We start from the raw sequence: 115,343 nt of genomic DNA, 5'->3' as shown, positions 1-115,343 counted from the left end.
GGCGGTGCATCGAATCCAGCCGCTGCCGATGGTCGAGCGCGCGCTCGCGGCGAGCCGCGCGGCCGGGTTCGAATCGGTCAACATCGATCTGATCTACGGGCTGCCGCGGCAGACGCCCGCGAGCTTCTCGCGCACGCTCGACGAGGTGATCCGGCTGTCGCCCGATCGCATCGCGGTCTACAACTACGCGCATCTGCCGAGCCGCTTCAAGGCGCAGCGCCTGATCGTCGAATCGGAGCTGCCGGCCGCCGAAGACCGGCTGCGCATCTTCATCGAATCGACGCGGCGGCTGCTCGACGCCGGTTACGTGTACATCGGGCTCGATCACTTCGCGAAGCCGGTCGACGAGCTCAGCAACGCGTTGCGCGAGCGCAGCCTGCACCGCAATTTCCAGGGCTATACGACGCAGGCTGAATGCGACCTGGTCGGCTTCGGCGTGTCGGCGATCGGCAAGGTCGGCGCATCGTACAGCCAGTCGACGCGCTCGCTGAAGACGTATTACCGCCAGCTCGACGCCGGACGCCTGCCGATCGAGCGCGGCTTTGCGCTGACGCCCGACGATCTGCTGCGCCGCGAAGTCATCATGACGGTGATGTGCAGCACGCCCGTCGATTTCGCGGAGATCGGCCGCCGGCACGGCATCGATTTCGCGCGGTATTTCGCGTCCGAGCTTGCGCAGCTCGAGCCCTATCGCGACGCGGGGCTGCTCACGATCGACGCGGAGCGCATCGCCGTGACGCCGAAGGGGCGCATGTTCGTGCGCGCGATCGGCATGGTGTTCGACGCGTATCTCGGCCGGCCCGCCTCGGCGTCCTATTCGAAGTTGATCTAGGGTCTGTTGACATACGAAATCGCATGTGCGTTCCGTATGTCAACAGACCCTGGTGATGAAGGTGGCGTGATGAAGGAAAGCAAGATTCCCGTGCAGGACTTTCTCGCGCGGTTGCCGATTTTCAGCGTGCTGTCGCGCGGCGAGCTCGACAATCTCGCGCGCGGCACGATGCGCGTGCAGGTGCCGCGCGGGCAGACAGTGTTCAGCCGCGGCGATCCTTGCGGCGGCTTTCACATGATCGTCTACGGCCAGATCAAGCTGAGCTCGTTCTCGCCGCTCGGCATCGAGAAGATCGTGCGCCTGCTCGGGCCGGGCGACAGCTTCGGCGAAGCGGTGATGTTCATGGACAAGCCGTATGCGGTGACGGCGAAAGCGCTCTCCGACACGCTGCTCCTGCACGTGACGAAGGCCGTCGTGACCGAGGAGCTCGATCACAACCCGGCATTCGCGCGCCGGATGCTCGCGAGCCTCAGCATGCGCCTGCATCAGCTCGTCGTCGATGTCGAGACGTATTCGCTGCGCTCGGGCACGCAGCGCGTGATCAGCTACCTGCTCGAGCAGACCGACGCGCCCGTGGAATCCGGCCTGCAGATCCGGCTCGAGACGGGCAAGAAGGCGATTGCGTCGCGCCTGAATCTCACGCCCGAGCATTTCTCGCGCGTGCTGCGCGATCTGTGCACGCGCGAGCTCGTCGTCGTCAACGGCTGCGACATCTTCATTCCCGACGTCGACCGGCTACGCTCGGAGATGCAGTACTGACGCCGACGCGACGCGCCGCCGGATTCGCGCGTAGCGCCGCCATGCGCCGAGCATGTTGAGCGCGAGCCAGCCGGCCGACACGCCGAGCGCGACGGCGGCCGGCCGCGCGAACGGTGCCGGCGCGACGCTCGCGGCGGCGAGCAGCAGCAACGCGGCGACGTGCGCGAGGAACTGCGGGCGCGCGGCGCGCTCCGGCAACATGTCCTTGACCTTCGGCATCGCGGGAATCGTCGTCTCGCTCGACTTTTGCGCGTGATACCACAGCAGGAACGGGATGATCTTGTAGAGCATCCCGTTGATCGCCGACCACGCGCCGCCCACCATCAGCAGCACGCCGACCGTCACCGCGACGTCTCGGCCGCCCGCGGCCGCGTTCGCGATCCACAGCACGCTCGCGCATCCGACGCTCGCCGTCGCGGTGCGCCAGAACAGCGTCGTCGGGTCGGCTTCGGGGCGCTTGCGCGTCCAGAGCAGGTAAAAGGTCCACGCGGCGTATCCCGCGTACAGCGCGTAGAGCGTGAGCCGGATCGCGTCGGAGGCGAAGCCGCGGCGATCGCCCGGACCGAACGCGGCGGCCGACGCCGCAACGAGCGCCGCGAACACGCCTGGGCCGAACCACCGCGCGGCGGCGCGCGGATAGGGCTCGGTCGCCTGGAACATCGGGATCAACTGGTACGAGATGCCGGCCGTCAGCAGCCCGACCCAGCCGGCCAGCCCCCAGGTCGCGTGCAGATCGACGAGTCCGATCGAGAAGAAGGGCAGATGCCCGCCGAGCGCGAACCCGAGCGACACGCCGAGCGCGCCGGTTCCCGCGAGCGCGAGCCACGCGAGGCGCACGGTGCGCAACACGCTTGCGGCGCCTGCCGGCATGCGCCGCCGATGTTGCGCGAAGCCGAGCGCGCAGATGAGCAGGAACCACAGGAGCGCCGCACCGAGCAGCAGCGCGGCGGGCGCGAACAACACGGGCGCCGCGCCCGCGAACGCCGCCGCGAGCATCAGCGTGCCGAGCGTCAGGCACGCGTGGATCGCGGTTGCGTTTGCGACGGGCGATGCGATCCGGATGCCGGCTGCGACCGACATGATCTGAATCATCGCGCCGACCATCGTCGTCGCGAGCATCCCGAGCGCGCACAGATGCGTGAGCGCGAGCGCGGCGGGCGACCAGCGCGACGCGAGCGCATCCGGCCCGGCCCACAGCAGCAAGCCTGCCGCGGCGATCGCGAAGAGCGGCGCGCTGACGAAGAAGCGCAGCGGCACGCTCAGCGCGGGGGAGTGGTCGAGTTCGAGTTTGCGCTGCATGGCGGAAAGAATGCGCTTGGCGAGGGGCGCCGCGAACGGGGGCGGCCGGCGCATCGCGCGCCAGCGCATCAACGACGCGCGGCGACGCGACGCACCCATGTTTCGGCATTCTGATCATAACCCCGGATCGATGCGCGATCCGGACCGAGACCTTGACGCCGATTAAGGCGATGCCAACACATTCGGCCGCACACTTACGCACCAGGCGTAAGCCGGCTTTTCAGGAATTTGCCGTGTCCGTGTCCGTCGTCAAAACCGCATTCAAGAATCTCGTGATCAAGGGCAGGTCGCTGCTGCCGATTGTGCAAGGCGGGATGGGCGTCGGCGTGTCCGCGCACCGGCTTGCCGGCGCGGTCGCGTCGCTAGGCGCGTTCGGGACGATCTCGAGCGTCGACCTGCGCCGCCATCATCCCGACCTGATGGCGCGCACCGGCCGCTCGCGCGATCGCGCGCTCATCGACGCGGCGAACCTCGAAGCGCTCGATCGCGAGATCCGCGCGGCGAAGTCGCTCGCGAACGGATGCGGGCTCGTCGCCGTCAACGTGATGCGCGCGTTGTCCGAATACGCGTCGTATGTGCGCCAGTCGTGCGAGAGCGGCGCGCATGCGGTCGTCGTCGGCGCGGGTCTGCCGCTCGACTTGCCCGAGCTGACCGCCGATTTTCCCGACGTCGCGCTGATTCCGATCCTGTCGGATGCGCGTGGGATCGGGCTCGTGCTGAAGAAGTGGATGCGCAAGAACCGCCTGCCCGACGCCGTCGTCATCGAGAACCCGCGCTACGCGGCGGGCCATCTCGGCGCGCCGACGACAGACACCCTGAACAACCCGAATTTTGCGTTTCCCTCGGTGCTCGAAGGCACGTTCGCGCTGTTCAGGGAGCTCGGCATCGAGCGCGAGCGGATTCCGCTGATCGCGGCGGGCGGCATCCACAGCCACGAGCAGGCGCGGCAACTGTTCGCGCTCGGCGTGAGCGCGGTGCAGCTCGGCACGCCGTTCGCCGTGACCGAAGAGGGCGACGCGCATCCGAACTTCAAGAAAGTGCTCGTCGAGGCGGGGCCGGACGACATCGTCACGTTCATGAGCGTCGCGGGCCTGCCGGCGCGCGCGGTGCGCACGCCGTGGCTCACAAACTATCTGGAACGGGAACGGAAGCTGCAGCGCGCGGCGAAGCCGCGCAAGTGCCTCGTCGGCTTCGATTGCCTGCAGCAATGCGGGCTGCGCGACGGCATCGAGAAGCACGGGCAGTTCTGCATCGACACGCGGCTTGCGTTCGCGCTCGCGGGCGACATCAAGCGCGGGCTGTTCTTCCGCGGCTCGGAAGTTTTGCCGTTCGGCCACGAGATCCGTTCCGTGCGCGAGCTGATCGACTATCTGCTCACGGGCGTCAGGCGCGCGGCCGCCGCGGCGCTCGCACCCGAGCCGGCGCGTGCGCCGCTGCCCGCGCTCGGCTGACGGCGCCTCGCTTCGGGCGACGCCCGTTTCCGCCGCTCGCCGGCATGCCGCGAGCGGTTTCTCGTTTCTTTGATGGAGCCGTCATGCCATGACGCAAAGCAGTCACTTCGCGACGGGCGCCGCGCCGATCGAACTCGTGTGCCCGGCGGGCAGCCTGCCCGCGCTGAAGGCCGCGGTCGACAACGGCGCGGACTGCGTGTATCTCGGTTTTCGCGACGCGACGAACGCGCGCAACTTCGCCGGCCTGAACTTCGACGCGCAGGCGATCGCGGCCGGCATCCGCTATGCGCGCGAGCGCGGCCGCAAGGTGCTCGTCGCGCTCAACACGTATCCGCAGCCGGACGGCTGGACCGCATGGCGGGAAGCGGTGGGCCGCGCGGCCGACGCGGGTGTCGACGCGATCATCGTCGCCGATCCGGGGCTCATGCGCTTCGCGCGCGAGCGCTACCCGGAGCTGCGGCTGCACCTGTCGGTGCAGGGCTCGGCAACGAACTACGAGGCGATCAACTTCTATCACGAGCACTTCGGCGTGTCGCGCGCGGTGCTGCCGCGCGTGCTGTCGCTCGCGCAGGTCGAGCAGGTGGCCGAGAACACGCCGGTCGAAATCGAGGTGTTCGGCTTCGGCAGTCTGTGCGTGATGGTCGAAGGGCGCTGCGCGCTGTCGTCGTACGCGACGGGCGAATCGCCGAACACGCGCGGCGTGTGCTCGCCCGCGAAGGCGGTGCGCTGGCAGAAGACGCCCGACGGCCTCGAATCGCGGCTGAACGGCGTGCTGATCGATCGTTACGAAGACGGCGAGAACGCCGGCTACCCGACGCTCTGCAAGGGGCGCTTCAAGGTCGCGGACGAGAGCTACTACGCGATCGAGGAGCCGACGAGCCTGAACACGCTCGAGTTGCTGCCGAAGCTGATGCAGATCGGCATCCGCGCGATCAAGATCGAAGGCCGCCAGCGCAGCCCCGCGTACGTCGCACAGGTGACGCGCGTGTGGCGCGAAGCGATCGATCAGTGCGCGGCGAACCTCGCGCGCTACTACGTGAAGCCGGCGTGGATGACGGAACTGAACAAGGTCGCGGAAGGGCAGCAGCATACGCTCGGCGCCTACCATCGGCCGTGGAAATGACACGCACGACGGCGCACGCCTGAATGCGGGAGCGAGGATCATGAAAATTGCTTTGGGGCCGGTGCAGTACTACTGGCCGCGCGTCGCGACGATGCAGTTCTATCAGGCGATGGCGGAGACACCCGTCGACATCGTGTATCTCGGCGAGACCGTCTGCGCGCGCCGGCACGAGCTGCGCTTCGCGGACTGGATCGAGATCGCCGACATGCTCGCCGAGGCCGGCAAGGAAGTCGTGCTGTCGACGCAGGTGCTGCTCGAATCGGGCCGGGACCTGAAGGCGATGCGCGAGATCGCCGGGAACGGCCGCTATCTGGTCGAGGCGAACGACATGGGCGCCGTGCGCAGCAGCGCGGCGCGCGCGTTCGTCGCGGGGCCGTGGCTGAACGTCTACAACCCGCCGACGCTCGCGATGCTCGCGGAGCTCGGCGCGCGGCGCTGGGTGATGCCGCCCGAGATGAGCGAGGCGGGGCTCGCGCAGATGCAGGCCGAGCGGCCCGCGCATCTGGAAACCGAAGTGTTCGCCTACGGGCGCATTCCGCTTGCGTTTTCCGCGCGCTGCTTCACCGCGCGCAATCGCAATTTCCCGAAGGACAACTGCCAGTACGTGTGCATGGAGCACCCGGACGGCCTGCCGCTGCACACGCGCGAAGGCGAGCCCTTCCTCGTGCTCAATGGCATTTCGACGCAGTCCGCGCGCGTCTACAACCTGATCGGCGAGATCGACGCGTTGCGTGCGCTGAACGTCGACGTCGTCCGGTTGAGCCCGCAATCGCAGCACATGGCCGACGTGGTCGACGCATTTCACGGCGTGCTGAACGGCCGCGCGAGCGCGCGCGACGCGCTCGCCGCGCTGCACGACAGGATGCCGGAGACGTCGTGCAACGGTTACTGGTACGGCAAGCCGGGCCTCGAGCACGTCGCGCATTGAAGCCGCGGCTCGGCCCTTGCCGCGTCGCTTCGAACTGGATGATGAGGAATCCCCGATGAACGCCCCGATCTATCAATTGCCGCCCGCACTCGGCAAGCTGCTGTCGAAATTGCCCGCGTATCCGGGCGCGCTCTTGTTCGCGAGCGGGATCAATCTCGTGCTGCGCCGGCATTTGCCCGCGGAGACGCTCGCGCTGCTGGACGATCGTCCGCTGCGCATCCAGGTGAAGGATGCGGGCGTCGCGTTCGATTTCGTCTGCCGGCGCGGAACGTTTTCGGCGCTGTCGGGCGGGCGAGACGTCGATCTGACGATCGGCGCGACCGCGTACGACTTCTATCTGCTGTCGCAGCGCCGCGAAGATCCCGATACGCTGTTTTTCAGCCGGCGCCTGACGATGGAAGGCGATACCGAGCTGGGTTTGCTCATGAAGAATTCGCTCGACGCGATCGATCTGTCGGTGTTTTCGCTCGAGCGATGGCTGCCGTCGCGGCTGTTCCGCCAGCAGCCGGTCGGGCGCGGCGGGATGTCGGACTGAGGATGACGGACTGAGATGCGCGCGATCCGGCGAACGGGCGATCAGGAGACCGGAATGAATCACGAAACGAAAGCGCTGCCGATCGTCTATTCCTGCTCGGGATGCTCGAACGTCGCGCAACTCGCGAATCATGTCGCGGTGCGGCTCGACCGCGGCGGCGACGCGGAGATGTCGTGCATCGCGGGCGTCGGCGGCGACGTGCCGTCGCTCCTGAGGGTCGCCCATTCGGGGCGGCCGATTCTCGCGATCGACGGCTGCCCGCTCGTGTGCGCGAAGAAGAGCCTCGCGCGGCACGGGATCGCGCCGGACGCGCATTTGCAGCTCGGCGAGCATGGCGTCAGGAAGCGCTTTCACGAGGATTTCGACCCGGACGACGCGAGTCGCATTCTCGCGATCGCGCGAGGCGAAGCCGCGCGGCTCGCGCGACGCGAGCCGGCGCGCGAGCACGAGCATGCGCTCACGCTCACGCAGGCTGACTAGGGCGCCGACGCCGCGTTGCACGGCAAGATCTGACCATGCGCGGCCGATTCGGCCGCGCCGGCTCAACCGCGCCGAATCGCGAAATTCGCAAACAGGCGATCGAGCCGGCCGAGCACCGCATCGCTCGGATAGCCGGCGAGATGCGCCGCGTTCAGCGCGCCGTCGCCGCATCCTTGCGCCCGAAACACTTGCAGCACGTAATGCTCGACGCCGAGATCGGCGAGTTCGTGCGCGATGCGCAGCAGCGCCGGCTCGGGCAGCAGATCCGGATGCGCGGTCGTCCGGCATTCGTATGCGATGCCGCTCGCGAGCACTGCTTCGAGGCTCTGCCGTGCATGGCCGCCGCTTGCGCGCACGCGTGTCGTGCGCGCGTAGTCGTCGAACGGCGCTTTCACGTCGAGCCCGATCCAGTCGAGTGACGGCAGCAGGGGAGTGAGTCGCCGCGGATGCGTGCCTGCGCTGTGCAGGCCGATCTTGAAGCCGAGCCGCCTGATGTCGCCGATCGATGCGGCGAGCGCCGGATCGATCGACGGCTCGCCGCCGCTGAACACGACCGCGTCGATCAGCCCGACGCGGCGCGCGAGGAACGCGAGCAGCGCGTCCCATTCGATCCCGGCCGGATGCGAGCGCGGCTGCAGGTGCGGATTGTGGCAATACCCGCAACGCCACGGGCAGCCCTGCACGAACACGACCGCGGCGAACTGGCCGGGATAGTCGGTCGCGGTGAACGGGACGAGCCCGCCCACCTTGAGCGAACGACGCCGGGGAAGGGCGAGGTTCATCGCGTGAGCGAGCCGCGCTTACGCCGCCGCGCGCATGGCGACGCCGCTCGCTTCGACGTCGCCCGTTTCGCGCTCGCGGAAGTACCTGCGCTCGTGGAATTCGCCTTGCTTGCCGACGTTGAACGACGACACCGGGCGATGGTAGCCCATCACGCGGGTCCAGATTTCGCACGGCTGGCGCTCGTCGTCGGGCAGCGCGATCGCGGCGAGGGCGGCTTGTGGGTTGGTTTGCAGTGTCGTCATGATGTTCAGGCTTCCATCGGTTGGGATTGAGACAGTTTGCGACGCAGCAGTGCTTCGTCGCACTTCGGGCAAAACGGGTGGCTGCCCGCGAGATAGCCGTGCGTCGGGCAGATCGAGAACGTCGGCGTGACGGTCAGATACGGCAGCGAGAAGCGGGTGAGCGCGCGCTTCACGAGCGTGCGGCACGCGTCGGCGGACGACAGCGGCTCGGTCATGTACAGATGCAGCACCGTGCCGCCCGTGTATTTGCGCTGCAGGTCGTCCTGGCGCTCGAGCGCCTCGAACGGATCGTCGGTGAAGCCCACCGGCAACTGCGACGAGTTCGTGTAGTACGGCATCTGCGCCGTGCCCGCCTGCAGGATGGCCGGATAGCGGCGGCGGTCCTCTTTCGCGAAGCGGTACGTCGTGCCCTCGGCGGGCGTCGCCTCGAGGTTGTACATGTGGCCCGTTTCCTCCTGATACTCGACGATGCGCGCGCGCACGTGGTCGAGCAGCCGCAGCGCGAACGCATGGCCCCAGTCGGTCGTCAGGTCGTGCGCGTCGTGCGTGAAATTGCGGATCATCTCGTTGACGCCGTTCACGCCGAGCGTCGAGAAGTGATTGCGCAGCGTGCCGAGATAGCGCTTCGTGTACGGGAAGAGCCCGTTGTCCATGTGGCGCTGAATCACGTCGCGCTTGATCTCGAGGCTTTCCTTGCCGTAGTCGAGCAGCGTGTCGAGCCGCGCGAAGAGCGCGCGCTCGTCGCCCGCGTGCAGATGGCCGAGCCGCGCGCAATTCACGGTGACGACGCCGATCGATCCCGTCTGCTCGGCCGAGCCGAAGAGCCCGTTGCCGCGTTTCATCAGCTCGCGCAGGTCGAGCTGCAGCCGGCAGCACATCGAGCGGATCATGTTCGGCTTCAGCTCGGAATTGATGAAGTTCTGGAAGTACGGCAGGCCGTAGCGCGCGGTCATCTCGAACAGGCGCCCGGCATTCGGGCTGTGCCAGTCGAAATCGGCGGTGATGTTGTAGGTCGGGATCGGGAACGTGAACACGCGGCCCGCCGCGTCGCCCGCCTGCATCACCTCGATGTACGCCTGGTTGATCATGTCCATTTCGGGCTGCAGATCGCCGTACGTGAACGGCATCTCTTCGCCGGCGATCACGGGCACCTGCTCGCGCAGATCCTCGGGGCAGGTCCAGTCGAACGTCAGGTTCGTGAACGGCGTCTGCGTGCCCCAGCGCGACGGCACGTTCAGGTTGTAGATCAGCTCCTGAACGGACTGCCTGACTTCGGCGTAGGTGAGCGCGTCGCGGCGCACGAACGGCGCCGTGTACGTGTCGAACGAGCTGAACGCCTGCGCGCCCGCCCATTCGTTCTGCAGCGTGCCGAGGAAGTTCACGATCTGGCCGACGGCGCTCGACAGGTGCTTCGGCGGCCCCGACTCGACCTTGCCGGGCACGCCGTTCAGCCCTTCGGCGAGCAGCGTGCGCAGCGACCAGCCCGCGCAGTAGCCGGACAGCACGTCGAGATCGTGGATGTGCAGATCCGCGTTGCGGTGCGCTTCGCCGATCGCGCTCGGGTAGACGTGGCTCAGCCAGTAGTTCGCGATCACCTTGCCGGACACGTTCAGGATCAGGCCGCCGAGCGAATAGCCCTGGTTCGCGTTCGCGTTGACGCGCCAGTCCTGCCGGTCCAGGTATTCGTTGATCGACGATTCGACGTCGATCAGCGGCTTGCCGCGCGGCGCCGGATTCGACGCGGCGCCAGGGTGGATGGTCTCGGGCAACGTGGGCCTCTCTCGTTTGTGACGCAAAATATGGTGATGTGGTGAATGCTAAATACCAGATGTTGTGTTGGTCAACGCCGAGACGCCGAAGTTTGGCGCGCACTTGACGGCGATTAAGGCGAGGCGAATCCGGGCTGCGGCATCGATCGCCGGTTGCGCGGATCGAATGCGCGACGCTCGTGCGGATGGCAGGATTTGCCGCGCGGCCGCGAATATGCGGCTCTGACGCGTGACGGGAGGCGGGCGGGAGAGCGGGCGCTCACGGTGTGCGCCGTCTCGTGTCCGCAGCCGGGCGGGTGCGGTGAGCGAACCGGGCATCGCCGACGAGAAAGCGAGGTCTCGCCGAACGACTTGCGACTAACGACTAACGTCCGGCAAGGCGCCTACTCGCCGGACTTCGCGTCCGAACCGGGCGCGGCCAGCGCAGGCGAAACCAGGCGTCCGGCATAGCGCGCGACGTAGACGAGCAGCGCAGCCGCCCAGGCGACGCCCGCGACGACGAGCCATTGCGCGGTCGCGGCGGGCGCGAGCCACGGCCCTGCGACGCGCGCGAGCGTCGCTGCGATCAGCAGTCCGTAGCAGACGCGCTCGGCGAAGTTCGCGACGGGCTCGCGTGCCGTCTGTTCCAGCGCGGTGCGCGTGATCATCCCGATGATCGCGCAGCCGATCGCGCCCGTCGTGAACGTGTGCAGCGCGAGCGAATGCGCGACGAGCCCGTATGCGCTCAAGGCCGTCAGAGCGAAGCCGGCGGCGATCGATGCATAGGCGACGTGCAGGATCGACAGCATCGGCCGCCGCCCGGTCGCCCAGAAGCGCCAGCCGGCGAGCCGCGCCGCGTGCAGCGCGGCCGCCGCCCCGGCGAGCGCGGCGATCGCGGGCGCGGGGGCGGCCGTCGCGTCGGCGATCAGCGCGGCGAGCGTCACCGGCATCACCGACGATTCGACGATCCGCCACTGCCCGATGGTGAGCTCGGGCCGCGCGGCCGTCGCGATCGACGGAATGATGCGCCCGCCGATGATGACGATAAAGAGCACGAGCAACCCCGCGGCGAGCTCGACGCAGCGCAGCGCCCAGTCGGCGTGGCCTTGCCGGAGCCACAGGTGAAAGAGCGCGTTGAGCACGGCGAGCATGCCGAGCGCGACGGGCAGGAAGATGCCGTGCCGATTCCTCGCGCCGATCAGCGCGCGGACGAGCGCATAGGCGATCGCCGGCAGGAACGCGACGTCGACCGCGGCCGCGGCCCAGCCGGGCCCCGTCCACATCAGCACGCGGCCGGCGAGCCACAGCAGCCACAGCGCGGCGAGCGACGGGCCTTGCGCGGGGTTCGTCGACGTCCAGGTGCGCACCGACGTCAGCAGGAAGCCGGACACGATCGCGCCGCCGAAGCCGAAGACCATTTCGTGCGCGTGCCAGAAGAGGCCGCTCGCGGGCGGCGCATGGCCGGCCCAGTCGCGGCCCGCGAGCGCGCCGAGCCACGCGAGCATCGCGATCGCGCCGAAAGAGGCGCCGCCGAGATAGAAGGGCCGGAAGCCGGTCGACCACAGCGCGGCGCGGCGGCCGTCGGGCTGCGCGGGCGCGTTGTGGTCCGTCGAGCGGACGAGCGGCATGGCGTTCCTCCATTTTCCGATATGTTGCTTTCGTGATGCATGATAGGAGAAGAAGCGCGCGCATGTGCTGCGACAAGATTGGATTGCGCGGCCGCATCTTTGTCCGCGCGCAAGGCTGTCGCGTTCGCGCGTTGACGCGACAGATGCGGTGAACTAGCCGGCTCGCTTGCCGTTGCTGCTAGGCCTCGTCGAACGGCGCGCGAGCGCGGCGCCGATCGCGAGCGTGACGGCGAAGCTCGCGATCGCGAGCGCGGCGATTTCGCCGCCCGCGCGCCGCAGCGCGAACGCATCGAAGAGATCGCCCGCGACGCGCAGCGCGACGGCTGCGTGCAAGAGCGCGAGCGGCGCGTGGAAGAACGGCCGGTACGCGACGCGCAGCCGTGTGACTGCCGGCACGATGATCGGCATGTGCCCGAGGATCATCGAGAACACGAAGCCGAGCGTGAGCGTGTGCAGTGCGGCGTCGTGCGCCGGATGGCCGGGCGCGAGCGCACCGGTCAGGCCGAGTGCGCCGCTCACCGCGAGCCAGCCGTAGCCGGACAGCAGGCAGACGGCGATGAAGCGCGTGAGGCCGCGCTGGCGTACCGTGCGGCGCGCGACGTCGTAGCGGATCAGCCACGACGCGAGCAGCAGTTCGCCCGCGCCGAACAGCCGCGGCGCGGGCAGCGGCTGCCACGGCGCAAGCGCGGCGGCGACGGGCAGCAGCGCGGCGATGCCGCAGAAGCAGGCGCTCGCGCCGCGCGGCAGCGGGCGCACGCGCGTGAGCTCGAGCCGCTCGGCGGCGATCGTCAGGATCAGGAACGCGAGCCACCACGCAACGGCCGCGAACGGATCGCCCGTCAGCAGCCAGACGACATCGCCCGCCCACCAGCATCCGACGCTCGCGGCGAGCACCCACAGGAACAGCGCGGTTTGCCGCCGCAGCACCGCGGCGTTGACGGCGAGCGCGCCGCTTGCCGCGCCGGCCAGCAGCGCGGCGGCGAGCATCGGCGGCGCGCCTGCAAGCAACGTGATGCCGGCCGCGACGGCCATCGCCGGCACGAGATACGCCCAGCGCGCGCCGAGCGCGACCGCGCGCTCGATGCCGATCACCGCGCCGAAGAACACCGGAATCATCAGCACGCCGTGCCACGCGAGCCTCGATACGGCATGCGCTGGCGCGGGCGCGCCGAGCCGCGCGAGACCCGTCGCGACGCCGCACGCGAGCAGCGCGACGATCACGCCGCCCGCCGTCGCGCGGACGATCGGGCGGGCGAGCGAGCGGGCGAACGAAGCGGCCGGTTGCATGGCGGCGGGCGCGACGTCGAGGGCGTGAAGCGCGTTACGCGATCGGCCAGCCCATCTGCTCGCGCGCCGCGTCGCTCATCATCTTCGGCGCCCACGGCGGCTCCCAGACGAGATTGACGTCGACGGGCAGCGCATCGGAGGTGGCGTCGCCGAGCGTCGCCTGCACGTCGTCGATCACGACGCCCGCCATCGGACAGGCGGGCGACGTCATCGTCATCGTCACGACGATGCGCTCTTCGGTGCGTTCGATCCGGTAGACGAGACCGAGGTCGACGATGTTGACGCCGATCTCCGGATCGATGACTTCGCGCAGCGCGTCGCGCAGCGCGAGCTCGTCGGGCGTTTCGCTTCGGATTGCTGAGGCATTCGGCATGATTGCTCCGGACGGAGGGAGGAGAGGAGGCCGGCGGGCCGTGCGATGCGCACGGCCCGCCGGCGGCGCGAGAGCGGCGCTTACATGCGTTGCGCGGCCTGGCCGACGGCGCGCTCATCGGGCTGCGGCGGCGCGGGCCGGCGCAGCAGGCGAAGCGCGAACCAGCCGAGATACAGCACGCCGAACGCGAACACGATGTCGCCCGGCACGCGCAGCCACACGAGCGCGTTCATGATCGGCGCGTGCACGACTTCCGGCGAGCGTGCGTACCAGAGGCCCTTCGTCACGCTCGCATACGCTTCATAGATGCCCGACGGCAGGATCGACACGAACACCATCATGAAGAGGCCGACGTTCAGCAGCCAGAACGCGGGCTTGAGCAGGCCGTCGCTCCACGCGCCGCGCGCCGACATGCCGCGCAGGCAGAACAGCATCAGGCCGATGCCGAGCATCCCGTACACGCCGAACAGCGCGGCGTGGCCGTGCGCGGGCGTCATGTTCAGGCCCTGCACGTAGTAGAGCGAAATCGGCGGATTGATCGAGAAGCCGAGCAGGCCCGCGCCGACGGTATTCCACGCGCCCACCGCGACGAAGCAGAGGATCGCCCACTTGTACGACTGGATCCACGGCGCGGCGTGCGACTTGCGATACGTCTGCCAGCCTTCGAAGCCGACGAGCGCGAGCGGCACCACTTCGCACGCGGAGAACACGGCGCCCACCGCGATGATCGACGTCGTCGTGCCGGTGAAGTACAGGTGGTGCAGCGTGCCGAGAATGCCGCCGAACAGGAACACGATCGTTTCCATCACGATCGCGCGGTTCGCGCTTTCGAAGCGGATGAGGCCGAGGCGCGCGAAGATGAGGGCGATCACCGCGGTCGCGAACACTTCGAAGAAGCCTTCGACCCACAGGTGCACGAGCCACCATCTCCAGTACTCGATCATCGAGTAGTGCGTGTTTTGCCCCCACGCGAGCGACGACGCATAGAAGAGCCCGATGCACGCGGCGGACAGGAACACCATGCCGATCAGGCCGCGGCCTTCGGTCGCCTTGTTACGCAGCGCGGGCATCAGCGCGCGGCCCATCAGGATCAGCCAGAACAGCAGGCCGACGAAGAGCAGGATTTGCCAGACGCGGCCCATGCTCGTGTACGCGAGGCCCTGATTGCCGATCCAGAACGAGAAGTTCGTGCCGAGATGCTTGAGTGAGCCGAGCCAGCCGGTGACGGTCGAGCCGACGACGATGAAGATCAGCGCCCAGAACAGCACGTCGACGCCGAGCTTTTGCAGCTTCGGCTCGCGGCCGGACAGGAGCGGCGAAATGTAGAGGCCCGTCGCGAGCCACGCGGTCGCGATCCAGAGGACGCCGAACTGCGTATGGATCGTGCGGCTCACGACCCACGGCATCACGTCCGCGAGCGGAATGCCGAAGAAGCTGTGGCCTTCCACCGCATAGTGCGCGGTGATCGCGCCCATGAAGACCTGCGTGAGCAGCAGGCCGATCACGACGTAGAAGTACTTCTTCGTCGCGCGCATCGACGGCGTCGGCTTCACGTTGAAGAGCGGATCGTTGGTCGGGACGGCGAGCGGCGCATCGTGCTCGCCGTGCGCGGTGTGATACCAGACCATCGCGGCGATCGCGCCGAGCAGGATGATCACGCTCGCGATCGACCACATGCCGTTCGCGGCGGTCGGCGTGTTGCCGACGAGCGGCTCGTGCGGCCAGTTGTTCGTATACGTGACGCCCGTTTCGCCGGGACGGTCGGTCGTTGCCGACCACGCGGACCAGAAGAAGAACGACGCGAGCGCGGTGCGGTCGGCCGCGCCCGGAACCGAGCCTGCCGTCATCGCGTACTGGTCGCGCAGCGTGTCGAGTGACGGATCGGCGCCGAACAATGCTTCGTAGTGCCCGGCGACCCGCTGCGCCGCCGCGCGCGCATCCGACAGCGTGAGGCGATCGTTCGCGGCGTCATAGCGGTTCGCACGCATTTCATGCTTCAGGCGCGCATCGAGCATGCCTTGCTGATCGACGGGCAGCTTCTCGTACGGCGCGCCGAATTGCTGGCGCGCCCACGCGTCGCGCAGCTCGAGCGCTTCACGATGCAGCCAGTCCGCCGACCAGTCCGGCGCGACGTAGCTGCCGTGCCCCCAGACGGTGCCGAGTTGCTGGCCGCCCGATGCGAGCCAGACCTGCTGACCGCGCCTGATCTGCTCGCCAGTGAAAATGACGCGCCCATTTTCGCTGACGACCGTGTTCGGTATCGGCGGCGCGGCGAGATAGATGTCTCTGCCGAGCCATAGCAGGACGGCGAATGACGCGAGGCAGACGAGCCCGAGCCATGTCCATGAACGACGTGTGGAGCGCATGACCTCTCTCCTTTCAAGAGGGTGAATGTGGAGAAAAACGTTCAATGCGACGGCGGCGCGACAGGCCGTCGATTAAACATGTACAAAGAATGTATGTTTTAGCGGATGGTATGAGACGGCCATGCGCTTGTAAAGGCTCGATGCCGCGACAGGGCGGCGCGACGGCGTTGCGCGCCGCATCGCGCGGGCCGCTCAGGCGCGCCGATATTGGGCCGCCGGGCGTGGCGGGAAAGGCGGCGTGTCAATTGGTCGCGGGCGGGCGCGACGTCGCGGCGCGAGGTATGGCGGCGATGGGCGTGCGTGCGACGTGAGCGCCGTGTATGCCAGGGACGGCGGCGTTGCGCGGTCGGAAAAAGCGCGATTCAGGCGAGGCGGTTGCGGTCGTTCAGCGCGAGAGGGGCGAAGCAATGCGGGCGAAGCAACGAAACGCGAACGCAAAGCGTCGCGGCGTCCGCGCGCCGGGCCGCCGTGGGGCGGCGTCCCGGCGCGTCATCGAATCATGGCGTGTTCGCGATCGCCAGATTCGCGAGCACCTTCTGCCGGATCGACGGCTTGATGTTCGATTGCGCCATGTCCGCGCCGTAGTGCGCAACGACCCGCGGATTCATCACCCGGAACCACAGCGGCGGCACGTACGCGAGCAGGATCATCGCCGCGTAGCCGGCGGGCAACTGCGGCGAATCGTCGAAGTGCCGCAGCGCCTGATACGAACGCGTCGGATTCGCGTGATGATCGGCGTGGCGTTGCAGTTGATAGAGGAACAGGTTCGTCACGACGTGGTTGCTGTTCCACGAATGCTGCGGCGTGCAGCGCTCGTAGCGTCCGGTCGGCAACTGCTTGCGGCCGAGTCCGTAATGCTCGACATAGTTCACGACCTCGAGCAGCGACGCGCCGTAGGCCGCCTGGATCAGCAGGAACGGCACCACCTTCGCGCCGCCGAACGCGATCGCGGCGCTCCATAGCGCGACCGTCATCGCCCATGCCTGCAGCACCTCGTTGCGCCACGACCAGACCGGGCGGCCGCCTCGCTCGAGCCGCTCCCGCTCGAGCCGCCAGGCGGAGGCGATGCTGCCCGTCACGGTGCGCGGCAGGAACGCCCAGAACGATTCGCCGTAGCGCGCGCTCGCGGGATCGTTCGGCGTCGCGACGCGCACGTGGTGCCCGCGATTGTGCTCGACGAAGAAGTGGCCGTACGCGACGGGCGCGAGCGTGATCTTCGCGAGCCAGCGCTCGAGCGGGCTCGTCTTGTGGCCGAGCTCGTGCGCGGTGTTGATCGAGATGCCGGTCGCCGCGCCGAGCGAGAGCGCGAAGCCGAGATAGTCGTACGATGCGAGCGGCTTCGTGCCGACGATCCAGATCGCGCCCGCGAATGCGACGTAGACAACGAAGGTCGCGAGATAGACGACATGGCGATAGTAGCGGTCGCTTTCGAGCCGGGGCACGATCGATTCGGGCGGATTCTCGCTGTCGACGCCGATCAGCAGATCGAGCACCGGAATGACGCCGAACGCGAAGAGCGGCCCGAACCACCAGAAGATATGCCAGCCTGTCGACAGCGCGAGGAGCGCGGCGAGGAGCGGCAGCGTGATCGTCAGCGCGCCGAGCAGCCACCAATAGCGTTTCGTGTCGGTCCAGTCGGCCGACGCCGGTTGCCGGATTGCCATTGTCTCCCTCCATGTCGGGTACCGATTTTGTTGCGCTTCGATCGATCGCTTGCGCAAGCGATCGCCGTTCGCGCCGACGGGTTCATGCCCGTTGCGCTGATTTATACGTGTTCAATTATCGTTCAGCCAAACATTCGGAATAGGGCGCGACCTCCAAACATCGGCGCGGCCGGCAGGCGTTGCGATACCGCTTGCGTCGGGGGGCGATTCAAACGTCCGCGTATTCCATGATTGCCGAACGGACGACGCGTAAAACCGAGGGTAATTCCGTATATTTTGGGGGGCGGTGCACGAAGCATGAGCGCGCGGCGCCGCGCCCGATACGGTCGGTCCGCGTTGACTTTGTTTCGTTTGTCTTTCATCGGAGTCCGTCCGTTGTCTTCATCCGTCCCGGCCGCGCCCGCCGCCGTCGGGTTTCGCGATGATCTGCGCGTGTACCGTCATCCCGCGCTCGCGCGTGCCGCCGAGTCGGGGCGCCCCGTGATCGAGCTCGACGCGCTCGGGCTCGAGCCGAGCGCCCGGACTGGGCGGGCGGTTTGCGCGAAGCGTGGCGTTTCGGCGAGGACGCGCGCACCGCGCGGCGACGCAGGCGGATCTCGACACGTTTCTGAGCGAGCTCGGCTGGCGGGAGTTTTGCTGGGCTCAGCCCTATCGTTTTCCGGACCTGCCGCGCCGCAGCCTGCGTCACACGCTCGACGGGATGCCGTGGCGCGACGATCCCGCCGCGCTCGCCGCGTTGCGGCGCGGCGCAACGGGCTGTCCGCTCGTCGATGCCGGCATGCGCGAGCGCCGGGCGACGGGCGGGATGCACAATCGCGCGCGGATGGTTTGCGCGTCGTTCCTCGTCAAGCATCTGCTGATCGACTGGCGGGTGGGCGACGCATGGTTCTGGGACACGCTCGTCGACGCGGACGTCGCGCCGTACTTCCGGATCTTCAATCCGGTCGCGCAGGGGAGGCGGTTCGATCCGGACGGCGCCTACGTGCGGCGCTGGGCGCCCGAACTGGCCGGCTTGCCGCCGGCCGCGCTCCGCGAGCCCTGGGCCGCGCCGCCCGCGCAGTTCGCCGCGGCGGGCGTGCGGCTCGGTGACACCTATCCGACGCCTATCGTCGCGCACGACGCCGCGCGCCGGCGCGCGCTCGACTCCATTTGCGACAACCCGATGAAGCCGGTGCTGGAGCATTTAATCTTTTGTAATTAAATCGTCTGCAATAATCCGGGAAGAGCGCATTTTTTATCTTTTTCAGTGGTTAAACTCTCATCTCGCGCCAAAGAGGGTTTGAAAGAGGCTAACGCATGGACATGATGGGCGGTTTTCCGCCGGAGGCGGTCGCTCCGGTCGTATGGATGACGGGGCTGCCGGGGGCCGGCAAGACGACGACGGCGAACGCGCTGCTGAACCGGCTGATCGAGGGCGGCGCGAAGGCGGTTGTGCTCGACGGCGATGCGCTGCGCGCCGGCCTTTGCTCCGATCTCGGCTTTTCCGACGCCGACCGGCTGGAGAACATCCGCCGCTTCGCGCACGTCGCCAAGCTGTTCCAGCGCGAAGGCTATGTCGTGATCGTCGCGACGATCTCGCCGCTGCAGGCGCATCGCGATCTCGCGCGCTCGATCGTCGGGAAAGGCTTCTTCGAGGCCTACGTGGCGACGTCGCTCGAAGTGTGCCGCTCGCGCGACCCGAAGGGGATGTACGCGCGCGCCGAGCAGGGGCGGCTGATGCAGTTCACGGGCGTGTCGGGCGCGTACGAGCCGCCCGTGGCTCCCGATATCCTGATCGACACGACGAACTGCAGCGTCGCTTTTTCGCTCGCCGAAGTCATGGCGCAGCTTGCGCGGGTGAACGCGTTGCCGGCGCAACTCGCCGCCGCCGCATCCGCGCCCGCGACGGCGCTCGGCTGACGGACGTTCGATTCGCGACGCGCGGGGGCTTGCTTGCCGCCCGCGCAGCCGATCACGCGGCGCATCCCCGGCGCTTGCCGCAGCGCTCGTTTTCCTGCTCGTTCTCGTTCGATCGCGCGCCGCCGGCAGGCGTGTCGCGCCGTCCGTCGGCAGACGTTCATCATCTGCCGACTCGCACGCGGAGCGCGTCATTCAACTGACGAATGCGTCGCGCGTGCCTCGCGTCGCAATGCGCCGATTTACCTTTTGGTTAAAAATTGCGATATCACACAAGCCGCACTCACTGCGCGTGTCGATGCACCCATTATCTTTCGCCCGCTTTTCACTCGCTTTTCGCCCGCTCCGCCGATGCTTGCACAAAGGCTTTTTTGAGATGTTCTGGCGTCGCGCGTGAATAATCCGAGCAAGCATTGAGCGATTTCTTCGGCTATTCGAGCAGCGTATGGGGCCGTTTTGGGGAATGAAAAAATCTCATTTGCCCGAAGGTCGCCGCGCATGTGTAATTCGAATCGCATTACACGAAAACGCAAACCGCATAAGCACAATCAATCATAAATACATGCTGATCATTCGGGCCGGTTGATCTTGCCTCGCATTGCCGCGTCGGGCGCGGCGCATCGTACCGCTACGCGAGAAACTTCGGCTTGCCCGAGCATGGAGGTCCGATGAGGGCGGCGATGGGGAATTGGGCAGAGGATCTGCTGGCGGGGCTCGACAGCGCACGATCCGAGGAAGAGGCGTTTCGGAGCATCGAAACCGCGACGACGGCCCTCGATTTCGAATACTGCGCATACGGGCTGCGCGTGCCCTGGCCGCTGTCCAGGCCGCGCATCGAGACGCGCAGCAATTTTCCCGAGCAATGGAAGCGGCGCTATGTCGAGGCGGGTTTTCTCGACATCGATCCGATCCTCGCGCACGGCCGCCGATCGCAGCAGCCGGTCGTCCTGAGCGAGACGCTGTTTGCGTCCTCGCATCAGATGTGGGTCGAGGCGCAGTCGTTCGGACTGCGGTTCGGCTGGGCGCAATCGAGCTTCGACGCATACGGCGGCATGGGGATGCTCGCGCTCGTCCGCTCGTGCGGGCCGGTGACGGAGGCGGAGCTCGACGCGAAGGAATACCGGATGCGCTGGCTCGTGCGCACCGCGCACGCCGCGCTCGGCCGCATGATGTTGCCGAAGCTGATGGCGGACCCGGAGCGCGGGCTGACCGAGCGCGAGGTCGAGGTGCTCAAATGGGCGGCGGACGGCAAGACGTCCGGCGAGATCTCGAAGATCCTCGCGATTTCCGTCGATACGGTGAACTTCCACGTGAAGAACGCGATCCTGAAGCTCAGGACCGCGAACAAGACCGCGGCCGTCGTGCGCGCGGCGATGCTCGGGTTGTTGAGCTGAGCGGGGGCGGGCAAGCCCGGCGTACCGGTATGCCGCCGCAACCCGGCATCGGGCGACGATTCCGGCCGGCGGCGTTCGGCGCACCGCGCCGCGTCGCGCGTTTCAGCGTCCGCGCAATATCGCCACCGTTCGCTCGCGGCTCGGGACGGCAGGTATGGGCCGGCGCATATTGGGTCACGCGCGTTTCGCTCACCGCGCGCCGCCGTTTCCCGACCGGGCGTGGCTCGCTGCCGGCTTCGCGCAAATCGAGTAACGTATCGTTGCTGCGTCGCGGCGGCCATTCAGGCGGCGGCCATTCGGGCCATTCGGCCGTGCGATGTCCGCGCGGCGACATTCGGGGCCGAAGCAATGCGGAACCTGAGCGGACGGCGGCGCATCGGCGCGCGTCGCCGTGCCCGCGCGGCGTCGCAGCATCGCGATGCCGCCCGATTCCGGCGGGCGATCGACGGACGTGCATCCGCCGGTCCGCGGCCGACTGACGAGAGCGGACGGCCGCGCGGCGCCCCGCCCCGACAAATCGAAGATATAAGGAGACGATAGATATGCCGGACCCGCAACCCGACGCCATTCCGCCCGAGCCCTTCATCGCGCCCGCCGCCGACGGCTTTCCCGTGCGCGGTTTCGCGTGGCGGCATCGCGGCCCTGCGGCGGGCAGGCCGGTGACGGTCGTCAATTGCGCGACGTCCGTGCGCTGCCGCTATTACTTCCGCTTCGCCGCGTATCTGTTCAGCCACGGCAGCGACGTGCTCGTCTACGACTATCGCGGCATCGGCGAATCGCGGCCCGCCTCGCTCGCCGGCTTTCACGCGACCTGGCTCGACTGGGGCCGCCTCGATTGCGACGCGGTGCTGCAATATGCGGCGCGCACGTTTGCAGGCCAGCCGGTCGACGTCGTCGCGCACAGCGTCGGCGGCGTCGTGCTCGGGCTCGCGGCGTCGAATCCGCTCGTGCGCCGCGTGCTCACGGTCGGCTCGCAATATGCGTACTGGCGCGATTACGCGGGTTCGCACCGGCTGCGGATGCTGATCAAATGGCATCTCGCGATGCCGGTTCTCGCACGCGTGTTCGGCTACGTTCCGGCCAAGCGGCTCGGCTGGATGGAGGATACGCCGCGCGGCGTCGCGCTGTCGTGGAGCCGCAGCCGGCCGCGCTTCGAGGACGCGTACGTGCGCGCGCCGCTCGACGAGACGTCCGATGCGCGGCGCGATCTCGTCGAGCGCTTCACGCGCCTCACCGCGCCGATGCTCGCGATCGGCCTGTCGGACGACGAGTTCGGCAGCGTCGAGGCGGTCGAACGCCTGCTCGGCTATTACACGCGCAGCGCGGTCACGCATCTGCGGATCGCGCCCGAGCAGATCGGCGCGGCGTCGATCGGGCATTTCGCGTTCTTCCACAGCCGCTTCGAACCGACGCTCTGGCCGATCGCGCTCGGCTGGCTGAAGACGGGCGCGCTCGCGCCCGGGACGCCGGGCGACGTCTATCGGCAGTCGTCCCCGCCCGAGCGCGGGCTCGCGGCGCGCGACGAAGCGGCAGGACGGACGGCCGCGGGCTGAGCGGCGCGAGAGACGGCCGCGGCCGGCTGCGGCCGGCGCGCGCGAAGATCCGTTACCATCGAGCGCTTTCCACCGCCTGCACGACATGCACCGCCGCCGATGCGCCAGCCGCCCGACGCCGCCTTGCCGTTCCCGACCGACGCCGCCTTTCGGGCCGTCGAACTGTCGCCGCCCGCGGCGGCGCAACGCGCCGGCGTGCGGCTCGTGCGGCTCGATTTCGATTTCGACGCCGCGCACCGCACATGCGCGCTTGCGTGGCTGAGCGACGCCGAGCGAGAGCGCGCTCGCCGCTTCATGCGCGCGGAGGACACGCTGCGCAGCGCCGCGACGCGCGCCGTCGTGCGCGGCGTGATCGGCGCGGCGCTCGGCTTGCCGCCCGCCGAGTTGCGGATCGTCGCCGACGCGTCGGGCCGCCCGCGGCTCGCGCCCGAGCATGCGGCGCGCGCGCCGACGCTCGACTTCAACGTATCGCATTCGGGCGCGCACGCGCTGATCGCATGGAGCCGCGCCGTGCGTGTCGGCGTCGACATCGAGGCGCGGCGGGCGGACGTCGACTGGAGGTCGCTTGGCCGCTCGGCGTTCGCGCCCGCGGACGCCGCGGCGATCGACGCGCTGCCCGCTGACGAACGCGAATCGGCGTGCTACCGCGTATGGGCGGCGAAGGAGGCGCTGCTGAAGGCGCTCGGCACGGGGATCGGCGGCGGCCTGACCGCGTTTTCGGTGCTCGCCGGCGGCGGCGCGCCGCCGGGCGCGGGCCGCGCGCCCGTCGTCGGCGTCGTCGATCCGACGTCGGCCGCGAGCGGCGTGGCGGCGTTCGACGCCGCATGGCTCGACGCGCCCGCAGGCTATGCGGCCTGCTTGGCGTGGCGGCGCGCCGGGCAGGGGGCGTTCTAGCCGCGGTGCGCGGCGGCGCGAGATTGGCATCGGCGTTCGCCCCGTTGCGTCGTCCCGCCATGCCCCGCGCCATTCCGTGGCCGGCGGATTCCTCACGGCCTTGCATGGCGATTGCGATGCGTGCGGCCATCAAGGGGCGATCACCGGCGATCACCGGCGATCGCGAGCTATCGCGGATCATCGCGGCGTCGACTGCGCTCACGAGCGCGCCGGCCCTAGGGGAAACTCCTAGCCCCGGTTTTTGAAAAACAAGTTGTCTATACAACATCGAATCACTACACTCGTCTCATTCCGAAAACTTGTATAGACAGGACCCCTTCATGATCACGCTGACCCCAGGCCGCCTGACTCTCCCGCAACTGCGCCGGATCGCCCGCGAGAACGTGCAGATCGCGCTCGACCCCGCGAGCTTCGCCGCGATCGACCGGGGTGCGCAGGCCGTCGCCGACATCGCCGCGAAGGGCGAGCCGGCGTACGGCATCAACACGGGCTTCGGACGCCTCGCGAGCACGCACATCCCGCACGATCAGCTCGAGCTGCTGCAGAAGAACCTGGTGCTGTCGCATGCGGTGGGCGTCGGCGAGCCGATGGCGCGCCCCGTCGTGCGCCTCCTGATGGCGCTCAAGCTGTCGAGCCTCGGCCGCGGCCACTCGGGCATCCGCCGCGTCGTGATGGACGCGCTCGTCAAGCTGTTCAACGCCGACGTGCTGCCGCTCATCCCGGTCAAGGGCTCGGTCGGCGCATCGGGCGATCTCTCGCCGCTCGCGCACATGTCGGCGGTGCTGCTCGGCATCGGCGACGTGTTCATCCGCGGCGAGCGCGCGAGCGCGACGGACGGGCTGCGCGTCGCGGGCCTTGCGCCGCTCACGCTCGAAGCGAAGGAGGGCCTCGCGCTCCTGAACGGCACGCAGGCGTCGACCGCGCTCGCGCTCGACAACCTGTTCGCGATCGAAGACCTGTACCGCACGGCGCTCGTGTCGGGCGCGCTGTCGGTCGACGCGGCGGCGGGCTCGGTGAAGCCGTTCGACGCGCGCATCCACGAGCTGCGCGGCCATCGCGGCCAGATCGACGCGGCCGCCGCGTACCGGTCGCTCCTCGACGGCTCGGCGATCAACGTGTCGCACCGCGACTGCGGCAAGGTGCAGGACCCGTACAGCCTGCGCTGCCAGCCGCAGGTGATGGGCGCGTGCCTCGACCAGATCCGCCACGCGGCCGGCGTGCTGCTCGTCGAAGCGAACGCGGTGTCGGACAACCCGCTGATCTTCCCGGACACGGGCGAGGTGCTGTCGGGCGGCAACTTCCACGCGGAGCCCGTCGCGTTCGCGGCCGACAATCTCGCGATCGCGGTGGCCGAGATCGGCGCGCTCGCCGAGCGCCGCATCGCGCTCCTGATCGACGCGACGCTCTCCGGCCTGCCGCCTTTCCTCGTGAAGGACGGCGGCGTGAACTCGGGCTTCATGATCGCGCACGTGACGGCCGCCGCGCTCGCGTCGGAGAACAAGACGCTCGCGCATCCGGCGTCGGTCGATTCGCTGCCGACGTCGGCGAACCAGGAGGACCACGTGTCGATGGCGACGTTCGCCGCGCGCAAGCTCGCGGACATCGCGGAGAACGTCGCGAACATTCTCGCGATCGAGCTGCTCGCCGCCGCGCAGGGCGTCGACCTGCGCGCGCCGCACGAAACGAGCCCGGCGCTGCGGCACGCGATGAAGACGATCCGCGCGGACGTCGCGCACTACGATCTCGACCATTACTTCGCGCCCGACATCGCGGTGATCGCGCGGCGCGTGCGCGAGCGCGCGTTCGCGACGCTGAGCCCGCTGTCGTTCGAATCGGAACAATAAGACGATGAGCACACCCGCCTATCAGGAAATCAAGGACTTCATCCTCGCGCGCATTCACGCCGGCGAATGGGCGGAAGGCGATCAGGTGCCGTCCGAGAACGAGCTCGCGCGCGAGTTCAAGGTCGCGCGGATGACCGTCAACCGCGCGCTGCGCGAGCTGACGGCCGAGCAGGTGCTCACGCGCATCCAGGGGGCGGGCACGTTCGTCGCGCGGCCGAAATACGAATCGACGCTCGTCGCGATCCGCAGCATCTCCGACGAAGTCGCCGCGCGCGGCCACAAGCATCATGCGCGCGTGCTCGACCTCGTCACGATGAAGGCCGACGAGGCGCTCGCCGACGAAATGCAGGTGCCGCTCCACACGAGGCTCTTCCGCTCGGTGATGCTGCACTACGAGAACGACGAGCCCGTGCAGCTCGAGGAACGCTGGGTCAATCCGGCCGTCGCCGCGGATTACGCGGAGCAGGATTTCTCGGCGATCACGCCGAACCAGTACCTGACGCGTGTCGCGCCGCTGCAGCGCGTCGAGTACCGGATCGAGGCGGCGATGCCCGATCGCGCGATGCGCGAGGAGCTGGAGATGAGCGAAGCCGAACCGTGCCTCGTGCTGCATCGGCGCACGTGGTCGCAGGGCGTCGTCGCCTCGGTCGCGAACCTCTGGCATCCGGGCAGCCGCTATCGCTTCACCGGCCATTTCTGAACGCTTGACGAACCTTCACATCCTTTTCCGGGAGCAGTTGCGATGAACCACCCGAAACACATCGATCCGCGCCTCGATCCGACCCGCGTGATCCGAGCGCCGCGCGGCAGCGAGAAGACCTGCAAGAACTGGCTCGCCGAGGCCGCGTACCGGATGATCCAGAACAATCTCGATCCGGAGGTCGCCGAGCATCCGCACGCGCTCGTCGTCTACGGCGGCATCGGCCGCGCGGCGCGCAACTGGGACTGCTTCGACCAGATCCTCGCGTCGCTGAAAGACCTGAACGGCGACGAGACGCTGCTCGTGCAATCGGGCAAGCCGGTCGGGGTGTTCCGCACGCACGAGAACGCGCCGCGCGTGCTGATCGCGAACTCGAACCTCGTGCCGCACTGGGCGACGTGGGACCACTTCAACGAGCTCGACCGCAAGGGCCTGATGATGTACGGCCAGATGACGGCGGGTAGCTGGATCTACATCGGCAGCCAGGGGATCGTGCAGGGCACCTACGAGACGTTCTTCGCGGTCGCGAACCAGCACTTCAACGGCGATCCGGCGGGCCGCTGGATCCTGACGGGCGGGCTCGGCGGCATGGGCGGCGCGCAGCCGCTCGCGGCGACGATGGCGGGCTTCTCGATGATCGCGGTCGAGTGCGACGAATCGCGGATCGACTTCCGCCTGAAGACGCGCTACGTCGACAGGAAGGCGAAGACGCTCGACGAAGCGCTCGCGATGATCGACGAGGCGAAGCGCGCGGGCAAGCCGGTGTCGGTGGGCCTCCTCGGCAACGCGGCCGACGTGTTCGCGGAGATCGTCGCGCGCGGCATCACGCCGGACTGCGTGACCGACCAGACGAGCGCGCACGATCCGATCAACGGCTACCTGCCGCAGGGCTGGAGCGTCGAGCAGTGGCGCGAGGCGCAGAAGGTCGATCCGCAGAGCATCGTGCGCGCGGCGAAGCAGTCGATGGCGGCGCAGGTGCGCGCGATGCTGACGCTGCAGGCGCGCGGCGCGGCGACGCTCGACTACGGCAACAACATCCGCCAGATGGCGCTGGAAATGGGCGTCGAGAACGCGTTCGACTTCCCGGGCTTCGTGCCCGCGTACATCCGGCCGCTGTTTTGCGAAGGCAAGGGGCCGTTCCGCTGGGTCGCGCTGTCGGGCGATCCGGAGGACATCTACAAGACCGATGCGAAGGTCAAGGAACTGATCCCCGACGATGCGCACCTGCACAACTGGCTCGACATGGCGCGCGAGCGGATCGCGTTCCAGGGGCTGCCCGCGCGGATCTGCTGGGTCGGCGTGAAGGATCGCTATCGCCTCGGCCAGGCGTTCAACGAGATGGTGAGGAACGGCGAGCTGAAGGCGCCGGTCGTGATCGGCCGCGACCACCTCGACACCGGCTCGGTCGCGAGCCCGAACCGCGAGACGGAGGCGATGAAGGACGGCTCGGATGCCGTGAGCGACTGGCCGCTGCTGAACGCGCTGCTGAACACGGCGGGCGGTGCGTCGTGGGTGTCGCTGCATCACGGCGGCGGCGTCGGCATGGGCTTCTCGCAGCATGCGGGCGTCGTGATCGTCGCCGATGGCACCGATGCCGCGCACGAGCGCCTTGGCCGCGTGCTGTTCAACGATCCGGCCACGGGCGTGATGCGTCACGCGGACGCCGGCTACGAGCTCGCGCAGCGCACCGCGAAGGAAGCGGGCCTGAAGCTGCCGATGCTCGGACGCTGATGCGGGCCGCGCCGTCCCCGATGCGCGCGACGCTGATCCGCGCGGACGCGCTCGTTGCGTCGCCGTGGAAGAACGGCGGCGGGGTGACGCGCGAGATCGCCGCGCATCCGCCGCGCGAGGGCGCCGGCCACGGCGCGCTCGACGCGTTCGCGTGGCGCGTGAGCGTCGCGGACGTCGCGGAGCCGGGGCCGTTCTCGCGCTTTCCCGGCGTCGACCGCACGCTCGTGCTGCTCGCGGGCGCGGGGATGACGCTCGTCGGCGCGGACGGCGCGCGGCACGCGCTGCGCGCGCCGTTCGATCGCGCCGCGTTCGCGGGCGAGGCGGCGATCGCGGCCGAGCTGCACGACGGCCCGACGCGCGACTTCAATCTGATGATCCGGCGCGACGCCGCGCGCGGCGGCGTCGACGTATGGCGCGGCGGCGCGGCGCACGCGCTGCGCGCGGACACCGTGCTGCTGTTCTGCGCGAGCGGCGCGCCCGTCGTCGACCTCGGCGGCGGCGCGAGCGTCGCGCTGGGTGCGTTCGACACGCTGCGCATCGACGCGCCAGCGCCCGCGAACGGCGAGCTGCGGTGCGCGGTTCGCGGCGACGGCGCGCTCCTCGCGGTCGGCGTGACGCTTCTTCAAGACAATGCACAAGGCTCGAGCGGATGAAATCGATTCTCTGGCACAACCTGAAGCTGTGCGCGCACGGCGACCCGAACGACACGATCGCGGACGCGGCGATCGCGGTGAACGGCGACGGCACGATCGCGTGGACCGGGCGCGCGAGCGACGTGCCGGCCGGCTACGTGCACTGGTCGCGCGAGGACCTGCGCGGCGCATGGGTGACGCCCGGCCTCGTCGACTGCCATACGCACCTCGTCTACGGCGGCCAGCGCGCGGACGAGTTCGCGCAGCGCCTGGCGGGCGCGAGCTACGAAGAGATCGCGCAGCGCGGCGGCGGGATCGTGTCGACCGTGCGCGCGACGCGCGACGCGAGCGAGGCGACGCTCGTCGAGCAGGCGGCCGCGCGGCTGCGGCCGCTTCTCGCCGAGGGCGTGACCGCGATCGAGATCAAGTCCGGCTACGGGCTCGAGCTCGCGAGCGAGCGCCGGATGCTGCGCGTCGCGCGGCAGCTCGGCGAGCGCTTTCCGGTGAGCGTCTACACGACGTTCCTCGGCGCGCACGCGCTGCCGCCGGAATACGCGGGCCGCGCGGACGAATACGTCGACGAGGTCTGCGAGCGGATGCTGCCCGCGCTCGCCGACGAAGGGCTCGTCGACGCGGTCGACGTGTTCTGCGAACGGATCGGCTTCACGCTCGCGCAGAGCGAGCGCGTGTTCGAGGCGGCCGCGCGGCGCGGGCTGCCCGTCAAGATGCACGCGGAACAATTGTCAAATGGCGGCGGCGCCGCGCTCGCCGCGCGTTATCGCGCGCTGTCGGCCGATCATCTCGAATATCTGGACGAGGCGGGCGTCGCGGCGATGCGCGCATCGGGCACGACGGCCGTGCTGCTGCCGGGCGCGTACTACTTCATTCGCGAGACGAAGCTGCCGCCGATCGATCTGCTGCGCCGCCACGGCGTGCCGATCGCGCTCGCGACCGACCACAATCCGGGCACCTCGCCGCTCACGTCGCTGCTGCTGACGATGAACATGGGCTGCACGCTCTTCAAGCTGACGGCGCAGGAGGCGCTGCTCGGCGTCACGCGCCATGCGGCGGCGGCGCTCGGCGCAGGCGACCGGCACGGCTCGCTCGCGCCGGGGCGGCAGGCGGACTTCGCGGTGTGGGCGGTATCGACGCTCGCGGAGCTCGCGTACTGGTTCGGCCGGCCGCTGTGCGAGCGGGTCGTGAAGGGCGGCGTGACGGTGTTCGCGCGCGAAGTGCGCTGACCGGAAGACGAGCATGACGATGATCGAATCGATGTTGTTTGCCGAGCATGCGTATCTGCCCGGCGGCTGGCAGCGCGACGTGCTGCTGCGCTGGGATGCGACGGGCGCGCTCGTCGACGTGAGCGCGAACGCGGCGGCGCCCGCGCGCGTCGCGCGCGCGAGCGGGCCGCTCTTGCCCGGCATGCCGAACCTGCACTCGCACGCGTTCCAGCGCGCGATGGCGGGGCTCACCGAATATCGCGCGAATCCGTCCGACACGTTCTGGAGCTGGCGCGACCTGATGTACCGCTTCGCGCTGAAGATCACGCCCGACGCGCTCGCCGCGGTCGCGCGCTGGCTCTATGTCGAGATGCTGAAAAGCGGCTACACGTCGGTGTGCGAATTCCATTACGTGCATCACGCGCCGGACGGCACGCGCTATCCGCGGCTCGCGGAACTGGCGGCGCGCGTCGTCGGCGCGGCGCGCGACGCGGGCATCGGCATCACGATGCTGCCCGTCGCGTATCAGTACAGCGGCTTCGGCGAGCGTGCGCCGCGCGACGACCAGCGCCGCTTCATCAACACGCCGGACGCGCTGCTCGCGCTTCTCGGCGCGCTGCGCGGCGAACTGCCCGAGCACGGCGGGCTGCGCTACGGAATCGCGCCGCATTCGCTGCGCGCGGTGTCGGAGAGCGGGCTGCGCGAACTGGTCGGCGCGCTGCCGGCCGACGCGCCGGTCCACATCCACATCGCCGAGCAGACCGCGGAAGTCGACGATTGCGTGCGCGCGTACGGCGCGCGGCCGGTGCAGTGGCTCATCGACCGCTTCGACGTGAACGCGCGCTGGTGTCTCGTCCATGCGACGCATCTCGACGCCGCCGAGACGCACGCGCTCGCGCGCAGCGGCGCGATCGCGGGCCTGTGTCCGACGACCGAGGCGAACCTCGGCGACGGCATTTTTCCGGCGGTCGACTATCTCGCGGCGGGCGGCACGATCGGCATCGGCTCGGACAGCCACGCGAGCGTCGACTGGCGCGCCGAGCTGCGGCTCTTCGAATACGGGCAGCGGCTCGCGCGGCGCGAGCGCAACGTGCTTGCCGATGCGGCGCAGCCGCGCGTGGCGGACCGGCTGTTCGCCGCGTCGCTCGCGGGCGGCGCGCGCGCGGCCGGGCGCCCCGTCGGCGCGCTCGAGGCAGGCCGGCGCGCCGACTGGATCGTGCTCGATCCCGCGCATCCGTCGATCGCCGAGCACGGCAGCGACACGTGGCTGTCGGGCGCGGTGTTCGCCGAGCATGGCGACACGCCGGTGCTCGACGTGTACGTCGGCGGCGAGCAGGTGGTGAGCGCGCGCCGGCATCGTGACGAAGAGGCGGCGTATGCCGGATACCGCGCGGCGCTTGCGCAGCTATTGAGCTAAAGCGCGGCCGCGTTGCGCGAACGCAGGGCGCTACGAAGGGGCGGCAACGCGGACGCTTCGCAACGCGGTTAGGATAGGTTCGGCATCCGGCGCGGCGGCCCGCCGCCGCGTGCGCCGCAAGAATGGCCGGCGAGCCGTGCGGCTCGCCGCATCATCAACGAGGTCGAACGATCATGAACACCGCATCGCATCCGCCGGTATTCACGCTGCATCGCGGCACGCTGCCGCTGCTCGTGTCGATACCGCACGCGGGCACTCACATTCCCGATGACATTGCCGCGACGATGACGCCCGTCGCGCGCCACGTCGACGATTGCGACTGGCATCTCGAGCGTCTGTACGATTTCGCGAAGAGGCTCGGCGCGTCGGTGCTCGTGCCGTCGCACGCGCGCTATGTCGTCGACCTGAACCGTCCGCCCGATGATGCGAATCTCTACCCGGGCCAGGACACGACGGGCCTCGTGCCTGTCGATACGTTCGACAAGACGCCGCTGTACGCGCACGGCAGCGAGCCGACCGTCACCGAGATCGCGCGCCGCCGCGCGCGCTACTGGGCACCGTATCACGATGCGCTCGCGGGCGAGCTGCAGCGGCTGAAGGACGCGCACGGCCGCGTGCTGCTGTGGGAAGCGCACTCGATCCGCTCGCACGTGCCGCGCTTTTTCGACGGCCGGCTGCCGGACTTCAACTTCGGCACGTCGAACGGCGCGAGCGCCGCGCCCGGTCTCGCCGACAAGCTGGCCGCGCTCGTCGACAGGCACGGCGGCTACACGTCGATCGCGAACGGGCGCTTCAAGGGCGGCTACATCACGCGCCACTACGGCGCGCCGGAGCAGGGCGTGCAGGCGGTGCAGCTCGAACTCGTGCAGGCGACCTACATGGACGAAGCGCGGCCTTATTCGTATGACGAAGCAAAGGCGCAACGGATCGCGACGCTGCTTGAGGCGCTCGTGAGGACCGCGCTTTCGCGACCGATTTGAAACGAACGCAACGGACGCATGTTTCGTTCGCGATTCGCATGTGCGTTGCGGGAAGCGAGCGTATCAACCGATCATTATTCGGATTCCGATCGAGCCTCGCGCCGATGCCGCGCAATACGCGCATGTGCCGGCATCGATCGTCGAATATTTTAAGCAACGCTTGAGCCGAGAGATCAGGGAAAACCCCGGCTTCGTAATGTTGAAACCGAATTGACGGCGTTTCCAGTTACGATAAGCTGATTGTCAGCTAGCCGTCACATCGATCGCGGCGGCGTCCGTCGACGTTGCCGCCACTCGCGAACGGGCTGCTGCGACGTTCGCGACGATCGACCGGCTGGCCGAGCGGCGGCGCATGCGAAGTCGCATCGCCGCTTGCCGCGTTCAATACTTTAAACAGTCAGTCGAGTGTGATCGTGAGAGTCCAAGGCCCCTTGGTCGGACGGGATCGAAGTCGGCGCGCGAGTCTTGCGCACGCCGTCGATGCCGCCGCCGACGGCTGCGGCAAGCATCTCGCCAGCCGAAGCCTGTCCATCTTCCCCTCCGTGTCCCGGCGCTCCGTGCGCCGCCACAACGCGGTCGCCGCGCGCGCCTACATGGCGGTGCACGACGACGGCATCGCGTCGCTGTTGCCCTAGCGCCTCTTTTCGTCGCTCGCCGGGTCGTCCGCTGGTTCGTCGTTACCGCGCGCCGTTGCATGGTGCGAAGTCCCGCCGACGCCTCGTCGCGCGCCGTGCATGCGTTCGTCGCGCGTGTCGAATGGAGGAATCGTGATGAATGAACACCTCGACGCCGGGCAGCGGCCTGTCGTCGGCGTCTGCGCGGATCGCAAGACGATCGGCCTGCATGTCGCGCACGTCGCGGGCGAGAAGTACCTGAATGCCGTCGTCGACGGCGCACATGCGCTCGCGATCGTGCTGCCCGCGCTCGGCGAGCGGCAGCGCGCGGACGAGTTGCTTGCGCTCGTCGACGGCCTGCTGCTGACGGGCAGCTATTCGAACGTGGAGCCCGCGCGCTACGGTGGCCCGGCGAGCGCGCCCGGCACGCTGCACGACGCGGCGCGCGACGCGACGACGCTGCCGCTCGTGCGCGCCGCGATCGACGCCGGCGTGCCCGTGCTCGCGATCTGCCGCGGGATGCAGGAGCTGAACGTCGCGTACGGCGGCACGCTGCATCAGGCGGTGCACGCGTCGGGCGGCCACGCCGATCATCGCGAGGACCTGCTGGCGTCGGTCGACGCGCAGTACGGCCCCGCGCATCCGGTCCGGCTCGTGCCGGGCGGCCTGCTGCATCGGCTCGTGGGGGCCGGGACCGTCGACGTCAATTCGCTGCATGCACAAGGCATCGAGCGGCTCGGCGACGGGCTGACCGTCGAGGCGCGCGCGCCCGACGGGCTCGTCGAGGCGATCGGCGTGCGCGACGCGCGCGCGTTCGCGCTCGGCGTGCAATGGCATCCCGAATGGCGATTCGACGGCAATCCGCTGTCGCGAGAAATCTTTGCGGCGTTCGGCGCGGCGTGCCGCGCCCGAAGACGCAGGACGGCCGCACGCGCGCTGCGCGCGTGACGGCCGTCGAAGCTTATCGAAGAGAGGCTCACATGCAAGACATCGATGATTTTCTGAGGCAGCACCGGATCACCGAAGTGGAAGCGATCATCCCCGACATGGCGGGCATCGCGCGCGGCAAGATCATTCCGCGCAACAAGTTCGAAACCGGCGAATCGATGCGCCTGCCGCAGGCGGTGATGGTGCAGACCGTCACCGGCGACTACCCGGAGGACGGCACGCTCACGGGCGTGACCGATCCCGACATGGTGTGCGTCGCCGACGCGTCGACGATCTGCCTGATTCCGTGGGCGGTCGATCCGACCGCGCAGGTGATTCACGATTGCGTGCATTTCGACGGCTCGCCCGTCGAGATCTCGCCGCGCTACGTGCTGCGCCGCGTGCTCGACCTGTATCGCGCAAAGGGATGGAAGCCCGTCGTCGCGCCGGAGCTCGAGTTCTATCTCGTCGACATGAACAAGGACCCGGACCTGCCGCTGCGGCCGCCCGTCGGGCGCACGGGGCGCGCGGAGACGGGGCGGCAGTCGTACTCGATCGAAGCCGTCAACGAGTTCGATCCGCTCTTCGAGGACATCTACGAATACTGCGAACTGCAGGGCCTCGACATCGACACGCTGATTCACGAAGTCGGCGCCGCGCAGATGGAGATCAACTTCCTGCACGGCGACGCGCTGTCGCTCGCCGACCAGGTGTTCCTGTTCAAGCGCACGGTGCGCGAAGCGGCGCTGCGCCACAACATGTACGCGACGTTCATGGCGAAGCCGATGGAAAACGAGCCGGGCTCGGCGATGCACATTCATCAGAGCGTCGTCGACATCGAGACGGGCCGCAATCTCTTCATCGGCGCGAGCGGCGATGCGACGCCGATGTTCCGCAGCTATCTTGCCGGCCTGCAGAAGTACACGCCCGCGCTGATGCCGATCTTCGCGCCGTACATCAACTCGTATCGGCGGCTCTCGCGCTTCATGGCCGCGCCGATCAACGTGCAGTGGGGCTACGACAACCGCACGGTCGGCTTCCGGATTCCGCATTCGGCGCCCGCCGCGCGGCGGATCGAGAACCGGATTCCGGGCGTCGACTGCAACCCGTATCTCGCGATCGCGGGCACGCTCGCGGCGGGCTACCTCGGCATCACGCAGGCGCTCGAGCCGACCGAGCCGATCGCGAGCGACGGCTACAGCCTGCCGTATCAGTTGCCGCGCAATCTCGAGGAGGGGCTCACGCTGATGAGCGCGTGCGCGCCGCTCGCCGAGATGCTAGGCGAGAAGTTCGTGATGGCCTACCTCGCGTTGAAGGAAACGGAGTACGAAGCATTTTTCCGCGTGATCAGCTCATGGGAGCGCAAGCACCTGCTGCTGCACGTTTGAGCGTGCGTGCGCACGCCGCATTAAGGAGATCAAAGTGACGTATCGAACCGAAGACATCGCCTATGTAGAACCGCTGCACGCGAGCGCGTCGCGACAGCGCCGCACGAGCGCCGAATACCGCGCGCTCGACGCCGCGCACCACATTCACCCGTTCTCGGACATGGGCTCGCTCAATCGCGCGGGCAGCCGCGTGATCGTGAGGGCCGAAGGCGTCCATCTGTGGGATTCCGACGGCAACAGGATCATCGACGGCATGGCCGGCCTTTGGTGCGTGAACGTCGGCTACGGCCGCGACGAACTGATCGAGGCCGGCAGCCGCCAGTTGCGCGAGCTGCCGTTCTACAACACGTTCTTCAAGACCACGCATCCGCCCGTCATCGAGCTGTCCGCGCTGCTCGCGGAAATCGCGCCGCCGGCGTTCAACCGCTTCTTCTATTGCAACAGCGGCTCCGAGGGCAACGACACGGTGCTGCGCATCGCGCATCAGTACTGGCGCACGCAGAACCGCCCGCAGAAGAAGTTCGTGATCTCGCGCAGCAACGGCTATCACGGCTCGACGATCGCGGGCGCGACGCTCGGCGGCATGAGCTACATGCACGAGCAGATGCCGTCGAAGGTCGAGCACGTCGTCCACATCGATCAGCCTTATTACTTCGGCGAAGCGGGCGAGGGACAGACGCCCGAGGCGTTCGGGCTCGAACGCGCGCGGCAGCTCGAAGCGAAGATCCTCGAACTCGGCGCGGAGAACGTCGCGGCGTTCATCGGCGAGCCGTTCCAGGGCGCGGGCGGCGTGATCTTCCCGCCGTCGACGTACTGGCCCGAGATCGAGCGGATCTGCCGCCAGTACGACGTGCTGCTCGTCGCGGACGAAGTGATCGGCGGCTTCGGGCGCACCGGCGAATGGTTCGCGCATCGGCACTTCGGCTTCGAGCCGGATCTGATGACGCTCGCCAAGGGCCTGACGAGCGGCTACGTGCCGATGGGGGCCGTCGCGCTGTCGGACCGGATCGCCGACGCGCTGATCGCGCACGGCGAGTTCAACCACGGGATGACGTACTCGGGGCATCCGGTTGCGGCGGCGGTGGCCGTTGCGAATCTGAAGGTGCTGCGCGACGAACGGATCGTCGAGCGCGTGAAGACCGATACCGGCCCCTACTTCCAGCAGTTGCTGCGCGAGACGTTCGCGAACCATCCGATCGTCGGCGAGATCGCGGGCGCGGGGCTCGTCGCGGGCATCCAGCTCGCGCGCGAGCCGGGCGCGCGCAAGCGCTTCGAGAACGGCGGCGAAGTCGGCACGATCTGCCGCGACTACTGCTTCAACGGCAACCTGATCATGCGCGCGACGGGCGACCGGATGCTGCTGTCGCCGCCGCTCGTGGTCTCGAAGCCCGAAATCGACGAGATCGTCGAGAAGGCGAAGCGCGCGATCGACGCGACGGCGAAGCAGTTGGGCTTCGCGTGATGCAGGGTGGGTGGCGTCGGGTGTGCGCGCGTCGATCACGGTGACGGAGCGATACGCATATGGGGCACGCGGCGGTACAACTGCTCTTGCCGGTTGAGTAAGACGGCTTGGTCGGCGCTACTTGTCTCGATACCGTTTCAGCTCTTTTCGAAGTCGGTGATTGTCCAAAAGCAGGGCGACGAAAACGACGGTCGCCAGGATAAGGGTGCTCCACTTGCCGGCGCCGATTGAAAACAGCCATGCGAGGCCCGCGCATAGAACTGCGACGCCGAGTAGCGCAGCGCGATCAATCCACCACTCACGGGAACGGGTCTTCATGGTCATTTCGCGAATTCGGGTTGCTTGGTCGACAGGCCGCGGCGCGCATACATAAGGCGGTTCGTCGCGTTGTCATCGAAGATTTCCGGGTGAGTCTGCAGGTGAAACAGCAGGGTGCTCGGAACGCGGATTGCCGCCTCGAACTGGAATCGTTGGACGGCTCGCGAGATGTCAGTCGAGCTGCCGCATTGCGCATATTTGCCGGTGGCGACCATGAGGCTGCCGACGGCCGCGCCGACATACCACGATGCATAGATTCCGCCGGCCGCTAGCAGCTTCTCCGGCAAAGTGGTTGCGCCGATCAGTTCGGCAAGCGTTGCATTCCTGCCGAGCCGGTCGACTGCTGCGACGAGTGCGCCGACGCGTGTAAGCAGGGTGGTTTGGGTGCCGTACCAGCTCGACGGCACATCAAGGCCGAGCGCCTCCATGTTTTGCTTGAAAGCTTGGTAGAACGCTGTTCCCGTGCAGGCTATAGACATTTGATTTCCCTCGGATTTTTGTATTTGGAAGCCCGGGCAGGATGCCATAGCGCGCGATGGGCTGGCAACTGGTGGGGTCGGTGGGGCGTTGGGTGCGAAAAAAAAGCCCCGCAAGTGCGGGGCTCTTTTGCTTATCAACTGAATGCTGGTTCGGGGTGTCCGTTGAGGATCTGCCTGAGCCAGTCTTTAAGGCGCTGCCAGAGGCTACGCTTGAATTCTTTGGTGGGCGGTACTGGGATCGAACCAGTGACCCCTGCCGTGTGAAGGCAGTGCTCTACCGCTGAGCTAACCGCCCAAAGAGCCTTGAATTATGTCAGAGCTTTTCCACTTCGTAAAGCACTTTTTCGACATAACTCATCTGGCGGGTGCTGGTCGCGCATCGCGCGACCAGGGCCGTGATTCTACCGGCAATCGCGCACTTTTATCCAGAACTTTTTCAGCGCCGCCGCGCGCCGTCACTTCGCCATGCCGCGAAGCCGCCGGATCTCGTCGTCCAGATATTCGCCGAAGCGCTCCGCAACGGGCTCCCGCTCGTTCGCCCGGCGCAGCCGCAACGTGTGCGATTCGAGCGCATCGCCGGCGAGCGGCAGGTAGCGCAGCCGTTCGCTGCGCACCTGGCGCAGCACGCTCGGCACGAGCGCCACCCCCATCTCGAACTCGACCATCGTCAGCACCGTCTGCCACAGGCGCGCTTCGTGCCGGATCTGCGGGCTGAAGCCCGCGCTCACGCACTGCGCGATGATGAGGTCGTGATAGTGGGGCGCCGCATCGCGTGGGAACAGGATGAACGGCTCGTGCGCAAGCGTCGCGAGATCGACGCGCTTTCGTCGCGCAAGCCGGTGCGCGGCGGGCAGGCAGCAGAGAAACGGCTCGGAGAAAATCGCGTCGGCCGCGATCTCGGGCGGGAACGTGCCCCAGTGCGCGAAGCCGACGTCGATCTGCGCGCGCAGGATCGCCTGCACCTGCTCGTGCGTGTTCATCTCCTTAAGCACGACTTCGACATTCGGATAGTCCGCCTCGAAGCGCCGCACCGCGGACGGCAGCCCGCGATACAGCATCGAATTGACGAAGCCGATCTTGAGCCTCCCCGCGAGCCCCGACGCCGACCGAATCGTCAGACGTTGCGCCTCCTGCGCCTGCAGCAGCAGCCGGCGCGCCTCGCCGAGCAGCACTTCGCCCGCATTCGTCAGCGCGACCGACTTGCTCGTGCGCGCGAACAACTGCACGCCGAGCTCGTCCTCGAACTTGCGGATGTCGAAGCTCAGGGCCGGCTGCGAGATGAACAGCCGTTTCGCCGCGCGGCCGAAATGCAGTTCCTCCGCGACGGCGACGAAGTAGCGCAATTGCTTCAGGTCCATCCCGTTTCCGTTCGAAGCGATCGATAAATGCTGCTTATCGTACTGGATAAATCCTGTATTGGACGATTATCGATCGCGGTCCTACGCTCGTCGAACCAGGAGACAAGCGATGAACATGATGAAAGAAATCGTCGAAGTGAACGCGCCCGCGGCGGGCGCGGCGAATATTCCCGACTCGCGGGGCATCAATTTCTTCACGAACGACCCCGATTGCGCGGCGCTGTTGCGGCTCCATCTCGGCGAAGCGCGCTTTCGCGACCTCGAGCCGGAACTGCGCACGCTCGGGCTGCGCGCGTCGGACGAGCTCGATCGCCTCGCGTCGCGCGCCGATCGGAATCCGCCCGTGCTTCAGCCGCGCACGCGTCGCGGCGAGGCGCTCGAGACGATCGACAAGCATCCGGACTATGTCGCGCTCGAGCGCGTCGCGTATTCGGAGCTCGGGCTCGCCGCGATGAGCCATCGCGACGATGCGCCGCCGCTGCTCGTCAAGTATGCGTTGACGTTCCTGTTCGTGCAGGCCGAATTCGGCCTCTGCTGTCCCGTCAGCATGACCGACTCGCTGACGCGCACGCTGCGCCGCTTCGGTTCGCGCGAGCTCGTCGGGCGTTTCCTGCCGCGGCTCGCGTCGCGCGATTTCGACGTGCTGTACCAGGGCGCGATGTTCATGACCGAGCAGGCGGCGGGTTCCGACGTCGGCCGGATCGCAACGCGCGCGGTGCGCGATACGTCCGCCGACGGCTCGGCGATCTGGCGTCTGTTCGGCGACAAATGGTTTTGCTCGAACGCGGACGCCGATCTCGCGATGGTGCTCGCGCGCCCCGAGGGCGCGCCTGACGGCGTCAAGGGGCTCGCGTTGTTCCTGTTGCCGAAGACGCTTGCCGACGGTTCGCGCAATCGCTATCGGATCGTGCGTCTGAAGGACAAGCTCGGCAGCCGCTCGATGGCGAGCGGCGAGATCGCGCTCGAAGGGGCGCAGGCGTATCTGATCGGCGAGATCGGCCGCGGCTTCCATCAGATGGCCGACATGATCAACATGTCGCGTCTGTCGAACGGCGTGCGCGCGGCGGGGCTGATGCGCCGCGCGACGACGGAGGCGCTGCACGTCGCGCGCCATCGCGAAGCGTTCGGCCGCAAGCTGATCGACATGCCGCTGATGCAGCGGCAACTCGTCAAGATGCTCGTGCCGACCGAGCAGGCACGCTCGCTCTTCATGCAGATCGCGCTGCTGCTCGCGAAAGCCGACGAGGGCGACGCGCAGGCGGCCGGCTGCGTGCGGATCCTGACGCCGCTCATCAAGTTCCGCGCGTGCCGTGACGCGCGCCGCGTCGCCGGCGACGCGATGGAGGTGCGCGGCGGCACCGGCTACATCGAGGAATGGAGCGACGCGCGCGTGCTGCGCGACGCGCATCTCGGCTCGATCTGGGAGGGCACGAGCAACATCGTCGCGCTCGACGTCGCGCGGGCGGTCAAGCGCGAAGGCGCGCTCTCGCCGCTGCGCGCGTTCCTGCTCGACACGCTCGACGCGGCGCGGCTGCCCGGCGCGAGCGCGGCGCGTCTGCGCCGCGCGCTCGATCGCGCGAGCGACGCGATCGCGCACGTCGCGCAGACGGGCGACGATGCGTTCGTGCGGCAGGCGGCGTCCGCGCTCTATCACGCGACGACCGCGATCCTGCTCGCGAGCGAAGGGATGCGCCTCGCGCCCGACCATCGGCGGCTCGCGCTCGCGCATCTCGTGCTGCGCCACAAGCTGTCGCCCGTCGATCCGCTCGCGCTGCCGGGTGCCGATGCCGATGCGGCCGCCGGCGTGCTGGCGGCGTTGCTGCGCGATCGGCCCGTCGCGCTCGACGATGCGCTGCGGCTGCTCGGCGAGCCGTCAGGAGAGGCGGCATGAGCGGCGATGTCTCGAAGCGATTTCCGTCTTCAAGCGGATGGGAGATCGGGTGTGCCGCCGCGCGTGTGCCCGATTCGGCATGCGCGTCCGGTGTTGCCGGCGAGGCAGGGAGCGCCGCGGATTCGTCGCAGCCGGCGAGCGCACTTTGTGCATCGTCCGCGCGGCGCGAATCGTCGGAGACGACAATCGCCGATGCTGCGCACACCGCAAGCACCGCGAACACCGCGCGCCGCCCGAACCCGGCCGTCCCGGGCAACGCGACAACGACCGAGCCCGCCCGTCATGGCGCGCTCGCGGGGCTCAAGGTGATCGACCTGAGCCGCGTCCTCGGCGGCCCGTACTGCACGCAGGCGCTCGCGGACCACGGCGCGCGCGTGATCAAGATCGAGCCGCCCGCGGGCGACGAAACGCGCGGCTGGGGCCCGCCGTTCTTCGACGACGACGCGTGGTACTTCACCGGCGTGAACCGCAACAAGGAAGGGATCGCGCTCGACCTGTCGCGCGACGAAGGCCGCGCGATCCTCTGGCGGCTGCTCGAGGACGCGGACGTGCTCGTCGAGAACTTCAAGCCCGGCACGCTCGCGCGCTGGGGGATGGACTACGGGCGGGATTTGCGGCCGCGCTTTCCGCGCCTCGTCCATTGCGCGATCACGGGCTTCGGCGCCGACGGCCCGCTCGGCGGGCTGCCCGGTTACGACGCGGTGATCCAGGCGATGGCGGGCCTCATGAGCGTGAACGGCGACGCCGACGGCGACGCGACCCGCATCGGCCTGCCGATCGTCGACATGGTGACGGGCCTGAACGCGCTCGCCGGCATCCTGCTCGCGCTCGCCGGGCGCGAGACGAGCGGCGTCGGCCAGTCGGTCGACATCGCGCTGTACGACTGCGGCGTGTCGCTCCTGCATCCGCATCTGCCGAACTGGTTCGGCTCGGGGCGCACGCCCGCGCGCAGCGGCAACGCGCATCCGAACATCGCGCCGTACGACAGCTACCGCACCGCGAGCGCGCCGATCTTCCTCGCGGTCGGCAACGACCGGCAATTCGCGCGTCTCTGCGCGCACCTCGGCGTGCCCGCGCTCGCGAGCGATCCGCGTTTCGTCGACAACCGCAGCCGCTGCGCGCATCGCGCGGAGCTGAAGGCGAGCCTCGAAGCGCGGCTCGCCGATCGCGACTGCGAAACGCTCGCGCGCGAGCTGATGGCCGAGGGCGTGCCGTGCGGGCCGGTGCGCACGGTCGATGCCGTCGTGCGCGATCCGCACACGCTGCATCGCGGGCTCGTCGTCGAGATGGGGCGCTACCGCGGCGCCGCGTCGCCGATCAGGCTGTCGCGCACGCCCGCGACGTACCGCAGCGCGCCGCCGACGCTCGGCCGCGACACGCGCGCGGTGCTCGACGCGCTCGGCATCGACGCGGCGACGCAGGCGCGGCTCGCCGACGCGGGCGTGCTGAAGGAGGCGAAATAAATGGCGACGTGAGCGAATGCATGCGGCCGCCGGCGCGAAGCGGCGGCTTCTGCTTGATGGTCGCCGTCGGGGGCGCGCGCGGCCGGACGTCCGGAGACGATCGATCCGTCTTCGGCCGAACGGTTCGCGCGGCCCGCCCGGCGCGACCGAATCCGGAGCGATCCGGCCCGACCGGTGAAGGCGCGCGCGAGTCGCGCCGCCGGCAAGAGACATGGAGACAACGATGACATCCCAGCACGATGGCCGCGTCGAGCGCGCGCCGGTCGGCCAGCCCGCGCGCGCCGCGCTCGCTGCGTTCGTCGGCACGACGATCGAGTGGTACGACTTCTACCTTTACGCGACCGCGTCCGCGCTCATCTTCGGCAAGCTGTTCTTTCCGCCGGGCGAGCCGTTCTTCAGCACGCTCGCGTCGTTCGGCACGTTCGCGGTCGGCTTTTTCGCGCGGCCGTTCGGCGGCCTCGTGTTCGGCCATCTCGGCGACCGGATCGGCCGCAAGAAGGCGCTCGTCGCGACGCTCGTCATCATGGCGGCCGGCACGGTCGGCATCGGCCTGCTGCCCGCTTACGCGCAGGCGGGCGTCGCCGCGCCCGTCGCGCTCGTCGCGCTGCGCATCGCGCAAGGCATCGCGATCGGCGGCGAGTGGGGCGGCGCGGTGCTGATGGCGAGCGAGCACGCGAGCGCGGACAAGCGCACGTTCGTCGCGTCGTTCGCGCAGCTCGGCAGCCCGGCCGGATTGATTCTCGCGCTGCTCGCGTTTCGGCTCGTCGCCGGCATGGAGCACGGCGCGTTCCTCGCGTGGGGCTGGCGGCTGCCGTTTCTCGCGAGCGCGGCGCTGCTTGTCGTCGGGCTCGCGATCCGCGCGGGCGTCGACGAATCGCCGGAGTTCGCGCGCGTGAAGGCCGAGCGGCGCACGGCGGCGCGGCCCGTGGCCGACGTGGTGCGCGACGCGTGGCGCACGCTGCTGCTCTGCCTCGGCGCGAACGTGATCGGCGTCGCGGGCGCGTGGTTCGTCAACACGTTCATGCTGAACTACACGACGCAGACGCTCGGGCTCGATCGCGCGCTGATCCTCGATTGCCTGTTCGTCGTCGCGTTCATCCAGCTCGGCACGCAGCTCGCGTCCGGCTGGTTCGCGCAGCGCGTCGGCACCGGGCGTTTCCTGATGACGGCCGCCGCGCTCGCGATCGCGTCGCCGTATCCGATGTTCGCGCTCGTGTCGACGGGGCGCCCCGTCGCGATCGTCGCCGGCATCGCGATCGCGGTGATGTGCATGTCGAGCTCGTACGCGGTGATGGCGGGCTTCATGTCGACCGCGTTCGACGTGCGCGTCCGCTATTCGGCGATCTCGCTGTCGTACCAGCTCTGCGCGGCGCTCGCGGGCGGGCTCACGCCGCTCGCCGGCGCGCTGCTCGCGCACCGTTTCGCCGGCCAGTGGTGGCCGCTCGCCGTGTTCTACAGCGCGCTCGCGGCGGTGTCGCTCGTGTGCATCGCGACGCTCGAGCGCGGCAAGCGCGTCGACGTCGGCGCGAGGGGCGGGGTGCTCGCGAAGCCTTGACGGCGCGGGCGCGGGCGCGGGCGCGCGCAAAAAAAAAGCCTCGGGCAGCAATCGCTGCCCGAGGCTTTCGTCCGATATGCGGAACGCGGCGGTTCAGCCCTGCGTCGGCGGCACGTAGCCGGACGCCTGGTCCGCGCCGTCGCCGAAGAAATACTTCTCGGTCTGCTTCATCAGGTACTGACGCGCGCGCGGATCGGCCATGTTCAGCCGGTTCTCGTTGATCAGCATCGTCTGCTGCTTGAGCCAGCCTTGCCACGCTTCCTTCGACACGCTCTCGTACAGGCGCTTGCCGAGCTCGCCCGGCAGCGGCGGGAAATCGAGTCCCTCGGCTTCCTTGCCGAGCTTCGCGCAGTGAATCATACGGGCCATCGTGTACCTCTCCTGTAATCGTAATCGGGGGGAAGGGCGCGCCGCGCCGCTCAGAGCTGCTTCATCAGCACGAGCGACTTGCGCTGCCAGTTGTAGAGCTTGCGGCGGTCTTCGGGCAGGTCGTCGACCGTCGCCTTCACGAAGCCGCGCTTCAGGAACCAGTGCTCGGTGCGGGTCGTCAGCACGAAGATCCGCGTCAAGCCGCGCGCGCGGGCGCGCTGCTCGATCCGCTTCAGGAGCTGCGCGCCGTCGCCCGAGCCTTGCGCCTCGGGCGCGACCGTGAGGCACGCCATCTCGCCGATCTTCTCGGTCGGGTACGGGTAGAGCGCCGCGCAGCCGAACAGCACGCCGTCGTGCTCGATGACCGAGAAGTGATCGATGTCCCGCTCGATCTGGTGGCGGCCGCGCCGCACGAGCGTGCCGTCCGTCTCGAGCGGCTCGATGAGGGTCAGGATGCCGCCGACGTCGTCCGGCGTCGCTTCGCGCAGGCTCTCGAGGTTCTCGTACGAGATCATCGTGCCCACGCCGTCATGCAGGAACAATTCGAGCAGCACGCTGCCGTCGAGCGACTGCGGAATCAGGTGCGCGCGCGCGACGCCGCCGCGGCACGCGCGGATCGCGTGCTTCAGGAAGAACCCGTCGTCGCCCTGCAGATCGCCCGAGTCGAGCAACTCGGCCGCCGCGTCGAGCGACATCTCGCGCACGAGCTCGCCCGCTTCGTCGACGATGCCGGGCGACTCGGTCAGGAAGATGATCTTGTCCGCGCGCAGCGCGATCGCGGCCGCCGACGCGACGTCCTCCATCGACAGGTTGAACGCCTCGCCCGTCGGCGAGAAGCCGAGCGGCGACAGCAGCACGAGCTTGCGGCTCGCGAGCGAATGGCGGATCGACTCGGCGTCGATCTTGCGCACGACGCCCGTGTGCGCGAAGTCGACGCCATCGAGAATCCCCACCGGCCGCGCGGTCACGAAGTTGCCGGACACGACGCTGATGTGCGCGTGCGCCATCGGCGTGTTCGGCAGGCCCTGGCTGATCGCCGCCTCGATGTCGAGCCGCACTTCGCCCGCCGCTTCCTTCGCCGATTCGAGCGCGCGCGCGTCGGTGATCCGCAGGCCGTGCGAGAACGCGGATTCGACGCCGTGCAGGCTCAGTTGCTCCTCGACCTGCGGCCGCGAGCCGTGCACGAGCACGATCTGGATGCCCATCGCCTGCAGCAGCGCGATGTCGGACACGAGCGCGCTCAGCAGTCCGCGCTGCACGACCTCGCCGCCGAAGCCGACGACGAACGTGTTGTTGCGGAACTTGTGGATATAGGGCGCGACGGAACGCATCCAGTCGACGAACTGCGCGTGATGGACGGCTTCGTCGACGGACGGCTGGGGCGCGGCGCCCGAATGGGCGGCGGGGAGGTCGGTTTGGGAATTCATGGGCGGGATTATAATGCGCCCCCATGTCGAATGTACCTAAAAGTCCCGCGCAAAAACGTGCGGGCACGCCGGGCGAGCCGCGGCCGTCGCGCCCGCGGCAGGCGTCGCCCGGGCAGCCGGGCGAGCCGCGCGCCGCGCGCCGCGACGCCGGCCCCGAGGCCGCCCGCGCGCCGCGCGCACCGCATGCCCCGCAGACACGCGTCGTGCCGAATCCCGTTGCGCCGATCACGTTTCCCGAAAGCCTGCCCGTGTCGGGCCGGCGCGACGAGATCGCGCGCGCGATCGCCGATCACCAGGTGGTGATCGTCTGCGGCGAGACGGGCTCGGGCAAGACCACCCAGTTGCCGAAGATCTGCCTGTCGCTCGGCCGCGGCCTCGGCGCGGGCGGCGCGGGCCTGATCGGCCACACGCAGCCGCGGCGGCTCGCGGCGTCGTCGACAGGCCGCCGGATCGCCGAGGAGCTCGGCACGCCGTTCGGCGAAGTGGTCGGCTACAAGGTGCGCTTCACCGACAACCTCGCGCCGGGCGCCTCGGTCAAGCTGATGACGGACGGCATCCTGCTCGCCGAGACGCAGACCGATCCGCTCCTGAAGGCGTATGACACCCTCATCATCGACGAGGCGCACGAGCGCAGCCTGAACATCGATTTCCTGCTCGGCTACCTGAAGCAGATCCTGCCGCAGCGGCCGGACCTGAAGCTGATCGTCACGTCGGCGACGATCGACGCGGAGCGCTTCGCGCGCCATTTCGGCAGCGACGAGCGGCCCGCGCCCGTGATCGAGGTGAGCGGGCGGCTGTATCCGGTCGAGGTTCGCTACCGGGCGATCGCCGATGACCGGCCGGCCGCCGTCCGGCACGCGGAGGGCGCGGCGTCCGGCCGCGACCGCGCGAAGAGCGCGCGCGAGGCCGAGCGCGACCTGATGGACGGCATCGTCGACGCGGTCGACGAGCTGTGCCGCGAAGGCCCGGGCGACGTGCTCGTGTTCCTGCCCGGCGAGCGCGAGATCCGCGACGCGGCCGAGTCGCTGCGCAAGCATCATCCGCCGCACACCGAGATCCTGCCGCTCTTCGCGCGGCTGTCCGCCGCCGAGCAGGAGCGCGTGTTCAAGCCGTCGAACGCGCGCCGGATCGTGCTCGCGACGAACGTCGCCGAGACGTCGCTCACGGTGCCGGGCATCCGTTACGTCGTCGATACGGGCCTCGCGCGCGTGAAGCGCTATTCGTACCGGAACAAGGTCGAGCAACTGCAGATCGAGCCGATCTCGCAGGCGGCCGCGAACCAGCGCGCGGGCCGCTGCGGCCGCGTCGCCGACGGCGTCTGCATCCGCCTTTACGAAGAAAGCGATTTCGCCGGCCGCGCGCGCTTCACCGATCCGGAAATCCTGCGCTCGTCGCTCGCGGCGGTGATCCTGCGGATGAAGTCGCTGCATCTGTCTGAGATCGAATCGTTTCCGTTCATCGAGCCGCCGCCCGGCCGCGCGATCGCGGACGGCTATCAGTTGCTCAACGAGCTCGGCGCGGTCGACGACGACAACGCGCTCACGCCGCTCGGCCGCGAGCTCGCGCGGCTGCCGCTCGACCCGCGCGTCGGCCGGATGATCCTCGCCGCGCGCGACCAGCAGGCGTTGCGCGAAGTGCTCGTGATCGCGAGCGCGCTGTCCGTGCAGGACCCGCGCGATCGCCCGGCCGACGCGCAGGAGCAGGCCGACCAGGCGCATCGACGCTTCGCCGACGAGCGCTCCGAGTTCCTCCAGTGGCCGAAGATCTGGGCGTGGTTCGAGGAGGCGGTCGCGCACAAGAAGTCGAACCGGCAGCTCGTCGACGCGTGCCGGCAGAACTTTCTGTCGCATCTGCGGCTGCGCGAATGGCGCGACGTCCACTCGCAGCTCTTGACCGTCGTGCGCGAGCACGGCTGGCGCCTGAACGAGGCCGACGCGACGTTCGAGCAGATCCATCTGTCGCTGTTGACGGGCCTGCTCGGCAACATCGGCTTCAAGGCCGAGGACGAGCCGCACTACCTCGGCGCGCGCGGGATCAAGTTCCATCTGTGGCCGGGCTCCGCGCTCGTGAAGAAGGCGGGGCGCTGGGTGATGGCGGCCGAGCTCGTCGAGACGAGCCGGCTCTATGCGCGCTGCATCGCGAAGATCGAGCCGGAATGGATCGAGCGGATCGGCGCGCATCTGCTGAAGAGATCGCTGTCCGAGCCGCACTGGGAGAAACGTCCCGCGCAGGTCGCCGCGTTCGAGCGCGCGACGCTGTACGGGCTCACCGTCTATCACCGGCGGCGCGTCGCGTTCGGCCGGCAGGACCCGGCGCGCGCGCGGGAGCTCTTCATCCGCGGCGCGCTCGTCGACGGCGAATTCGACACGAAGCTCGCGTTCTTCGCGCACAACCGCAAGCTGCTCGCCGACATCGAGCAGCTCGAGCACAAGTCGCGCCGGCAGGACGTGCTCGTCGACGACGAGCTGATTCACGCGTTCTACGATCAGGCGATTCCGGCCGGCATCCACACGGGCGCCGCGTTCGAGCGCTGGTATCGCGACGAGGTGAAGAAGAGCGGGCAGCCGGAAGACGGGCTGCGCCTGCTGTATCTGTCGCGCGACGACCTGATGCGCCACGAGGCGGCGGGCGTGACGACCGACCTGTTTCCGAAGCGCGCAACGATGGCGGGCGTCGAGATGGCGCTCGCGTACCACTTCGAGCCCGGCTCGCCGCGCGACGGCGTGACGCTCGCGGTGCCGCTCTTCGCGCTGAACCAGGTCGACGCGCGCCGCGCCGAGTGGCTCGTGCCCGGGATGCTGAAGGAGAAGGCGCACCTGCTGCTGAAGTCGCTGCCGCAGAAGCTGCGCCGCCATTGCGTGCCGCTGCCCGAATACGCGGCGGGCTTCGTCGAGCGCGCCGGACGCGCTCGCTTCGGCGCGGCCGGCGCAGGCGCGGGCGGCCTCGTCGATGCGCTGATCGCCGACGTCCGGGAGCAGACGCAAGTCGCGACGAAGACGTCCGACTTCAAGCTCGAGACGCTGCCCGCGCACCTGTTCATGAACTTCAAGGTGATCGACGAGCACGGCCGCCAGCTCGCGATGGGGCGCAATCTCGCGCAATTGCGCGCGGAGCTGGGCGCGCAGGCGCAGCAGCATTTCCAGAAGATCGCCGCCGCGGCGACGCTCGCGCCGGCGGGCGAGCATTCGGGCGCGACGGCGGCCGCCGCCGAGGCGCCCGCGGGCGGCGCGCGGCCGCGACGCGGGCACGTCGGGGCGCCGCAGCCGGCGGCGCAAGCGGGCGCGGCGGCCGCCGGCGCGACCGCGCTCTACGAGAACCTGACGACGTGGAACTTCGGCACGCTGCCGGAATTGCTCGAGATCCACCGGCGCGGCGAGACGCTCGTCGGCTATCCGGCGCTCGTCGACCGCGGCACGCACTGCGACGTCGAGGTGTTCGACTCGCCCGACGAGGCCGCGCGGGTCCACCGCGCGGGCTTGCGGCGCCTGTTCGCGCTGCAGTTGAAGGAGCCGGTCAAGTATCTGGAGAAGAACCTGCCGGGGCTGCGCGAGATGGCGATGCAGTACATGTCCCTCGGCACGCAGGACGAGCTGCGCGACCAGTTGATCGCGACCGCGCTCGACCGCGCGTGCCTGCAGGACCCGCTGCCCGACGACGACGCGAGCTTCCACGCGCGCCGCGACGAGGGCAGGAGCCGCCTGAACCTGCTCGCGCAGGAGATTGCGCGGCTCGTCGGGCAGATTCTCGCCGAGTACGCGGGGCTCGCGAAGAAGCTCGCGCAGGCGAAGCCGTTCCCGGCCGCGCACGCGGACATGCAGGGCCAGCTCGCGGCGCTCGTCGGCAAGCGCTTCGTCGTCGATACGCCTTACGCGCAGCTTGCGCACTTCCCGCGCTACCTGAAGGGGATCGCGCTGCGAATCGACAAGCTGAAGGCCGATCCCGCCCGCGACGCGCGGCAGGCGGCCGAGCTGCAGCCGCTCGCGCAGCACTACCAGCGCTCGGCCGCGCAGCGCGGCGGCGTCGCGGACGCGCGGCTCGCCGAGTTCCGGTGGCTGCTCGAGGAACTGCGGATCTCGCTGTTCGCGCAGGAACTGCGCACGCCGATGCCGGTGTCGGTCAAGCGGCTCTACAAAGTGTGGGAGTCGATGCAGCGCTGAGCGCGGCTCGGAGTATGCGGGTTCACACTCGGGCGCGGGACGTCAACCGGCGGCGTTCTCGCGCGTTTTATCAATCACGCCAGTCCCTCGACGTGAGTCTTCATGCGCAATTTCCTCTCTCTCGGCCGCACGCTCGCGCTTGCGGCCGCCGTGCTGGCGCCTGTCGCCGCCTTCGCGAACAACGTGATCGTGCTGAATTCGGCTGAAGCGACGCTGTCCCTCATCGATCAGCAATCCCGCCAGGTCGTCGGCCAGTATCCGACCGGCAAGGAGCCGCATCACCTGATGGCGACGCCCGACAATTCGTCGCTGATCGTCGCGAATTCGGTGTCGAACAGCCTGATGTTCCTTGATCCGAAGACGGGCAAGCCGCAGCGCACGCTCGAAGGGATCGACGATCCTTACCAGCTCGGTTTTTCGCCCGACCGCAAGTGGTTCGTCGCGGCGGGCCTGCGGCTCGACCGCGTCGACATCTACAGCTACGACGGCCGTGACCTGAAGCTCGCGAAGCGCGTGCCGCTCGCGGTGATGCCGAGCCACCTCGCGTTCACGAAGGACAGCAAGACGGTGCTCGTGTCGCTGCAGGTGTCGGGCGAGCTCGCGGCGATCGATCTGGCCACGCAGACGGTCAAGTGGAAGATGAAGGTCGGGCCGGTGCCGGCGGGCTTGTGGCTCACGCCCGGCGACAAGTACGTGCTGATCGGGATGACGGGCGCCGACTACGTCGCCGTCGTCGACTGGCGCAACCAGAAGGTCGTGAAAACGATTCCGACCGGCAAGGGCGCGCACAACTTCCGCTCGCTCGCGGACGGCACGCACGTCGCAGTGACGAACCGGGTGGCGAACACGATCAGCATCATCGACGAGAACGCGCTCACGAACGTCGGCGACATCACGGGCCTGTTGCCCGGCCCGGACGACATGGAGCTGTCGGCCGACCGGAAGACGCTGTGGGTGACGTTCCGCTTCGCGAAGAAGGTCGGCGTGATCGATCTGCCGAGCCGCAAGCTGATCCAGACGATTTCGGTCGGCCGCTCGCCGCACGGGATCTATTTCTACGACCGGGCGCCGTGGACGGCGCCGAACGGCGCGTGACGCGGCGGGGGAGCGGTTCATGCTGCACATGATCGTCGCCGCGCTGGACGGCTTCGTGTCCGATCTGCAGACCTGGCTGTACGTCGACATCGTGCAGCCGCTGCTGTTCAAGGTCGGCCTGATGGACTACGACGAGGACACGTACGACGCGCTCTACTGGGTGATCGTCGGCGCGCTGCAGGTGGTCGCGATGTACGCGCTGCTGCGCCCGCTCGAGGCGCTGCGCCCCGTCGAGCGGTGGGAGAACCGCAAGGAGGCGCGCGTCGACGTGATCTACACGCTGATCGCGAAGCTCGGCATCTTCAGCCTGTTCTTCTTCTTCGCGATGCAGCCGCTCTTCGACGCCTTCCAGGCGTGGCTGCGTCTTCACGGGATCTCGAACTTCAATCTCGACTACCTGTGGCCGGGCGTCACGTCCAAGCCGATCGTCGCGTTCGCGATCTATCTGATCGCGCTCGATTTCGCCGGCTACTGGTATCACCGCTGGCAGCACCGGATCGGCGTCTGGTGGGAGCTGCACGCCGTGCATCACAGCCAGCGCCAGATGTCGCTCTGGTGCGACGACCGCAACCACCTGCTCGACGACGTGCTGCAGGCGTGCTTCTTCGCGGCGATCGCGCTCGTGATCGGCGTGTCGCCGTCGCAGTTCGTCGTGCTGACCGCGGTCACGAACTTCATGCAGAGCGTTCAGCATACGAACGCGCGGCTGCCGCTCGGCTGGCTCGGCGAGCGCCTCGTCGTCAGCCCGACGTTCCATCGCCGCCATCACGCGGTCGGCTACGGCCACGAGGGCACGAAGTACGGCTGCAACTTCGGCGTGCTGTTTCCGTGGTGGGACATGCTGTTCCGCACCGCGTCGTGGAACCGCACGCCCGAGCCGACGGGCATCCGCGAGCAGTATGAGGGCGTGTCGTACGGCGACGGCTTCTGGGCGCAGCACTGGCTCGCGTTCGTGCGGATCGCGCGGCGGCTCGCGCCGGGGAAGCAGCGCGACGCGGCGTCGGCGTAAGCCGCCGCGGCGGGCGAGCGGCGCGTTCGGGGGGCGGCTTGGCCGAACGGCTTGCGGCTTTTCGACTGCCGGGGCGCTTCCCACCAGCTCTCTTCTCGCCGCGCGCCGCCCGGCCGCCCATGTGCGCGCATCGCACGCCTTCGCCGCCCCCATTCGCTACCGCCCCGTTTTTGCCGCACGCATGCCGCGTGGTTTATCCTTTCCGGGCCTTCCCATTCCCGAACGATGATCCGTCCCGCATGAACGATCTGCTGCGCTCCTTCGGCCGGGCGCTCGCGAGTGCGCTGCACCCGCGGATGCTCTGGCTCACCTTCATGCCGTTTATCGTCTCCGCGGTGATCTGGGGCGTCGTGCTCTGGTTCTCGTGGCAGCCGCTCGTCGACGCCGCGCGCGCCGCGCTCGACGGCTTCGCGCTGACGGCGCTCCTCTACCAGTTCTTCAACGCGATCGGCGCATCGCAACTGCACGCGGTCGTCGCGCCGTTCGTCGTCGTGTCGCTCGCGATTCCGCTAATCGTGCTGACGGTGCTGCTCCTGATCGCGACGCTGTCGATGCCCGCCGTCGTCTCGCATCTGTCGAAGCGCCAGTTCGCGTCGCTCGAGATGAAGCGGGGCGGCAGCCTGTTCGGCAGTGTATTCAATTCGCTGTGGGCCGCGTTCGCGAGCATCGTGCTCCTGATCGTGACGGTGCCGCTGTGGCTGATTCCGCCGTTCTTCGCGCTGCTGCCGCCCGTGATCTGGGGCTGGCTCACGTACCGCGTGATGACCTATGACGCGCTCGCGCTGCACGCGAGCGCCGACGAGCGCCGCGCGCTCGTGCGCAAGCGCCGCTGGCCGCTGTTGGGCATCGGCGTCGCGAGCGGGCTGCTCGGCACGGTGCCGACCTTCATCTGGGTGTCGTCGATCTGGATGATGGTGCTGTTTCCGTTCGTCGCCGCCGCGATGATCTGGGTCTACGCGTTCATTCTGGTGTTCTCGGCGCTGTGGTTCGGCTTCTACTGCCTGCGCGCGCTGCAGGACGAGCGCGCGGCGGCCGGGAACGCGACTTCCATCGATTCGACGAGGCAAGCATGACCATCGGCATCATCATCATCGGCGACGAGATTCTGTCCGGTCGCCGCCAGGACAAGCACCTCGCCAAGGTGATCGAGCTCCTGGCCGCGCGCGGGCTGGCGCTCGGCTGGGCCGAGTACGTCGGCGACGATCCCGCGCGGATCACGGCGACGCTCGCGCGCACGTTCGCGTCGGGCGACATCGTGTTCTCGACGGGCGGGATCGGCGCGACGCCCGACGACCACACGCGCCAGTGCGCGGCCGAGGCGCTCGGCGTGCCGCTCGAGCTGCATCCGGAAGCGAAGGCGCTGATCGAGGCGCGGATTCGCGAGACGCACGCCGATCCGGCGAAGCCCGCCGATCTCGATTCGCCGGAGAACCGGCATCGGCTGAACATGGGCGTGTTCCCGCGCGGCGCGACGATCATCCCGAACGGCTACAACCGGATCCCGGGCTTTTCGTGCGGCGATCATCACTTCGTGCCGGGCTTTCCGGTGATGGCGTGGCCGATGATCGAATGGGTGCTCGACACGAAGTACGCGCACCTGCATCACGCGACCCCGCATGCGGAGCGCTCGCTCTATGTGTTCGAGCTGCCCGAATCGACGCTCACGCCGCTGATGGAGAGAATCGAGCGAGATTTCCCGGGCGTGCGGGTCTTCAGCCTGCCGAGCGTAGGCGACGCGGAAAAGGGCGGCGTCTATGCGCGCCGGCACATCGATCTCGGCGTGAAGGGCGAGCCGGAGGCGGTCGCGGCCGCGTTCGTGAGACTGCGCGAGGGCGTGCATCTGCTCGGCGGCGACATCGTCGAGCCGGCCGAGCCGCAGCACGGCTGAGCGGGGCGGGCGCGGCGCGCGGGCCGTCATCGCCATGTCATCGGCCGGCCGGACGATGGCGGGCGGCGTCGCGCGTTATGCGCCGATCCAGGGCAAGCCGCGGTGGCACCAGCCTTCGACGGTCTTCCGGTGCCCTTGCGCGTCCTTAGCGCCTTCGAATCCTTCGAGCAGATCGAACGCCTTCGTGAAGCCGGCCTGCGCGGCGGCGACCGCGGCGAGCTTCGAGCGCGCGGCGCTGCGGCACAGGAACAGGATCGGCTGATCGGGTTGCGCGAGGGTGCGCAATTGGTCGATGAATTCCGCGTTCGGCACGCCGCCCGGGTAGCGGGCCCATTCGACGTGCGCGTACTGGCCGTCGCCGACGAGCGGACGGCCGACCCAGTCGAGCTCCGCGCGGGTGCGCACGTCGATGAGGCGCGCGCTCGGATCGAGTTGCAGCAGTTCGAAGGCCTCGGCGGGCGAGAGCGCGCCCGCGTAGTTCAGGTTGCCTTGCGCGCGGCGCGTGTCGGCTTGCGCGTAAAGCTGTTCAAGCGTACTCATGGCGGGAGGTCTCCTGCGGATCAAAAAACCATTCTAGCGCGCCGGCCGGGCAGCGACGGCCGCCGATATCCATGACGCGCGCGATGTGCCGATATCACCAAAAAGGTGCAAAATGAACGAATGGCACCAGAACGGTGATTTTAGGGGGTATGGAATGCTCAACTGCACAAACAAGGTGCGCGCCCGGCAGCGTCCGGGCGCGCCGAAGCCCCGAAAGTGCGCGCCCCGGCCCTGACGGGGCGCGGCCTCGCGCGCTTCGCGCCGATCTGGCGCATGCATGGCATGGAAGCTGCTATATCCATCCCGTTCGAATCGGTTGTACGCGGCAAAGAACGCTGCGCTCAGCAGCTCGCTTAACGAGGCGGTCCCAGTCCGCCGGATTTGTTCAATCAGGAGAAGAGGTTATGAGTAAAACCGTCGCCGACGTCATGCAGCTCGTGAAGGACGAGGACGTCAAGTTTGTCGATTTCCGCTTCACGGACACGCGCGGCAAGGAGCAACACGTGTCGGTGCCGGTGTCGGCCTTCGGCGAGGACAAGTTCGAAAGCGGCCACGCGTTCGACGGCTCGTCGATCGCGGGCTGGAAGGGCATCGAGGCGTCGGACATGCTGCTCATGCCGGATCCGAACGCCGCCTTCATCGACCCGTTCTACGAAGAGTCGACCCTCGTGCTGACCTGCGACGTCGTCGAGCCTGCCGACGGCAAGGGCTACGAGCGCGATCCGCGCTCGCTCGCGAAGCGCGCCGAGGCGTACCTGAAGAGCACGGGCATCGGCGACACCGCGTACTTCGGCCCGGAGCCGGAATTCTTCATCTTCGATTCGGTGCAGTGGAACACCGACATGTCCGGCTGCTTCGTGAAGATCAGCTCGGAAGAAGCGCCGTGGTCGTCGGCGAAGGAATTCGAAGGCGGCAACACGGGCCACCGTCCGGGCGTGAAGGGCGGCTACTTCCCGGTCGCGCCGGTCGATTCGTTCCAGGACATGCGCTCGGAAATGTGCCTGCTGCTCGAGCAGATCGGCATTCCGGTCGAAGTGCACCACCACGAAGTGGCGGGCCAGGGCCAGAACGAAATCGGCACGAAGTTCTCGACGCTCGTCGAGCGCGCGGACTGGACGCAATGGGCGAAGTACATCATCCATAACGTCGCGCACTCGTATGGCAAGACGGCGACGTTCATGCCGAAGCCCGTCGTCGGCGACAACGGCTCGGGCATGCACGTGCACCAGTCGATCTGGAAGGACGGCCAGAACCTGTTCGCGGGCAACGGCTACGCGGGCCTGTCGGAAACGGCGCTCTTCTACATCGGCGGCATCATCAAGCACGCGCGCGCGCTGAACGCGATCACGAACCCGACGACGAACTCGTACAAGCGCCTCGTGCCGCACTTCGAGGCGCCCGTGAAGCTCGCGTACTCGGCGCGCAACCGCTCGGCGTCGATCCGCATTCCGCACGTGTCGAACCCGAAGGGCCGCCGCATCGAAACGCGCTTCCCGGACCCGATGGCGAACCCGTACCTGTGCTTCACGGCGCTGATGATGGCGGGCCTCGACGGCATCCAGAACAAGATCCATCCGGGCGAGGCCGCGGACAAGAACCTGTACGACCTGCCGCCGGAAGAGGACGCCAAGATCCCGACCGTGTGCGCCGGCCTCGACCAGGCGCTCGAAGCGCTCGACCAGGACCGCGAGTTCCTGACCCGCGGCGGCGTGTTCACGGACGCGATGATCGACGCGTACCTGGGCCTGAAGGAACAGGAGCTCGCGAAGTACCGCATGACGACGCATCCGATCGAGTTCGAGATGTACTACTCGCTGTAAGCGACGATGGCGCTTCGTCTCGTCGGCGGACGAAGCGCCGCGGCGCCGACCGGCCTTCGCGCGGCAGTTGCGCGCGAAGGCATCGGACCTTGAAAAGGGGACGGCGGGACGCCGTCCCCTTTTTGTTCCGCCAGCGACGGCGGTTTTGACACGGCATCCACGCAAGATGGTTCTGAAGAATCTGATCAAGGCCAGGGCCGGCCACCCGGAGCGCTTGTCGGACGACGACCGGCTCGTGCGCTCGGGGCTTCTGACCGGGCTCGAAGCGTTGCCGACGGTCGTGCTCGTGCTCGATCGGCGCACGCTCAGGATCGCGTTCGCCAATCCGTCGGCGGAGGCGATGCTCGACATCTCGCGCCGGCAGTTGTCGCAGATGCCGTGGGGCGAGATCTTCCCGAACGCGGGCGAGCTCGCGACGACGATCACCGCGATCGGCGAAGAACGCTTTCATGCGACGCATCTCGACACCGTGCTCGACCGCCCGGGCCGCGAGCCGCTGCACGTGCACGCGATCGTCGGCTTCCTCGAGGGCGCGCCCGATTTCGTGCTCGTCGAGCTGTTCGAGAACGAACGGCAGTCGCGCACCGACCGCGAGGAGCGGATCCACGATCTCACGGCCGTCAACAAGCAACTGATCCGCAATCTCGCGCACGAGATCAAGAACCCGCTCGGCGGGATCCGCGGCGCCGCGCAATTGCTCGAATTCGAGTTGGGTGAGCGCGAGCGCGACGAGCTGCGCGAGTACACGCAGGTGATCATCAAGGAATCGGACCGGCTGCAGACGCTCGTCGATCGGCTGCTCGAGCCGCATCGCCATCCGCACATCGTCGGCGACGTGAACATCCATGAAGTGTGCGAGCGGGTGCGCGCGGTGATGCTCGCGGAATTTCCGCGCGGCCTCACGATCGAGCGCGACTACGACGTGAGCGTGCCCGATCTGCGCGGCGACAAGGAGCAACTGATCCAGGCGCTCCTGAACATCGTGCGCAACGCGGCGCAGGCGCTGCGCGAGCGCATCGCGCAGGGCGACGCGAGGATCGAGCTGCGCACGCGCGTCGCGCGCAAGGTGACGATCGCGAAGCGCCTGTACAAGCTGGCACTGGATTTGCACGTGATCGACAACGGCCCCGGCATTCCCGACGACATTCGCGACCGGATCTTCTATCCGCTCGTATCCGGCCGCGACGACGGCAGCGGACTCGGGCTCACGCTCGCGCAGACGTTCATCCAGCAGCATGACGGGATGATCGAAGTGGACAGCCGGCCGGGCCGAACCGAATTTCAGATTTTGCTGCCGCTCGACCATTGAGCGGCGGCGCAGCGATTCTCCATACCTCTGACCGACTATGAAGCCGATCTGGATAGTAGACGACGACCAATCGATCCGCTGGGTGCTCGAGAAAGCGCTCGCGCGCGAGAGCTTCGCGACGAGGAGCTTCGCGAACGTGCGCGAAGCGCTCGCCGCGCTCGACCAGGAAACGCCGCAGGTGCTCGTATCCGACATCCGGATGCCGGGCGGCTCGGGGCTCGAGCTGCTGCAGGCGATGCACGACAGGCTGCCGGGGCTGCCCGTCATCATCATGACGGCGTTCTCGGACCTGGACAGCGCGGTTGCGGCGTTTCAGGGCGGCGCGTTCGAATATCTCGCGAAGCCGTTTGACGTCGACAAGGCGGTCGAGCTGATCCGGCGCGCGGTCGAAGAGAGCCTGCGCGGCGGCGTGCCCGACGACGACAAGCTCGCCGAAGCGCCCGAGATGCTCGGCCAGGCGCCCGCGATGCAGGACATGTTCCGCGCGATCGGCCGGCTGTCGCATTCGGCCGCGACCGTGCTGATCACGGGCGAATCGGGCACCGGCAAGGAGCTCGTCGCGCGTGCGCTGCATCGGCACAGCCCGCGCGCGAACGGTCCGTTCATCGCGCTCAACACGGCGGCGATCCCGAAGGACCTGCTCGAATCCGAGCTGTTCGGCCACGAGCGCGGCGCGTTCACGGGCGCGCAGACGACGCGCCAGGGCCGCTTCGAGCAGGCCGAGAACGGCACGCTGTTCCTCGACGAAATCGGCGACATGCCGTTCGACTTGCAGACGCGCCTGTTGCGCGTGCTGTCGGACGGGCAGTTCTATCGCGTCGGCGGCCACAGTCCGCTGCGCTCGAACGTGCGCGTGATCGCGGCGACGCACCAGAATCTCGAGGCGCGCGTGCGGCAGGGGCTGTTCCGCGAGGATCTGTATCACCGGCTCAACGTGATCCGGCTGCGGCTGCCGCCGCTGCGCGAGCGCAGCGAGGACATTGCGCTGCTCACGCGCCACTTCCTGCAGAAGAGCGCGCGCGACCTCGGCGTCGAGCCGAAGCGCGTGTCGGACGAGGCGCTCGCGTATCTGACGTCGCTGCCGTTTCCGGGCAACGTCCGGCAGCTCGAGAATCTCGCGAACTGGCTGACGGTGATGGCGCCCGCGCAGACGGTCGAGATCAAGGATCTGCCGCCCGATCTCGTCGCGACGCAGACCGCGTCCGGCAGCGTGACGCCCGTCGAGGCCACCGTGGAGGCGGACGCGCCGATGGCCGGCATGGGCGTCGGCGTGGCGGAATCGCACGTGGCGAGCGTGGTCGCGGCCGCGCCCGCGATGGCGGGCGTGCCGGCGGCGATAGGCGCGACGGCGGGGCATCCGCTGTGGGAGCACGGCTTGCGCACCGAAGTCGCGCGCTTGTTGCGCGAGAACTCGGCGGACGTGATGGATGCGCTCGCGCGCCGCTTCGAGGCCGCGGTGATCCGCGAGGCGCTCGATTTCACGCGCGGCCGCAAGGTCGAGGCGGCCGAGCGGCTCGGCATCGGCCGCAACACGATCACACGCAAGATTCAGGAGCTGCACCTCGAATCGTGATCGGCGCGGCGCGATGTGCGCCGTGCATGCGGCGCCGGCTCAGCCGATCTGCGCGACGACGGGCGTGTGGTCGGACGGCTGCTCCCACGTGCGCGGCACGCGATCGACCGTGCAGCTCGTGCAGGTCTCCGCGAGCGCGGGCGACAGCAGGATGTGATCGATCCGCAGCCCCGCGTTGCGGCGGAACGCGAGCATCCGGTAGTCCCACCACGTGAAGGTTTTCTCGGGTTGGTCGAAGCGGCGGAATGCGTCGACGAAGCCGAGCGCGACGAGTTGCGCGAAGTGCGCGCGCTCCTGCGGCGACACGAGATTCTGGCCTTCCCATTTCGCGGGATCGTGCACGTCGCGATCTTCGGGCGCGATGTTGTAGTCGCCGAGGAGCGCGAGCTTCGGGTAGCGCTGCAGCTCGCGCTTCAGCCACGCCTGCAGCGCGTCGAGCCATTGCATCTTGTAGACGAACTTCTCCGAGTCGAGCGCCTGGCCGTTCGGGAAGTATGCGGACACGATCCGCACGCCGTCGATCGTCGCGGCGATCAGGCGCTGCTGCGAGTCTTCGAAGCCGGGAATGTTGCGCACGACGTCCGCCTCGTCGAACGGCAGGCGCGCGCGCGCGAGGATCGCAACGCCGTTGTAGGTCTTCTGGCCCGCGAACCAGCTTCGGTAGCCGGCTGCTTCGAGCGCTTCGCGCGGGAATTTCTCGTCGGGGATCTTGAGCTCCTGAAGGCACAGCACGTCGACGTCGCTTTGCGCGAGCCAGTCGAGCACGTGCTGCTTGCGCACGTTCAGGGAGTTGACGTTCCAGGTGGCAATCTTCATGGCGGATCAACGGGATGCGTGAGGCCGACATCTTACCGCGAGCCGCCACAGTCGACGGGAAAGCCGGGGGCAATGCCGAGCCGGCGAGCGACCGGCGCCGCGCCACGCCGACGGGTCGGCCGACGCGGGCGCACGATCCAGGCGCTGTCGGGGCGGGCCAACGCGCCACCAAAGCCCGACGGCGCGCGCAATCAGAAGCGCGAATTGACCCAGTATTGGCCGCCGTCGACCGTCGTCATGCCGACCACCGACGACAGTTGCGGCTGATGCGCGAACGTGACGGGGCGTTCGCGCATGAGACGCCAGCCGTGCTTGTGCAGGCATTCGATCAGCGCGCCTTCGATCTTCCGGCTGTGCGTGCCGACGAACATGCGCTTGACCTTCTGGCTGAGCAGCGCCGCGCCGTGGACGAGCACTTCCTCTTCCGAGCCCTGGATGTCGCAGTGCAGGAAATCGACGGCGTCGAGGCCGTCGAAGATTTCGTCGAGCGTGCGGATCGGCACTTCCTCGTGCGGGACCGCGCGGCCGACATAGTCGACGTCGGGCGCGCTGTCGGCCGCCTGTCCGCCGTTCTCGAACGCGCTGTTCACGACGGGGAAGAACATCGTGCCTTTCTTGATGCCGACCGCGCCGTGGATCGCGACGCTTTCGACCGTCGGGCCCGCGCCGTTCGACTGGCCGGTGAGATCGTTCGCCGCGTAGTTCTCGGAGATGAGCGCGTGGAAGTAGCGGCTCGCCTCGACGGCGCGCACCGACACGTTCTTGCCGAGGCGCTTCGCGATCACGCCCGCGAGCGCGGCCCAAGGCGCGTAGCTTGCCCCCAGCTCGACCATCGCGAAATGCGGGCTGGCGCTGTGCTCGATGCTGTCGAGCAGCGCGACGTATTCGATCGCCTCCGCGCGAACGCCGTCGTTCGGAATCGGCGGCGCCGTGAGCGTGTGTCCGTTGAGGGCGTTGGCCCACGGCACGAAGTCCGTGCGCGTCTTCACGCCGAAATAGTCGGTCACGTAGCCTGCGGAGCCTTCGGCCGGCTTGTGATGACGCGCGAACAGATCGAGATCGGCAGGCGTCCAGCCGCCGAAGAAATCGCCGCCCAGTGTCTGTCGGGCCGATAGGAGGTGCTGAAGCTGTTCAGATGCTGTCATGAGACTGCCTACCTTCCTGGATGGGGTAAAAGTCACGCCGCACCGCGTGCGGCGGCCCGGGACAACGCGTGCCGCATTGTCGGGTTGCGCACGTCGACGAGTCAGGCCCGGCGATTGTTTCGTCGTATGCGCCGCCCCGCTGCGTTGTCCGGCAATCCTAGCGTCACGCAGAATACCGCAAAATTTTGTCGTGGCAACACTCTTGCACGCCGATCGTCGATGGGCCGCGTGTTCACCGTGTGCTCGATGCGGGCTTCGCGAGTTCGATTGACGTCGGCATGCTGGAATACGACAGCCCGAACCCTTTCAGCCGCTTGCGGGATGTAATCGGCGCGTTCGATCGTTGCTCGGCGTGCGTCGCCGATCTCGAGAAGGCTGTTGAAAGGCTCGCTCACGCGTTTGCGTTCAGGGGAGGTCGTGGCGCGGTGCACGGGCCGGCGGCGTTCAGGCTGACGTCGGCCCGCGTTGCCGGCGAGGGCGAGATCGACGGCGCATTCGATCGCTCGATCGGTGACGCGGCGATGAGGCGAAGAACGATGTCACCGCGATTCACGCGGCCCGCGCCGGCATCCGCACGCGCGTCGCCGAGCGCGCGCGGCAGGCGTTCCCGTTCACGCCTCGGCCGGATGCGGCGCGGTGAGCCCTCGCTCGACCGCATACACGGCGATCTGCACGCGGCTCGTCAGGTTCAGCTTCTTCAGGATGTTCTGCACGTGGATCTTCACCGTGCTCTCGGCGACGTCGAACTCGCGCGCGATCTCCTTGTTGCTCGTGCCGCGCGCGAGCGCGCGCACGATGTCGTGCTCGCGCGGCGTCAACTGGTCGGGATCGACCGACGCATGCGCGGCAGGCGCCGCCGCCAGGGCCGGCGCGGGACGCACGGCGGGCGCCGGCGCGCGCAGGCTCGCGATCCACTTCGCGGTCATGCTCTCGGCGATCACCGGCTCGCCCGCGGCCGCCTTGCGGATGCCCGCGACGAGCGTCTCCGCGTCGATGTTCTTCACGAGGAAGCCGCACGCGCCGTCGCGCAGCGCGGTCGTCAGCTCTTGCGCATCTTCCGACACCGTGAGGATCACGACGTGCGCGGACGGCACGTCCTGCACCAGCAGTTGCAGCGTTTCGAGCCCCGACAGCCCCGGCATGTTCAGGTCGAGCAGGATCACGTCGGGCTGATGCTGCTTCGCGCGCTTCACGCCCTCGACGCCGTCGGGCGCCTCGTCGACGACGTCGAAGTCCGGCTGGCGCTGCAACAGCAGCTTGACGCCGCTGCGAAAGAGCGTGTGGTCGTCGATCAACAGTACGCGTATGGTCATGATTGTTGTCCTCGTTCTTGTTCCTATGCCGCCTGTCGCGCGTCGGCCGGCAACACCAGCTCGACGCGCGCGCCGCGTTGCGGCGCGCCCGTCAGCGTGAGCGTCGCGCGCAGGCGGGCGGCGCGCTCGCGCATGATCGCGAGCCCGACGTGCGTGTCCGCGCGCGCGGCGAGCGCGGCCGGATCGTAGCCGCAACCGTCGTCGGAGACGGACAGCCGGAACGCGGCGCCGTTCTCGACGTCGACCGCGACGTGCCCCGCGTGCGCGTGCTTGCGCACGTTCGACAACGCTTCCTGCAGGATGAACAGCACCTGCAACTGCTCGTCGGGCGGCAGCGGCGCGCCGCCCGTCTCGCGATAATTCAGCGCGCACGCGATGCGCGTCTGCTTCTCGAAGCGCGCGATCGTTTCCTCGATCGCCGCCTTCAGCTCCCCTTGCGTCAAGCGCGTGCGGAAGTTGAGCAGCAGCTCGCGCACGTCCGCGTAGCTCTGCTCGACGCCGTGCCTGAGCATCGGCACGATGTCGCGCGCGTCGGCGAGGTTGTCGTGTGCGATCGCGTCGCCGAGCATCTGCGTCTGCAGGTTCACGAAATTGAGGCTTTGCGCGATGCTGTCGTGCAGCCCCTGCGCGACGAGATTGCGCTCTTCGGCGACGGCGAGCTGCCGCGCGCTCGCGGACAGCCGCACGTGGTCGAGCGCGATTCCGAGATGGCGGCCGAGCGTCTCCAGCACGCGCCGCTCGGCGTCGGGCAGCCGCGACGCGTCGCGATAGTGCAGCGAGAACGAGCCGAGCACGGCGTCCTGCGTCATCACCTTGAATACCGCGACGGCCGCGAAGCCCTCGCGCGAGCACGGCGTCGGCGAGCGCGCGGCGCTGCCGCGCAGATCGTGCAGCACGGCCGTTTCCGCGCGCGTCACGGTGCCGCAGAAGCAATCGTCGACGGGCATGCAGCGCTCAAGCTCGGTGAGCTCGGTCGACAGGCCTTCCGCGATCACGAGATGCAGCTTTTCGCCGGTCGGATCGGTGACGCGGATGCTGCCCGCATCCGCGTCGAACTGCGCGATCGTGCGCGACAGAAAGCCCGAGCACATCTCGTCGACGGCCTGAGGGCGGTTCAGGAACGCGGTGATTTCGTAGAGCGCGCTCAGCTCGCGGTTCTGCGCGGCGAGCTGCGCGGTTTTTTGCTGCACGCGTTCCTCGAGCCCCGCGTAGACCTCCTGCAGTTCGCTCGCCATCCGGTTGAAGCCGTGCGCGAGATCGCCGAACTCGTCGCGCGTCTGCACGGGCAGCCGCACCGCGAATTCACGCGCGGCCATGCGCTTCAAGCCATCGCGCAACTGCATCACGGGCAGGATGATCCACAGAAACAGCAGGTAGATGACGGCGACCGTGCCCGAGCACGCGAGCAGGCCGAGCGCGATCTGCGACAGGCGCAGCCATGTCGTCTTGCGCGCGTTGTCCGATTCGATCTCGCGCACGAGCAGATCGGCTTCGTCGACGAAGCCCGGCAGCGCGACGAGATAGGCGGCGGCCGCGTCAGGGCGCGGCGCGCCCGTCAGCGCGGCGTCGGCGAGCGGCCGCAGCGCGGCGTTCCAGCGATCGGCGACGATGTCGAGCTGATGCTGGACGACGGCGGCATTCGGCAGAAAGAGGGGGCGCGACGGATCGCCGCGGCGCAGCCGCGCGAGCGTGCCGTCGATCGCGCCGACCTCGGCCGCGAGCTGGCGGCGCGGCTCGATGCCCGCGCCCGAGAGTTCGACGTAGGTGCGCGTCGCGCGCATCCGCAGGCTGCCGGCGTCGTTGATCGCCGCGCCCGCGCCCTCGAGCTGCCACGACAGCCACAGCGTGCCGCCCACCATCGCGAGGACGAGCGCCCACGCGATCGCCGACAGCGCGACGATCCGCGTCGACAGGCGGTGCCGCCACGGGGCGGGGGAGTCGGGGAGAGCGGAATCCATGGCACGTCATGATTCTTTTGAACATGACAATTGTCCTGCCGAATGTTGCGTCCCTGCTGCGACATTCGCGCACGTGGGGCATCGCGGCGCACCCGCCCGGTGCGCCGATGCCGCCGTCATGCCGCCGTCATGTGTTTGGCTCCGACCCTGCCCGAACCGCCTCTATCGGCGCGCGCGCACGAGCTGCCACGCGCGGCCGACGTACGTGATCGACGCGAAGCCGCTCCACACGTGCACGAGCCGCGTGAACGGGAAGATCGCGAAGAGCGAGAGCCCCATGAACAGGTGCGCCTTGAAGAGCCACGGCGCATCGGCGACATGGCTCGCCGCGTCGCCGCGGAACGTGACGATGTGCTGCGCCCACGTCATCAGTTGCACCATCAGATGGCCGTCGGTGTGGCTCGCCGACTCGAAGATCGTCGACAGCCCGAGCACCAGCGTGACGAGGAGCCACGCGAGCAGCACCTTGTCGCCGCGCCGCGTGACGGCCGCGATCCGCGCGTTCGTGAGCCGCCGGTGCAGCAGGATCGCGAGGCCCGCGAGCGCGAGCGAGCCCATCACGCCGCCCGCCGTCATCGCGACGAGCTGCTTGAAGTGGTGGGTGACGCCGAGCGCGTCCCAGACGGCCACGGGCGTGAGCAGCCCGACGAGATGCCCGAAGAAGAGCCCGAGCACGCCGACGTGAAAGAGGATGTTGCCCGTGCGCAGCGCGCCGCGATGCAGGAGCTGCGAGCTGTCGGACTTCCACGTGTACTGCTCGCGCTCGAAGCGCGCGAGGCTGCCGAACAGGAAGATGGCGGCGGCGATGTACGGATAGATGCCGTAGACAAACGTATTCAGATAATCCATGACGTGACCTCGAAACGGGTTCGCGACGCCCCCGCGTCACGCGCGGGGTGCGGGCGTCGCCGCGCGGCGCGGCGGATGAAAGCGGATCGGCTGCGCGAGCGACGCGTCGGCCGCCGGCGACAGCAGCGGCTCGACGCCGTCGGGGCCGGGGCCGAAGCGCTCGAGCGCCTCGTCCATCGTGCGCGGCGGCGGCTCGGCCACGGGCCGCGGCTCGACGGGCGAGCGCGCGCGCAGCGCCGCGAACGCGGCCGCGTACGGACTCTGCGCGCGCGCGAGGCGCTCGCCGAGCGCGGCGAGCACGTCGATCGCGTCGCCGAGCAGATGCGCCGCGTGCGCCTCGTCGCCGTCGCTCGCGATCGCGCCGAGGAACTCGACGAAGAGCGGCACGTAGTCGGGCAGCTCGCTGCCGACAGGCTCGAAGCCGTGGCGCCGGTATTCGTCGAGCAGATCGACCATCGCCTGGCCGCGGTCGCGGCTCTCGCCGTGCACGTGCTCGAACAGATGCAGCGAATGCGACGGCGTGCGGTCGAACGTCGCGACGTAGCGCTCCTGCAGCTCGATCAACGGCGTCGCGCGCAGCGATGCGAGAAGCGGCGCGAGCATCGCGCGCGCGTCGGGAAACGCGTCGAGCGCGCGCTCGACATCGGGCAGCGCATCGAGCAGCGGCTGCTCCGGGTAGGTCAGCAGGGCGGACAGAATCGGATAGATCGACATGACGTTTTCCTCGTGCGATACGCTCATGCGGCGCTCGCTTTCTTGCGCGTGACGGTCGGCAACGCGGCGTACGACACGGCCGTTTCCTTCTTGCGGCCGAACAGCGTGCCGTCCGACGTGCCGCCCGAGCAGCCGTTGCCGAACGAGAAGCCGCAACTGCCTTTCTCGTCGAAGCTGTCCTCGGCCATTTCCTTGTGCGACGACGGAATCACGAAGCGGTCCTCGTAGTTCGCGATCGCCATCAACTGATACATGTCCTCGACCTGCGCGGCGGTGAGCCCGACCTGCTCGAGCACCTGCGCGTCGTGCTCGCCGTGCACGGTCTGCGCGCGCTTGTACGCGCGCATCGCGAGCATCCGGTCGAGCGCGGCGGCGACCGGCGCTTCGTCGCCCGCCGTCAGCAGGTTCGCGAGATAGCGCAGCGGAATCCGCAGGCTGCGCACGTCCGGAATCACGCCGTTCATCCCCATGTGGCCCGACTGCGCGGCGCCCTGGATCGGCGAGAGGGGCGGCACGTACCAGACCATCGGCAGCGTCCGGTATTCCGGATGCAGCGGGAACGCCACCTTCCATTCGCACGCCATCCGGTAGACGGGCGAGCGTTTCGCCGCGTCGAGCCAGCTTTGCGGGACGCCGTCGGCCAGCGCCTGGCGCTCGATCGCCGGATCGTGCGGATCGACGAACACCGAAAGCTGCTCTTCATAGAGCTTCTGCGGATCGGCCACGGACGCGGCCTGCTCGATGCAGTCCGCGTCATACAGCATCACGCCGAGATAGCGGATGCGCCCGACGCAGGTTTCCGAGCACACGGTCGGCTGGCCGGCCTCGATGCGCGGGAAGCAGAACACGCACTTCTCGGCCTTGCCGGTCTGCCAGTTGAAGTAGATCTTCTTGTACGGGCAGCCGGAGATGCACATGCGCCAGCCGCGGCACTTGTCCTGGTCGACGAGCACGATGCCGTCGTCCTCGCGCTTGTAGACCGAGCCGGACGGACACGATGCGACGCACGCCGGGTTCAGGCAGTGCTCGCAAAGGCGCGGCAGGTACATCATGAAAGTGTTCTCGAACGTCGAGTACATCTCCTTTTGCACCGCCTCGAACAGCTTGTCGCGGCCGCGCGACTTGAACTCGCCGCCGAGGTCGTCTTCCCAGTTCGGCCCCCATTCGATCTTGTCCATCTTCTGGCCGGTGATCGCGGAGACTGGGCGCGCGGTCGGCGGCGTCTGCGACAGCGGCGCGTTCTGCAGATGCGCGTAGTCGTACGTGAACGGCTCGTAGTAGTCGTCGATCGCGGGCAGGTTCGGGTTCGCGAAGAGGTTCGCGAGGATCTTCAGCTTGCCGCCCTGGCGGGGCTCGAGCTTGCCCGAGTCGTTGCGCTTCCAGCCGCCTTGCCACTTGTCCTGGTTTTCCCACTCGCGCGGGTAGCCGACGCCCGGCTTCGTCTCGACGTTGTTGAACCACGCGTACTCGACGCCGTCGCGCGAGGTCCACACGTTCTTGCAGGTGACGGAGCAGGTGTGGCAACCGATGCACTTGTCGAGATTGAGCACCATCGCCACTTGTGCGCGGATCTTCATTGTTCTGCTCCTTCGTTAAGCGGCTCTTCGAGCCAGTCCACCCGGTTCATCTTGCGCACGATCACGTATTCGTCGCGATTGCTGCCGACGGTGCCGTAGTAGTTGAAGCCATACGCCTGCTGCGCGTAGCCGCCGATCATGTGCGTCGGCTTCGTCACGGTGCGCGTGACCGAGTTGTGAATCCCGCCGCGCTTGCCGCTCGTTTCCGCGCCCGGCACGTTCACGATCTTTTCCTGCGCGTGGTACATCAGGCACATGCCGGCCGGCACGCGCTGCGACACGACCGCGCGCGCGGTCAGCGTGCCGTTCACGTTGAACACCTCGACCCAGTCGTTGTCGCGGATGCCCGCCTGCTGCGCCTCGGCCTCCGAGAGCCACACGTGCGGGCCGCCGCGCGAGAGCGTGAGCATCCGCAGGTTGTCCGAGTAGGTCGAATGGATGCCCCATTTCTGGTGCGGCGTGATCCAGTTCAGCACGAGCTCCGGCTGGCCGTTCGGCATCCGCTTGTGCAGCGGCGCGACGGTCTTCGTGTCGATCGCCGGGCGATACGCGCACGAACCTTCGCCGAAGTCGAGCATCCAGCGGTGGTCCTGATAGAACTGCTGGCGGCCCGTCAGCGTGCGCCAGGGAATCAGCTCGTGGACGTTCGTGTAGCCGGCGTTGTAGCTCACTTCCTCCGATTCGAGCCCCGACCACGTCGGCGCGGAGATGATCTTGCGCGGCTGCGCCTGCACATCGCGGAAGCGGATCTTGTCGTGCTCGCGGCCGAGCGCGAGATGCGTGTGATCGCGGCCCGTGATCTTCGAGAGCGCGTCCCATGCCTTCACGGCGACGTGGCCGTTCGTCTCCGGCGCGAACGTGAGGATCATCTCGGCCGCGTCGATTGCGGTGTCCAGGCGCGGCCGGCCGCGGCTCACGCCGGGCTCGGCGACCGTGTCGGAGAGCGCGCCGATCTCCTTCACCTCGTGCTCGGCGTTCCAGTTGATTCCCTTGCCGCCGTTGCCGAGCTTGTCGAGCAGCGGGCCGATCGACGTGAACTTCTTGTGGATGTCGCCGTAGTTGCGCTCGACGACGGTCATCGACGGCGCGGTCTTGCCGGGAATCAGATCGCATTCGCCGCGGCGCCAGTCCTTCGGCTCGAACGGCTGGCCGAGCTCGCCCGGCGTGTCGTGCAGCAACGGCGTGCAGACGAGGTCGCGCCGCGTGCCGAGGTAGGGGCCCGCGATCTCGCTGAACTTTTTCGCGATCGCCTTGTAGATCTCCCAGTCGGTCTTGCTCTCCCACAGCGGCTGCACGGCTTCGGACAGCGGGTGGATGAACGGATGCATGTCCGACGTGTTGAGATCGTCCTTCTCGTACCAGGTCGCGGTCGGCAGCACGATGTCGCCGTACAGGCACGTCGTGCTCATCCGGAAGTCGAGCACGGTGAGCAGGTCGAGCTTGCCTTCGGCCGCGTCGCGCACCTGCACCTCGGATGGCTTGAGCGCGTCCGCCTCGTCGCTGAAGAGCGCGTTCTGCGTGCCGAGCAGGTACTTGAGGAAATACTCGTGGCCCTTGCCCGAGCTGCCGAGAATGTTCGAGCGCCACACGAACATGTTGCGCGGGAAGTTCGCGGGGTTGTCCGGATCGTCGCATGCGAACGCGAGCTTGCCGCTCTTGAGCATCTCGACCGCATAGGCGATCGGCTCCTTGCCCGCGCGCTCCGCTTCGTCGACGACGTCGAGCGGATTACGGCCGAGCTGCGGCGCGGACGGCAGCCAGCCCATCCGCTCGGACTTCGCGTTCAGGTCGAGCAGCGTCATGCCTTCGTACTTCGAAGGATCGGCGGTCGGCCCGAGGATTTCGCCCACCGCGAGCTTCTCGTGACGCCACTGGCTCGTGTGGTTGTAGAAGAACGACGTGCCGTTCATCTGGCGCGGCGGGCGCGACCAGTCGAGCGCGAACGCGAGGGGCGCCCAGCCGAATTGCGGACGCAGCTTCTCCTGGCCGACGTAGTGCGCCCAGCCGCCGCCGCTCTGGCCGATGCAGCCGCACATCATCAGCAGGTTGATGATGCCGCGGTAGATCATGTCGTTGTGATACCAGTGGTTGAGCGCCGCGCCGACGATCACCATGCTCTTGCCGCGCGTGCGGTCCGCGTTGTCGGCGAACTCGCGCGCGACCTGGATCACGAGATGACGCGCGACGCCCGTGTGCTTTTCCTGCCATGCGGGCGTGTAGGGCACGTCGTCGTCGTAGCCGGCCGCGACGTTCGGGCCGCCGAGGCCTTGATCGACGCCGTAGTTCGCCATCTGCAAGTCGTAGACGGTCGCGACGAGCGCGCTCGTGCCGTCGGCGAGCACGACGCGCTTCGCGGGCACGCGGCGCGCGAGCAGCGATTCGCGCTCGCCGCCGAAATACGGAAAGCCGACGTCGACGATTTCGTCGTGCGCATCGACGAGCGAGAGCCTGGGATCGATCGCGCGGCCGCTGCCGCCGTCCTTCATTTCGAGATTCCAGCGGCCGACCTTCTCGCCGCCGTGGTGCGCGGCCTCGCCCCAGCGAAAGCCGATCGAGCCGTTCGGCGCGACGATGTCGCCCGTCGCGGCGTCGATCGCGAGCGTCTTCCATTCCGGATGGTTCGCTTCGTTCAGCGAAGCGGCGAGATGCGACGCGCGCAGGAAGTGATCGGGCACGCGCACGCCGTCGCGCTCGCGCAGCAGCACGAGCATCGGCATGTCGGTGTACTGCTTCACGTAGTCGCGGAAATACGCGGACTTGCTCGACGCGTGGAATTCCTTCAGCACGACGTGGCCCATCGCCATCGCGAGCGCGGCGTCGGTGCCTTGCTTCGGCGCGAGCCAGATGTCGCCGAACTTGACCATCTCGCCGTAGTCGGACGAGATCGCGACCGTCTTCGTGCCCTTGTAGCGCACCTCGGTGTAGAAGTGCGCGTCCGGCGTGCGCGTCTGCGGCACGTTCGAGCCCCAGACGAGCAGGTAGCTCGCGTTGTACCAGTCGGCCGATTCGGGCACGTCGGTCTGCTCGCCCCACACCTGCGGGCTCGCGGGCGGCAGGTCGCAGTACCAGTCGTAGAACGACAGGCATGCGCCGCCGATGAGGCTCAGATAGCGCGCGCCCGCCGCGTACGACACCATCGACATCGCCGGAATCGGCGAGAAGCCGACGACGCGGTCCGGCCCGTAGCGCTTGATCGTGTACGCGTTCGCGGCGGCGATGATCTCGGTCGCGGTGTTCCAGTCCGCGCGCACGAAGCCGCCCAGGCCGCGCACGCTCTTGTAGCGGCGCGCCTTCTCCGGGTTCTGGCTGATCGATTCCCACGCGGCGATCGGGTCCATCGTCTTGCGCGCCTCGCGCCACATCTCCATCAGGCGGCCGCGGATCATCGGATACTTGACGCGCTGCGCGGAGTAGACGTACCAGCTATACGACGCGCCGCGCGGGCAGCCGCGCGGCTCGTGGTTCGGCAGGTCGGCGCGCGTGCGCGGGTAGTCGGTCTGCTGGGTTTCCCACGTGATGAGGCCGTTCTTCACGTAGACCTTCCACGAACAGGAGCCGGTGCAGTTCACGCCGTGCGTCGAGCGGACGATCTTGTCGTGCTGCCAGCGGCTGCGGTAGCCGTTTTCCCAGCGCCGGTCCTCGTCGACGACGGCGCCGTGGCCGTCGGAGAACGTGGATTTCACGCGCGACATGAACTTCAGCCGATCCAGAAAGTGACTCATCGTGTGTTTCTCCAAGGGCATCCGCGGTCGCCCTCGGGTGCTGCGAATGCTTGTGTCAGGGGACAGTCTGAGATTACGGCGCGCGCGCTCGCGCGCCCATTCGCCGATGGAGCGGGAAACGGGCGGGAGAAGAACTAGTTCGAAAGAACTAGAGGGCGCGGCGCGCCCTGTGGAAATGCGAACCGGATGCGGCGGCGTGTCGCGCCGCGCCGCATCCGGCGGGAGGCGTCAGCGCGCCGTCCTCAGCACGGCATCGACGCGTTGCGGCGCGCGTAGAACCACCAGGTGATCGCGACGCACGACACGTAGAACGCGATGAAGCACGCGAGCGCCGGCACGGCCGAGCCCGTCATGTCGAGCGACGTGCCGAAGCTCTTCGGAATGAAGAAGCCGCCGTACGCGCCGATCGCGCCCGAAAAGCCGAGCACCGCGGCCGATTCCTTGCCGGCGTCGAGCGCCGCCTGCTTTTGCGCGGCTTCGCCCTGGCCCTGCGCCGCGCGCTGCCGCTCGGTCAGGAAGATGACCGGAATCATCCGGAACGTCGAGCCGTTGCCGATGCCCGTCAGCGCGAACAGCACGATGAACATCGCGAGGAAGCCCGCGAAGCTGCCCGCGTCGCCGCCCGACGGCAGCGTCGCGATCACGCCCGCGACCGCCGCGATCATCGCGGCGAAGGTCCAGAACGTCACGCGTGCGCCGCCGATCCGGTCGGACACCCAGCCGCCGACGGGCCGCATCAGCGCGCCCGCGAGCGGGCCGATGAACGCGTACGCGGTCGGGTTCACGTTCGGGAAGAGCGCCTTCGTGAGGAGCGCGAAGCCCGCGGAGAAGCCGATGAACGAACCGAAGGTGCCGACGTACAGCCAGCACATCAGCCAGTTGTGCAGCCGGCGGAAGATCACCGCCTGCTCGGCGAACGACGCCTTCGCGTCGGCGATGTCGTTCATGCCGAACCACGCGGCGAGCGTCGCGACGACGATGAACGGCACCCACACGAAGCCCGCGTTCTGCAGCCACAGGTTCGTCGTCGCGCCGTGCGCGGCGACGGTCTGCGGATCGCCCGCGAGCGCGCCGAACAGGCCCGCCGAGATCACGAGCGGCGTGACGAACTGCACGACCGACACGCCGAGGTTGCCGATGCCCGCGTTCAGGCCGGTCGCGAGCCCTTTCTTCGCCTTCGGGAAGAAGAAGCTGATGTTCGCCATCGACGAGCTGAAGTTCGCGCCGCCGAACCCGCAGAGAAGCGCGAGGATGAGGAGCGTCGGATAGCCCGTGCCCGGATCACGCAGCGCGAAGCCCATCCCGAGCGCGGGGATCAGGAGCGTCGCGGTGGAGATCGCGGTGAAGCGGCGGCCACCGAAGATCGGCACGAGGAACGAATAGAAGATGCGCAGCGTCGCGCCGGAGAGCGCGGGCAGCGCGGTGAGCCAGAACAACTGGTTCTTGCTGAAGTGAAAGCCCGCGCGATCGAGATTGACGACGACGACGCTCCAGAGCGACCAGACGACGAACGCGAGCATCAGCGCGGGAATCGAGATTGCGAGATTGCGCCATGCGACGGGGCGCCCCTTGGCTTGCCAGAAGGCCGGGTTTTCGGGGTCCCAGCGCACGAGTAGAGAAGTGGACATGATCGAATCCGTTGAGTGAACGAAGATGACGAAGCTCACGCGCAGCGGGCGGCGAGCACGCGCTGGTCCTGCGCCGCGCGCTCGGCGCGGAAGCTGAAGTACATCCAGACGAGGCTCACGCTGACGGCGCCGTAGAGCAGCATGAAGCAGGTCGAGCGCACGCCCGTCAGGTCGACGAGCGCGCCGAACAGGATCGGCAGCGCGAAGCCGGCGAGGCCGCCCGCGAGGCCGACGATGCCCGACACCGCGCCGATGTCGTCAGGGAACTCGTCGGCGATGAACTTGAAGACCGACGCCTTGCCGACCGCCATCGCGATGCCGACCGTGAACAGCAGCGCGGTGAACGCGACGGGCGTGAGCGACAGATGGAAGCCGAGCGGGCCGTGCGCGGCGCGGATCGTGAAATCGGTCGGCGGATAGCTGAGCAGGAAGAACATCACCCAGCAGATCCACATCACCCACCACGTCGTGCGATACGCGCCGTAGCGGTCGGAGAGCCACCCGCCGATCGCGCGCAGCACGCCGCCCGGCAGCGAGAAGCACGCGGCGAGGAACGCGGCCGACTGGATGCCGAAGCCGTATTCGCCGACGTAGTACTGCGTGAGCCACAGCGACAGCCCGACGTAGCCGCCGAACACGACCGAGTAGTACTGCGAGTAGCGCCACACGCGCGGGTCCTTCAGCACGCGCAGTTGCGCGCGCAGCGACGTCGCGTTCGTCGAGCGGTGCGCGGGATCGGTTGCGGAGAACAGCCAGAAGAGGAGCGCCATCGCGAGCATCGCGATCGCGTAGACGCGCGGCACGATGGTCCACGTGCCCGCCGCGGCGATCAGCGCGGGCGCGACGAACTTGTTGACGGCGGCGCCCGAGTTGCCGGCGCCGAACACGCCCATCGCGAGCCCCTGGCGCGCTTTCGGAAACCAGCGCGCGACGTAGGGCGTGCCGACCGAGAACGAGCCGCCCGCGAGCCCGACGAACAGGCCGAGCACGAGGAATTGCCAGAGCTCGGTGGCGTACGCGATCAGCCAGATCGGCGCGACGGTGACGAGCATCAGGATGAAGAACACGATGCGCCCGCCGTAGCGATCGGTCCAGATGCCGAGCGGCACGCGGATCAGCGAGCCGGTGAGCACGGGCATCGCGGCGATGAGGCCGAATTCGGTGTCGTTCAGGCCGAGCGTTTTCTTGAGCGGAATGCCGAGGATCGCGAACATCATCCAGACGGCGAAGCACAGTGTGAACGCGATCGTGCTCGACGCGAGCACGGGCATCGCGCGCTTGTCGAGCGATGCGGGAGGAGCGGAGGTTGAAGCCATGACGATTCTCTCGAGACGAGGAGGAGCGTCTCAAGAGTAGGGACGGGCGATGCCCTTGCCTATTCGCCGGAGGAACGGGCGCGGTTGCGTCGCTGGGTCGACCGGACTAGTTCGATCGGCGGGGGCGCGGCTGCGTGTGTGACGAAAATGCGAAATAAGATTTGACGCATCCGCTTAAAACCCATATACTTTTATTTCTTTGACGCGGGGTGGAGCAGTCTGGCAGCTCGTCGGGCTCATAACCCGAAGGTCGTAGGTTCAAATCCTACCCCCGCAACCAAATTCGGCGATGTCCACGCGCAAATGACCGATGCGCGAATCGCCCAGGCGGAAACCCGGCTCTCGAGCCGGGTTTTTGTCTTTCTGCGTTCTGCATTTCGTTTCCCGCTTCTTTCCGATTTCAATGGGCAGCGTGCCGTCGCACCGAGCAGTTGAAACGTGAACTGTGTTTTTGTACAGTATCGGCACCTTGGACAAGCCGACGCCTTCCTTCGATCCGTCTCCGCCGCCTTCGGGTGACGCGGCGCCCCTCGCGCGCAAGATCATCCATTGCGACTGCGACTGCTTCTACGCATCGGTCGAGATGCGCGACGATCCGTCGCTGCGCGGCCGTCCGCTCGCGGTCGGCGGCCGCCCCGACCAGCGCGGCGTGATCGCGACCTGCAACTACGACGCGCGCCGTTACGGCGTGCATTCGGCGATGTCGTCGGCGCTCGCGATGCGCAAGTGTCCGGATCTGCTGATCCTGCCGCCCGCGATGGACAAGTACCGCGCGGCGTCGCGGCTCATCATGGCGATCTATCGCGATTACACGCCCGACGTCGAGCCGCTGTCGCTCGACGAGGCGTATCTCGACGTGAGCCGCGCGACGCGTTGCCAGGGCAGCGGCACGCTGATCGCGCGCGAGATTCGCGAGCGCGTGCGCGACACGGTCGGCGTCACGGTGTCGGCGGGCGTCGCGCCGAACAAGTTCATCGCGAAGATCGCGTCCGACTGGAACAAGCCAGACGGCCTGTTCGTCGTGCGGCCGCACGAAGTCGACGCGTTCGTCGCCGCGCTGCCCGTGCGCAAGCTGCACGGCGTCGGCCAGGTGACGGCGGTGCGCCTCGACAAGCTCGGCATTCGCACCTGCGCGCAATTGCGCGGCTGGTCGCTGTTCGATCTGCATCGCGAATTCGGCGCGTTCGGCCGACGGCTTTACGAACTCGCGCGCGGCATCGACGAGCGGCCGGTGCGCGCGGACCAGGAGCGCAAGTCGGTGAGCGTCGAGACGACCTACGTGCAGGACCTCGCGACGCTCGACGAATGCGCGGCCGAGATCCGTCGATTGACCGGGCTGCTCGATGCGCGGATCGAGCGGGCGGGGGCCGCGCGCTCGATCAGGAAGCTGTACGTGAAGATCCGCTTCGCGGATTTTCAGCGCACGACAGTCGAATGCGTCGCCGACGCGACCGACGCCGAGACCGCGGTCGCGCTGCTCGCGAAAGGGCTCGCGCGCCGCAAGCAGGCGGTGCGGCTGTTGGGCGTCGGCGTGCGGATCGACGAGGACACGGCCGAGCGGCACGGACAGATCGCGCTCTTCGACGACGACGTGAGCGACGGCGACGACGCGTCGCCCGGCGCGTGAGCGAACGCGCGGCGCGGCTCGCTGCTTCGACGGGGCGATAAAAAAACGGCAACCCGTCGGTACGGGCTGCCGTTCGTCGTTATTGCGGATCGGCCGCGCGCCCGACCCGGGCGCGCGATGCCGAACGCGTCACGCGCGCGGCTGCGCGGCGTCGGCCATCCCGCTGTGGCGCAGCAGCGCGTCGATGTTCGGCTCGCGGCCGCGGAACGCCTTGAACGAGTCCATCGCCGGGCGGCTGCCGCCGACTTCGAGAATCTCGCGCCGATAGCGCGCGCCCGTCGTCGCATCGAGCACGCTGCCCGCCGAGCCGGCCGCTTCCTCGAACGCCGCATAGGCATCGGCGGACAGCACTTCGGCCCACTTGTAGCTGTAGTAGCCGGCCGCATAGCCGCCCGCGAAGATGTGGCTGAACGTGTTCGGCCAGCGCGAGAACGGCGCTTGCGGAATCACGTGGAAGCGCTCGTTGATCTTGCGCGCGAAGTCGTTGACGCTCGTCTTGCTGGACGCCGGATCGAAGTCGACGTGCAGCAGCATGTCGAACATCGAGAACACGATCTGGCGCAGCGTGCCGAGGCCGCTCTGGAAATTCTTCGCGGCGAGCATCTTGTCGAAGAGCCCGCGCGGCAGCGCGTCGCCCGTGTCGACGTGCGACGACATCGACTTCAGCACGTCCCACTCCCAACAGAAGTTCTCCATGAACTGCGACGGCAGCTCGACCGCGTCCCATTCGACGCCGTTGATGCCGGACACGCCGATCTCGTCGACGCGCGTGAGCATGTGATGCAGCCCGTGGCCGAACTCGTGGAACAGCGTGATCACCTCGTCGTGCGTGAAGCACGCGGGCTTGCCGCCGATCGGCGCGGAGAAGTTGCAGGTCAGGTACGCGACGGGCGTCTGCACGCGGCCGTCGCCGCGCTTCGCGCGCGAGCGCGCGTCGTCCATCCACGCGCCGCCGCGCTTGCCTTCGCGTGCGTACAGGTCGAGATAGAACTGCGCGACGAGCGAGCCGTCGCGGTTCTCGACGCGGAAGAAGCGCACGTCCTCGTGCCAGACGGGCGCGTCGTCGCGCGCGATCCGCACGCCGAACAGCGTCTCGGCGACCGTGAAGAGGCCCTTCAGCACCGCGGGCTCGGGGAAGTACTGCTTCACCTCGTTCTCGGAGAACGCGTAGCGCCGCTCGCGCAGCTTCTCGGCCGCGTACGCGACATCCCACGGCTCGAGCGCAGCGAGGCCGAGCTCGCCCGACGCGAACGCGCGCAGCTCGTCCCAGTCCTTCTCCGCGAACGGGCGCGCGCGCTTCGCGAGATCCTCGAGGAACGCGATCACCTGCTGCGGCGATTCCGCCATCTTCGGCGCGAGCGACACTTCGGCGAAGTCGTGATAGCCGAGCATCGTCGCCTCTTCGCGGCGCAGCGAGAGTTGATCCGCGACGATCGTCGTGTTGTCCCAGTCGGCCTTGCCGTCGCCGTACTGCGGGCCGAGCTCGGATGCGCGCGTCACGTAGGCGCGGTACATCGCCTCGCGCATCGCGCGGTTCTGCGCGTATTGCAGCACCGGGAAATACGACGGGAAGTGCAGCGTGAACTTCCAGCCGGCCTTGTCTTCCTTTTGCGCGGCCTCGCGCGCGGCCGCGATCGCATCGTCGGGCAGGCCGGCCAGCTCGTCCTCGCTCTGCGCGTAGTACGCGTAGCCGTTCGTCGCGTCGAGCACGTGATCGGAGAATGATTTCGACAGCGCCGCCTGTTGCTCCTGCAACTCGGCGAAGCGCGGCTTGCGCTCCTCGGGCAGCTCGGCGCCCGACAGGCGGAAGTCGCGCAGCGCGTTGTCGAGGATTTTCTTGCGCTCGGCGGACAGCGTCGCGTATTCGGCGCTCGCGGCGATCGCCTTGTACTTCTCGTAGAGCGCGAGATTCTGGCCGACGCTCGACCAGAACTCGGTCACGCGCGGCAGGTTCTCGCCGTAGACGGCGCGCAGCTCGGGCGTGTCGGCGACCGCGTTCAGGTGGCCGACGACGCCCCATGCGCGGCCGAGCGGCTCGGTCGCATGCTCGATGGTCTCGACGACGGCGGCCCAGGTCGCGGGCGTCTCGGGCCGCGCGGCTTGCTCGACGGCGTCGTTTGCGTTCGCGAGCAGCGTGTCGAGCGCGGGCGTCACGTGCTCGGGGTGAATTTCGCCGAAGCGGGGCAGGCCTGAGAAATCGAGAAGCGGGTTGGCGTTTGCGCTGACGGACATAGTGCTCCCTGGCGGTTTCGGTTTCGGGTTGGGGGAAGACGGCGGCGCACGGCGCCGGCCGTCGCGTCATGTCGACATTATTGGGGCGCATCGCGCGCTTTCCAATCGTTAGTTTCCAACGAAGCGATTGGGGCGGGAACGCGGGGCGGCGATGGCGGCCCGCTGCGCGCATACGCAGGCGTGTGCATGCGGCGGGCGATATGGGAGGGCGGGGAGGGCGTTTCCGGACCGTGAGCATCCGGTTTTCCGCACGACGCTGCGAGGAGGCGCGCGGCCGCATGGCGGCCGACGCGGGCGGCCATCGCCTCCCGGAGCCAGCCGGCTCGCCCGCCGCCGCAAGCGTTGGCGAACCCGCCGTCAGGCCGCGGCCGCGGCGCGCTCGGCGGCTTCGATCGTGTTGATGAGCAGCATCGTGATCGTCATCGGGCCGACACCGCCGGGCACGGGCGTGATGTGGCCCGCGACCTGCGAGACGCCCGCGAAGTCGACGTCGCCGCACAGCTTGCCTTCGTCGTTGCGGTTCATCCCGACGTCGATCACGGTCGCGCCCGGCTTCACCATGTCGGCCGTCAGCACGTTGCGCTTGCCGACCGCCGCGACGACGATGTCGGCTTGGCGCGTGTGCGCGGCGAGCTCGCGCGTCTTGCTGTGGCAGATCGTGACGGTCGCGCCCGCTTCGAGGAGCAGCAGCGCCATCGGCTTGCCGACGATGTTCGAGCGGCCGATCACGACCGCGTTCGCGCCCTGCAGCGGGATCTTGTATGCGTCGAACATCTTCATCACGCCGTACGGCGTGCACGGGCGAAAGAGCGGCTTGCCCGTCAGCAACGCGCCGGCGTTCGCGACGTGAAAGCCGTCGACGTCCTTCTCCGGCGCGATCGCCTCGATCACCTTGTGGCTGTCGATGTGCGCGGGCAGCGGCAACTGCACGAGGATGCCGTGGATTTTCGGATCGCGGTTCAGTTCGTCGATGCGCGCGAGCAGCTCGGGCTCGGAGAGCGTCGCCGGATAGCGGTCCTTCAGCGAGAAGAAGCCGTTGTCCTCGCACGCCTTGATCTTGTTGCGCACGTAGACTTCGCTCGCCGGGTTGTCGCCGACGAGGATCACCGCGAGGCCCGGGCGGTGGCCGCGCGCGGCTAGCGCGGCGGCGCGCTCGGCTGCTTGCGCGCGCAGGGTCTTCGAAAGGGCGTTGCCGTCGATCAGGGTGGCTGTCATGGTGGGAATTCGCTTGGGCGAGGTTGGATATGCGGGCGTGCGGCGCCGGGTTGCGCTGCAGCGAAGCATCGAATTATACCGCCCGCCTGTCGTCAGCCGACACCGACCAGGTCGATTCGCGCCATGCGCCGCGTGAGGAGCGGGAGAAAAACGGGGACGGCATGTGCCGGAGAGCGGGGATGCGCGCGGGCATGCAGGCGGACGACGGGACGGCGGGAGCCGGAAACATCGCGCGCGCCGTCGCGCCGCAAAAAGAGCCGCTCGCCCGGCGCGCACCGGGCGGGAGAGGGGGCGTGGCGCCGCGCGTTACGCCTGTTTCTTCGACAGCGCGAGCCGCAGCAGATCGGCGACCGTGTTGACGTTGAGCTTTTCCATGATGTTCGCGCGGTGCGCCTCGACCGTCTTGATGCTGATTCCGAGGTCGTCGGCGATCTGCTTGTTCAGGCGGCCGGCGATGATCCGCTCGAGCACCTGCTGCTCGCGAGCCGTCAGCTTCGACAGGCGCTCGCTCGCCGCGCGCTGCTCCTGGACGCTCTTGCTCTCGCTGCGCGCCTTGTCGAGCATCCGCTCGACGAGCTTGCGCAGCTCGGCTTCGTCGAACGGCTTCTCGATGAAGTCCATCGCGCCTTTCTTCATCGTCGACACGGCCATCGGCACGTCGCCGTGGCCCGTCACGAAGATGATGGGGAGCGCCGCGTTCTCGGCGATCAGGCGCTCCTGCAGCTCGAGGCCGCTCATCCCGGACATCCGCACGTCGAGGATCAGGCACGCGATCTGTCCCGCCTGCTGCGCGGGCTGGTAGGCGTCGAGGAACTGCTCGGCGCTCGAGAAGCATTGCACGCGATAGCCGTTTGCCTCCAGCAGCCAGCGCAGCGAGTCGCGCACGGCCTCGTCGTCGTCGACGACAAAGACGGTTTCCTGAGAGGTGGTGACAGGGCTATTCATATCTCTCCCGTTACGGTTTGTGATGGCGATGTCTCGGATCCGCGACCGCGATCCTCCGGTTCCCCAACGGGCAGGCTGCAGTGGAACGTCGCGCCCGACACGAAGCCGTCAGGCTCGACGTTGTTGACCACCCACAGACGCCCGCGATGCGATTCGATGATCGAGCGGCAGATATTGAGCCCCATGCCCATCCCGTCCGACTTGGTGCTGTAGAACGGTTCGAACAGGCGTTCGGCCGTCGCCTCGTCGACGCCCGGACCCTGGTCGATCACGCGGATGTCGACGAAACCTGCTTCGAGGTCGGCGACGACGCGGATCACGCCGTTCTCCGCCTGCGGCCGCGCCTCCTGCATCGCCTCGGCCGCGTTCTTCATCAGGTTCACGAGCACCTGCTCGATCAACACGGGGTCGACATAAATAATAGGCATTCTTGCGCGGATTTCGGTGACGATCCGAATCCGGCGCTTTCTCGCCTCGATTTCGGCGAGCCCGACCGCGTCGGCGACGATGTCGGCGACGCGCGACGGCTGCCGCTTCGGCTCGCTGCGTTTCACGAACTCGCGGATCCGCTTGACGATCATCCCGGCCCGCAGCGCCTGCTGCGCGGTCTTCTCGAGCGCGGGCGCGAGCGTCTCGGGCGACGCGCGGCCGCTCTTCACGAGCGCGAGCGTGCCGGAGCAATAGTTGTTGATCGCGGCGAGCGGCTGGTTCAGCTCGTGCGCGATCGACGACGCCATCTCGCCCATCGTCATCAGCCGGCTCGTGAACTGCAGCTTCTCCTCCTGCTGGTGCGCGAGTTCCTGCGCCTTCTTGCGCGTCGTGATGTCGGTCGCGATCTGCATCTGCGCGAGGTGGCCGTCGACCCACTGGATGTACTGGCGGCGCACCTCGAACCACTTCTGAATGCTCTCGACGTACACCTCCTGCGCGTCCGCCGTGCTCTCGGTGAGCGCGGCGGCGGGCAGGCCGGCGTATGCGTCGACCAGGTCGATCGAGTCGGACGACGCCTGCGCGGTGTCGAAACCGCCGCCCGACAGCTCGAGATGGCCGTCCGGACGGATGCCGAACAGATGCCGGTAATAGCGGTTCGCGAACAGGAGCTCGGCCTCGTCCGCGGCGAGCACCGACACCGCGGCGTCGAGGCTTTCGAGCACGGTCGTGAAGCGCTCGTGCGCGGCCGCGAGCTCTTCGCGCGCGCGCTTCGGCTCGGTGATGTCGGTCATCGACGACATCCAGCCCGTCTGCCGGCCGGCGCTGTCGATGAGCGGCGATACGTACAGGCGCGCGTGGAAGAGCGAGCCGTCCTTGCGGCGCACGCGCAGCTCGAAGCCGGAAGAAGGCGCCTTGCCGCGCAGCGTCATGTCGAGCTGGCGCTGCATTTCCGGGTATGCATCGCGCGGCCAGTACGGGAACGGCGCGGTCTTGCCGACGAGGTCGCTCTCGTCCCAGCCCGTCATCCGGCAGAACGCCGGGTTCACGTGCGTGATCCGGCCGTGCATGTCGAGCACGCGCATGCCGATCAGCACCGAATTTTCCATCGCGCGGCGGAAGAACGCCTCCGCGTACAGCGCCTGCTGCGCCTCGAAGCGCTGCCGCGTGTGCTTCCACAGGCTCCAGAGGCTCCACAGCACGAAGCACGACAGGCCCGCGACGAGCCACACGAGCGTGTTGTTGGTCAGGTTCGTCGTTTGCGGGTACGCATAGACGCGCACCGTGAGGCCCTGACCGGGCGGGTCGAGCGGCAGGTCGTAGTGCGCGTCGCGCGGCAGCCGCGGGCGCGACGACGTCGACGCGAGCTCGCGGTTGTTCGCGTCGGTGATCGAGATCTTGTATTTCGCGGACAGCTCGGGCGGGATGTCGTGCTTCAGGACCCCTTCGACCGAGAACACCGCGGCGATCGAGCCGAGGTACTCGCGGTCGCGGATCACGGGCGTTTGCAGCGTCAGGTAGCCGTTGCCGAAGTCGTCGTAGACGAGCGGCGAGTACGACTGCCGGCGCGTGCCGCGCGCCTCGGCGTACGCGCCGCGCACGACTTCGTCCATCTGCGCGTCGCCCGGCTTCGCGAGCCGCTGGCCGAGGACCGGCAATTGCATCGTCGGCCAGCGTTTCGTGCCGGGCGACGTGTACCAGTTCAGATAGAGGATCTCGGGATGCGCCTGCATCACGTCGCCGACCGTCGCCTGGAACGCGTGCTCGTCGACGCGGCCCGCGGCGATGTCGCGCGAGAACGCCTGGAGCTGCTCCTGCGCGCTCGTCATCGACAGCCGGATCTGCTGCTGCGCCCACGCGACGTTGCGAAACAGCGTGTCTTCCTGCTGCTGCTCCTCGCGGCGGTTGAGGCTCCACAGAATGAGGCTCATCACGACGAGAAAGACCAGGATCGACAGCAGGGGGGTGAGCAGGTAAGAGTTGGACCACCACGGTCCGTGGTGCCAGCGGGACGGCTGCGACTCCGCCGGCGAGCCCGACGGTCGCGCCGAGCGAGCGAAAAGCCGATCGGTCAACATGGCAGGATTGTAGCTCAGCGCGCCATGCACAAAAGGCGTACAAGAAAGATTGAACCGAAAGCGGAATTATCGATACATGTTGCGCGGCAAATGCCGGCCGGATGAGTGCGGCGCAGCAATATTTCACATTACAAGAAATGATCTCATAATTCGAAAATTTTGTTGCGCGTTGCGTGCGACGCTCTTTACAATCCGCGGGAGCTTGTTGCAGCCGGCGGCACGCGTCGTCGCGCGAAGGCCATCTTCAATTCCAGGACACCCAGGAGACGAGAATGTCCGCTGTACCGAATGAAGTGATGAAGTACGTCGCGGCCGAACGCGACGACGACGCGCAGGAAACCGTCGAATGGCTCGAAGCGCTCGACGGCGTGATTTCCGCGGTCGGTCCCGGCCGCGCGCACTACCTGATCGAGAAGCAGATCGAATTCGCGCGGATGCACGGCGAGCACCTGCCGTTCTCCGCGAACACCCCGTACATCAACACGATTCCCGTCGAAGCCCAGGCGAGGATTCCGGGCGACCAGGACATCGAGCACCGGATCCGCTCGTACACGCGCTGGAACGCGATCGCGATGGTGTTGCGCGCGGGCAAGGATACGAACGTCGGCGGTCACATCGCGTCGTTCGCGTCGGCCGCGACGCTCTATGACGTCGGCTACAACCACTTCTGGCACGCCCCGTCCGCCGAGCACGGCGGCGATCTCGTGTTCGTGCAGGGCCACTCGTCGCCCGGCATCTACTCGCGCGCGTTCCTGCTCGGCCGCCTGACGGAAGCGCAGCTCGACAACTTCCGCCAGGAAGTGGGCGGCAACGGCATCTCGTCGTATCCGCACCCGTGGCTGATGCCGGATTTCTGGCAGTTCCCGACCGTGTCGATGGGCCTGGGCCCCATCATGGCGATCTACCAGGCGCGCTTCATGAAGTACCTGCAGGCGCGCGGCATCGCGAAGACGAACGGCCGCAAGGTCTGGGCGTTCCTCGGCGACGGCGAGACGGACGAACCGGAATCGCTCGGCGCGATCGGCATGGCGAGCCGCGAGAAGCTCGACAACCTCGTGTTCGTGATCAACTGCAACCTGCAGCGTCTCGACGGCCCGGTGCGCGGCAACGGCAAGATCATCCAGGAACTGGAATCGGAATTCCGCGGCGCCGGCTGGAACGTGATCAAGGTGATCTGGGGCGGCCGCTGGGATGCCCTCTTCGCGCGCGACAAGACGGGCGCGCTGATGCGCCGCATGATGGAAGTCGTCGACGGCGAATACCAGACGTACAAGTCGGAATCGGGCGCGTACGTGCGCGAGCACTTCTTCAACTCGCCGGAGCTGAAGGCGCTCGTCGCCGACTGGTCCGACGACGACATCTGGGCGCTGAACCGCGGCGGCCACGACCCGCACAAGATCTACGCGGCGTTCCACGAGGCGAGCAACTCGAAGGGCGCGCCGACGGTGATTCTCGCGAAGACCATCAAGGGCTACGGGATGGGTGAGTCGGGTCAGGCGATGAACATCACGCACCAGCAGAAGAAGCTGCCCGTCGAGCAACTGAAGAAGTTCCGCGACCAGTTCCGCCTGCCGATCACCGACGAGCAGATCGCCGACGTGCCGTACGTGAAGTTCGACGAAGGCTCGAAGGAGCTCGAATACATGCGCAAGCAGCGCATGGACCTCGGCGGCTACCTGCCGCAGCGCCGCCAGAAGGCCGAGTCGCTGCCGGTGCCGGCGCTCGACGCGTTCGAGCCGCTCCTGAAGGGCACGGGCGAAGGCCGCGAGATCTCGACGACGATGGCGTTCGTGCGGATCCTGAACATCCTGCTGAAGGACAAGACGCTCGGCAAGCGCGTCGTGCCGATCGTGCCCGACGAATCGCGCACGTTCGGCATGGAAGGTCTCTTCCGCCAGATCGGCATCTGGAACCAGGAAGGCCAGAAGTACGTGCCGGAGGATTCCGATCAGTTGATGTTCTACAAGGAATCGGAAACCGGCCAGATCCTGCAGGAAGGCATCAACGAAGCGGGCGGCATGTGCGACTGGATCGCGGCGGCGACGTCGTACTCGACGCACGGCGAGATCATGGTGCCGTTCTACATCTTCTATTCGATGTTCGGCTTCCAGCGGATCGGCGACCTCGCATGGGCGGCGGGCGACATGCGCTCGCGCGGCTTCCTGCTCGGCGGCACCGCGGGCCGCACGACGCTCAACGGCGAGGGCTTGCAGCACGAAGACGGCCACTCGCTGATGTGGGCGGCGTCGGTGCCGAACTGCGTGAGCTACGACCCGACGTTCGGCTACGAGCTCGCCGTCATCATGCAGGACGGTCTGCGCCGGATGGTGCAGGAGCAGGAGGACGTCTACTACTACGTGACGGTGATGAACGAGAACTACGAGCACCCGGCGATTCCGCAGGGCGAGCACGTGGCGGCCGACATCATCAAGGGCATGTATGCGTTCAGGAAGGCCGACGCCGGCAAGAAGGCGCCGCGCGTGCAACTGCTCGGCGCGGGCACGATCTTCAACGAAGTGATCGCCGCCGCGGACCTGCTGAAGAACGACTGGGGCGTCGCCGCCGATCTCTGGAGCGTGCCGAGCTTCACCGAGCTCGCGCGCGAAGGCCATGACGTCGAGCGCTGGAACCTGCTGCATCCGGCCGAGGCGCGCCGCCTGTCGCACGTGCAGACGTGCCTGAAGGACACGCAGGGCCCGGTGATCGCGTCGACCGACTACGTGCGCGCACTCGCCGACCAGATCCGCGGCCAGATCGATCGCCGCTACGTCGTGCTCGGCACCGACGGCTTCGGCCGCTCGGACACGCGCGGCGCGCTGCGCCACTTCTTCGAGGTGGATCGCTACTGGGTCACGGTCGCGGCGCTCAACGCGCTCGCCGACGAAGGCGCGATCGAGCGCAAGGTCGTGGCGGACGCCATCGCGAAGTACGACCTCGACCCGGCCAAACCCAACCCGATGACGGTTTAACGCACGCGCCGCGCGACGCCGCGCGCCCGTTCCCGCTTTCGACGAAGCGGGGGCGGGGCGGCGCGGCTCCGCCTTGCATGGGATCGCGGCAGGCCGCTCGCGCGGCCTGCCGCGATCGACAGGAGACTGAAACAGATGAGTCAAGCGATCGAAGTCAAGGTGCCGGATATCGGCGATTACAAGGACGTGCCCGTCATCGAAGTGCTCGTGAAGCCGGGCGACGCGGTCGAGCCCGAGCAGTCGCTCGTCACGCTCGAGTCCGACAAGGCGACGATGGACGTGCCGAGCCCGTCGGCGGGCACGGTCAAGGAAGTGAAGGTGAAGGTCGGCGACGCGGTGTCGGAAGGCTCGTTGATCGTGCTGCTCGACGGCGCGCAGGCGGCGGGCAAGCTCGCGCAGGCGAACGGCGCCGCGGCGAGCGCCGCGCAGCCGGCGGCCGCGCCCGCGGCAGCCGCACCTGCGCCCGCAGCGGCGTCGGCGTCGGCGGGCGGCGGCACGGTCGAAGTGAAGGTGCCGGACATCGGCGACTACAAGGATGTGCCGGTGATCGAGATCGCCGTGAAGGTCGGCGATACGGTCGAGAAGGAGCAGTCGCTCGTCACGCTCGAGTCCGACAAGGCGACGATGGATGTGCCGAGCCCGGCCGCGGGCGTCGTCAAGGGCATCTTGGTGAAGGTTGGCGACGCGGTGTCGGAAGGCTCGCTGATTGTCGTGCTCGAAGCGTCGGGCGCCGCCGCGAGCGCGCCGCAGGCGGCCGCGCCCGCAGCCGCACCCGTGCAAGCCGCGCCCGCTCCGGCGCCCGCCGCCGCGCCCGCGCCGCAAGCGGCAACTGCAGCCGCGGCCGCAGCCGCGCCGGCGCCCGCCGCGAGCGGCGAGTACCGCGCGAGCCACGCGTCGCCGTCGGTGCGCAAGTTCGCGCGCGAACTCGGCGTCGACGTGTCGCGCGTCACGGGCACGGGGCCGAAGAGCCGCATCACGAAGGACGATGTCACCGCGTTCGTGAAGGGCGTGATGACGGGGCAACGCGCGTCGCTCGCCGCCGCGGCCGCGCCGGCGGGCGGCGGCGAGCTGAACCTGCTGCCGTGGCCGAAGATCGATTTCGCGAAGTTCGGCCCGTTCGAGGCAAAGCCGCTGTCGCGGATCAAGAAGATTTCGGGTGCGAACCTGCACCGCAACTGGGTGATGATCCCGCACGTCACGAACAACGACGAAGCGGACATCACCGATCTCGAGGCGCTGCGCGTGCAACTGAACAAGGAGCACGAGAAGGCGGGCGTGAAGTTCACGATGCTCGCGTTCGTGATCAAGGCGGTCGTGGCGGCGCTCAAGAAGTTCCCGACCTTCAACGCGAGCCTCGATGGCGACAACCTCGTCTTCAAGCAGTACTACCACATCGGTTTCGCGGCCGACACGCCGAACGGCCTCGTCGTGCCGGTGATCCGCGACGCGGACAAGAAGGGCCTCGTCGACATCGCAAAGGAAATGAGCGAGTTGTCGAAGGCCGCGCGCGAAGGCAAGCTGAAGCCGGACCAGATGCAGGGCGGCTGCTTCTCGATCTCGTCGCTCGGCGGGATCGGCGGCACGCACTTCACGCCGATCATCAACGCGCCGGAAGTGGCGATCCTCGGGTTGTCGCGCGGCCAGATGAAGCCGGTGTGGGACGGCAAGCAGTTCGTGCCGCGTCTCACGCTGCCGCTGTCGCTGTCGTATGACCATCGCGTGATCGATGGCGCGGAAGCGGCGCGGTTCAATGCGTATCTGGGGTCGCTGCTTGGCGACTTCCGGCGCGTGATTCTTTGATGAGCGATGGACCTCGCAGGGGCCTGGGTCAATGTCGTTGATCCGCGCTCCGTCGTTGAACTCGTTTTCTTGACGGTCTGTATGCGTCGCCCCTTCCCTGGGGCGGGAGGCACTTTTCTTTGTCTTGCCAAAGAAAAGTGACCAAAAGAGAGGCGCGTCCTTGGGCGGACGGCAAAGGTGGCGCTGCCCAGGTTCCCGTTCTCCAGACAGGCCGTAGTTCAACGCGCGAGTTCCACTCCCTCTGTCAGCAGCCAAACAAGTAGGGGACGTACATGAGTCTCATCGAAGTCAAGGTTCCGGATATCGGCGATTTCAGCGGCGTCGACGTCATCGAAGTCAACATCAAGCCCGGCGACGTGATCGAAAAAGAGCAGACGCTCCTCACGCTCGAATCGGACAAGGCCTCCATGGAAGTGCCGAGCGACGTCGCCGGCACCGTCAAGGAAATCCTGGTCAAGGCCGGCGACAAGGTCTCGCAAGGCACCGTGATCGCGCTCGTCGAGGCGTCAGCCGCTGCCGCAGCACCCGCGAAGACGGCCGAGCCGGCCAGGCCCGCAGCATCGGCCGCCGCGCCCGCAGCCGCTTCGGCTGCCGCGCCGCAAGCCGGCAGCTACGCCGGCGCCGCCGACATCGAGTGCGACATGCTCGTGCTCGGCGCCGGCCCCGGCGGCTATTCGGCCGCGTTCCGCGCCGCCGATCTCGGTATGAAGACGGTGCTCGTCGAGCGCTACCCGACGCTCGGCGGCGTGTGCCTGAACGTCGGCTGCATCCCGTCGAAGGCGCTGCTGCATACGGCGCTCGTCGTCGAAGAGGCCGAGGCGCTCGCCGCGCACGGCATCTCGTTCGGCAAGCCCGAAGTCAACCTCGACAAGCTGCGCGACTTCAAGTCCGGCGTCGTCAAGAAACTGACGACGGGCCTCGCCGGCATGGCGAAGGCGCGCAAGGTCGAAGTCGTGACGGGCGCCGGCGCGTTCGTCGATCCGCATCACATGGAAGTGCAGGGCGAAGGCGGGAAGAAGGTCGTCCGCTTCAAGCAGGCGATCATCGCGGCCGGCTCGCAGTCGGTGAAGCTGCCGTTCCTGCCGGAAGACCCGCGCATCGTCGATTCGACGGGCGCGCTCGAGTTGCGCCAGCAGCCGAAGCGCATGCTCGTGATCGGCGGCGGCATCATCGGCCTCGAAATGGCGACCGTCTACTCGACGCTCGGCGCGGAGATCGACGTCGTCGAAATGCTCGACAGCCTGATGAACGGCGCGGACCGCGACCTCGTCAAGGTCTGGGAAAAATACAACGCGAAGCGCTTCGGCAACGTGATGCTGAAGACGAAGACGGTCGGCGCGGAGGCGAAGGAAGACGGCATCTACGTGAAGTTCGAGGGCGAGAAGGCGCCGGCGGACGCGCAGCGCTACGACCTCGTGCTCGTCGCGGTGGGCCGCAGCCCGAACGGCAAGAGGATCGGCGCCGAGAAGGCGGGCGTCGCCGTCACCGAGCGCGGCTTCATCGAAGTCGACAGGCAGATGCGCACGAACGTCCCGCACATCTTCGCGATCGGCGACATCGTCGGCCAGCCGATGCTCGCGCACAAGGCGGTGCACGAAGGCCACGTCGCGGCGGAAGCGGCGCACGGCGAGAAGGCCTACTTCGACGCGCTGCAGATTCCGTCGGTGGCCTACACCGATCCGGAAGTCGCGTGGGCGGGCAAGACGGAAGACCAGTGCAAGGCCGAAGGCATCAAGTACGGCAAGGCGGTATTCCCGTGGGCCGCGTCGGGCCGCGCGATCGCGAACGGCCGCGACGAGGGCTTCACGAAGCTGATCTTCGACGAGGAAACGCATCGCGTGATTGGCGGCGGCATCGTCGGCCTGAACGCGGGCGACCTCATCAGCGAAGTGTGCCTCGCGGTCGAGATGGGCGCGGATGCGGAAGACATCGGCAAGACGATCCATCCGCACCCGACGCTCGGCGAATCGGTCGGCATGGCCGCCGAGCTGTACGAAGGCGTCTGCACGGACCTGCCGCCGCAACGCAAGAAGTAAGCGCCGCGGCCGGCCGGCTGCGACGGCGCAAGAAACGGCGCCTCCCGAAACGAACCGCACGCGGAAAGCCGACATCCGGCTTCGCGCGATCGGTTCAAAAAGGGAGGCGCCGTTTTGTTTGGCTGTGGGCGAACGGGAAGGGCGTTCGCGGGCGGGTCACAGCCATGAAAAAAGCCGCGCAGATGCGCGGCTTTCCCCAAATCGAGCAGGCAGTGACGCCGGCGCTTACGCGGTCTTGCCGGTGCTGCTGCGGCGCGACGCGGCGGCCGCGGTGTTCGCCGCCTTCGTGGCGACGGCGGCAGCGGCGTTGAAGTTCGTTTCGGCGATTTCGACCGCTTGCTTCGCGGCCTTCTGCACCGTTTCGTACGTCGTGTTCGCGGCGTTGATCGCCGACTTCAGCGCGGCGACGGCCGTTTCCGAGCCGGCCGGCGCGTTCTTCGCGACGTTGTCGACGAGCGCCTGCACCTTGCGGTTCTGTTCCTCGTATTGCGCCTCGGCGACCTTCGCGAATTCGGCTTGCGTGGCCGACGCGATTTCGTACACATGGCGGCCGTACGCGAGCACCTTCTCGGCGATCGGCTGCGTGAGGCTTGCCTGCAGCGCGAGGAGTTCCTGCGTGTCCTTCACCGACAGCGCGCGCTGCACGTTTTCCTGGCTTTCAGCGAGCGTCGACTTCACCACTTGCAGATTCAGTTCGATCAGCTTTTCGACGCCTTCAAACGCCTTCGTCGTGAGACCGAAGAGGCTTTCGATGTTGGCTTTCTGGGCGGCGGCGATTTGCTCGGGGGTCAGCAAGGACATGTTCATGCTCCTGAGGTTCGATCGATGATCGTGAAGGAAAAGGGCACAACTTTGGGGAACAGATGCCTGAAACTGCTTTGTGCAACGCAACAATGGTTACTATTTTAGGGCGTCAGGATTGAATGTCAAGTGCTTTTGGTGCATTGCACAATCCTGACAATCCTTAAGTAAAACAATAGTTTGCGTTATCTCGTTGGTATCGGTTTCAGCGCCTGCGCGAAGCCGGTTCGGCCGCGTGTCGCATTGACGCAGGCGCACTATCGCGACGCGGTAAACCGATTGGAGCGACGGAACGTTTAACATTCTGGCTTGTCGAACCGACCGCCGTTTTCGGCTCGGCGGCGGGCGCGAACCCATGCGCGAACGTCCGCTGCGAGCCCGTCGGCGGGCCGTTCGGCCCGCTTCGCTGCCGTATTCGTGGTTTCCCCTGCTTCAGCTTGTCCGTTGCGACGCCGATATTCTGGTCAACCGATGGGTGATTCGTGTGTCGCGCGCGTCGGGCGTCTCGTTTTCTTCATCGTATTTTTCGATGGGAAAGGCGGGGCCGATTGACCTGGTATGACCGATTCTTACATTCCGGTTTAACGAAGATCGGTAAGTGCCTAATATTGCTTATTTTTTCAGCTTTTACTACACTTGCGGAAACTTCCCGCCGTTTTGTTCGGACCCCAATGAAAGCCCAATTGTTTGCACCGCTCAGGATGATGCAGAGCGTGGCGCTCGGCACCGCTGTCTCGGTCGCCGTCTCGCTGATGGTGGCGACGGCCGCCGTCGCGCCCGCGGACGCGTTTGCCGCCACCGCCAAGACCGCGCAGAGCGCGAAAGGCAAGAAAAGCGCGGCGAAGAAGTCGCTGCGCGCCGCGTCGTCGAGTGCCGGGCCGCGCGCGAAAGGCGCGCGCAAGCGCGTGACCTACGTGTCGAACGGCCGGCATCGCAGCGGCGTGCGCCGCGTCGCGTTCGAGCCGCGCCCGCCGTCGGTGGGCCAGGCGTTCGGCCTGCACGAGACGCCCGATTCGCTCGCGCTGCGCTCGAGCGTCGCGTACGTCGTCGACCAGAACACGTCCGAGCCGCTCTTCGACAAGAATTCGCATGCGGTCGTGCCGATCGCGTCGATCACGAAGCTGATGACCGCGATGGTCGTCCTCGACTCGAAGGCGCCGCTCACCGACCAGATCGACGTGACCGACGAAGACCGCGATTACGAGAAGGGCACGGGTTCGCGCCTGTCGGTCGGCTCGGTGCTGTCGCGCGAGGACATGCTGCACATCGCGCTGATGGCGTCGGAGAACCGCGCGGCGGCCGCGCTGTCGCGCTACTACACGGGCGGCCGCCCGGCGTTCATCGCGGCGATGAACGCGAAGGCGAAGTCGCTCGGCATGAGCGACACGCACTTCGAGAATTCGACGGGCCTGTCGAGCCAGAACGTGTCGAGCGCGCGCGATCTCGTGAAGATGGTGAACGCAGCGTACCAGTACCCGCTCATCCGCAAGTTCTCGACCGATCGCAGCTACGAGGTCAACACCGGCAAGCGGATGCTCGCGTACAACAGCACGAACGCGCTCGTGCGCAATCCGTCGTGGGACATCGGCCTGCAGAAGACGGGCTTCATCAACGAAGCGGGCGAGTGCCTCGTGATGCAGACGACGATTCACAGCCGTCCGATCGTGATGGTGCTGCTCGATTCGTTTGGCAAGTATTCGCGTTTCGCCGATGCGTCGCGCGTGCGCAACTGGCTCGACAACGGCGGCGGCGAGCGTCTGACGGCGGCGAACACGTCGACGGGCGGAACCTGATCGCGCGGCCGTCCGATTGTGGCGTTGCTCAGCAAAAAGCCCCGCATTCGCGGGGCTTTTTCGTGTGCGTGGCCCGCGGGCGACCGGCCGACGAAAGCGCGCAAGCGTAGTACGCGCCTACGCCTGCTTTTGCGCCGGCGCGTCCACGTCCTTCGCGGTTTCCGGCCGATAGCCGAGCGATTCGGAGATCGTGAGCGCCGTGCGGCTCAACTGGCCGAGCCATGCGTCCTGCAGCCGGTCGGCGGGCGCGGACAGCGACAGCCCCGCGACCAGCTTGCCGGAATCGTCGTAGATGCCGGCCGCGATGCAGCGCACGCCAAGCTCCAGTTCCTCGTTGTCGCGCGCGCACGCTTGCTGGCGCACGAGCGTCAATTCGCGCTCGAGCTTCGGCAGCTCGGTGATGCTGTTCTGCGTATGGCCGGCGAGGCCCGTGCGCGTCGCGTATGCGCGCACCCGCGACGTCTCGTCGGCCGCGAGGAACAGCTTGCCGACCGACGTCAGGTGCAGCGGCGCGCGGCCGCCGATCGCGCGGACGACCTGCATCCCCGAGCGCTCCGAGTACGCGCGTTCGATGTAGACGATCTCGTCGCCCTGGCGCACCGACAGGTTCACGGTCTGCCCCGTCATCCGGTGCAGCTCGCGCATTGGCATCAGCGCGGCGTCGCGCACTGACAGGCGGGCCTTCACGAGGTTGCCGAGTTCGAGCAGGCGCATGCCGAGCCGGTACGTGCCGGGATCGGACCGGTCGACGAGACGGCAGGTCACCATGTCGTTCAGGATACGGTGCGCGGTGGAGGGATGCAGTTCGGTGCGCTGCGCGAGTTCCTTCAGGCTGACCGGATCGCTGTGCGCGGCGAGCGCATCGAGGAGCCGCATCATCCGTTCGATCACCTGGATCGACGTTTTGGAATCCGGGTTCGGGTTGCTCATCGTGGGAAATCGATTGCCGCATCAAATACCAATGCGCCGATTGTATCTCGTATCGTGAAAAAAGCGAACGGTGTTCGAGGAAGTCCTCGCTTGGCGCCGGACGCGGCGTTTCTTTGCGCGGGGGCGTTGGTCGCGCCGCGCGAACGGCGGATAATGAGCGGCGTTTTCTCGAAGGGGCGCCTATGCGAGTCGGATTGTTCGTCACATGCCTCGTCGACCTGATGCGGCCCGAGATCGGCTTTTCGGCACTCAAGCTGCTGAAGCAGGCGGGCTGCGACGTCGTCGTGCCGCCCACGCAGACCTGCTGCGGCCAGCCCGCGTACAACTCGGGCGAGCGTGCGCTCGCGCGCGATCTCGCCGAAAAGACGCTCGACGAATTCGAAGCGCTCGACTATGTCGTCGTGCCGTCGGGCTCGTGCGGCGGGATGATCCGGGTCCATTACGGCGACCTCTTTCGCGACGATCCCGAACTGATGGCGCGCTACGGGCGTCTGCGCGCGAAGGTCTATGAACTGACCGACTTCTTCGTCAACGTCGCGCGGGTGACGCTCGAGCCGGGCGAGTTCAAGGGGCCTGTCACGTACCACGATTCGTGCTCCGGCCTGCGCGAGCTCGGCGTGAAGGCGCAGCCGCGCGCGCTGCTCGCGCAGCGTGGCGTCGCCGTCGACGAAATGAAGGACTGTGAGCACTGTTGCGGCTTCGGCGGCACGTTCGCGGTGAAGTACGGCGACATCTCGACCGCGATCGTCGACGAGAAGTGCGCGAACGTGCGCGCGACGGGCGCGGGCGCGGTCGTGCTCGGCGATCTCGGCTGCATGCTGAACATCGAAGGGCGGCTGCGCCGCACGGGCGATCGCGACACGCGCGTGCTGCACGTCGCGCAGGTGCTCGCGGGCGACGTCTGAGCGTCTCGCCCCGGACGGATCGGCCGCGCCACGCGCGCCGCGCCGCCGTTCGCCGCCGATCACCGATACGAAACCGCGACGAGATCCACGAACTTCACGAGCCGCCATGCAGGTCCAATCGATGCACTTCAAGGCGCGCGCCGGCGAAAAGCTCGCCGATGCGCGCCTGCAGGAAAACCTCGGAAGGCTGTCGACGAAATTCGTGTCGGGCCGCGCCGAGGCGATCACGCAAATCGATTTCGTCGCGACGCGCGCGGAGCTGAAGGCGCGCCGCAACCGTGCGCTGGAGCGGCTCGACGTGTGGCTCGATATGTTCGAGCGCGAGGCGACGCGACGCGGTACGACCGTGCTGTACGCGGAGACGACGGGCGACGCGGCGGCGCTCATCGCCGACATCGCGCGCCGGCACGGCGTGAAGAAGGTCGTCAAGACGAAATCGATGGTGACCGAGGAAGCGAATCTCAACGCGGTGCTCGGCCGGCTCGGCGTGCAGTCGATCGAGACGGACCTCGGCGAATACATCCTGCAGATCAACGACAACGAGCCGCCGAGCCACATCATCGCGCCCGTGCTGCACCGGGACAAGGAGGAGGTTGCCGAGCTGTTCGCGAAGACGCACGGGCGGCCGCGCCTCACCGAGATTGCCGAGATGACCCGCGAGGCGCGCGAGGTGCTGCGCCCGCATTTCCTGTCGGCGGACATGGGCGTGACGGGCGGCAACTTCGTGATCGCCGAGACGGGCTCCGTCGTGCTCGTGACGAACGAGGGCAACGAAGGGATGTGCACGGTGCTGCCGCGCGTGCACGTCGCGGTGACGGGGATCGAGAAGGTGCTGCCGACGCTCGAGGATCTCGCGACCGCGATGCGCCTGTTGCCGCGCTCGGCGACCGGGCAGAAGACGTCGAACTATTTCTCGCTGCTGACCGGCGCGCGCGGCGACGGCGACGAGGACGGGCCCGAGCACGCGTACGTCGTGCTCGTCGACGGCGGCCGCAGCGGGCTCATCGGCGGCGAATTCCAGGAGATGCTGCGCTGCATCCGCTGCGGTGCGTGCATGAACCATTGCCCGGTCTACCAGAAGGTCGGCGGGCACGCGTACGGCTGGGTGTATCCGGGGCCGATGGGCTCGGTGCTGACACCGAGCTACGTCGGGCTCGGCAACGCGCTCGATTTGCCGCAGGCGGCGACGCTCTGCGGCGAGTGCGACAGCGTCTGCCCGGTCGGCATCCCGATTTCGGGCTTGCTGCGCAAGCTACGCGAGAAGCAGGTCGAGCGGCGCCTGCGGCCGTGGCGCGAGCGTGCGGCGCTCGCCGCGTGGGGCTTCTTCGCGCGGCGGCCGGCGCTGTACGCGCTCGCGACGAAGCTTGCGGTTCGCGTGCTCGAGCGGGCGGGCGGCGCGCCGGGCGGCGTGGCGGGCGCGTTCGGACGCTTGCCGTTCGCGCGCGCCTGGACTCGAGGCTGGACCGATACGCGCGACATCCCGGCGCCCGCCGGCCGGACGTTCCGCGAGCTGTACGCAGCGTCGCGCACGCATCTCGATCCGTCCTCGACGCGCTGATCCGACGGCGGGCAAGCGCGTCGCGAAGCCCCGCTCGAGCGGGCGGGGCACAAGTCGCGCCGCGACTGTTCATCGAGCGACAACACTGCGTTCGCTATTCGTGGATTTATCTCGATAGGTGTGGTCTATAGAATCTCGACATCAGCATGGGAGGAATGCCCTGTGCACCAGCCGAGAGAGGTCGCATCATGAGAAAGACAATATCGATGTACTGGCCGCTTGCGATCGTCGTGCCGCTCGCCGCCGCCTACCTGTATCTGTCCGAAGCCGCGCCGCGGAGCGCGCCCGCGATCGCACGCGACACGTCGGCAGAGCTCGCGCGCGCCGTGTCATACGGGCTCGTCGACGACGCGTCGCAGCCGCTGCCCGCCGCGCCGAACGTTGCGCCGCTCGCCGGCCCGAAGGCGCTGTGAGGCGGGATCTGGCGCAAGCGAGAATCGGCGCGCCTTTGTATAATGGCGCGTTACTCATCCGAGCGGTTCTCCGCGACTGTCTGGCTGCACGATGAAAAGCGTCGCGATCTGCTTCGTCTGCCTCGGCAACATCTGCCGCTCGCCCACCGCGGAAGGGGTGATGCGCCATCAGGTGGAGGCAGCGGGGCTCGACGCGGCGATCCAGATCGATTCGGCCGGCACGGGCGACTGGCACGTCGGCGAGGCGCCCGACGCACGCGCGCAGCAGGCGGCGCGCGCGCGGGGCTACGATCTGTCGGCGCTGCGGGCGCGGCAGATCGGCGACGCCGATTTCGAGCGCTTCGATCTCGTGCTCGCGATGGATTGCGCCAATCTCGCGGAGTTGCGCAAGCGCTGCCCGCCGCAATATCGGGGCAAGATCCGGCTCCTGATGGCGTACGCGGGCGACGGATCGGCGGGCGAAATCACCGATCCTTATTTCGGTGGCGCGCGTGGCTTCGAGCAGGTGCTCGATCAGTGCGAGGACGCGTGCCGCGGCCTCCTCGAAAGCCTGCGTGAAACGGCGCGCTGAAGCGCCGCATACAACCCCTTTTAGCGGCATGGATACTTGACTAAATTGGTCAAATATTTATACTTGACCAAAATCGTCAAGATTGCTGCCCATTCAATACCATGAGACTCACCACCAAAGGCCGTTTCGCCGTCACGGCGATGATCGACTTGGCGCTACGCCAGGAGCAAGGCCCGGTGACGCTTGCAGGCATCAGCCAGCGCCAGCGGATTTCGCTCTCCTACCTCGAGCAATTGTTCGGCAAGCTGCGCCGGCATGAAATCGTCGAATCGGTCCGCGGGCCGGGCGGCGGCTACAACCTCGCGCGTCGTGCGCAGGACGTGACGGTCGCCGACATCATCATCGCGGTCGACGAGCCGCTCGATGCGACCCAATGCGGCGGCAAGGGCACGTGCGAGGGCTCGAAGCAGCACGACGGCCATTGCATGACGCACGAGCTCTGGTCGACGCTGAACCAGAAGATGGTCGAATACCTCGATTCGGTGTCGCTGCAGGATCTCGTCGATCAGCAGCGCGCCCGCGAAGGCACGCCCCCCGCCGTGCTGCGCGACAAGCGCAAGCCGGAGCCCGTCGCGGCGAGCGTCGAGCCGGTCCGCTCGATTCCGCTCGGTCCGAATTCGGTCTTCAACATCGCGAGCTCATGAGCGCCGCGCACTGAACGCGGCCCGCACAACGAATAGTCCCCGCACTGAACGCATACCCGGAGCGATAGATGAACAACGAGATCCCCCACCTGCCCATCTACATGGACTACAGCGCGACGACGCCCGTCGATCCGCGCGTCGTCGACAAGATGGTGCCGTATCTGCGCGAGCAGTTCGGCAACCCGGCGTCCCGCAGCCACGCATACGGCTGGGATGCGGAGCGCGCGGTCGAAGAGGCGCGCGAGCAGGTGGCGGCGCTCGTGAACGCCGATCCGCGCGAGATCATCTGGACGTCCGGCGCGACCGAATCCGACAACCTCGCGATCAAGGGCGCCGCGCACTTCTATCAGGGCAAGGGCAAGCACATCGTCACCGTGAAGACCGAGCACAAGGCGGTGCTCGACACCTGCCGCGAGCTCGAGCGCGAAGGCTTCGAAGTGACCTATCTCGACGTGAAGGACGACGGTCTCGTCGATCTCGACGTGCTCAAGGCCGCGCTGCGCCCGGACACGATCCTCGTGTCGGTGATGCACGTGAACAACGAGATCGGCGTGATCCAGGACATCGGGACGATCGGCGAGATCTGCCGCGAGAAGGGCATCATTTTCCACGTCGACGCCGCGCAGGCGACGGGCAAGGTCGAGATCGACCTCGCGAAGCTGAAGGTCGACCTGATGTCGTTCTCCGCGCACAAGACCTACGGCCCGAAGGGCATCGGTGCGCTGTACGTGCGCCGCAAGCCGCGCGTGCGCATCGAGGCGCAGATGCACGGCGGCGGCCACGAGCGCGGAATGCGCTCGGGCACGCTGCCGACGCACCAGATCGTCGGCATGGGCGAGGCGTTCCGGATCGCGCGCGAAGAAATGGCGACCGAGAACGAGCGTATCCGGATGCTGCGCGACAAGCTGCTGCGCGGCCTGTCGGAAATTGACGAAACCTACGTGAACGGCGATCTCGAGCAACGGATTCCGCACAACCTGAACATCAGCTTCAATTTCGTCGAAGGCGAATCGCTGATCATGGCGATCAAGGACGTCGCGGTGTCGTCGGGCTCCGCGTGCACGTCGGCGTCGCTCGAGCCGTCCTACGTGCTGCGCGCGCTCGGCCGCAACGACGAGCTCGCGCACAGCTCGATCCGCTTCACGGTCGGCCGCTTCACGACGGAGCAGGAAGTCGACTACGTGATCGACCTGCTGAAGAGCAAGATCGCGAAGCTGCGCGACCTGTCGCCGCTTTGGGAGATGCATCAGGAAGGCATCGATCTGTCGACGATCGAATGGGCGGCGCACTGAGCGCAGCGACTTTTTCGCGGGCGACGGCGCGCCGCGCAGACGAAACGAAGCAAGGAGCATGAGTCATGTCTTACAGCAACAAGGTTCTGGATCACTACGAAAATCCGCGTAACGTCGGCTCGTTCGCGAAGGACGACGAAGCGGTGGGCACCGGCATGGTCGGCGCGCCCGCTTGCGGCGACGTGATGAAGCTGCAGATCCGCGTCGGCGAGAACGGCGTGATCGAAGACGCGAAGTTCAAGACCTACGGTTGCGGGTCGGCGATCGCGTCGAGTTCGCTCGTCACCGAGTGGGTGAAGGGCAAGACGCTCGACGAGGCGCTCGCGATCAAGAACACGCAGATCGCCGAGGAACTCGCGCTGCCGCCCGTGAAGATCCACTGCTCGATCCTCGCGGAAGACGCGATCAAGGCGGCCGTGGCCGACTACAAGAAGCGCCACGAAATGGCCGAAGACGGCAAGGCCGCCGCGTAAGCGGCCGCGGGTTCGACGGACGGCGGATTGGGGTTTGGACGCATGACGCACGAAGCCGGCTTCGTGCGAAGAAGGACATTTATGGCTATCACACTGACCGAAAAGGCTGCGCAACATGTGCAGAAGTATCTGACGCGGCGCGGCAAGGGGCTGGGCCTGCGGCTCGGCGTGCGCACGACCGGCTGCTCGGGCCTTGCGTACAAGCTCGAGTACGTCGACGAGCTCGCCCCCGAGGATCAGATGTTCGAAAGCCACGGCGTGAAGGTCTTCGTCGATCCGAAAAGTCTTGCGTACATCGACGGCACGGAGCTCGACTTCGCGCGCGAAGGGTTGAACGAGGGGTTCAGGTTCAACAATCCAAACGTGAAGGACGAGTGCGGCTGCGGCGAATCGTTCCGCGTGTGACGGCGCTCCGCGCGAGGCGGGCAAGAGGCGGCGCGGGCCGCCTTTTTAATGGGCGGCACTTCGGTCGACGTCGTGCCGCAGTCGACAACGAGTTGAGCGCGAGAGCGACTACGCGATGGTTTCGCTGAAGGACAGCCACTTCGATCTCTTTCATTTGCCGGCGCAATTCGCGCTCGACGAGCCCACGCTCGACGCCGCGTACCGCGCCGTGCAATCGCAGGTGCACCCGGATCGCTTCGCCGCGGCGGGCGACGCGCAAAAGCGCATCGCGATGCAATGGGCGACGCGCGCGAACGAGGCGTACCAGACGCTGCGCGATCCGCTCAAGCGGGCGACGTACCTGCTGCATCTGCGCGGCGTCGACGTCGGCGCGGAGGACAACACGGCGATGGAGCCGGCGTTCCTGATGCAGCAGATGGAGTGGCGCGAGCGCATCGAGGATGCGGCGGCCGCGAAGAACGTCGGCGAGCTCGCCGCGCTCCTCGCCGAATTGCACGACGATCGGCGCGCGCGCCTCGCGAAGCTGGGCGCGCTGCTCGACAGCGGCTCGGACCAGGGCGCGGCCGAGGCTGTGCGGCAACTGATGTTCGTCGAGCGCGTGTCGGCCGAGATCGGCGCTCAGATCGAGCGCCTCGAACACTAACCGCGCGCGTGACGCACGCGATGCAAGCGGGGCTTCGGCCCTCATCGAACACACAGAGATGGCTTTACTGCAAATTTCCGAACCCGGCATGGCGCCCGCGCCGCATCAGCGGCGCCTCGCCGTCGGCATCGACCTCGGCACGACGAATTCGCTCGTCGCAGCGGTGCGCAACAGCATTCCGGAAGCGCTGCCCGACGACGCGGGCCGCGTGCTGCTGCCGTCCGTCGTCCGCTATCTGGAGAAGGGCGGCCGCCGGATCGGTCATGCCGCGAAGGAAGAGGCGGCGATCGATCCGCGCAACACGATCGTGTCGGTCAAGCGCTTCATGGGGCGCGGCAAGGCGGAAGTCGAGGGCGCGGCGAACGCGCCGTACGAATTCGTCGACGCGCCCGGCATGGTGCAGATCCGCACGGTCGACGGCGTGAAGAGCCCGGTCGAGGTATCGGCGGAAATTCTCGCGACGCTGCGGCAACGCGCCGAGGATTCGCTCGGCGACGACCTAGTCGGCGCGGTGATCACGGTGCCCGCGTATTTCGACGATGCGCAGCGCCAGGCGACGAAGGACGCCGCGCGGCTCGCGGGCCTGAACGTGCTGCGCCTGTTGAACGAGCCGACCGCGGCCGCGATCGCGTACGGGCTCGACAACGGCGCTGAGGGCCTCTACGCGGTCTACGACCTCGGCGGCGGCACGTTCGACCTGTCGATCCTGAAGCTCACGAAGGGCGTGTTCGAGGTGCTGGCGGCAGGCGGCGATTCCGCGCTCGGCGGCGACGATTTCGATCACCTGCTGTTCGCGCACGTGCTCGCGCAGGCCGGCCTCGACGCGGCCGCGCTCGCGCCCGAGGACGTGCGCCTGCTGCTCGATCGCGTGCGCGGCGCGAAGGAGGCGCTGTCGGCCGCGCAGCAGGCGCGCCTCGGCGTGAAGCTGTCGACGGGCGAAAAGCTCGCGCAGACGATCACGCGCGACGCGTTCGCCGCGCTCGTCGAGCCGCTCGTGCAGCGCACGCTTGCGCCCACCCGCAAGGCGCTGCGCGACGCGCAGGTGAGCGCGGCCGACATCAAGGGCGTCGTGCTCGTCGGCGGCGCGACGCGCATGCCGGTGATCCGGGACGCGGTCGCGAAGCATTTCGGCCAGCCGCCGCTCGTCAATCTCGATCCGGACCAGGTCGTGGCGCTCGGCGCGGCGATCCAGGCGGATCTGCTCGCGGGCAACCGCAGCGGCGGCGACGACTGGCTGCTGCTCGACGTGATTCCGCTGTCGCTCGGCGTCGAGACGATGGGCGGCCTTGTCGAGAAGATCATTCCGCGCAACTCGACGATTCCCGTCGCGCGCGCGCAGGAATTCACGACGTTCAAGGACGGCCAGACCGCAATGGCGATCCACGTCGTGCAGGGCGAGCGCGAGCTCGTCGCCGATTGCCGGTCGCTCGCGCGCTTCGAGCTGCGCGGCATTCCGCCGATGGCGGCGGGCGCCGCGCGGATTCGCGTGACCTATCAGGTCGACGCGGACGGTCTGCTGTCGGTGTTCGCGCGCGAGCAGCACTCGGGCGTCGAGGCGTCGGTCGTCGTGAAGCCGTCGTACGGCCTCGGCGACGACGACATTGCGCGCATGCTCGAAGACAGCTTCAAGACGGCCGAAGTCGACATGCGCGCGCGCGCGCTGCGCGAGGCGCAGGTCGAGGCGCAGCGCCTCGTCGAGGCGACGGAGGCGGCGCTCGCCGCCGACGGGGATCTGCTCGACGTGAGCGAGCGCGCGATGGTCGACGGACTCGTCGCGTCGCTGCGCGCGGCCGCGCCGGGCGACGATGCGAATGTGATCGACGCGGCGACGAAGGCGCTCGCCGAGGGTACCGACGAATTCGCCGCGCGCCGGATGGACAAGAGCATCAAGCGGGCGCTCGCCGGCCGCAAGCTCGACGAGATCTGAATGCGAATCGCGCCGTGCGGCCGACCGGCCGCCAGCGCGGCGATGGACGGCGCGGCAGCGGGCCGCGCACTGGTTGAACGAACGGAACGAACATGCCTCAACTCGTAGTACTGCCGCACGTCGAATTGTGCCCGGACGGCGCGGTGATCGATGCCGTGCCCGGCAAGAGCATCTGCGACAACCTGCTCGACAACGGTGTGGAGATCGAGCATGCGTGCGAGAAGTCGTGCGCGTGCACGACGTGCCACGTGATCATTCGCGAAGGCTTCAACGAGCTCGATCCGTCCGAGGAGGACGAGGACGATCTGCTCGACAAGGCGTGGGGCCTCGAGCCGACGTCGCGCCTGTCGTGCCAGGCGATCGTGAAGGAGGGCGTGGATCTGGTCGTCGAGATTCCGAAGTACTCGATCAACCACGCGAAGGAAAATCACTGACGACGAGGAGGTTCGACGATGAAATGGACCGATTCCCGCGAGATCGCGATTGCGCTCGCGGACAAGCATCCGGATGTCGACCCGAAGCGGATCAATTTCGTCGATTTGCGGCAGTGGGTGCTGGAACTGGATGGCTTCGACGACGATCCGGGCCATTCGGGCGAGAAGATTCTCGAGGCGATCCAGGCGCACTGGCTCGACGAATCGGACTTCGACGACGAGGATTGACGCGGCGCATCCGGCCGCGCCGGCGCGGCAATGTCGCGCCGGGGTGACGATGCGGCGACGCGAAGCCTCCTGCAAGCGTTCGAAGGAAATTCAGGGAAAAACGGCTCGTGAAGCAATCACGAGCCGTTTTTTTGTGTCCGGCAGGCGGCGGGGCACGGAGGCCGCTCGCGTCACGCGCCGACGAGCGTGCCGTTCTCGATGCGCACGCGCTGGCCTTGGCCGAACGGCGGCGGGTTGTGGTACGTGAACGTGCGCGTCGAGCCGTCCTGCATCTGCACCTGAACCTGATAGTCGGTTTCGCTGCGGACCTGCTTCTCGACCGCGTTGCCGGCGAGACCGCCGCCCAGCGCGCCCAGGATCGTCATCGCGGTGCGGCCGTTGCCGCGGCCGAACTGGTTGCCGACGAGGCCGCCCGCGGCCGCGCCGCCGATCGCGCCGATCCCGGAGCTCGTGCCCGCCGTGCGCACCGGCACGATCGCGGCGACGGTGCCGCAGCTCGCGCAGTACTGCGATTGCTGCTGTTGTTGCGGATACGGCTGCTGCGCATATTGCGGCGGCTGCGGCGCCGAGGACGTCTTGTGATGATGGCGCGTCGTCTGATGCGAGGCCGGCTTCGGCGCGGCCTGCGCGACCGCCTGCTGCTGCTGGGCCGCCTGTTGCTGCGCGGCTTGCGCGGCGAGCGCGGCGCTTGCCGCGGCGGCCGTGTCGACGGCCGGCTGCGACGCGATCAGCGCGGCCTGCGTCTGCGGGTTCTGCGCGTCGACGCTGCTCGCCTTCGGGAACACGCCCGTGATGGCCGCCGTCGCGGCGAGGCTCGCGATGATGACGGCGCCCGCGGCCGTCGCGACGAGCGGATGGAGGCGCTGCCGTTGTTGCGTGGTGGTGTTCTGGTTGTCCATTTTCGACTCTCCTGGCGCACACGGTGGTGCGTTATTTTCTGGAGCTAGTGTCGATCAAACGCCCTCGGCGCGCCGTTTCAAGTTGTAACGATTCGCTGCGCTAACTTGCGTGTCAAACACGGTCAAATGCCCGCTCGCGCAAGCGGCGCAAAGGCTGCGTGAAGAAGGGGACGGAAGAGAGGGGCGGCGCGGCGGCCGGGATTTACGGGCGGTTACAAAGCAGGCGAGGCTTGCCGCCGTTCGCCGCCCCGCCCGCCGTCGCCCGCGAAAGCAGGCTGAAGCAGGCTGAAGCAGGCGAAAGGCGGACGAAAGCGGAAGAAAGGCGGACGCTTCGCGCGAACTCAGTCCTCGCGGCGCAGGTGCGGGAACAGCAGCACGTCGCGGATCGTCGGGCTGTCGGTGAGCAGCATCACGAGACGGTCGATGCCGATCCCGCAGCCGCCTGTCGGTGGCATCCCGTATTCGAGCGCGCGGATGTAATCGGCGTCGAAGAACATCGCTTCCTCGTCACCCGCGTCTTTCTGCTCGACCTGCTTCTTGAAGCGCGCGGCCTGGTCTTCGGGATCGTTCAGCTCCGAGAAGCCGTTCGCGATTTCGCGGCCGGTGATGAAGAGCTCGAAACGCTCGGTGATGCCCGTCACCGTGTCCGATTCGCGCGCGAGCGGCGACACTTCGATCGGGTAGTCGATGATGAAGGTCGGCTCCCACAGTTGCGCTTCCGCGGTTTCCTCGAAGAGCGCGAGCTGCAGCGCGCCGATGCCGGCGTTCAGGAACGCCGGCTGCGTGACGTCGACGCCGAGGCGCTTCAGTTCGCTGCGCAGGAACGCGTCGTCCGACAACTGGCCGTCCGTGTAATTCGGCGCGTACTTCCGGATCGCCTGCGTGATCGTCAGGCGATGGAACGGCTTCGCCAGATCGAGCTCGCGGCCCTGGTACTGGATCGTCGCGGTGCCGAGCGCGTCGACGGCCGCCTGGCGGATCAGGCGCTCGGTGAAATCCATCAGCCAGCGGTAGTCGGTGTACGCGGCGTAGAACTCCATCATCGTGAATTCCGGATTGTGGCGCGGCGACACGCCTTCATTGCGGAAATTCCGGTTGATCTCGAACACGCGCTCGAAGCCGCCGACGATGAGGCGCTTCAGGTAAAGCTCGGGCGCGATGCGCAGGAACATCTGCATGTCGAGCGCGTTGTGATGCGTGACGAACGGCTTCGCGGCCGCGCCGCCCGGGATCGGGTGCAGCATCGGCGTCTCGACTTCCATGAACTCGGCGTCGCTCATGAACTTGCGGATCGACGCGATCGCCTTCGTGCGCGCGCGGAACGTCGCGCGCGTCTCGGGCGTGACGATCAGGTCGACGTAGCGCTGGCGATAGCGCGTTTCCTGGTCGGCGAGGCCGTGGAACTTGTCGGGCAGCGGGCGCAGCGCCTTCGTGAGCAGCCGCAGCTCCGTGCACTTCACCGACAGCTCGCCCTTGTTCGTGCGGAACAGCACGCCGCGCGCGGCGACGATGTCACCCAGGTCCCACTTCTTGAACGCGTCGTAGGTCTCGGCGCCGACGTCGGCGGGCGTCACGAAGAACTGGATCTGACCCGAGCCGTCCTGCACCGTCGCGAAGCTCGCCTTGCCCATCACGCGCTTGAGCATCATCCGGCCGGCGATCGCGACTTCGAGCGGCTTCGCCTCGAGCGCTTCCTTGTCGGCATCCGCGTATTCGGTCTGCAGATCGGCCGCGCGGTGCGTCGGCTGGAAGTCGTTCGGATAGGCGATGCCTTGGTCGCGCAGCGCGCGCAGCTTGTCGCGGCGTTCCGCGACGATCTGGTTTTCGTCCGCTGCGACAGCGGCCTGCGGTTGGGTCGGTTCGGTCATGATGGTCGGGTTCGATGGTGATGCGGCAGCGGGGCGCGGTGCGGCGCGCAACCGGCGCGCGGGCCGGCTTCGCGCCGCGCCCGCGCGAGGAGCGCTTACACGCCCTGTTTGAGGCTCGCGCTGATGAAGTCGTCGAGGTCGCCGTCGAGGACGGCTTTCGTGTTGCTCATTTCGACGTTCGTGCGCAGATCCTTCACGCGGCTCTGGTCGAGCACGTACGAGCGGATCTGGTGGCCCCAGCCCACGTCGGTCTTGCTCGATTCGAGCTTGTCCTGCTCGGCCTGGCGCTTGCGCAGCTCGGCTTCGAAGAGGCGCGACTTCAGCATCGCCATCGCTTCCGCGCGGTTGCGGTGCTGCGAGCGGTCGTTCTGGCACTGGACGACGATGCCCGTCGGCATGTGCGTGATCCGCACGGCCGAGTCGGTCTTGTTGATGTGCTGACCGCCCGCGCCCGACGCGCGGTAGGTGTCGATGCGCAGGTCGGCCGGGTTGACCTCGACTTCGATCGAGTCGTCGATCTCCGGGTACACGAACACCGACGAGAACGACGTGTGGCGGCCGCCCGACGAATCGAACGGCGACTTGCGCACGAGGCGGTGGATGCCCGTTTCGGTGCGCAGGTAGCCGTACGCGTATTCGCCCGAGACCTTGATCGTCGCGTTCTTGATGCCGGCGACGTCGCCGTCGGACTCTTCGAGCACCTCGGCCTTGAAGCCCTTGCGCTCGCAGTAGCGCAGGTACTGGCGCAGCAGCATCGACGCCCAGTCGCACGCCTCGGTGCCGCCCGCGCCCGCCTGGATGTCGATGAAGCAGTTGTTCGGATCGGCCGGGTTCGAGAACATCCGGCGGAATTCGATGTCGGCGACGCGCGCCTCGAGCTTCGCCGCGTCGGATTCCGTCGCGACGAGCGTGTCCTCGTCGCCTTCCTCGTGCGCGAGATCGAACAGATCCTGCGCGTCGCGCAGGTCGTTATCGAGCTCGGTCAGCGTCGTGACGACGCTCTCGAGCGACTTCTTCTCGCGGCCGAGCGCCTGGGCGTTCTTCGAGTCGTTCCAGACGTTCGGATCTTCGAGTTGCTTGTTGACTTCGACTAGACGTTCGGACTTGACGTCGTAGTCAAAGATACCCCCGTAGCTCGCCTGCGCGCCGGCGCAGGTCCGCGAGGGAGCTTTCGATCGCGTTCAGACGTTCCGCTTCCATGATCTTGTTCGCTTTTGATGCTTCGTGAAAAGGGGAAATTATAGCCGATCGGGGGAGGCGGCCGGTACGGCGCCGGGCGGGCGGCCGCGCGCGGCGCGGGGGCGGGACGCGCGGATTCGGGGCGTCAGGAATCCGCGACGGATCGGCGCGCGGCATCGAAGGGCATCGAGCGGCCGCTCGCGTTACGCCGCGTGCTCGACGATCAACTGCACGCGCGTCATCCCGTTCCACGTGTCGCTCGCAAGCCGGAACGCGACCGTCGCGCGCGCGGGCAGCGGCTCCGCATGGTTGAACCAGATCGCGTTGAAGCGCTGGCGGCCGCGCATCAATTGCAGCTTCAGGTGCTTGTCCTTGACGAGCGCCTGCGACGCGACGTCGAATTCGCCGGAGAAGAGCGGCGCCGGGAAGCCCTGGCCCCAGACGGCGGCATCGAGCAGCTCGACGACCTGCGGCGTGAAGTACGCGTCCTCGAGATCGCCGTCCGTCTCGATCACGCGCGCGAGCGCGTCGTCGGTCAGCCATTCGCGCGCGACCGCCTCGAACGCGGCGGCGAAGCGCGGCACGTTTCCGGTGTCGAGCGTGACGCCCGCCGCCATTGCGTGGCCGCCGAACGTGACGATCAGATCGGGCTCGCGCTTCGAGATCAGGTCGATCGCGTCGCGCAGATGGAAGCCGGGGATCGAGCGGCCGGAGCCCTTCACGCGCGCGCCGCCGTCGTCCGCGTGCGCGAACGTGAACGCCGGCCGGTGGAAGCGCTCCTTCAGCCGCCCCGCGACGATCCCGATCACGCCCTGGTGCCATTCGGGATTGAAGAGCGTGATCGTCGCCGCTTCGGCGGGATCGACCGATGCGAGATCGGCGAGCGCCTGCTGCTGCATGCCGGCCTCGATCTCGCGCCGCTCGCGGTTCATCGCGTCGAGCTGCTGCGCGAGCTCCCACGCGCGGCCGATGTCGTCGGTCGTCAGGCATTCGATGCCGAGCGACATGTCCGACAGGCGGCCCGCCGCGTTCAGGCGCGGGCCGAGGCCGAAGCCGAGATCGAAGCCCGATGCGCTGCGCGCGTCGCGCGCGGCCGCTCGAAAGAGCGCCGCGACGCCGGGCTGCATCCGTCCGTTGCGAATCCGCTGCAGGCCCTGCGCGACGAGCACGCGATTGTTGCCGTCGAGGCGCACGACGTCGGCCACCGTGCCGAGCGCGACGAGGTCGAGGAGGCCGTCGAGCCGAGGCTCGGGGCGGCGCTCGCCGAACGCGCCGCGCGCGCGCAGCTCGGCGCGCAGCGCGAGCAGCACGTAGAACATCACGCCGACGCCCGCGATGTGCTTGCTCGGGAATGCGCAGCCGGGCTGGTTCGGATTGACGATCGCGCGCGCGGCGGGCAGCGTGTCGCCGGGCAGGTGGTGATCGGTGACGAGCACGTCGATGCCGCGCTCGTTCGCGGCCGCGACGCCGTCGACGCTCGCGATTCCGTTGTCGACGGTGATCAGCAGATCGGGCTTTCTCGCGGCCGCGAGCTCGACGATCTCGGGCGTGAGCCCGTAGCCGTATTCGAAGCGGTTCGGCACGAGGTAGTCGATCTTCGCGCCGAACATCCGCAGGCCGCGCACGGCGACCGCGCAGGCGGTCGCGCCGTCGCAGTCGTAATCGGCGACGACGAGCATCTTGCGGCCGACTTCGAGCGCATCGGCGAGGAGCGCGGCGGCATCCGCGCAGCCCTTCAACTGCGCGGGGGGCGCGAGGCGCGACAGCGCGGTCTCGACGTCGGCGGGCGACGCGATTCCGCGCGCCGCGTACAGGCGGGCGAGCACGGGGTGCAGCCCGTGGCGGGCGAGCGCGTCGAGCGCGGCGGGGACGGCTAGGCGGGTGACGATGCGGGTCATGCGAAACGGTTGTCGTTATTCGAACAGGGAGGCGAGCGCGCGGCGGCGCCAGAACTTGCGCAGGTCGCCGCGCGTCGCGGCGAGCGTCGCGGCGCTCGTGTCGCCGCACAGCGTGAGCGCGAGCTCGCCGATGCGGCCTCGCGCGAGCGCGTCGAGAGCGGGCGCGAACCAGTCGCGCTCGAGCGCGGCGAGCGCGTCGTGCCAGCGCGCCCAGTCCTGCTCGATGAACGGCGTCGTCAGCGCGTCGAGCTCGACGAGCGTCGCGCCGTCCGGCTGCGACGCGGCGCCGGCTGTGAGCGCGTCGAGCGCGGCGGGCGGCTCGCCTGCGGCCGCGCCCGCGGCGAGGGCGAGCCCGCGGGCGGCCGGCGAGCGCGACAGCACGCGCGCGAACGGACGTGTCACGGGCTTCATCGCGCCTTGCGCATGGAACCAGATCGAATTGACGGCCGGGTAGCCGCGCGCCTCGCGCGCCTCGTTGACGGGATGCCGGAACCAGGCCATCTGCACTTCGTTCTGCAGCTTCATCCACGCGCGTGAGCGTTCGCCCGTCTGCGTCTCGTGCGGCAGCCAGATCTCGATGTTGCGGCCGCTCGCGCGCAGCGGCGCGGCGCCCGCGAGGCCGGCGAGCTGCGGGCTCGACAGATACCAGCGCGACGCGCGCGGCGCCTGCACCTTCACGCCGAGCTCCTCGATCAGCGGACGCGCGCTGTCGAGGAGTGCGGCGGCTTCGTCGTCGCCGATCTCAAGCGATGCGGGATCGATCAGCACGAGATGGTCGGTCGCGATCCGCACGTGCACGGGCTCGACGCACGCCCACGTGTCGCCGCCGGGCGCGCCGCCGTCGGCCATGAGCATGTACGGCGCGAGCGGCGCGTCGTCGGCGTCGTCGGCAATCGCGCCGAACCGGCGCGCGAGCCAGCGCTCGTGCGGCAGCGTGCGCTGGAAGTCTTCGCCGACCGTGTGCTCGACGAGCCGCGCGCGGGCGACGAGCTTCGCGAGCGCGGGGCTGTCGAGCGTATGGAGGGAAGACGCGGCGTCGGCGGCCGACGGCAGCGCGAAGGGCACGAGGAAATGAAGACGTTGGGCACGCATGATGGTGCGCATTGTAGGCCAAACGGCAAGGCCGGTCGCCGACGGCGCGCTGCGAGCCGGACGCGCGGCGCGAGGGGGCGGGTGGGTAAAATTGTCGACCGGCGCCGCGCGCGTCGTGAGCGTGGACATCGTGCGTGCCGCTCGCCGGCGAGCCCGTGGCGCAGCCCATCCGCCGGCCGGCCGACGATGCATCGATCGTGCCCGGGCGCGGGGGCGACCGATCGCGGATCGCCGCTGCATGCGCTGTTGCGTGTGCAGCCCGAACGCGTTTCGCCGATCCGGAACGTTTTCAGGGTCGATTAAGCATTGTGTGGCACACTGCGCGCGTAATCGGGTCCGCCCGGTTCCTGCGCGCGGATTCGCGCGGCGCGCGGCGTCTCAACCAGCAGAAAGGATACGCTTGAAACTTCCGTACGAATGGCAGATCGGCTGGCGCTACACGCGCGCCGGCAAACGCACGACCGGCAACGGCTTCATTTCCTTCATCGCGCTCGTGTCGATGCTCGGGATCGCGCTCGGCGTCGCGGCGCTCATCGTCGTGCTGTCGGTGATGAACGGCTTCCAGAAAGAGGTGCGCGACCGGATGCTGTCGGTGCTCGCGCACGTCGAGATCTTCTCGCCGACGGGCTCGATGCCCGACTGGCAACTGACCGCGAAGGAAGCGCGCCTGAACAAGGCGGTCATCGGCGCGGCGCCGTACGTCGACGCGCAGGCGCTCCTCACGCGCCAGGACGCGGTGAGCGGCGTGATGCTGCGCGGCGTCGAGCCGTCGCTCGAGCCGCAGGTGTCCGACATCGGCAAGGACATGAAGGCGGGCGCGCTCACGGCGCTCGCGCCCGGCCAGTTCGGGATCGTGCTCGGCAACGCGCTCGCGGGCAATCTCGGCGTGGGCGTCGGCGACAAGGTCACGCTCGTCGCGCCGGAGGGCACGATCACGCCGGCCGGGATGATGCCGCGCCTGAAGCAGTTCACGGTGGTCGGCATCTTCGAGTCCGGCCATTACGAATACGACAGCTCGCTTGCGATGATCGACCTCCAGGACGCGCAGGCGCTCTTCAGGCTGCCCGCGCCGACGGGCGTGCGGCTGCGCCTCGCGGACATGCAGCGGGCGCCGCAGGTTGCGCGCGAGCTCGCGCACACGCTGTCGGGCGACCTGTACATCCGCGACTGGACGCAGCAGAACAAGACGTGGTTCTCCGCGGTGCAGATCGAGAAGCGGATGATGTTCATCATCCTGACGCTCATCATCGCGGTCGCGGCGTTCAATCTCGTGTCGTCGCTCGTGATGACGGTGACGAACAAGCAGGCGGACATCGCGATCCTGCGCACGCTCGGCGCGCAGCCGGGCTCGATCATGAAGATCTTCGTCGTGCAGGGCGTGACGATCGGCTTCGTCGGCACCGCGACGGGCGTCGCGCTCGGCTGCCTGATCGCGTGGAGCATTCCGTGGCTCGTCCCGATGATCGAGCATGCGTTCGGCGTGCAGTTCCTGCCGCCGTCGGTGTACTTCATCAGCGAGCTGCCGTCCGAGCTCGTCGCGGGCGACGTGATCAAGATCGGCGTGATCGCTTTCGCGCTGTCCGCGCTCGCGACGCTCTATCCGAGCTGGCGCGGCGCGAAGGTGCGCCCCGCGGAGGCGCTGCGCTATGAATGACCGGGTTTTCGAACAGACGATGAATCAGAACCATCAGGGCGGCGCCGAGCGCGAATGCGTGCTCGAGGCGCACGGAATCACAAAGACGTTCGTGCAGGGCGGCTTCAACGTGCAGGTGCTCGACAACGCGCAGGTATCGGTGCGGCGCGGCGAGAAGCTCGCGATCGTCGGCGCGTCGGGCTCGGGCAAGAGCACGCTGCTGCACGTGCTGGGCGGGCTCGACGAGCCGAGCGCGGGGCAGGTGTCGCTGCTCGGCAAGCCGTTCACGCAGCTTGCCGAGCGCGAGCGCAACGATCTGCGCAACCGCGCGCTCGGCTTCGTCTATCAGTTTCACCATCTGCTGCCGGAGTTCACCGCGCTCGACAACGTGGCGATGCCGCTCAGAATTCGCCGGATGTCGACCGAGGAGGCGCGTCACCATGCGCGCGAGATGCTCGAGCAGGTGGGGCTCGGCGCGCGCGCGAAGCACCGGCCGGGCGAGCTGTCGGGCGGCGAGCGGCAGCGCGTCGCGATCGCGCGCGCGCTCGTCACGAAGCCCGCGTGCGTGCTCGCCGACGAGCCGACGGGCAACCTCGACGGCTCGACCGCCGATCACGTGTTCCATCTGATGCTCGAGCTGTCGAGAACGCTCGACACGAGCTTCGTGATCGTCACGCACGATCCGGATCTCGCCGCGCGCTGCGACCGCATCCTGCGGCTGCGCGACGGCGTGCTGCACGAGGAGCCGGCCGTGCCGGTGTGACGCGATGTGGATCGACACGCATTGCCATCTCGATGCGCCGGAGTTCGACGCCGACCGCGAGGTCGTCGCCGCCGCGGCGCAGGCGGCGGGCGTGTCGCGCATCGTGATTCCGAGCGTCGGGCGGATGAATTTCCCGACGGTGCGCGAGCTCGCGCATGCGACGCGGGGCGCGGTCTACGCGCTCGGCATTCATCCGATGTACACGCCGAATGCGCGCGACGAGGATCTCGACCGGCTGCGGATGGAAATCGAAGCGAGCATCGGCGATCCGCGCTTCGTCGGCATCGGCGAGATCGGTCTCGACTACTTCGTGCCGGGGCTCGACGAGAGCCGGCAGCACTTCTTCTACGACGCGCAGTTGCGGCTCGCGCGCGACTTCGATCTGCCCGTCGTGTGTCACGTGCGCAAGTCGCAGGATCGCGTGCTGGCCGGGCTGCGGCGCGCGGGCGTGCGGCGCGGCATCGCGCATGCGTTCAACGGCAGTTTCCAGCAGGCCGACGCGTATCTCGCGCAAGGGCTCAAGCTCGGTTTCGGCGGCAACGTGACGTTCGGCCGTGCGCGGCAGATCAGGCGGCTCGCCGGGCAACTGCCGCTCGACGCGCTCGTCGTCGAGACCGACGCGCCCGACATTCCTCCCGAATGGCGCTACAGGCAGCGCAACACGCCCGACCAGGTGCCGCGCATCGGCGCCGTGATCGCCGAGCTGCGCGGCATCGATGTCGACGCGCTTTCCCTATCCACTTCGGCTAACGCGCTTGCCGCGCTGCCGCGACTCGCGCTTTCGTCCGCATAATCGATTCGTGACGGACAGGCGTCGCTCGGGCGGCGCGAAAAGACGGAGGCTCGATGCGGGCGAGGTGCGGCGCGTTCGCGCTCGGCGTCGTCGCGCTGCAGCAGCAGGCGGCGTTGCCGGGCGCGGCGGCATGGGCGGGCGGTGTGCTCGCGTTCGGCTTGTGCGTGTGGCTCGCGCTCGCATGGCGCGGCGGCGCGCGTGCGCGCATGCGACTGGCCGGGTTCTGCGCATGCTGCTGCGCGGCGGCGCTCGCGGGCTTCGGCTACGCGGCGGCGCGCGCTCAGTGGCGGCTCGCCGATGCGCTGCCCGCGCCGTGGGAAGGGCGCGACATCGTCGTGACGGGCGCCGTGCGCGGACTGCCGTCGCGCGATGCGAACGGCACGCGTTTCCTGCTCGACGTCGACGAAAACGATGCAGGCATCGCGCGGTTTCCAGCGACGCTATCGCTTGCGTGGTACGCGTTCGGCCGCGCGGCCGCGTCGCCGCCCGAGTTCGTGCCGGGCGACCGATGGCGGTTGCGCGTGCGTCTGAAGCGCCCGCACGGCGAGGCGAATTTCGGCGTGCGCGACGCGGAGGCGGCGTGGCTCGCGCGCGGCATCCGGGCGCTTGGCTACGTGTCGGCGCCGCACGATGCGCGGCGGCTCGCGGGGCGCGTGCCCGGCATCGCGGCCGTGATCGACCGGTTGCGCGCGCGCCTGCGCGGGCGCATCGCCGATGCGCTCGGCGATGCCGCGCATCGCGGGATCGTCGTCGCGCTCGCGATCGGCGCGCAGGACGACATCGCCGACGATGACCGGCGCATCCTGCGCGATACCGGCACGAGCCATCTCGTCGCGATTTCCGGGCTGCACGTCGGGATGGTCGGCGGCCTGTGCGCGTGGCTCGCGGGCGGGTTCTGGCGCCGCTCGGGCTATGTCGGGCGCAACTGGCCGCTCGTCGTGTCCGCGCAGAAAGTCGCGGCGCTCGGCGCGATCGCCGGCGGCGCCGGCTATGCGGCGCTCGCGGGCTTCAACGTGCCCGCGCAGCGCGCGTGGTGGATGCTCGCCGCCGCGGGCGTCGCGCATCTCAGCGGGCGGTCGCTCGCGCCTTCGTCGGTGCTGGCGGCGGCGCTCGGCTGCGTGCTGCTCGTCGATCCGTGGGCGGTGACGTCGGCGGGGTTCTGGCTGTCGTTCTGCGCGGTCGCGGCGATCCTGTTCGTGTCGTCGGGGCGAAGCGCTGCACGCGACGCATGCGACGCCCGCGACATCGTCGGTGCGCACGACCTGCGCCGCCTGATCGAAGGCGCAGGGGGCGAACGCATGTCGCCGTCGTCGCATCGCGAGCGGTGGCGTGCCGCGCGCGGGCGGGCGTGGATCGCGGCGTGGACGGGAGCGAGGCGGGCGGCAGGGCGGCTCGTTCAGCGCTTGCGCGATGCCGCGCGGGCGCAGTTCGCGGTGACGATCGCGCTCGCGCCGCTTACCGTGCTGTGGTTCGCGCAGATCCCGCTCGCCGGCCCGCTCGCGAACGCGTTCGCGATTCCGTGGGTCGGCTCGCTCGTCACGCCGATCGTGCTCGCGGGCGTCGTGCTGCCCGCGCCGCTCGACGCTTCGGCATACGCGCTCGCGCATGCGCTCGTCGCAACGCTGATGCGGCTCCTCGATGCGGTTGCCGGCGCGGGGCGCACGGTCTGGATGCTGCCGACGCCGGGCGGCTTCACGCTCGCCACGGCAGCGGTGGGCGTCGTGTGGGCGCTGACGCCGCGCGGCTGGCCGCTGCGCGGTGCGGCGCCGCTCGCGTGGCTGCCGCTTGTCGTGCCGGCGCCGCTCGCCCCGCCCGACGGCGCGTTCCGGCTGACGGCGCTCGACGTCGGCCAGGGTTCCGCTGTGCTGATCGAGACCGCGCGGCATACGCTGTTGTTCGACGCGGGCCCGGGGCCTGAGGCGTCGAACGCGGGCGAACGGATCGTCGTGCCGTTTTTGCGCGCACGGGGCGTGCGCCTGCTCGACGCGCTCGTCGTGAGCCATGCGGATTCGGATCACGCGGGCGGCGCGCCCGCCGTCCTCGAATCGGTCGCGGTCGCGCAGGTGACGGGCGGGCTGCCGCCGCCGAACCGCCTGTGGCGCGTCGCGCGCGCGGCCGGCGTGGCCGACGCGCTGCCGTGCGCGGCGGGGCAGCGCTGGCGTTGGGACGGCGTCGAGTTCGCGACGCTCTGGCCCGCCGGCGGCCCGCGCGCGGGCGGCGCGACGAACGCGCAGTCGTGCGTGCTGCGCGTGTCGGCGGGCGAGCGTGCGGCGCTCCTGACGGGCGACGTCGACGCGCGCTCCGAGCGCGCGCTCGTTGCCGGATCGGGCGGCGCGCTCGCCGCGCAGGTGCTCGTCGTTCCGCACCACGGCAGCCGCACGTCGTCGACCGAGCCCTTCCTCGATTCGGTCGAACCGCGCATTGCCATATTTCAGGTAGGCTACGCCAACAGGTTTCACCATCCGCATCCGACCGTCTGGGCGCGCTATGCGGGACGCGGCATCGAGTTGCCGCGCACCGACCGCGACGGCGCGGTGCGCATCGACATGATGCCGAGCGGCGCGCTTCCCGCGCCGGTACGATACCGGGACGCGCACCGGCGCTACTGGATGGACCGTTGACGCGGTGCGGCGGCTACGACAGGGAGACAGCGTCGTTTGAAGGACATCATCCATTTCTCGCATGCGAACGGCTTTCCGGCGTCCGTCTACCGGACGATCTTCGCCGAGCTCGCGGACGATTACGAATTGCGCTTCATCGAGCGGATCGGCCATGACCGCCGCTTTCCGGTGACGCGCGATTGGCCGCACCTCGTCGAGCAACTGCTCGACGACATCGGCCGCGCGTACGAGCGGCCCGTGTGGCTCGTCGGCCATTCGCTCGGCGGCTATCTGTCGCTGATGGCGGCGCTCAAGCGCCCGCAATGGGTGCGCGGCGTGGTGATGCTCGATTCGCCCGTGATCGCCGGCTGGCGCAGCAGCGCGCTGCGCGTGAGCCAATGGACGGGGCTCGACGAGCGCCTGTCTCCCGCCGCCGCGACGCGCACCCGCCGCGTCCATTGGGCGAGCCGCGACGACGCGTGGCGGCATTTCCGCGCGAAGTCCGCGTTCGCGCGCTGGGACGAGCGGATGCTGTCCGATTACATCGACTACGGCATTCCGCAGACGAGTGCGAAGGGCGAGCGCGCGCTCGCATTCGACCGGCAGATCGAATACATGATCTACCGGACGCTGCCGCACACGCTCGGCCCGCGCCTCGCGCACGGCGCGCCCGTGCCGGTCGGCTTTCTCGCCGGCACGCGCTCGCGCGAGATCCGCCAGATCGGGCTCGCGGCGACGCGCCGGGCCGTGCGCGGCCGGATCGAATGGCTCGAGGGCAGCCATCTCTTTCCGATGGAGCGGCCGCTCGAGACCGCGCGCGCGCTGCAGCGC

94 protein-coding genes, 2 tRNA genes and 1 pseudogene (2 of these 97 cut by a window edge) are annotated in these 115,343 nt (G+C 68.2%); 59 read left to right on the top strand and 38 right to left on the bottom strand.

Going from position 1 to position 115,343, the window contains the following annotated elements; genetic code table 11:
• Positions 1–832, top strand: partial view of an oxygen-independent coproporphyrinogen III oxidase gene (hemN, locus tag WS92_RS23070; protein WP_059933894.1) — the 3' portion only. Its footprint begins 620 nt before the window's first position; the window shows 832 of its 1,452 coding nt (coding positions 621–1,452); its start codon lies beyond the left edge, outside the window; its stop codon occupies positions 830–832.
• A gap of 69 nt (positions 833–901) precedes the next feature.
• The gene (locus WS92_RS23065; RefSeq protein WP_059933891.1) at positions 902–1,591 is read left to right on the top strand and encodes a Crp/Fnr family transcriptional regulator; all 690 of its coding nucleotides are present in this window, start codon (positions 902–904) and stop codon (positions 1,589–1,591) included.
• Here the strand turns inward: WS92_RS23065 and WS92_RS23060 are convergent.
• Positions 1,568–2,890 carry a hypothetical protein gene (locus tag WS92_RS23060; protein WP_059934117.1) on the bottom strand — a complete coding sequence of 441 codons (1,323 nt, stop codon included), beginning with the start codon at positions 2,888–2,890 and terminating at the stop codon, positions 1,568–1,570. The two genes, WS92_RS23065 and WS92_RS23060, sit on opposite strands and share 24 nt — an antisense overlap.
• A 233-nt stretch (positions 2,891–3,123) precedes the next feature.
• Between WS92_RS23060 and WS92_RS23055 the strand changes: the two genes are divergently transcribed.
• Genes WS92_RS23055 through WS92_RS23035 form a run of 6 tightly spaced genes read left to right on the top strand, consistent with a single transcriptional unit; the run spans position 3,124 to position 7,407 of the window.
• A complete protein-coding gene (locus tag WS92_RS23055; protein ID WP_059933888.1) occupies positions 3,124–4,341 on the top strand; it encodes an NAD(P)H-dependent flavin oxidoreductase in 1,218 nt (405 codons plus the stop codon).
• The gene (locus WS92_RS37265; protein WP_080595009.1) at positions 4,338–4,433 is read left to right on the top strand and encodes a dioxygenase; all 96 of its coding nucleotides are present in this window, start codon (positions 4,338–4,340) and stop codon (positions 4,431–4,433) included. The genes WS92_RS23055 and WS92_RS37265 overlap by 4 nt, the downstream gene beginning before the upstream one ends.
• Entirely contained in the window at positions 4,430–5,464 is a 1,035-nt protein-coding gene (locus WS92_RS23050) for a ubiquinone anaerobic biosynthesis protein UbiU (protein WP_006025879.1), read from the top strand. Before WS92_RS37265 ends, WS92_RS23050 begins: the two co-directional genes overlap by 4 nt.
• A 40-nt stretch (positions 5,465–5,504) precedes the next feature.
• Complete coding sequence (locus WS92_RS23045) at positions 5,505–6,392, top strand: U32 family peptidase (RefSeq protein WP_059933886.1); 888 nt, start codon at positions 5,505–5,507, stop codon at positions 6,390–6,392.
• Positions 6,393–6,447: 55 nt separating this feature from the next.
• Positions 6,448–6,927, top strand: coding sequence for a ubiquinone anaerobic biosynthesis accessory factor UbiT (locus WS92_RS23040; protein ID WP_059933883.1), 480 nt, complete (start codon positions 6,448–6,450; stop codon positions 6,925–6,927).
• Between the two features lie 54 nt (positions 6,928–6,981).
• Entirely contained in the window at positions 6,982–7,407 is a 426-nt protein-coding gene (locus WS92_RS23035) for a putative zinc-binding protein (protein WP_015601109.1), read from the top strand.
• 62 nt (positions 7,408–7,469) lie between these two features.
• Here the strand turns inward: WS92_RS23035 and WS92_RS23030 are convergent, their stop codons facing one another.
• From WS92_RS23030 to WS92_RS22995, 8 genes are all read right to left on the bottom strand, one after another.
• Positions 7,470–8,189, bottom strand: a complete 720-nt coding sequence (locus WS92_RS23030) for an anaerobic ribonucleoside-triphosphate reductase activating protein (protein WP_059933880.1) — start codon at positions 8,187–8,189, stop codon at positions 7,470–7,472.
• A gap of 18 nt (positions 8,190–8,207) precedes the next feature.
• A complete protein-coding gene (gene nrdD / locus WS92_RS37015) occupies positions 8,208–8,435 on the bottom strand; it encodes an anaerobic ribonucleoside-triphosphate reductase (RefSeq protein WP_082743929.1) in 228 nt (75 codons plus the stop codon).
• 2 nt (positions 8,436–8,437) lie between these two features.
• Positions 8,438–10,201 carry a ribonucleoside triphosphate reductase gene (locus WS92_RS23020; protein ID WP_059933874.1) on the bottom strand — a complete coding sequence of 588 codons (1,764 nt, stop codon included), beginning with the start codon at positions 10,199–10,201 and terminating at the stop codon, positions 8,438–8,440.
• A gap of 383 nt (positions 10,202–10,584) precedes the next feature.
• Positions 10,585–11,808 (bottom strand): NnrS family protein, encoded by a 1,224-nt coding sequence (locus tag WS92_RS23015; RefSeq protein ID WP_059933871.1) that lies wholly within the window; start codon positions 11,806–11,808, stop codon positions 10,585–10,587.
• A gap of 153 nt (positions 11,809–11,961) precedes the next feature.
• Positions 11,962–13,095 carry a hypothetical protein gene (locus WS92_RS23010; RefSeq protein WP_059933868.1) on the bottom strand — a complete coding sequence of 378 codons (1,134 nt, stop codon included), beginning with the start codon at positions 13,093–13,095 and terminating at the stop codon, positions 11,962–11,964.
• Between the two features lie 34 nt (positions 13,096–13,129).
• Positions 13,130–13,468, bottom strand: a complete 339-nt coding sequence (locus WS92_RS23005) for a metal-sulfur cluster assembly factor (RefSeq protein WP_059933865.1) — start codon at positions 13,466–13,468, stop codon at positions 13,130–13,132.
• Positions 13,469–13,548: 80 nt separating this feature from the next.
• Positions 13,549–15,834: a nitric-oxide reductase large subunit gene (locus WS92_RS23000; protein ID WP_059933862.1), complete on the bottom strand. Its 2,286-nt coding sequence runs from the start codon at positions 15,832–15,834 to the stop codon at positions 13,549–13,551.
• Positions 15,835–16,331: 497 nt separating this feature from the next.
• The gene (locus tag WS92_RS22995; protein ID WP_059933860.1) at positions 16,332–17,498 is read right to left on the bottom strand and encodes an alkane 1-monooxygenase; all 1,167 of its coding nucleotides are present in this window, start codon (positions 17,496–17,498) and stop codon (positions 16,332–16,334) included.
• A gap of 483 nt (positions 17,499–17,981) precedes the next feature.
• Between WS92_RS22995 and WS92_RS33050 the strand changes: the two are divergent.
• The 16 genes and pseudogenes from WS92_RS33050 to WS92_RS22910 form a co-directional block, all read left to right on the top strand.
• Positions 17,982–18,699, top strand: a pseudogene (locus WS92_RS33050) (FAD-binding domain-containing protein); the annotation flags it as partial.
• Positions 18,700–18,794: 95 nt separating this feature from the next.
• On the top strand, positions 18,795–19,397 hold the full coding sequence (cysC, locus tag WS92_RS22985; RefSeq protein ID WP_059933857.1) for an adenylyl-sulfate kinase: 603 nt from the start codon (positions 18,795–18,797) through the stop codon (positions 19,395–19,397).
• Positions 19,398–20,074: 677 nt separating this feature from the next.
• The gene (locus WS92_RS22980; protein WP_059933854.1) at positions 20,075–20,788 is read left to right on the top strand and encodes an autoinducer binding domain-containing protein; all 714 of its coding nucleotides are present in this window, start codon (positions 20,075–20,077) and stop codon (positions 20,786–20,788) included.
• Between the two features lie 542 nt (positions 20,789–21,330).
• Positions 21,331–22,341, top strand: coding sequence for an alpha/beta hydrolase family protein (locus WS92_RS22970; RefSeq protein WP_015600498.1), 1,011 nt, complete (start codon positions 21,331–21,333; stop codon positions 22,339–22,341).
• A gap of 99 nt (positions 22,342–22,440) precedes the next feature.
• Positions 22,441–23,235: a 4'-phosphopantetheinyl transferase family protein gene (locus WS92_RS22965; protein ID WP_059933848.1), complete on the top strand. Its 795-nt coding sequence runs from the start codon at positions 22,441–22,443 to the stop codon at positions 23,233–23,235.
• Between the two features lie 320 nt (positions 23,236–23,555).
• Entirely contained in the window at positions 23,556–25,079 is a 1,524-nt protein-coding gene (gene hutH, locus WS92_RS22960; protein ID WP_015601965.1) for a histidine ammonia-lyase, read from the top strand.
• A gap of 4 nt (positions 25,080–25,083) precedes the next feature.
• Positions 25,084–25,779: a histidine utilization repressor gene (hutC, locus tag WS92_RS22955; protein ID WP_006025899.1), complete on the top strand. Its 696-nt coding sequence runs from the start codon at positions 25,084–25,086 to the stop codon at positions 25,777–25,779.
• 42 nt (positions 25,780–25,821) lie between these two features.
• Positions 25,822–27,510, top strand: coding sequence for a urocanate hydratase (hutU, locus tag WS92_RS22950; protein WP_045554830.1), 1,689 nt, complete (start codon positions 25,822–25,824; stop codon positions 27,508–27,510).
• Positions 27,510–28,163 (top strand): HutD/Ves family protein, encoded by a 654-nt coding sequence (locus WS92_RS22945; protein ID WP_059933844.1) that lies wholly within the window; start codon positions 27,510–27,512, stop codon positions 28,161–28,163. The genes hutU and WS92_RS22945 overlap by 1 nt, the downstream gene beginning before the upstream one ends.
• Entirely contained in the window at positions 28,160–29,383 is a 1,224-nt protein-coding gene (hutI, locus tag WS92_RS22940) for an imidazolonepropionase (protein WP_059933841.1), read from the top strand. Before WS92_RS22945 ends, hutI begins: the two co-directional genes overlap by 4 nt.
• Before the next feature lie 13 nt (positions 29,384–29,396).
• Positions 29,397–30,779 carry a formimidoylglutamate deiminase gene (locus WS92_RS22935; RefSeq protein ID WP_059933838.1) on the top strand — a complete coding sequence of 461 codons (1,383 nt, stop codon included), beginning with the start codon at positions 29,397–29,399 and terminating at the stop codon, positions 30,777–30,779.
• A gap of 173 nt (positions 30,780–30,952) precedes the next feature.
• Positions 30,953–31,759 carry an N-formylglutamate deformylase gene (hutG, locus tag WS92_RS22930; protein ID WP_059933835.1) on the top strand — a complete coding sequence of 269 codons (807 nt, stop codon included), beginning with the start codon at positions 30,953–30,955 and terminating at the stop codon, positions 31,757–31,759.
• 431 nt (positions 31,760–32,190) lie between these two features.
• Positions 32,191–32,394 carry a hypothetical protein gene (locus tag WS92_RS22925; protein ID WP_041861616.1) on the top strand — a complete coding sequence of 68 codons (204 nt, stop codon included), beginning with the start codon at positions 32,191–32,193 and terminating at the stop codon, positions 32,392–32,394.
• Positions 32,395–32,529: 135 nt separating this feature from the next.
• Positions 32,530–33,321 (top strand): gamma-glutamyl-gamma-aminobutyrate hydrolase family protein, encoded by a 792-nt coding sequence (locus WS92_RS22920; protein ID WP_059933832.1) that lies wholly within the window; start codon positions 32,530–32,532, stop codon positions 33,319–33,321.
• A 32-nt stretch (positions 33,322–33,353) separates the two neighbouring features.
• Positions 33,354–34,688, top strand: coding sequence for a glutamine synthetase family protein (locus WS92_RS22915; protein ID WP_006025907.1), 1,335 nt, complete (start codon positions 33,354–33,356; stop codon positions 34,686–34,688).
• Positions 34,689–34,722: 34 nt separating this feature from the next.
• Positions 34,723–36,150 carry an aspartate aminotransferase family protein gene (locus WS92_RS22910; protein WP_015600425.1) on the top strand — a complete coding sequence of 476 codons (1,428 nt, stop codon included), beginning with the start codon at positions 34,723–34,725 and terminating at the stop codon, positions 36,148–36,150.
• 117 nt (positions 36,151–36,267) lie between these two features.
• Here WS92_RS22910 and WS92_RS22905 read toward each other — a convergent pair whose 3' ends face one another.
• The 4 genes from WS92_RS22905 to WS92_RS22890 all read right to left on the bottom strand — a co-directional run bounded on the left by WS92_RS22905 (position 36,268) and on the right by WS92_RS22890 (position 38,305).
• Complete coding sequence (locus tag WS92_RS22905) at positions 36,268–36,468, bottom strand: hypothetical protein (RefSeq protein ID WP_223873582.1); 201 nt, start codon at positions 36,466–36,468, stop codon at positions 36,268–36,270.
• A 2-nt stretch (positions 36,469–36,470) separates the two neighbouring features.
• Entirely contained in the window at positions 36,471–36,947 is a 477-nt protein-coding gene (locus WS92_RS22900; RefSeq protein ID WP_059929308.1) for a hypothetical protein, read from the bottom strand.
• Between the two features lie 220 nt (positions 36,948–37,167).
• A tRNA-Val gene (locus WS92_RS22895) sits at positions 37,168–37,242 on the bottom strand.
• A gap of 160 nt (positions 37,243–37,402) precedes the next feature.
• Complete coding sequence (locus WS92_RS22890; RefSeq protein WP_015602244.1) at positions 37,403–38,305, bottom strand: LysR family transcriptional regulator; 903 nt, start codon at positions 38,303–38,305, stop codon at positions 37,403–37,405.
• A gap of 109 nt (positions 38,306–38,414) precedes the next feature.
• On the opposite strand from WS92_RS22890, the gene WS92_RS22885 reads away from it, so the two are divergent.
• From WS92_RS22885 to WS92_RS22875, 3 genes are all read left to right on the top strand, one after another.
• Positions 38,415–40,196, top strand: a complete 1,782-nt coding sequence (locus WS92_RS22885) for an acyl-CoA dehydrogenase family protein (RefSeq protein WP_082743513.1) — start codon at positions 38,415–38,417, stop codon at positions 40,194–40,196.
• Complete coding sequence (locus tag WS92_RS22880; RefSeq protein ID WP_059929305.1) at positions 40,193–41,659, top strand: CaiB/BaiF CoA transferase family protein; 1,467 nt, start codon at positions 40,193–40,195, stop codon at positions 41,657–41,659. Before WS92_RS22885 ends, WS92_RS22880 begins: the two co-directional genes overlap by 4 nt.
• Positions 41,660–41,882: 223 nt before the next feature.
• The gene (locus WS92_RS22875; protein ID WP_015601454.1) at positions 41,883–43,214 is read left to right on the top strand and encodes an MFS transporter; all 1,332 of its coding nucleotides are present in this window, start codon (positions 41,883–41,885) and stop codon (positions 43,212–43,214) included.
• Between the two features lie 93 nt (positions 43,215–43,307).
• Here the strand turns inward: WS92_RS22875 and WS92_RS22870 are convergent, their stop codons facing one another.
• Positions 43,308–43,583 carry an oxidative damage protection protein gene (locus WS92_RS22870; protein WP_009913003.1) on the bottom strand — a complete coding sequence of 92 codons (276 nt, stop codon included), beginning with the start codon at positions 43,581–43,583 and terminating at the stop codon, positions 43,308–43,310.
• A 50-nt stretch (positions 43,584–43,633) separates the two neighbouring features.
• Positions 43,634–45,010, bottom strand: a complete 1,377-nt coding sequence (gene argA / locus WS92_RS22865) for an amino-acid N-acetyltransferase (protein ID WP_009913001.1) — start codon at positions 45,008–45,010, stop codon at positions 43,634–43,636.
• 23 nt (positions 45,011–45,033) lie between these two features.
• Between argA and hrpA the strand changes: the two genes are divergently transcribed.
• From hrpA to WS92_RS22840, 5 genes are all read left to right on the top strand, one after another.
• Positions 45,034–49,167: an ATP-dependent RNA helicase HrpA gene (gene hrpA / locus WS92_RS22860; protein WP_059929304.1), complete on the top strand. Its 4,134-nt coding sequence runs from the start codon at positions 45,034–45,036 to the stop codon at positions 49,165–49,167.
• 102 nt (positions 49,168–49,269) lie between these two features.
• Complete coding sequence (locus WS92_RS22855; RefSeq protein ID WP_006025919.1) at positions 49,270–50,262, top strand: YVTN family beta-propeller repeat protein; 993 nt, start codon at positions 49,270–49,272, stop codon at positions 50,260–50,262.
• A gap of 19 nt (positions 50,263–50,281) precedes the next feature.
• Positions 50,282–51,271, top strand: a complete 990-nt coding sequence (locus tag WS92_RS22850; protein ID WP_006025920.1) for a sterol desaturase family protein — start codon at positions 50,282–50,284, stop codon at positions 51,269–51,271.
• A 239-nt stretch (positions 51,272–51,510) separates the two neighbouring features.
• A complete protein-coding gene (locus WS92_RS22845; protein ID WP_059929302.1) occupies positions 51,511–52,344 on the top strand; it encodes an EI24 domain-containing protein in 834 nt (277 codons plus the stop codon).
• Entirely contained in the window at positions 52,341–53,159 is an 819-nt protein-coding gene (locus tag WS92_RS22840) for a competence/damage-inducible protein A (RefSeq protein ID WP_015600203.1), read from the top strand. The genes WS92_RS22845 and WS92_RS22840 overlap by 4 nt, the downstream gene beginning before the upstream one ends.
• A gap of 75 nt (positions 53,160–53,234) precedes the next feature.
• Here WS92_RS22840 and WS92_RS22835 read toward each other — a convergent pair whose 3' ends face one another.
• Positions 53,235–53,699 carry a rhodanese-like domain-containing protein gene (locus WS92_RS22835; protein WP_015600717.1) on the bottom strand — a complete coding sequence of 155 codons (465 nt, stop codon included), beginning with the start codon at positions 53,697–53,699 and terminating at the stop codon, positions 53,235–53,237.
• A 404-nt stretch (positions 53,700–54,103) separates the two neighbouring features.
• Here WS92_RS22835 and glnA point away from each other — a divergent pair, with 404 nt between their 5' ends.
• The 3 genes from glnA to ntrC all read left to right on the top strand — a co-directional run bounded on the left by glnA (position 54,104) and on the right by ntrC (position 58,401).
• On the top strand, positions 54,104–55,519 hold the full coding sequence (gene glnA / locus WS92_RS22830) for a type I glutamate--ammonia ligase (protein ID WP_015601285.1): 1,416 nt from the start codon (positions 54,104–54,106) through the stop codon (positions 55,517–55,519).
• A 166-nt stretch (positions 55,520–55,685) separates the two neighbouring features.
• Entirely contained in the window at positions 55,686–56,828 is a 1,143-nt protein-coding gene (gene glnL / locus WS92_RS22825; RefSeq protein WP_009912993.1) for a nitrogen regulation protein NR(II), read from the top strand.
• A gap of 37 nt (positions 56,829–56,865) precedes the next feature.
• A complete protein-coding gene (gene ntrC / locus WS92_RS22820; protein WP_059929300.1) occupies positions 56,866–58,401 on the top strand; it encodes a nitrogen regulation protein NR(I) in 1,536 nt (511 codons plus the stop codon).
• Between the two features lie 39 nt (positions 58,402–58,440).
• Here ntrC and xth read toward each other — a convergent pair whose 3' ends face one another.
• From xth to WS92_RS22765, 11 genes are all read right to left on the bottom strand, one after another.
• The gene (gene xth, locus WS92_RS22815) at positions 58,441–59,217 is read right to left on the bottom strand and encodes an exodeoxyribonuclease III (protein WP_006025927.1); all 777 of its coding nucleotides are present in this window, start codon (positions 59,215–59,217) and stop codon (positions 58,441–58,443) included.
• 191 nt (positions 59,218–59,408) lie between these two features.
• Positions 59,409–60,362: an FkbM family methyltransferase gene (locus WS92_RS22810; RefSeq protein ID WP_059929298.1), complete on the bottom strand. Its 954-nt coding sequence runs from the start codon at positions 60,360–60,362 to the stop codon at positions 59,409–59,411.
• A gap of 101 nt (positions 60,363–60,463) precedes the next feature.
• Entirely contained in the window at positions 60,464–60,757 is a 294-nt protein-coding gene (locus tag WS92_RS35115) for a hypothetical protein (RefSeq protein ID WP_141668081.1), read from the bottom strand.
• A 216-nt stretch (positions 60,758–60,973) separates the two neighbouring features.
• A complete protein-coding gene (locus WS92_RS22800; protein ID WP_059929294.1) occupies positions 60,974–61,675 on the bottom strand; it encodes a response regulator in 702 nt (233 codons plus the stop codon).
• 23 nt (positions 61,676–61,698) lie between these two features.
• Positions 61,699–63,633, bottom strand: a complete 1,935-nt coding sequence (locus tag WS92_RS22795) for a type IV pili methyl-accepting chemotaxis transducer N-terminal domain-containing protein (RefSeq protein WP_059929291.1) — start codon at positions 63,631–63,633, stop codon at positions 61,699–61,701.
• 162 nt (positions 63,634–63,795) lie between these two features.
• Positions 63,796–64,482 carry a respiratory nitrate reductase subunit gamma gene (gene narI, locus WS92_RS22790; RefSeq protein ID WP_059929287.1) on the bottom strand — a complete coding sequence of 229 codons (687 nt, stop codon included), beginning with the start codon at positions 64,480–64,482 and terminating at the stop codon, positions 63,796–63,798.
• A 36-nt stretch (positions 64,483–64,518) separates the two neighbouring features.
• On the bottom strand, positions 64,519–65,223 hold the full coding sequence (gene narJ / locus WS92_RS22785; RefSeq protein ID WP_059929284.1) for a nitrate reductase molybdenum cofactor assembly chaperone: 705 nt from the start codon (positions 65,221–65,223) through the stop codon (positions 64,519–64,521).
• Complete coding sequence (gene narH / locus WS92_RS22780) at positions 65,220–66,773, bottom strand: nitrate reductase subunit beta (RefSeq protein WP_059929282.1); 1,554 nt, start codon at positions 66,771–66,773, stop codon at positions 65,220–65,222. The genes narJ and narH overlap by 4 nt, the downstream gene beginning before the upstream one ends.
• The gene (locus WS92_RS22775) at positions 66,770–70,495 is read right to left on the bottom strand and encodes a nitrate reductase subunit alpha (RefSeq protein WP_059929317.1); all 3,726 of its coding nucleotides are present in this window, start codon (positions 70,493–70,495) and stop codon (positions 66,770–66,772) included. Before WS92_RS22775 ends, narH begins: the two co-directional genes overlap by 4 nt.
• 242 nt (positions 70,496–70,737) lie before the next feature.
• Positions 70,738–72,123 (bottom strand): NarK family nitrate/nitrite MFS transporter, encoded by a 1,386-nt coding sequence (locus tag WS92_RS22770; protein WP_009912978.1) that lies wholly within the window; start codon positions 72,121–72,123, stop codon positions 70,738–70,740.
• Between the two features lie 35 nt (positions 72,124–72,158).
• The gene (locus tag WS92_RS22765) at positions 72,159–73,439 is read right to left on the bottom strand and encodes an MFS transporter (protein ID WP_006025936.1); all 1,281 of its coding nucleotides are present in this window, start codon (positions 73,437–73,439) and stop codon (positions 72,159–72,161) included.
• 203 nt (positions 73,440–73,642) lie between these two features.
• On the opposite strand from WS92_RS22765, the gene WS92_RS22760 reads away from it, so the two are divergent.
• Together WS92_RS22760 and dinB are read left to right on the top strand one after the other, a co-directional pair.
• Positions 73,643–73,719 (top strand) — tRNA-Met (locus WS92_RS22760).
• Positions 73,720–73,908: 189 nt separating this feature from the next.
• Positions 73,909–75,066: a DNA polymerase IV gene (dinB, locus tag WS92_RS22755; protein ID WP_006025937.1), complete on the top strand. Its 1,158-nt coding sequence runs from the start codon at positions 73,909–73,911 to the stop codon at positions 75,064–75,066.
• A gap of 129 nt (positions 75,067–75,195) precedes the next feature.
• Here dinB and WS92_RS22750 read toward each other — a convergent pair whose 3' ends face one another.
• The 4 genes from WS92_RS22750 to fixL all read right to left on the bottom strand — a co-directional run bounded on the left by WS92_RS22750 (position 75,196) and on the right by fixL (position 81,965).
• Entirely contained in the window at positions 75,196–77,298 is a 2,103-nt protein-coding gene (locus WS92_RS22750; protein WP_059929279.1) for a M3 family metallopeptidase, read from the bottom strand.
• A gap of 357 nt (positions 77,299–77,655) precedes the next feature.
• Positions 77,656–78,513, bottom strand: coding sequence for a bifunctional methylenetetrahydrofolate dehydrogenase/methenyltetrahydrofolate cyclohydrolase FolD (gene folD / locus WS92_RS22745; protein ID WP_006025939.1), 858 nt, complete (start codon positions 78,511–78,513; stop codon positions 77,656–77,658).
• Positions 78,514–78,819: 306 nt separating this feature from the next.
• The gene (fixJ, locus tag WS92_RS22740; protein WP_006025940.1) at positions 78,820–79,458 is read right to left on the bottom strand and encodes an oxygen response regulator transcription factor FixJ; all 639 of its coding nucleotides are present in this window, start codon (positions 79,456–79,458) and stop codon (positions 78,820–78,822) included.
• Complete coding sequence (gene fixL, locus WS92_RS22735; RefSeq protein ID WP_059929276.1) at positions 79,455–81,965, bottom strand: oxygen sensor histidine kinase FixL; 2,511 nt, start codon at positions 81,963–81,965, stop codon at positions 79,455–79,457. The genes fixJ and fixL overlap by 4 nt, the downstream gene beginning before the upstream one ends.
• Between fixL and WS92_RS35935 the strand changes: the two genes are divergently transcribed.
• From WS92_RS35935 to lpdA, 4 genes are all read left to right on the top strand, one after another.
• Complete coding sequence (locus tag WS92_RS35935) at positions 81,885–82,070, top strand: hypothetical protein (RefSeq protein ID WP_075644977.1); 186 nt, start codon at positions 81,885–81,887, stop codon at positions 82,068–82,070. The two genes, fixL and WS92_RS35935, sit on opposite strands and share 81 nt — an antisense overlap.
• A 167-nt stretch (positions 82,071–82,237) precedes the next feature.
• Positions 82,238–84,934 (top strand): pyruvate dehydrogenase (acetyl-transferring), homodimeric type, encoded by a 2,697-nt coding sequence (aceE, locus tag WS92_RS22730; protein ID WP_043282409.1) that lies wholly within the window; start codon positions 82,238–82,240, stop codon positions 84,932–84,934.
• A 135-nt stretch (positions 84,935–85,069) separates the two neighbouring features.
• Positions 85,070–86,734, top strand: coding sequence for a dihydrolipoyllysine-residue acetyltransferase (gene aceF, locus WS92_RS22725; protein ID WP_059929274.1), 1,665 nt, complete (start codon positions 85,070–85,072; stop codon positions 86,732–86,734).
• A gap of 272 nt (positions 86,735–87,006) precedes the next feature.
• A complete protein-coding gene (gene lpdA / locus WS92_RS22720; protein WP_059929271.1) occupies positions 87,007–88,770 on the top strand; it encodes a dihydrolipoyl dehydrogenase in 1,764 nt (587 codons plus the stop codon).
• Between the two features lie 225 nt (positions 88,771–88,995).
• On the opposite strand, the gene WS92_RS22715 is transcribed toward lpdA, so the two are convergent.
• A complete protein-coding gene (locus WS92_RS22715; RefSeq protein ID WP_015600339.1) occupies positions 88,996–89,571 on the bottom strand; it encodes a phasin family protein in 576 nt (191 codons plus the stop codon).
• Between the two features lie 671 nt (positions 89,572–90,242).
• On the opposite strand from WS92_RS22715, the gene pbpG reads away from it, so the two are divergent.
• Positions 90,243–91,364 (top strand): D-alanyl-D-alanine endopeptidase, encoded by a 1,122-nt coding sequence (gene pbpG / locus WS92_RS22710; protein WP_015602039.1) that lies wholly within the window; start codon positions 90,243–90,245, stop codon positions 91,362–91,364.
• Between the two features lie 117 nt (positions 91,365–91,481).
• On the opposite strand, the gene WS92_RS22705 is transcribed toward pbpG, so the two are convergent.
• Positions 91,482–92,294, bottom strand: a complete 813-nt coding sequence (locus WS92_RS22705) for an IclR family transcriptional regulator (protein WP_006025947.1) — start codon at positions 92,292–92,294, stop codon at positions 91,482–91,484.
• Positions 92,295–92,476: 182 nt separating this feature from the next.
• Here WS92_RS22705 and WS92_RS22700 point away from each other — a divergent pair, with 182 nt between their 5' ends.
• The 12 genes from WS92_RS22700 (at position 92,477) to iscX (ending at position 101,787) form a co-directional block, all read left to right on the top strand.
• Entirely contained in the window at positions 92,477–93,199 is a 723-nt protein-coding gene (locus WS92_RS22700) for a (Fe-S)-binding protein (protein ID WP_059929268.1), read from the top strand.
• 106 nt (positions 93,200–93,305) lie between these two features.
• Positions 93,306–94,757 (top strand): lactate utilization protein B, encoded by a 1,452-nt coding sequence (locus WS92_RS22695; RefSeq protein ID WP_059929265.1) that lies wholly within the window; start codon positions 93,306–93,308, stop codon positions 94,755–94,757.
• A 206-nt stretch (positions 94,758–94,963) separates the two neighbouring features.
• The gene (locus WS92_RS22690; protein WP_170963100.1) at positions 94,964–95,170 is read left to right on the top strand and encodes a hypothetical protein; all 207 of its coding nucleotides are present in this window, start codon (positions 94,964–94,966) and stop codon (positions 95,168–95,170) included.
• A gap of 91 nt (positions 95,171–95,261) precedes the next feature.
• The gene (locus WS92_RS22685; protein WP_059929262.1) at positions 95,262–95,741 is read left to right on the top strand and encodes a low molecular weight protein-tyrosine-phosphatase; all 480 of its coding nucleotides are present in this window, start codon (positions 95,262–95,264) and stop codon (positions 95,739–95,741) included.
• Positions 95,742–95,842: 101 nt separating this feature from the next.
• Positions 95,843–96,385, top strand: a complete 543-nt coding sequence (gene iscR / locus WS92_RS22680) for a Fe-S cluster assembly transcriptional regulator IscR (protein WP_009912960.1) — start codon at positions 95,843–95,845, stop codon at positions 96,383–96,385.
• 68 nt (positions 96,386–96,453) lie between these two features.
• Positions 96,454–97,677, top strand: coding sequence for an IscS subfamily cysteine desulfurase (locus WS92_RS22675; RefSeq protein WP_006025953.1), 1,224 nt, complete (start codon positions 96,454–96,456; stop codon positions 97,675–97,677).
• A 65-nt stretch (positions 97,678–97,742) separates the two neighbouring features.
• Entirely contained in the window at positions 97,743–98,150 is a 408-nt protein-coding gene (iscU, locus tag WS92_RS22670; protein ID WP_006025954.1) for a Fe-S cluster assembly scaffold IscU, read from the top strand.
• A gap of 81 nt (positions 98,151–98,231) precedes the next feature.
• The gene (gene iscA / locus WS92_RS22665) at positions 98,232–98,555 is read left to right on the top strand and encodes an iron-sulfur cluster assembly protein IscA (RefSeq protein WP_006025955.1); all 324 of its coding nucleotides are present in this window, start codon (positions 98,232–98,234) and stop codon (positions 98,553–98,555) included.
• 115 nt (positions 98,556–98,670) lie between these two features.
• The gene (gene hscB, locus WS92_RS22660) at positions 98,671–99,198 is read left to right on the top strand and encodes a Fe-S protein assembly co-chaperone HscB (protein ID WP_059929259.1); all 528 of its coding nucleotides are present in this window, start codon (positions 98,671–98,673) and stop codon (positions 99,196–99,198) included.
• A 58-nt stretch (positions 99,199–99,256) separates the two neighbouring features.
• Positions 99,257–101,125, top strand: coding sequence for a Fe-S protein assembly chaperone HscA (hscA, locus tag WS92_RS22655; RefSeq protein WP_059929256.1), 1,869 nt, complete (start codon positions 99,257–99,259; stop codon positions 101,123–101,125).
• 92 nt (positions 101,126–101,217) lie between these two features.
• Positions 101,218–101,559, top strand: a complete 342-nt coding sequence (gene fdx / locus WS92_RS22650; RefSeq protein WP_059929254.1) for an ISC system 2Fe-2S type ferredoxin — start codon at positions 101,218–101,220, stop codon at positions 101,557–101,559.
• Positions 101,560–101,577: 18 nt separating this feature from the next.
• The gene (gene iscX, locus WS92_RS22645) at positions 101,578–101,787 is read left to right on the top strand and encodes a Fe-S cluster assembly protein IscX (RefSeq protein ID WP_015601144.1); all 210 of its coding nucleotides are present in this window, start codon (positions 101,578–101,580) and stop codon (positions 101,785–101,787) included.
• A gap of 170 nt (positions 101,788–101,957) precedes the next feature.
• Here iscX and WS92_RS22640 read toward each other — a convergent pair whose 3' ends face one another.
• From WS92_RS22640 to WS92_RS22620, 5 genes are all read right to left on the bottom strand, one after another.
• Positions 101,958–102,686 (bottom strand): glycine zipper 2TM domain-containing protein, encoded by a 729-nt coding sequence (locus tag WS92_RS22640; RefSeq protein WP_059929250.1) that lies wholly within the window; start codon positions 102,684–102,686, stop codon positions 101,958–101,960.
• A gap of 341 nt (positions 102,687–103,027) precedes the next feature.
• Complete coding sequence (gene lysS / locus WS92_RS22635) at positions 103,028–104,554, bottom strand: lysine--tRNA ligase (protein WP_006025961.1); 1,527 nt, start codon at positions 104,552–104,554, stop codon at positions 103,028–103,030.
• A 95-nt stretch (positions 104,555–104,649) separates the two neighbouring features.
• Complete coding sequence (gene prfB, locus WS92_RS22630; protein WP_162486750.1) at positions 104,650–105,678, bottom strand: peptide chain release factor 2; 1,029 nt, start codon at positions 105,676–105,678, stop codon at positions 104,650–104,652.
• Positions 105,679–105,936: 258 nt separating this feature from the next.
• Positions 105,937–107,631, bottom strand: a complete 1,695-nt coding sequence (recJ, locus tag WS92_RS22625) for a single-stranded-DNA-specific exonuclease RecJ (protein WP_059929247.1) — start codon at positions 107,629–107,631, stop codon at positions 105,937–105,939.
• Positions 107,632–107,646: 15 nt separating this feature from the next.
• Positions 107,647–108,723: a hypothetical protein gene (locus tag WS92_RS22620; protein ID WP_015602068.1), complete on the bottom strand. Its 1,077-nt coding sequence runs from the start codon at positions 108,721–108,723 to the stop codon at positions 107,647–107,649.
• A 400-nt stretch (positions 108,724–109,123) separates the two neighbouring features.
• On the opposite strand from WS92_RS22620, the gene WS92_RS22615 reads away from it, so the two are divergent.
• The 5 genes in view from WS92_RS22615 to WS92_RS22595 are tightly spaced (at most 53 nt apart) and all read left to right on the top strand, a layout consistent with a single transcriptional unit that may run on beyond the window.
• Complete coding sequence (locus WS92_RS22615; RefSeq protein ID WP_006025966.1) at positions 109,124–110,377, top strand: lipoprotein-releasing ABC transporter permease subunit; 1,254 nt, start codon at positions 109,124–109,126, stop codon at positions 110,375–110,377.
• A complete protein-coding gene (gene lolD / locus WS92_RS22610) occupies positions 110,370–111,119 on the top strand; it encodes a lipoprotein-releasing ABC transporter ATP-binding protein LolD (protein WP_045554832.1) in 750 nt (249 codons plus the stop codon). The genes WS92_RS22615 and lolD overlap by 8 nt, the downstream gene beginning before the upstream one ends.
• 4 nt (positions 111,120–111,123) lie before the next feature.
• Positions 111,124–111,912: a TatD family hydrolase gene (locus WS92_RS22605; RefSeq protein ID WP_059929244.1), complete on the top strand. Its 789-nt coding sequence runs from the start codon at positions 111,124–111,126 to the stop codon at positions 111,910–111,912.
• Positions 111,913–111,965: 53 nt separating this feature from the next.
• Positions 111,966–114,533: a DNA internalization-related competence protein ComEC/Rec2 gene (locus WS92_RS22600; RefSeq protein WP_059929241.1), complete on the top strand. Its 2,568-nt coding sequence runs from the start codon at positions 111,966–111,968 to the stop codon at positions 114,531–114,533.
• A 36-nt stretch (positions 114,534–114,569) separates the two neighbouring features.
• A protein-coding gene (locus WS92_RS22595; protein WP_059929238.1) for an alpha/beta fold hydrolase crosses the window boundary here: on the top strand, positions 114,570–115,343 show its 5' portion. 54 nt of this gene lie beyond the right edge of the window; only the first 774 of its 828 coding nucleotides appear in the window; it begins with the start codon at positions 114,570–114,572; its stop codon lies beyond the right edge, outside the window.

This window comes from Burkholderia sp. MSMB1588, from assembly GCF_001546925.1.
GTDB classification, from domain to species: Bacteria; Pseudomonadota; Gammaproteobacteria; order Burkholderiales; family Burkholderiaceae; genus Burkholderia; species Burkholderia humptydooensis.
Note: the sequence above shows the minus strand (reverse complement) of the source record. Positions and strands in the feature narration are given on the sequence as shown.

Excerpts from the sequence above, each read along its gene's own strand:
- WS92_RS22795 (WP_059929291.1), bottom strand. The coding sequence starts at position 63,633 with ATGGATTCCGCTCTCCCCGACTCCCCCGCCCCGTGGCGGCACCGCCTG.
- WS92_RS22905 (WP_223873582.1), bottom strand. The coding sequence starts at position 36,468 with ATGAAGACCCGTTCCCGTGAGTGGTGGATTGATCGCGCTGCGCTACTC.
- WS92_RS22980 (WP_059933854.1), top strand. The coding sequence starts at position 20,075 with ATGGGGAATTGGGCAGAGGATCTGCTGGCGGGGCTCGACAGCGCACGA.
- WS92_RS23000 (WP_059933862.1), bottom strand. The coding sequence starts at position 15,834 with ATGCGCTCCACACGTCGTTCATGGACATGGCTCGGGCTCGTCTGCCTC.
- hutI (WP_059933841.1), top strand. The coding sequence starts at position 28,160 with ATGAAATCGATTCTCTGGCACAACCTGAAGCTGTGCGCGCACGGCGAC.
- WS92_RS22750 (WP_059929279.1), bottom strand. The coding sequence starts at position 77,298 with ATGTCCGTCAGCGCAAACGCCAACCCGCTTCTCGATTTCTCAGGCCTG.
- WS92_RS23030 (WP_059933880.1), bottom strand. The coding sequence starts at position 8,189 with ATGAACCTCGCCCTTCCCCGGCGTCGTTCGCTCAAGGTGGGCGGGCTC.
- hutH (WP_015601965.1), top strand. The coding sequence starts at position 23,556 with ATGATCACGCTGACCCCAGGCCGCCTGACTCTCCCGCAACTGCGCCGG.
- WS92_RS23015 (WP_059933871.1), bottom strand. The coding sequence starts at position 11,808 with ATGCCGCTCGTCCGCTCGACGGACCACAACGCGCCCGCGCAGCCCGAC.
- lysS (WP_006025961.1), bottom strand. The coding sequence starts at position 104,554 with ATGACCGAACCGACCCAACCGCAGGCCGCTGTCGCAGCGGACGAAAAC.
- hrpA (WP_059929304.1), top strand. The coding sequence starts at position 45,034 with ATGTCGAATGTACCTAAAAGTCCCGCGCAAAAACGTGCGGGCACGCCG.
- WS92_RS22770 (WP_009912978.1), bottom strand. The coding sequence starts at position 72,123 with ATGTCCACTTCTCTACTCGTGCGCTGGGACCCCGAAAACCCGGCCTTC.
- WS92_RS22855 (WP_006025919.1), top strand. The coding sequence starts at position 49,270 with ATGCGCAATTTCCTCTCTCTCGGCCGCACGCTCGCGCTTGCGGCCGCC.
- WS92_RS23010 (WP_059933868.1), bottom strand. The coding sequence starts at position 13,095 with ATGCAACCGGCCGCTTCGTTCGCCCGCTCGCTCGCCCGCCCGATCGTC.
- WS92_RS23065 (WP_059933891.1), top strand. The coding sequence starts at position 902 with ATGAAGGAAAGCAAGATTCCCGTGCAGGACTTTCTCGCGCGGTTGCCG.
- WS92_RS22915 (WP_006025907.1), top strand. The coding sequence starts at position 33,354 with ATGCAAGACATCGATGATTTTCTGAGGCAGCACCGGATCACCGAAGTG.
- WS92_RS22715 (WP_015600339.1), bottom strand. The coding sequence starts at position 89,571 with ATGTCCTTGCTGACCCCCGAGCAAATCGCCGCCGCCCAGAAAGCCAAC.
- narH (WP_059929282.1), bottom strand. The coding sequence starts at position 66,773 with ATGAAGATCCGCGCACAAGTGGCGATGGTGCTCAATCTCGACAAGTGC.
- aceF (WP_059929274.1), top strand. The coding sequence starts at position 85,070 with ATGAGTCAAGCGATCGAAGTCAAGGTGCCGGATATCGGCGATTACAAG.
- WS92_RS22890 (WP_015602244.1), bottom strand. The coding sequence starts at position 38,305 with ATGGACCTGAAGCAATTGCGCTACTTCGTCGCCGTCGCGGAGGAACTG.
- WS92_RS23040 (WP_059933883.1), top strand. The coding sequence starts at position 6,448 with ATGAACGCCCCGATCTATCAATTGCCGCCCGCACTCGGCAAGCTGCTG.
- argA (WP_009913001.1), bottom strand. The coding sequence starts at position 45,010 with ATGAATTCCCAAACCGACCTCCCCGCCGCCCATTCGGGCGCCGCGCCC.
- glnL (WP_009912993.1), top strand. The coding sequence starts at position 55,686 with ATGGTTCTGAAGAATCTGATCAAGGCCAGGGCCGGCCACCCGGAGCGC.
- hutU (WP_045554830.1), top strand. The coding sequence starts at position 25,822 with ATGAACCACCCGAAACACATCGATCCGCGCCTCGATCCGACCCGCGTG.
- iscX (WP_015601144.1), top strand. The coding sequence starts at position 101,578 with ATGAAATGGACCGATTCCCGCGAGATCGCGATTGCGCTCGCGGACAAG.
- WS92_RS22870 (WP_009913003.1), bottom strand. The coding sequence starts at position 43,583 with ATGGCCCGTATGATTCACTGCGCGAAGCTCGGCAAGGAAGCCGAGGGA.
- hscB (WP_059929259.1), top strand. The coding sequence starts at position 98,671 with ATGGTTTCGCTGAAGGACAGCCACTTCGATCTCTTTCATTTGCCGGCG.
- WS92_RS22970 (WP_015600498.1), top strand. The coding sequence starts at position 21,331 with ATGCCGGACCCGCAACCCGACGCCATTCCGCCCGAGCCCTTCATCGCG.
- WS92_RS22900 (WP_059929308.1), bottom strand. The coding sequence starts at position 36,947 with ATGTCTATAGCCTGCACGGGAACAGCGTTCTACCAAGCTTTCAAGCAA.
- iscU (WP_006025954.1), top strand. The coding sequence starts at position 97,743 with ATGTCTTACAGCAACAAGGTTCTGGATCACTACGAAAATCCGCGTAAC.
- narI (WP_059929287.1), bottom strand. The coding sequence starts at position 64,482 with ATGGATTATCTGAATACGTTTGTCTACGGCATCTATCCGTACATCGCC.
- folD (WP_006025939.1), bottom strand. The coding sequence starts at position 78,513 with ATGACAGCCACCCTGATCGACGGCAACGCCCTTTCGAAGACCCTGCGC.
- WS92_RS23045 (WP_059933886.1), top strand. The coding sequence starts at position 5,505 with ATGAAAATTGCTTTGGGGCCGGTGCAGTACTACTGGCCGCGCGTCGCG.
- WS92_RS23060 (WP_059934117.1), bottom strand. The coding sequence starts at position 2,890 with ATGCAGCGCAAACTCGAACTCGACCACTCCCCCGCGCTGAGCGTGCCG.
- cysC (WP_059933857.1), top strand. The coding sequence starts at position 18,795 with ATGGACATGATGGGCGGTTTTCCGCCGGAGGCGGTCGCTCCGGTCGTA.
- WS92_RS22800 (WP_059929294.1), bottom strand. The coding sequence starts at position 61,675 with ATGACCATACGCGTACTGTTGATCGACGACCACACGCTCTTTCGCAGC.
- WS92_RS22945 (WP_059933844.1), top strand. The coding sequence starts at position 27,510 with ATGCGGGCCGCGCCGTCCCCGATGCGCGCGACGCTGATCCGCGCGGAC.
- WS92_RS22765 (WP_006025936.1), bottom strand. The coding sequence starts at position 73,439 with ATGGCTTCAACCTCCGCTCCTCCCGCATCGCTCGACAAGCGCGCGATG.
- iscA (WP_006025955.1), top strand. The coding sequence starts at position 98,232 with ATGGCTATCACACTGACCGAAAAGGCTGCGCAACATGTGCAGAAGTAT.
- WS92_RS22875 (WP_015601454.1), top strand. The coding sequence starts at position 41,883 with ATGACATCCCAGCACGATGGCCGCGTCGAGCGCGCGCCGGTCGGCCAG.
- WS92_RS23035 (WP_015601109.1), top strand. The coding sequence starts at position 6,982 with ATGAATCACGAAACGAAAGCGCTGCCGATCGTCTATTCCTGCTCGGGA.
- aceE (WP_043282409.1), top strand. The coding sequence starts at position 82,238 with ATGTCCGCTGTACCGAATGAAGTGATGAAGTACGTCGCGGCCGAACGC.
- recJ (WP_059929247.1), bottom strand. The coding sequence starts at position 107,631 with ATGACCCGCATCGTCACCCGCCTAGCCGTCCCCGCCGCGCTCGACGCG.
- lpdA (WP_059929271.1), top strand. The coding sequence starts at position 87,007 with ATGAGTCTCATCGAAGTCAAGGTTCCGGATATCGGCGATTTCAGCGGC.
- WS92_RS22965 (WP_059933848.1), top strand. The coding sequence starts at position 22,441 with ATGCGCCAGCCGCCCGACGCCGCCTTGCCGTTCCCGACCGACGCCGCC.
- fixJ (WP_006025940.1), bottom strand. The coding sequence starts at position 79,458 with ATGAATAGCCCTGTCACCACCTCTCAGGAAACCGTCTTTGTCGTCGAC.
- xth (WP_006025927.1), bottom strand. The coding sequence starts at position 59,217 with ATGAAGATTGCCACCTGGAACGTCAACTCCCTGAACGTGCGCAAGCAG.
- lolD (WP_045554832.1), top strand. The coding sequence starts at position 110,370 with ATGAATGACCGGGTTTTCGAACAGACGATGAATCAGAACCATCAGGGC.
- WS92_RS22675 (WP_006025953.1), top strand. The coding sequence starts at position 96,454 with ATGAACAACGAGATCCCCCACCTGCCCATCTACATGGACTACAGCGCG.
- fixL (WP_059929276.1), bottom strand. The coding sequence starts at position 81,965 with ATGTTGACCGATCGGCTTTTCGCTCGCTCGGCGCGACCGTCGGGCTCG.
- WS92_RS22605 (WP_059929244.1), top strand. The coding sequence starts at position 111,124 with ATGTGGATCGACACGCATTGCCATCTCGATGCGCCGGAGTTCGACGCC.
- pbpG (WP_015602039.1), top strand. The coding sequence starts at position 90,243 with ATGAAAGCCCAATTGTTTGCACCGCTCAGGATGATGCAGAGCGTGGCG.
- WS92_RS22620 (WP_015602068.1), bottom strand. The coding sequence starts at position 108,723 with ATGCGTGCCCAACGTCTTCATTTCCTCGTGCCCTTCGCGCTGCCGTCG.
- hutG (WP_059933835.1), top strand. The coding sequence starts at position 30,953 with ATGAACACCGCATCGCATCCGCCGGTATTCACGCTGCATCGCGGCACG.
- WS92_RS22840 (WP_015600203.1), top strand. The coding sequence starts at position 52,341 with ATGACCATCGGCATCATCATCATCGGCGACGAGATTCTGTCCGGTCGC.
- WS92_RS22885 (WP_082743513.1), top strand. The coding sequence starts at position 38,415 with ATGAACATGATGAAAGAAATCGTCGAAGTGAACGCGCCCGCGGCGGGC.
- WS92_RS22695 (WP_059929265.1), top strand. The coding sequence starts at position 93,306 with ATGCAGGTCCAATCGATGCACTTCAAGGCGCGCGCCGGCGAAAAGCTC.
- WS92_RS22850 (WP_006025920.1), top strand. The coding sequence starts at position 50,282 with ATGCTGCACATGATCGTCGCCGCGCTGGACGGCTTCGTGTCCGATCTG.
- fdx (WP_059929254.1), top strand. The coding sequence starts at position 101,218 with ATGCCTCAACTCGTAGTACTGCCGCACGTCGAATTGTGCCCGGACGGC.
- narJ (WP_059929284.1), bottom strand. The coding sequence starts at position 65,223 with ATGAGCGTATCGCACGAGGAAAACGTCATGTCGATCTATCCGATTCTG.
- WS92_RS22600 (WP_059929241.1), top strand. The coding sequence starts at position 111,966 with ATGCGGGCGAGGTGCGGCGCGTTCGCGCTCGGCGTCGTCGCGCTGCAG.
- hscA (WP_059929256.1), top strand. The coding sequence starts at position 99,257 with ATGGCTTTACTGCAAATTTCCGAACCCGGCATGGCGCCCGCGCCGCAT.
- glnA (WP_015601285.1), top strand. The coding sequence starts at position 54,104 with ATGAGTAAAACCGTCGCCGACGTCATGCAGCTCGTGAAGGACGAGGAC.
- iscR (WP_009912960.1), top strand. The coding sequence starts at position 95,843 with ATGAGACTCACCACCAAAGGCCGTTTCGCCGTCACGGCGATGATCGAC.
- WS92_RS22845 (WP_059929302.1), top strand. The coding sequence starts at position 51,511 with ATGAACGATCTGCTGCGCTCCTTCGGCCGGGCGCTCGCGAGTGCGCTG.
- WS92_RS22690 (WP_170963100.1), top strand. The coding sequence starts at position 94,964 with ATGTACTGGCCGCTTGCGATCGTCGTGCCGCTCGCCGCCGCCTACCTG.
- WS92_RS22835 (WP_015600717.1), bottom strand. The coding sequence starts at position 53,699 with ATGAGTACGCTTGAACAGCTTTACGCGCAAGCCGACACGCGCCGCGCG.
- hutC (WP_006025899.1), top strand. The coding sequence starts at position 25,084 with ATGAGCACACCCGCCTATCAGGAAATCAAGGACTTCATCCTCGCGCGC.
- WS92_RS22685 (WP_059929262.1), top strand. The coding sequence starts at position 95,262 with ATGAAAAGCGTCGCGATCTGCTTCGTCTGCCTCGGCAACATCTGCCGC.
- WS92_RS22640 (WP_059929250.1), bottom strand. The coding sequence starts at position 102,686 with ATGGACAACCAGAACACCACCACGCAACAACGGCAGCGCCTCCATCCG.
- WS92_RS22935 (WP_059933838.1), top strand. The coding sequence starts at position 29,397 with ATGACGATGATCGAATCGATGTTGTTTGCCGAGCATGCGTATCTGCCC.
- WS92_RS22700 (WP_059929268.1), top strand. The coding sequence starts at position 92,477 with ATGCGAGTCGGATTGTTCGTCACATGCCTCGTCGACCTGATGCGGCCC.
- WS92_RS22995 (WP_059933860.1), bottom strand. The coding sequence starts at position 17,498 with ATGGCAATCCGGCAACCGGCGTCGGCCGACTGGACCGACACGAAACGC.
- WS92_RS22705 (WP_006025947.1), bottom strand. The coding sequence starts at position 92,294 with ATGAGCAACCCGAACCCGGATTCCAAAACGTCGATCCAGGTGATCGAA.
- WS92_RS22920 (WP_059933832.1), top strand. The coding sequence starts at position 32,530 with ATGAATGAACACCTCGACGCCGGGCAGCGGCCTGTCGTCGGCGTCTGC.
- WS92_RS23050 (WP_006025879.1), top strand. The coding sequence starts at position 4,430 with ATGACGCAAAGCAGTCACTTCGCGACGGGCGCCGCGCCGATCGAACTC.
- WS92_RS22810 (WP_059929298.1), bottom strand. The coding sequence starts at position 60,362 with ATGACAGCATCTGAACAGCTTCAGCACCTCCTATCGGCCCGACAGACA.
- WS92_RS22880 (WP_059929305.1), top strand. The coding sequence starts at position 40,193 with ATGAGCGGCGATGTCTCGAAGCGATTTCCGTCTTCAAGCGGATGGGAG.
- WS92_RS22775 (WP_059929317.1), bottom strand. The coding sequence starts at position 70,495 with ATGAGTCACTTTCTGGATCGGCTGAAGTTCATGTCGCGCGTGAAATCC.
- ntrC (WP_059929300.1), top strand. The coding sequence starts at position 56,866 with ATGAAGCCGATCTGGATAGTAGACGACGACCAATCGATCCGCTGGGTG.
- WS92_RS23005 (WP_059933865.1), bottom strand. The coding sequence starts at position 13,468 with ATGCCGAATGCCTCAGCAATCCGAAGCGAAACGCCCGACGAGCTCGCG.